The following is a 96106-nucleotide window of genomic DNA, read 5'->3' as shown; positions in this document are numbered from 1 at the left end:
GGCGCCCGCCGCGGCGGCGCCCGCCGCGGCGGCGTTCTGCACCTCGCTGCCGGAGCGGCTCTTCACCGTCATCAGCTGTTCCAGCTCGTTGACGTTCTTCTCGAGTTCCTTGACGCGGGCCTGGGCCTGCTCCAGTTCGCGCTCGCGCGCGATGCTGTCTTCGGCGCTCGCGGTGGCGGCTCCTTGCGCGCCGGTGGCCGCCTGGGTGGCTTTCGACAGGCGCAGCTGGTCCTGCGATTCGTTGGCGGCGGTCGGGCGTTCCTCGACCTTGGCGGTGATCTTGCCGGCCGCGCTCTGGCCGGCCTGCGGCGTACGCTGCGGGGCGGCGTTGGCCACCTGCCCTGCCAGCTTGTTGCGGTAGGCGTTGAAGTCGGCCGCGTGCGCAACCACGATGCCGCGCGCCTCGGCGTCGCCGCTGCCGCTGCCTCGAATTGCACCGGAATCCGGCACCGACAGGATCTGGCCCGACTTCAGGCGGTTCATGTTGTTGCCGATGAAGGCGTCCGGATTGGCGCGGTACAGCGCCACCAGCATCATGTCGAGCGAGATGTCGGCAGGCTTGAGCTTGGCGGCGATCTTGCCCAGGGTGTCGCCCTGGCGCACGCGGTAGCTCGAAGGGGTCTCGGCCGCGGCGGCTGCAGGCGCGGCCGCGCGCGGCGCTTGGGCCTGCTGCGGCTGTTGCGGCTGTTGCGCGACCGGCGCTGCCGGCTGTGGCACCGCTGGCCGCGGCTGAGGGAGTGGCGCGGACGGCTGGGCCGCTGCCGGGCGGGTCTCGGCCGCCGCCTGGGCCGGCTGGGTGTTACGCAGTTCGGCCGGGTCGAGCAGGAAGGTGTACTCGCGCACCAGGCGGCCGCTGTTCCACGACAGCTCGATCAGCATGTCGACGAAGGGCTCGTTCAGCGGCTGGCTCGAGGAAACGCGGATGAACTGGCGGCCGGCGCGCTGCTCGACATTGAAGCGCAGCGACAGCAGGGCCGGGTTGAATTCGATGTTGGCCGCGCGGAAGGCTTCCGGCGAGGCCAGCTTCACTGCCAGGCTCGATGCATCCTCGCCGGCGGTCGTCGTCAGTTCGATTTCGGCACGCAGCGGCTGGCCGAGTGCCGACAGCACCGTCAGCTTCCCGAGGCCCGCAGCCGAGGCGGCAGACGACAGGAGCACGGCACTTGCCACGGCCGCGGTGACTGATTTCAGCGCAAATGCCATGAGCGGAGGACGGTGAGGAAAATGCATAATCGGCAGTGAGAGAAAGTTGGCCACAGGAAAGACGATTTCCCAGGAGTCTCAACATATCATCATGCTCTGGAGCATGCAAGCTCCCAGCGCACAAGCTCGTCGAGGGAGCCGGAGATATGTGGCCAGAATGACCGATGCGGGGCGTGTTTGATAGCGTTTGATTACAAGCGCTTAGCACTATGACAGCAGGTGTGGCAAGGCTGCCAACACGATACGCAGGGCCAATCGAGGATCGGCCCTGCAGGGTTTCTTGCTTGTTACTTGTCCAGCACGATGCGCAGCATGCGGCGCAGCGGCTCGGCCGCGCCCCACAGCAGCTGGTCGCCGACGGTGAAGGCCGACAGGTAATCATTACCCATCGACATCTTGCGCAGGCGGCCGACCGGGATGCCCAGTCCACCGGTGACGGCGGCCGGCGACAGGTCGCGCATCGAGGCTTCGCGGGTGTTCGGCACCACCTTCACCCACTGGTTGTGCGAGGCGATGATGTCGTTGATCTCGTCCAGCGGCACATCCTTGGTCAGCTTGATGGTCAGCGCCTGCGAGTGGCAGCGCATCGCGCCGATGCGCACGCACAGGCCGTCCACCGGAATCGCCCTGGAACCAAAACCTTCGCCGCGGCCGAGGATCTTGTTGGTCTCGGCGCCGGCCTTCCACTCTTCCTTCGACTGGCCGTTGCCCAGGTCCTTGTCGATCCACGGGATCAGGTTGCCGGCCAGCGGCACGCCGAACTGCCTGGTTTCTTCGGCAGAGAGGCCATGCTGGGTCGCCAGCACCGTGCGGTCGATCTCGAGGATGGCCGAGGCCGGGTCGTCCAGCAGCGGCTTGACGGCGCCGTTGATGGTGCCGAACTGGGTCAGCAGCTCGCGCATGTGCTGGGCGCCGCCGCCCGATGCCGCCTGGTAGGTCATGGAGGTCATCCACTCGACCAGGCCCTGCTCGAACAGGCCGCCCAGGCCGATCAGCATGCACGACACGGTGCAGTTACCGCCGATGAAGTTCTTCACGCCGCGCGACATGGCGTTCTTGATGACTTCCTTGTTGACCGGGTCGAGCACGATGACGGCGTCGTCGTTCATGCGCAGGGTCGAGGCCGCGTCGATCCAGTAGCCGTTCCAGCCGCTGGCGCGCAGCTTCGGGAACACGTCGGTGGTGTAGTCGCCGCCCTGGCAGGAGATGATGATCTCGCACTTGGACAGTTCGGCGACATCTAGCGCGCTCTTCAGGGTGGTTTCGTTCTTCGCCATCTTCGGCGCCGCGCCGCCCGGGTTCGAGGTGGTGAAGAACACCGGCTCGATGTGGTCGAAATCGCCCTCTTCCTGCATGCGCTGCATCAGGACCGAGCCCACCATGCCGCGCCAGCCAACCAGGCCTACTAGTTTCATTTTGCTTTCCTTGGAATGTAAATTATTGGAGGGCCGCGACGACCGCGTTGCCCATGTCTTCGGTACCGACCTTCCTGGTACCTGCTTCGTAAATGTCGGGGGTGCGCAGGCCCTGGGCCAGCACGCGCTTGACCGCGTTCTCGATGCGGTCGGCCGCCTCAAGCCGGCCGAAGCTGAAGCGCAGCATCATCGCGGCGGACAGGATGGTCGCCAGCGGATTGGCCACGCCCTGGCCGGCGATGTCCGGCGCCGAGCCATGCGAGGGTTCGTACAGGCCCTTGTTGTTGGCGTCGAGCGAGGCCGAGGGCAGCATGCCGATCGAACCGGTGAGCATGGCGGCGGCATCCGACAGGATATCGCCGAACATGTTGCCGGTCACGATGACGTCGAACTTCTTCGGTGCGCGCACCAGCTGCATGGCCGCGTTGTCGACGTACATGTGCTCGAGCTCGACGTCCTGGTATTCCCGGTGCACCTCGGTGACGATGTCGCGCCAGAACTGGAAGGTTTCCAGCACGTTGGCCTTGTCGACGCTGGTCACGCGGCGGTCGCGCTTGCGCGCGGCCTGGAAGGCCACGTGGGCGATGCGGCGGATCTCGCCTTCGGCATAGCGCATGGTGTCGAAACCCTCGCGCTGGCCGGCGAACGGGCCGTCCGGGCATTCGCGCACGCCGCGCGGCTTGCCGAAATAGATGTCGCCGGTGAGCTCGCGGATGATCAGGATGTCCAGGCCCGAGACGACCTCGGGTTTGAGCGTCGAGGCGCCCGCGAGTTCCGGATACAGGATGGCCGGACGCAGGTTGGCGAACAGGCCGAGTTCGCGACGCAGGCCGAGAATGGCCTGCTCGGGGCGCAGCGCGCGCTCGAGCGTGTCGTACTGGTAGTCGCCGACGGCGCCGAACAGCACCGCGTCGGCTTCCTTGGCCAGCTTCAGCGTGCCTTCCGGCAGCGGATGGCCGTGGGCCGCGTAGCCGGCGCCGCCGACCTGGGCGCTTTCCATCTCGAAGGGCTCGCCGAGGGCGTTCAGGACCTTGACCGCCTGGTCCATGATCTCCGGGCCGATGCCGTCACCCGGCAGGATTGCGATTTTCATGCGGTCTCTCTTTATCAGATCGTGTTGGCCAGCCACGGCTGGGCTGCCAGGTGGCGCTGCTCGAACGCGCGGATGTCGTCGGCATGGCGCAGGGTCAGGCCGATGTCGTCCAGGCCGTTCAGCAGGCAGTACTTGCGGAAGTCGTCGATGGCGAAGCCGTAGGAGATGCTGCCGTCCTGGGTGCCGACGCGCTGCTTTTCCAGGTCCACCACCAGCGTGAAGCCCGGATTCGCCTCCACCGCCTTGAACAGCCCATCCACCTCTTCTTCCGACAGGACGATCGGCAGCAGGCCGCTCTTGTAGCAGTTGTTGAAGAAGATGTCGGCGAAGCTCGGCGCCACGATGGCGCGGAAGCCATACTGCTGCAGGGCCCAGGGCGCGTGCTCGCGCGAGGAGCCGCAACCGAAGTTCTTGCGCGCCAGCAGGATCGAGGCGCCCGCGTAGCGCGGCTGGTTCAGCACGAAGTCCGGGTTGACCGGGCGGGTGCTGCAATCCTGGCCCGGCTCGCCGTGGTCCAGGTAGCGCCACTCGTCGAACAGGTTCGGCCCGAAGCCGGTGCGGCGGATCGATTTCAGGAACTGCTTCGGAATGATGGCGTCGGTGTCGACGTTGGCACGGTCGAGCGGCGCTACCACTCCCTCATGTACGGTGAATTTATCCATGTTCGATCCTGTTCGGCTCCTGCCGCTCCCTTGTTGCTTGCTCGTTGCTTGGTTGTTGCTTAGTTGTTGGTCACTTGCCGCCGGCGCTGGTGACGACCTGGCCGACCTTCTGCACGTCCTTGCCGATGCCCGAGATCGTGTTGCAGCCGGTGAGGACGATGGCGGTCAGGGCGAGTGCGATTACTTTCTTCATGATGTTCCTGTTACGGTTAAAGCGGTATTAACGCGCTAGAAGGCGCGTACGTCGACAAAGTGGCCGGCGATTCCCGCGGCGGCGGCCATGGCCGGCGAGACCAGGTGGGTGCGGCCGCCCTGCCCCTGGCGTCCCTCGAAGTTGCGGTTCGAGGTCGAGGCGCAGCGCTCGCCCGGCTCCAGGCGGTCGGCGTTCATGGCCAGGCACATCGAGCAGCCCGGCTCGCGCCATTCGAAGCCGGCTTCCTTGAAGATGCGGTCGAGGCCTTCGCGCTCGGCCTGCTCCTTCACCAGGCCCGAGCCCGGCACCACCATCGCCAGCTTGACGTTGGCGGCGCGCCGGCGGCCGCGCACCACCTCGGCGGCGGCGCGCAGGTCTTCGATGCGCGAGTTGGTGCAGGAGCCGATGAAGACCTTGTCGATCTTGATCTGGTCGATCGGGGTGTTGGGCAGGAGGTCCATGTAGGCCAGGGCCTTTTCGATGGCGCCGCGACGCACGGCGTCGCTTTCCTCGCGCGGATCGGGCACGCGGCCGTCCACGGAAACCACCATCTCGGGCGAGGTGCCCCAGGTGACCTGCGGGCGGATCTCCGCTGCGTCGAGCTCCACGACCGTGTCGAACACGGCGCCTTCGTCCGAGTGCAGGGTGCGCCAGTAGGCAACGGCCTGCTCCCACTGTTCGCCCTTGGGCGAGAACGGGCGGCCCTTGACGTAGTCGATGGTGGTGTCGTCCACCGCGACCATGCCGGCGCGCGCGCCCGCTTCGATCGCCATGTTACAGACCGTCATGCGGCCTTCCATCGACAGGGCGCGGATGGTCGAGCCGCCGAATTCGATGGCGTAGCCGGTGCCGCCGGCGGTGCCGATCTTGCCGATCACGGCCAGCACGATGTCCTTGGCGGTCACGCCCGGCGGCAGTTCGCCCTCGACCTGCACCAGCATCGATTTCGATTTCTTGGCAAGCAAGGTCTGGGTGGCCAGCACGTGTTCGACTTCCGAGGTGCCGATGCCGTGCGCCAGGCAGCCGAAGGCGCCATGGGTGCTGGTGTGCGAGTCGCCGCAGACCACGGTCATGCCGGGCAGCGTGGCGCCCTGCTCCGGGCCGATCACGTGGACGATGCCCTGGCGCTTGTCGTTCATGTCGAAGTAGGTCAGGCCGAAGCTCCTGGCGTTGCCGTCCAGGGTCTCGACCTGCAGGCGCGAGGTCGCATCAAGGATGCCGTGGGCGCGGTCGGTGGTCGGCACGTTGTGGTCGGCCACGGCCAGGTTGGCCGAGGTACGCCATAGTCCGCGCCCTGCTTCGCGCAGGCCTTCGAAGGCTTGCGGACTGGTGACTTCGTGCACCAGGTGGCGGTCGATATAGAGGACTGTGGTGCCATCGGCGTCGGCACGCACGACATGGGAATCCCAGAGTTTGTCGTAGAGCGTTTTTTGCATGGTCTATCCGGTGAACGCGGTACCCCCTTATGCGGGGACGATTTTTGATTATGCCATAATTGTGCACTGCCGCACCAAGCCGGGGCAACGCATTTTTCTGCCAATCAAGCAGAAAGTATGCAAATATTATTTGCATAGACAACTCAGCATGCAAATAAAAAAAGCCTGAGCGGGGAAGCTCAGGCTTTTGTATGCGATTTTGTCACAGAGCGGCGCACTGGCCGCCTTGCGCACTGCGGTAATTACCTACGCGGCCAGGCGCACGTTCGAACGGCCGCCGTCCATCAGGAAGGACAGGCCGACCACCAGCACCAGTTCGCCTTCGGCCGAGCGCGCGGTACCGGTGATGCCTTCGACCGACAGCGCGGTCATCGGTTTGATCACCAGGTCGGCCGTGCCGTCCACGGCGTTCACCGCCAGGATGTAGGGCTGCGGGGCGTTGATGACGATGCCGACGCGTTCCGAGCAGGCTTCGTAGCCCAGCGCCAGGGCCAGCGAACGCACCGGCAGCGGGCGTCCCTGGTCCTTCAGCACCGGGGCTCCGCCCACGCACTGGAACTCTTCCGGCAGCTCGACAACGCGCTCGACGACGGCCATCGGCAGCGCCAGCGAGGCGCCCGAGGTCGACACCAGCATGGTCGGGACGATCGACAGTTCGATCGGCAGGCGGATCGCGAACTTGGTGCCATGGCCGAGCGAAGAATCGATGCGGATCGCGCCGCGGTTCTTTTCGACCGCCGTCTTGACCACGTCCATGCCCACGCCGCGGCCCGACACCGAGGAAGCCACTTCCTTGGTCGAGAAGCCCGGCAGGAACACCAGCTGGTAGGCGTCGTCGTCGTTGGGGGCGCCGTTCTCGCCGATCAGGCCCTTGTCGATCGCCTTGCGGCGCAGCTTGACCGGGTCCATGCCCTTGCCGTCGTCCTGCAGCACGATCATGACGCTGTTGGCTTCCTGCCACGCCTTGAGCAGGATGAAGGCCTTGGCCGGCTTGCCGGCGGCGACGCGCTCTTCCGGCGACTCGACGCCGTGGTCCAGGGCGTTCCTCAGCATGTGCACCAGCGGGTCGTACAGGCTGTCCACCACGACGCGGTCGACTTCGGTCTCGGCGCCTTCGATGGTCAGCTCGACGTCCTTGCCGAGGTCCTTGGCCAGTTCGCGCACCAGGCGCGGGAATTTCTGGAACAGGCGGCCCACCGGCTGCATGCGGGTCGCCAGCGTGGCGCGCTGCAGTTCGGCCGAGTAGCGCGAGGCGCGTTCCAGGGTCTCGGTGAGCGTTGCCATCAGGGCGGCGGCCGGACCTTCGAACTTGAACTGCTGCAGGCGCTCGAGCAGCACAGCGGCCTGGTTGGCGGCCTGCACCGATTCGCCCGCCACTTCCAGCAGCGCGTCGAGCTTGACCGCATCGATACGGATGCTTTCGTCCTTGGCCGGGGCCGCGGCGGCGCGCGCATCGGCGACCTTGTCGTTCTGGCGGCGATCGACGCCATCCCAGCCGCCCTGTTTCGCAGCCGGCGTGGCTTCAGCGACGGACGCGGCGGCAGGCGCGGCGACGGCAGGCGCAGCGGCCACGGCCGATCCGGCCGCAATCGCGGAGCCCGCAGGCACCACGGCGTTGTACATGCCGACCCAGTCCAGGCCATCTTCGCCAGCGGCCGGAACCGGAGCCGAGGCGGCGGCCGGCGCTGCCGCAACCGGGGCGGCCACGGTGGGTGCCGGTGCGGCCACAGGCGCCGGCGCGGCTGCCGGCGCGCTGGTCGCGCCCTTGCCTTCGATCGCGTCCTTCAGGATGCGTTCGAGGGCTTCCGGCATTTGCGCCAGGCTTTCCGGCGGGGTGCCGTTGTTCAGGTCATTGAGCTGGTCCGCCACGAAGCCCGAGGCCTCGAGCGCGGCTTCGATCGCCAGCGGCGTCACCGGCGCGGCGCCGGTGCGCAGGGCGTCGAACAGGTTCTCGGTCAGGTGGCAGGCGGCGACCAGCGCGGGCAGGCCCATGAAGCCGGCGCCGCCCTTGATCGTGTGGAAGGAACGGAACACCGCATTCAGGGTTTCCTTGTTGTCCGGATCGCGTTCGAGGCGCAGCAAATGTTCTTCAACATTCACCGCAAGGTCCATCGCCTCGACGACGAAGTCCTTGAGCATATCGTCCATTAGAACCCCAGATCGGCCAGAAGATCGTCAACGTTGTCCTGGTTCAGCGCCGTATCCGGCACCGACGGGCCCTGCATCAGCGGCGCGGGCGCGGCCGGCACTTCTTTCTTCGCCAGCTTTTCCTTCAGGTCGGCCGGCGCGCTGTCGCGCAGCAGCTGCGCCAGTTCCGATTCCACGGTCTGGGTGATCTTGACTACTTTCTTGATCAGCTGGCCGGTGATGTCCTGGAAGTCCTGGGCCATCATGATCTCGAGCAGGCGCGCCTTCTCGGCTTCGGTGGCTTCGTTCACGGCGGTGGCGAACTGGCGCGAATCGCCGGCCAGGGCCTTGAATTCGTCCAGGCTCAGCTTGCCCGAGAACAGGTCGGCCCAGCGGGTTTCCATGTCCTTGGCCTGCTTCGACAGCAGGTCCTGCGCCGGCATGCCGTCGTCCAGGGTGTTCAGCACCTTGTTGGCGGCCTGTTCGGTCAGGGTGGCGACGTATTCCAGGCGGTCCTGGGCGTCGACGATGGCCGAGGACGCCTCGGTCAGCGCCTTGTCGTAGCCGAGCTCGCGCAGCGAATCGTGCAGCAGGCGCACGATGCCGCCGAGGCGTTCGAACATGGCGTGTTCGCCGTCGCTGGCCACGGCCGGCACGGACGCCGCAGCCGGCGCAGCTGCCGCGGCCGCCACTGGAGCGGCAGCGGCGATCGCCGGCGCACTTGCCGCCGATACCTGGTCGAACAGGGAGTCGAGGTCGTCTCCGTCTGCGACAGCTGCCGCAGCTGGGGCCGGTGCGGGCTCGGCCGCCGGCGCCGGGGCAGGAGCGTTGGCGCGCTGCGCCGCCACTTCCTCGAATAGTGCGTCGAAATCGTCAGCGGCGTCGGTCATAATCCCTGCTTCTCCATGGTGTATAAGTTCGCAATCAGCGGTATTCAGTAGTGTTTACTGCGACCATCCGGGATGGTCCAAAGTCTGCATGCGAGTGTAGCAGCGTAGTTGCCACAGGTAAATCTCGGCGACGGAGACACAACAAAATGGACAGCGAAACTTAATTCCGCGACAATTAAATGGCACGGTTCCTGAATGTTTACACAAGGGAGGTGTTGTTTTTCGTAACTCGATGGTTCTTCTTATCACGGCGCTGCAGTTGCCGAGCAATAAGAACCCAGAGTTTGATCAAGCTCAACAGTTTGCGTTCTTGCAATCGCCGCCGCGCCCGGTACGCCCCAGAATGGCGTGGCCATTGGAGGAGTCATCATGTACCGCAAAATCCTGATCACCACCGACGGCTCGGCCGTGTCGCAGCATACGGCCTGCGCCGGCGTCAAATTTGCGCAACAGATGGGCGCCGAGGTGCTGGCCCTGTTCGTCGCGCCCGATTATCAGTATCCCGTGTACGTGGAAATCATTCCGCCCTCCTATCCGAGCGAAGAAGAATATATCGCGCAGATGCGCCGCATGGGCGAGGAGTACATGGGAAGAATCATGCGCTCCTGCGCTGGCGCCGGCCTGAAGCACAGTTGCATGACCGCGTTTTCCGACACCGCGGCCCTCAAGATCGTCGATATCGCCGAGCAGGAAGGCTGCGACCTGATCTTCATGGGATCGCACGGCCGCAGCGGCTGGGGCCAGCTGTTGCTCGGCAGCGTCACCAACAAGGTGTTGTCGCACACGACCAAGCCGGTGCTGGTGCACCGCCTGATCAGTGAGCCCGCACCTGCTTGACAACGCGGTCGGCGTGAAGAAAGTACGACAGATGCCACTGCCGTCCTGTGTTAGCCTGCATTGGGAAGCACTGAATCAGTGCTTCCCTAGGTCATCGTTGCTTTCACCGAGAAGGATGGTTTTATGATTCGCATCGTCATTGCCGACGACCACACGATCATGCGCGAAGGACTCAAGCGCATCCTCGATGGTGCGCCGGATATCGAGATCGCCGGGGAGGCGACCAACGGCTTTGAGGTGCTGGCCCAGGTACGCCAGGGCGGCTTCGACCTGCTGCTGCTCGACCTGTCGATGCCGGGCCGCAGCGGCGTCGACCTGATCCGCCAGGTACGCAGCGAGGCGCCCAAGCTGGCGATCCTGATCCTGACCATGCACGAGGAAGAACAGTACGCGGTGCGGGCGATCCGCGCCGGCGCCCAGGGCTACCTCACCAAGGAAAGCGCGGGCACCCAGCTGGTGGGCGCGATCCGCAAGGTGGCGTCGGGACGTCCTTATATCAGTACTGAAGTGGCCGAGCAGCTGGCGCTCAATATCATGGCGCCGAACGAACAGCTGTTGCATAAACAGCTGTCGGACCGTGAATTCGAGGTGTTTTCGCACCTCGTCGGTGGCAAGTCGATCACCGAGATCGCCAACAGCCTGCACCTGTCGGTCAAGACGGTCAGTACCCACAAGACCCGGATCATGCAGAAGATGGGCATGAGCTCGCTGTCGGAAATGGTCCAGTACGCCGTGGCGCACCGGCTGTTGTCCCCGATGAAAGCCTAGGATTAAGAAGTCTTAGACACGCCACCGGCGGTTTTGTGCCGCAGGTGGCCCCCACCAGGGGGGCGCCCGCCTCCCCCTCGCACTCCCCCTCCTCCTACAGCGCCTCGCTGACCTCTTCCTCTGTAGTTCAACATCAGGGGTAAGATTATTCCTACAAGCCTGTCAGCCTTCCTACCTACATATTCAGCCATCGCTGATATCCGTGCCGGACTCGTGTTGGCATACTGAATTCAGCGTTTCGACTTGCTTGCGATCCAAGTCCCAGCGTGAGCCAGATGCTCCGCCCCGTGGTCGCCGAAACCCTGAGTCTTTCACCTGGAGATGAGCATGCAGTCCCAGCCAACGTCAGAACAACGCAACGTCACCCAGCCGACCATGCACTCCCCCATGGAAGCCGGCCGCCAGCGCCAGGGACGCCTCTGGTCCAATCTCAAGGAAGTCTGCGACCTGCTCCGCATCCCGGCCAGCGTCTCGGTGACCTCCGAAGAATTGCTGTTCCAGCATGTCCAGTTCAAGACCGGCCAGCGCGTCCACACCATCGGCCAGGCCTTCGACACCCTGTACATCGTCAACTCGGGCTTCCTGAAAACCGTACTCATCGACGAGTTCGGCAACGAACAGGTGCTGAGCTTCCCGATGAAGGGCGACATGCTGGGCGTGGATGGCATCCACACCCGCCACTACGCCTCGGAAGCGGTGGCCCTGTCCGACTGCGACCTGATCCTGCTGCCGTTCAAGAAACTCACCGCCCTCGGCCGCGTCCACGCCGAGCTCGAGAACATGATGTACGGCGTCATGAGCCGCGAACTGGTGCGCGAGCAGACCATGATCGGCATGCTCGGCGCCCTCTCGGCCGAAGCGCGCGTGGCCCGCTTCCTGGTCTCGCTGGCCGACCGCTTCGCCGCGATGGGCTACTCGAGCAAGCTGTTCAACCTGCGCATGACCCGCCACGAGATCGGCAGCTACCTCGGCCTGACCCTGGAAACCGTCAGCCGCACCCTGTCGGCCTTCAACGAGATCGGCCTGATCACCGTCGACCAGCGCACCATCGGCATCAAGGACGCCGAAGCCCTCAAGACCCTGCGCCGCCTGCCGCCCTCGCGCTCGCGCACCAAGGGTGGCGCCAAGCAGAAGGCCGAGAGCGAGCAGCCGGGTGACGACCAGGTCCTCGCCACCGCCTGAACAGTTCGTAGCTAAAAAACAACAAGGCCGGTTCCCTCAGGGGCACCGGCCTTGTGTTTTTTGGTGTCGTTTTTCTGTGGATCACTGATCCCGCGACAACACCCCATTGTTCACCCGCACCCGATCCCCCTGGCGGAAGCCCGGATCGTTCTCGAACTGCAGCGTCTGGGTCGCGCCGCTGTTCGCATAGCGCACGATGACTTCATAACGCTGGTCGCGGTTCATATTGCGCTGGACGTTGCGTCCTGCCAAGCCGCCGGCCACTGCGCCGGCCACGGTGGCCGCGGTACGGCCGCTGCCGCTGCCGACTTGGCTGCCGAGCAGGCCGCCGATGACGGCGCCGCCCGCGGTACCCAGGTAGTTGCCATTACCCGACACTTCGATCACGTTCACCGCCTCCACGGTGGCGCAGTTGGTGCAGTAGCGCGCCTGGCGCGGTTCGCTGACGCGCGCACCCGCCAGCAGCGGACGGCCCAGCACCGAGGTGACGTAGCGGCCGTTGGCGCGGATGGTGGCCGTCACGCGGCTATCCGGAGCGATGCGGTCGGCGTTGCGGATCGTATACACGGCGTCGTACTCGCCCGGCCGCACTTCCGGCAGGAAGAACACACCGCGCGCACCGGCAATCGCCACCTCGACACGGCCGCCCGGGGTGCCGAACACCGTGAAGCGCAGCTCGTTGCCCGGGCTGAGGTCGGGGCTGCCCTGCACGTTGAAGCGCTCGATCGCCGGCGCCGACGCCAGCTGGCCGCGCCGTTCGCGCGGCGCATTCTGCTGCAGCAGCGATTCGCTCAGCAAATTGGTGGCAACCTGGTTGCCCAGGCGCAGGTTGGCGGTGACGCCGCTTTCCGGACGGATGCGGTCGTGGGTGCCGATGGTATAGGTGCCGGTGTACTGGCCAGGCTCGACTTCGGTCAGGTTCAGGTTGCGGGTGGCGCCGTCGATGCGCAGGGTGGCGATGCCGCCGGGGCTGCCGTACAGGTCGAAATGCAGCTCGACGCCGGGCGTCAGGCGGCGCACTTCTTCCACGTTGAATCCGTTGATGACCGGCCCGTAGGCGCGGTTCTGAGATTGCTGGGCCTGGGCGGTGACACTACCCGTCAGGACCGGTCCAAGCATCATTGCCGCAGCGAACGCGGCCTGCAGCAGCTTACTGAAAACCATGGTTTCGCCCCCTTGTCGATTGGCAGTACAGGATCACTTCTTTATCTGCAGGGAATTGTCACCCCAGCACGACAAGGGGTCGGTACGCTATCGTACGCAGTGAACGGCGTCTCCCGACGTCACGTAGATGCTGTCGCCCGGCTCCGGACGGATCGCATGGCCGCCGGTAAAGGCGCCGAAGGATGGCAGGATCATGCGGTCCTGCCCGACCACGAAGCACGGCAGGCGCAGCGCGTCGAAACGGGTCGCCAGCACGTAGACCGGATGGATGTGGCCGGCCAGGGCGTAGCCCGGGGTGGCGAGATCCGGGTGGTGGCAGAAGGCGAAGGGGCCGAGCGCGTGCGGCTCGTCCACCAGGTCGATACCCAGCGCCGCAGCCGGGTCGCCCGCGTGGCGGTCGTGGTTGCCGCGCACCAGCGTCAGCTGCAAGTCGCGGCGCCGCTCGCGCCAGGCCAGCATGGCTTGCTGGGTGGCGCTGGCATGGGCCGCGCGCGCATGCAGGAAATCGCCCAGGAAAACCACGTGGCGCGCCCCATGCGCCTCGACCAGGGCGTCGAGTCCTTGCAGGTTCTCGGTGGTGGTCCCGCGCGGCACCGGCACCCCGAGGGCGCGGAAGGCCGCCGCCTTGCCGAAGTGGATGTCGGCGATGGCCAGCATCTTTTCATGCGGCCAGTACAGCGCCTTCTCCGGCAGCAGCAGGAGCGTCTCGCCGGCGACACGGACTGCGACGCTGCTCATGCCGCTGCCGCCTTTTCGAGTTCGCGCACCATGCGGGCGACGCGGTCGGACAGCTTCTCGGTACTGACCTTCTCGCGGAAGCGCTCGACCATCAGCGCGAAGCCGAAGGGCGTGGCGCGCTTGACTTCGCGGTAGGCGACGCGGCGCCCGTGCAGTTCGACCAGGGTCTCGCGCAGGCGCGTCAGTTCCAGCTCCTGCTCCAGCACTTCGCGCTGCGCCTGGGTGAGCAGCAGGTTGCCCGCATCGTGCTTGCGAAAGACCTCGAAGAACAGCGAAGACGAAGCCTGCAGCTGGCGGTTCGACTTCGGCTGGCCGGGATAGCCCTGGAACACCAGGCCGGCGATGCGCGCCACCTCGCGGAAGCGCTGCTGCGACAGCTGGGTCGCGTTCAGGCTGCCCAGCACGTCCTCCAGCAGGCAGTCGGTCGTGAAGAGGTCCACGTCATGGCCCATGTCGCCTTCGAACATGCGGGTCCAGTCCACCGGTTCCGGCGTGAGCAGTTCGAACCCGTAGTCGTTGATCGCAATCGAGAAGGTCGAGGGCTGCATGCGCCCGATCCGATAGGCGAACAGCGAGGCCAGTCCCATGTGCACCGAGCGCCCCGCGAAGGGATAGACGAACAGGTGCCAGCCTTCGCGGCTCTTCATGCTCTCCAGGACCAGGGTCTCGTTGGTCGGCAGCGCCGACCAACGGCACTGGATTTCGATCAGCGGCCGGATCGCCTCCATCTCCGGGCTGTCGTAGATGCCTGTTGATGCCAGGCGCAGCTCCTCCAGCGCCGCATGGGCCAGCTCCGAGGACATCGGCATCTTGGCCCCGCCCCAGCGCGCGATCGCCCCGCGGTTGCTGGTGGCGCGCTTGACGAAGGCCGTCATCTCGTGCACGCGCACGAATTCCAGGATGCGCCCGCCGAACAGGAAGTGGTCGCCGGGCTTCATGCGCGAGATGAAGGATTCCTCGACGCTGCCGATGCGGCCCCCGCTCATGTACTTCACCGAGATGGTGGAATCGGACACGATGGTGCCGATGCCCATGCGGTGGCGCCGTCCGATCGCCGTATCCGGCACCCGGTAGACGCCCTCCTCGTCCGGCAGCACGCGCCGGTATTCCGGATAGGCCAGCAGGCTCTGGCCGCCGCGCGCGACGAAATCGAGCGCCCACTGCCATTCTTCCTCGTCCAGGTTGCGGTAGGACCAGGCACGCTTCACCTCCTCGTACAGCTCACCGGAAATGAAACCGCCGCCCAGCGCCACCGTGACCAGGTGCTGCACCAGCACGTCGAAGGGTTTGTTGGGCACGTAGCGCCCCTCGATGCGGCGCGCCGCCACCGCCTTCTTGGCGCCGGCCGCCTCCAGCAGTTCCAGGCTGTTGGTCGGCACCAGGGTCACGCGCGAGACCCGCCCCGGCGCGTGGCCGCTGCGCCCGGCGCGCTGCAGCAGGCGCGCGATGCCCTTGGCGCTGCCCACCTGCAGCACGCGCTCGACCGGCAGGAAGTCCACGCCCAGGTCCAGGCTGGCGGTACAGATCACCGCCTTCAGCTCGCCCTTCTTGAGCCCCATCTCGACCCACTCGCGCACCTCGCGGTCGAGCGAGCCGTGGTGCAGCGCGACGATGCCGGCCCAGTCGGGGCGCTCGTCGATGATGTTCTGGTACCAGATCTCGGACTGGGCGCGGGTATTGGTGAACACCAGGGTCGCTTCGTGCTGCTCGATCTCGCGGATCACGGGACCGAGCATCTGCAGGCCCATGTGGCCGCCCCAGGGAAAGCGCGCCACGTTCTCGGGAATCAGGCAATCGACCTCGATTTTCTTGCGCAGGTCGCCTTCGACCAGCACGCCCTCGTCACCGCCGAGCAGCACCTGGCGCGCCAGGTCCAGGTTGCCCATGGTGGCCGAGACGCCCCACACCAGCAGTTCAGGGCGCCAGTGACGCAGGCGCGCCAGCGCCAGCTGAACCTGCACGCCGCGCTTGCTGCCCATCAGTTCGTGCCACTCGTCGATGACGATCATGTCCAGGTGCTTGAACTGCTCGGCCGCTTGAGCGTGGCTGAGCATCAGCGACAGGCTCTCGGGCGTGGTCACCAGGGCGGCTGGCATCTTGCGCGTCTGGCGCGCCCGCTCGGCCGAGCCGGTGTCGCCGGTGCGGGCGCCCACCTGCCACTCGGGCATGAGCTGGGCAGCGGACTCTTCCAGCGCGCGCATGGTGTCGGCGGCCAGTGCGCGCATCGGTGTGATCCACAGCACGCGCAGGCCGGCCGTATGGCGGCCTGTCTTGAGGCCGGCGCGCTGCAGGGCCGCGAACCAGACGGCGAAGGTCTTGCCGGCGCCGGTGTTCGCATGCAGCAGGCCGGACTGGCCCTTCAAGGCCGCTGTCCACACCTTGCGCTGGAAGGGGAACACGGTCCAGCCGCGCGCGGCGAACCAGGCGTCGATGCGCTCGGTAACAGGATTCTTGCTCATGCACCAGCCGCGGCCAGCAGGCCTTTCAGTGTGTCGAGGGTATCGGCCTCTTCCACCGGCTTGTCGAAGCGGCGCCGCAGGATGCGCGGGAAGCGCACCGCGATGCCGGCCTTGTGGCGGGTCGACAGGGCGATGCCTTCGAAGCCGATCTCGAACACCATGGTCGGCTTCACCGAGCGCACCGGCCCGAATTTCTCGATGGTGGTCTTGCGCACCGCGTTGTCGACCTGCTGGATCTCGGCGTCCGTGAGCCCGGAATAGGCCTTGGCGAAGGGGACCAGCTTGCGCTCCCCGCCCTCCCCGTCCCAGACCGCGAAGGTGTAGTCGGTGTAGAGCGAGGCGCGGCGGCCGCTGCCGGCCTGGGCGTAGATCAGCACCGCGTCCACCGTGTAGGGATCGATCTTCCACTTCCACCAGGTGCCGACGTCCTTGGTGCGGCCCACGCCGTACTGGGCGCTCCTCGCCTTGAGCATCATGCCTTCGACGCCGCGCTCGCGCGATTCGGCGCGCAGGCTCGCCAATGCATCCCAGCTGTCGGCTTTCACCACCGGCGAGAGGCGCAGTTGCGGCAGGTCGATCGCCGCCACCTCGGTTTCCATCAGCGCGCGCCGCTCGTGCTGGGGCAGCGCGCGCAGGTCGACGCCGCCGAATTCGAGCAGGTCGTAGCAGCACAGCACCGCCGGCAGTTCGCTCAAGAGCTTGGCGCTCAAGGTCTTGCGGCCGATGCGCTTCTGCAGGTCGGCAAAGGGCGCGGGCGCATCGACGCCGGGCTGCCAGATCAGGACTTCGCCATCGAGCACCGTGCCTTCCGGGATGCGTACATTGGCCAGCTCGGGAAAGCGCTCGGTGATCAGGTCTTCGCCGCGCGACCACAGGAAGTTCTGGCCGCCGCGGCGCACCAGCTGGGCGCGGATGCCGTCGTACTTCCACTCCACCTGCCAGTCGTCGATCTCCCCCAGCGCGGCAGGCTCGCCCTGCAGCTGGTGCGCCAGGAAGAAGGGATAGGGCTGGCCGCCGCGCAGCTTGTGTTCTTCATCGGACTGCGCGGCGATCAGCTGCAGGAAGCTGGTGGCGGTCGGCCGCACCGAGTTGTCGGTCCAGCCCATCAGGCGCTGGGCGACCAGCTTGCTGTCCACGGCGGCAATCGCCGCCAGCGCGCGCGTGACCAAAAGGCGCGATACACCGACGCGGAAACCCCCGCCGATCAGCTTGACGAACAGGAAGCGTTCGCGCCAGTCGAGTTCATCCCAGGCCGCGTACAGGGCCTCCTTGATCGTGCCCGGGTCGGCGCCGCGCAGCGGGCCGATCCTCTGCTCCATCCACTCGGCCAGCCCGACGTCGCTGCGACGGCTTGGGGGCGGCAGGATGTGGGCGATGGTTTCGGCCATGTCGCCCACCGCATGGTAGGACTCGTCGAACAGCCACTCGTCCAGGCCGGCGTACTCGATCGCGTACTGGCGCAGCAGTTTGGTCGGCACCGCCTGCCGCGGTTTGCCGCCGGCCAGGAAGTACACGGCCCAGGCCGCGTTTTCGGGGGCGGCGTGCGAGAAATAGGACTGCAGGGCGTCGAGCTTGCGGGTGGTGGAGGTGGTTTCGTCGAGTTCGGCGTAGAGGCGGGCGAATTCACGCATCGGGCTCTCCCTGCGCCTCCTGCGGCGCCTTGTTCGCCGCCGCGCCGGCCGGCGCAGTCGCCTCGTCTTCTTCCTCGTCGCCGTATTCGGTATCGAAGCCCTTGGCATCCAGTCCGTTCTGGCACAGCCAGCGCACCATGGTCGGAATCGAGCCGTGGGTGACGATGATCTGCTGGGCTTGGGTAGCCTTGATGGCGCTCATCAGGCCGGGCCAGTCGGCATGGTCGGACAGCACGAAGCCGCGGTCGACGCCGCGCCGCCGCCGTGCGCCGCGCAGCAGCATCCAGCCGCTGGCGAAGGAATCGCTGTAGTCGCCGAAGCGTTTCATCCAGGGCGAGCCGCTGGCGGACGGCGGCGCGATCACGATCGCACGCCGCAAAGCCGCCTTCTCGATCTCGCTGACCATGACGGTGTCGGGCAGCTCGACGCCGCCGGCGCGGTAGACCCGGTTGAGCGGCTCCACCGCGCCGTGGCAGACGATCGGCCCGATCGAAGGATCCAGGCGCGACAGGATGCGCTGGGCCTTGCCGAAGGCATAGGCGAATACCACGCTGCAGCGTCCCTCCTCGGCATTGCGGCGCCACCAGGCGTTCATCTCGTCGATGACCTGCTGCTCGGGGTCCCAGCGGTAGATCGGCAGGCCGAAGGTGGATTCGGTGATGAAGGTGTCGCAGCGCACCGGCTCGAAAGGGGCGCAGGTCTTGTCGGGCTCGACCTTGTAGTCGCCGGAGGCGACCCAGACCTCGCCGCCGCACTCCATGCGGATTTGCGCCGAGCCAAGCACGTGGCCAGCCGGGTGCAGCGAGATGGTGACGCCGTTATGGGTAATCGTTTCGCCGTACTCCAGACCCTGCACGTGGATGTCGCCCAGGCGCGATTTGAGCACGCCCACGCCGGGCGCGGCTGCCAGGTAATGCCCGTGGCCGTAGCGCGCATGGTCGCCGTGGGCATGCGTGATCACGGCCCGGTCGACCGGGCGCCAGGGGTCGATGTAGAACCCTCCAGGTACGCAATACAAACCTTCCTTGCGGACGACGACCATGTCCCCCATGCGGTTCCTTCACAATAAGATGCGAGCCTCAGGCTGGCTCGAGAAACTCGGCCAGGAAGGTGCGCGGTTCTTCCTGGTCCGGGAACACCATGGTGATCTGGTCACCGGCGACCGCCACCACGCTGCCTTCCCCATACTTCGGCGCCCTGGCGCGGCAGCCGATGGCGAAATCCGGCCCGCACGGCTCGGCCGCGGGATGGCGGTCGAACTCGTCGTCGCGGATTTCAATGCCGTCGAGCGCCAATGCCGGCGGATTCAGGCAGTTGTCGCACTTGCAGCACTTCTCGAAGCCCTCGACTTCGTCGCCAAAGTAGTCCAGCAACAGCTTCCAGCGACAGAAGCCGCTTACCGCATAGCCTACCATCTGCTCGAGCGCTTCGCGGTCCCGTTCAGCCTTCTGAACATATACCTCCGCCAATTGCCCGAACACTTGCGGGTCAGGCTCCGCCTTGGTCGGCAGGTATTCGAGCTTGCGGTTCTGGCGCAGCAGCTTGCCGTCCTTCAACAGCTTGATGCACACCTTGAGCTTGGCTTCGCCTGCCTCTTCCAACGCTTCTTCCAGGCGCGCGGTGGTGACGGGAGCCTCTTGCGCCAGCTCGCGCACGACGGTATAGACCGTCTGTAGCTCGGCCGCCGCCGGATAGTGCTTGCACAGGAAGAATTGCTGGATGCGCTTGTCGTCCTGCAGGAACAACAGCGTGCAGCTGGCGTCCAGCCCGTCGCGTCCGGCGCGGCCCGATTCCTGGTAATAGGATTCGAGGTTGGCCGGAATCTGCAGGTGGATCACGAAGCGGGTATCGCTCTTGTCGATGCCCATGCCGAAGGCATTGGTGGCGACCATCACGCGCCGCTCGCCGTCCATGAACAGGTCCTGGTTCAGCTTGCGCTCGGCGCTGGACAGCTTGCCGTGGTAGATCGTGACCGATTCGCCGGCCTCTTCCAGCACCGTCAGCATCTCTTCGGCCATCTTGACGGTGGCGGCGTAGACGATGCCGGTTCCTTCCGTCTCCTGCACCAGCTTGCGCGCCTGCGTCAGCTTTTCCTGGGGATTGGTCACCTGGACCACGCTGTAATGCAGATTCGGCCGGTAGATGCCGGTGTTGATGACGTTCAGCTTGCGGCCCAGCTGCTTGCCGATGTCGGCCATGACCTCGTCGGTCGCGGTCGCCGTCAGGGCCAGCACCGGCGGCTTGCCGAGGGCGTCGAGGGCGGCGGAAAGGCCGATGTAAGCCGGGCGGAAATCATGGCCCCATTGCGAGATGCAGTGGGCTTCGTCGACCACGACGATGTCGAGCGTGACCTGCTGGAGGACCGCGATGAATTCGGGCGAGACCAGGCGCTCCGGGGTGCAGAACACGATCTCGCAGGCTTCGCTGGCGATCGCCTCGATCGCGGCCGCCTCTTCCTCGGCGTTCAGGCTGCTGTTGACCTGGACCGAACGGATGCCCAGCTCCTCGAGTTTTTCGAGCTGGTCCTTCATCAGGGAAATCAGGGGCGAGACGACGATGGTGATCCCCTCGAGCATCTTGGCAGGGATCTGGTAGCACAGCGACTTGCCGCCGCCGGTAGGCATGATCGCCAGCGTGTCCTTGCCGTCGAGGACGCTGTCGATGACGCGTTGCTGGCCGTCGCGCAGCTGTTCGATTCCGAAGGTGGAACGCAGCAGGCGGCGGATGCTATTGCGGCGCACGGCGAGCAGGCCGCGGTGCAGGAGTGTGGGTTCGTGTCGGGTCATGATGGAAGCTACTCTATGCCCGCCGCATCACGGCACCTATAGGACACAGCCTAGCTTTCCCGTAGGAGCTCAACTAAGTCACGCGACAAAATTCATCGTGACAATGTCACAAGGTTTACTCCTACAAATCCACGGAGGTTTTGCCGATGGTTACCGTCGAGAGGAGTGACTAAGATGACACCATCATCACTACGAATCCAACCGATCAGGAGTCTCATCATGGCACGCCGTCACCCAATGACCTGGACCGCAGTCCACCTGGCACTGGCCAGTGCGGCCACCTGGCTGCTGCTCGAGACCGAAGCGCTGACCGGGGCCTTACTCGTCGCTTTCCACTGAACTGCACTGCTCCAAGGCTTCAGGGGCTTTCTCGCCTCTGAAAATGCAAAGGCCCTCGGCCTCTACTTCTCCGCCAACGGTTCCCAGACATACTGGATTGCCGTCCAGCCTTCGATCGGTTTACCGTCGACCATCGGAGGATTGAAACGGCATTTGACCATTGCCAGCCGCGCCGCCTCGTCGAGTGATGGATATCCCGACGACGTGTGGACGAGCGACTGCTTGACGACACCGTCGGCGCCGAGCAGGAAACGCAAGGTCACCGTTCCTCCACGCTTGTGTTCGAGGTCCTGCTTGGGGTAGGCGGGGCGGGCGCAGGTTTCGGGCCTGAGGTTCCCTGGTGAATTGGCTGTTGCCTTGATCGGCACGATCTTGTCGCCGGCATCTACGCTGAACGATGCCATGAAAACCAGCATGGAAACAGCTGAAACATGTCGCGGTATTTTTGGTTGCATTGCAATCTCAAATTGGAAACGCTTTACTCCCGGCGGAGCACGCCTAGCAGCCCAGTTTCTTGTAGCGCTTGCGGAACGAAAAAAGATCCTGGCGAATCGATTCCATCATCCCGGCGCCAGCGCTCCGCTCCGCCTGTTCGGAGGTAAGGATGGCCGCTTCGAGCTGGCGGCATTCGCTCTGCGATGCAGCATCCAGGTGATGACGCCGGGTCGCGGTAGCGAATTGGGACGGACTCATGCCTGTCAGCGGTTTGACGGCATGCGCAAATTGCTCGGAACGGATCTCGTTTGCGACGTCGTTTCCGATCCTCCTCGATCCGGACAAGCGGTCCGCACCCCGGGTCGGCACGACATCAAGCCGCTGCGCGCCGACGCATGGCTCGTCCGAATAACTGACTGTGCCCTTGACCTGGCATTTATAGATCGTGCGATTTGGCGCCGGAAGCTGGGATTGGGCCGCGGCATCCGGCAGGAAAATGCCGAGCAAAGCCCAGCACAAAGCGAAACGCGTCGATATCATGGTCGTGCTCATATGGATGAGCGGCCAGCTTACAAGGATTTTTTGTACCGATTCTCCTCAATTCTCACAGGGACGAGGGTTTCAAAGATGCTTGTAGAAGAAGGTCGTCGCGCAGAACTCGCCGTCGGGCATGAGCGCAAACTTCGGCACCACGCCGGCGCGCTGCCACCCGGCCCGCTCGTACAGGCGCTCGGCGTCGCCGCCCGTCACCGTATCGAGCACCAGCACGGTTTTCCCCTCCTCCTTCGCCACCTCATCGAGCGCCGTCAGCAGCCGCCGCCCCACCCCGGCGCGGCGCGCGCGGCGATGCACCAGCATCTTGGCGACGTCGGCCCGGTGCGGCTGGTTGTCCGGCATCGCCATGACGAGCTGCACGGTGCCGACGATCGCACCATGCGCGTCTTCGGCCACCAGCAAGGCGCGCTCGCCGCGTGCGACGCCGTCTGCCACGCCACGCCAGAAGGCCAGCGCCTTCTCGCGCGCCAGCGGCAGCATGAAGCTCACGGAAGCGCCGCCTTCGACGCAATCGACCAGCACGTCCGCCAGCCCCTCGACGGCGGCCGCGGCTTCCCTAGCGCCGAGGCGCCGCACGATCAGGTGGTCGCTCATGGGTTCCTCCTGTTCGACGCGACCAGCGCCACCAGGTAGCGCGCATCCCTGCTGCCGGGGTTGTGGAAGCTGACCGGCCGGTCCACGCGCATGGCCAGGCAGTCGCCGGTCGCCAGCTGCCAGCGGGCGTCGCCGACCGTGATGTCCATCTGTCCGTCGATCATCCACACCTGCTGCTGGATGTCGGCGTCGCGCACCGAGGTGTCGAAGGCCACGCGCTGCCCGGCCGGGAACACGACCTCGACCAGCTGGATCGGCGAAGGCGCCGCGGGAGACAGGTGGCGGCGCCGGTAGCCGCTGACCGGATCGGTCCACACCGGCTGCTCCGCGGCGCGGGAGACCGGCGACGGCACGCTATCGCCGTCGCCGCCCTGCTCGAACAGCGCCGCCAGCGGGACGCCGAGGGCGGTGGCCAGCTTGTCGAGCACGGTGGCGGTGGCGCTGCTCTCGCCGCGCTCGATCAGGGAGATGGTCGAGCGGCCTACCCCGCTCAGCTCGGCAAGGGTGGCCAGTGAATAGCCCCGTTCCTCGCGCAGGATCCGCACGCGGCGGGAGATCAGTTCGTTGATGTCCATGAATCCATTATACTGGATTCATTAATCCAGTAAACTGGATTTCGCAGCCGTAAAAAAAGGCGCTGTCCTCCTTAGCTATGGATGACTCCGATCGCGAGGTGCAGTAATTGCTCCACTGTCGTGATCCGTCCCCCATCGAGCGCCCGGCGCCAGCCCAGGTAGTTCGGCAAGTAGCGCGAAGCGACCCCGCGGAAGCGGCTCAACCACTGCCGGAAGCGCTGGTGGTAGGCATTTACATTTTGCACATGGATGACGCCGGCAATACCGTGGCGTACCCGCACGCCGGCACGCAGGTTCACCGCCTGGTGCGCAATGCGATGCTTGCAGGCGAAACTGCGATACGCCGCATGGGCGTCGCTGACCAAGAGCACCTGCCGGTCGAGCCGGGGCAGCAGGTGGCGCTCCAGGTGCGCCGCCGTCAAGGCGCCCCGGCCGACCACGGCGTCGACGGTCTGGCCACTGCGGTCGCGCGCGACAATAATGCAGTCGAGTTCGCGTGAAATGCCGCGCTTGCCCGCCCGGCCGCCACGTCGGCGTGCTGGCCGGTCCAGCTTGCGCGCGCCTTTCTGCGATTCCAATATAAACATTTCGTCAGCCTCGGCAATGCCGCCCAGGCGCGTCGGCTGAGCATGCCTGGGTCGCTCCAGGAAGCGGTGGCGCCAGCGGAAGGCGGTGTTGCGGTGCACGCCGACCTCGCTGGCGGCGGCGCGCACCGACTTCGAGTCGAGCACGGCGCCCAGGTAATCGAGCCATTTCTCGCGCAACCGCAGCCGCGCCAGTGGCGTGCCGCTCAGGTCGTTATAGGTGCGACTGCAGGCGCGGCAGCGATAGCGCTGCAGGCCGTTCGCTTGTCCGTGCCGGTAGTAACGTTCGCAGGTACAACTGGGGCAGCGGCGCTGCGTGGCGCCGATCTGGCCGATGTGGGCGATCACCTGGTCCAGCCCGGCAGCGGGATGCAGGGCGGCCAGCGTTTGCAGGCGCTGAGGCAGGTTCAGTGCAGGGAGTTTGGCAAACCACTTCTTGAAATGAGGTGCGCGCATGGTCGGCTCCGTCTGTGGCGACAGGTGTTCGACCAGGAAGCAGCTCAGCAGTTCCGCCCTCATCCATAGTTAAGGTTGACAGCGCCTAAAAAAACGCCATCCCCATGACGGGAATGGCGTTCCTGGTTTGCTCAGGCTGCCTTGGCTTCCTCGGCAGTGCTTTCCTCTTCCACCGGCAGGCGCATCAGGTAGTCGAAGGCCGCCAGCGATGCCTTGGCGCCCTCGCCCACCGCGATCACGATCTGCTTGAACGGCACCGTGGTCACGTCACCGGCCGCAAACACGCCCGGGATCGAGGTCTGGCCCTTGGCGTCGACTTCGATTTCGCCGTGCGCCGACAGGTCCAGCGTACCCTTCAGCCATTCGGCGTTCGGCACCAGGCCGATCTGGACGAACACGCCTTCCAGGTCGACGCGCTTCAGTTCGCCGCTGTTGCGGTCCTTGTACGACAGGCCGTTGACGATCTTGCCGTCGCCGTGGATCTCGGTGGTCTGCGCCGACTTGATCACGGTGACGTTCTTCAGCGAGTAGAGCTTGCGCTGCAGGACCGCATCGGCACGCAGTTCGGCGCCGAACTCGATCAGGGTCACTTCCTTGACGATGCCCGCCAGGTCGATCGCCGCCTCGACGCCCGAGTTGCCGCCGCCGATCACCGCCACGCGCTTGCCCTTGAACAGCGGGCCGTCGCAGTGCGGGCAGTAGGCCACGCCCTTGTTGCGGTACTCGCGCTCGCCCGGCACGTTGATCTCGCGCCAGCGGGCGCCGGTGGCGATGATCACCGACTTGCTCTTCAATACCGCACCGGTTTCGGTGTGCACCTCGATCATCTTGCCCTCGACCAGCTTGTTGGCGCGCTGGGTGTTCATGATGTCGACTTCGTAGTGCTTGACGTGCTCTTCCAGGGCGACGGCGAACTTCGGGCCGTCGGTTTCCTTCATCGAGACGAAGTTCTCGATGGCGAGCGTATCCAGCACCTGGCCGCCGAAGCGGTCGGCCAGCACGCCGGTACGGATGCCCTTGCGGGCGGCGTAGATCGCCGCGGCCGCGCCGGCAGGACCGCCGCCGACGATCAGCACGTCGAACGGGTCTTTCTGGTTCAGTTCAGCCGCCTTGCGGGCGCCGGCGCCGGTGTCGATCTTCGACAGGATCTCTTCCACGCTGGTGCGGCCCTGGCCGAAGTGCTGGCCGTTCAGGAACATCATCGGTACCGCCATGATCTGGCGCGCTTCGACTTCGCTCTTGAACACGCCGCCGTCGATGGCGACGACCTTGATGCGCGGGTTAATGACCGACATCGCGTTGAGGGCCTGCACCACTTCCGGGCAGTTATGGCAGCTCAGCGAGATGAAGGTTTCGAATACGTAGTCGCCGTCCAGGTTCTTGATCTGCTCGATGACAGCCTGGTCCAGCTTGATCGTGTGACCGCCCACCTGCAGCAGCGCCAGCACCAGCGAGCTGAATTCGTGGCCGAGCGGGATGCCGGCGAAATCCACGGCGATATCGGTGCCCACGCGCTTGATCGAGAACGAAGGCTTGCGGGCATTGGCGCCGTCGGTGCGCACGGTGATCTTGTCGCTCAACGCGGCGATTTCGCGGAGCAGTTCATCCATTTCGCGCGCTTTCGGCGAATCATCCAGCGATGCAACGAGCTCAATCGGCTGCACCACTTTTTCCAGATAGGCCTGCAACTGCTTCTTGAGGGTTGCGTCCAGCATGATGTTTTCCTCGACTATGACGTTGTTGTTTGAGTATATGGCGGTGCCTGGGACCGAAACGGATCCCTGAAATGCACCGGGCCGCCCACGGCGGCCCGGGACAGTACTACCTTGCTGCTAAATTAGATCTTGCCGACCAGGTCCAGCGACGGGGTCAGGGTTTCAGCGCCTTCGGTCCACTTGGCCGGGCACACTTCGCCTGGGTGCGAAGCGACGTACTGGGCAGCCTTGACTTTGCGCATCAGTTCCGAAGCGTCGCGGCCGATGCCGTTGTCGTGCACTTCCATGACCTTGATCTGGCCTTCCGGATTGATCACGAAGGTGCCGCGCAGTGCCATGCCTTCTTCTTCGATCATGACTTCGAAGTTGCGCGACAGGGTGCCGGTCGGGTCGCCGATCAGCGGGTAGTTCACTTTCTTGATGGCGTCCGAGGTGTCGTGCCATGCCTTGTGGGCGAAGTGGCTGTCGGTCGACACGCCGTAGACGTTCACGCCCATCTTCTCGAATTCAGGCTGGAAGGCAGCCAGGTCTTCCAGTTCGGTCGGGCAGACGAAGGTGAAGTCGGCCGGGTAGAACATCAGAACCGACCAGGTGCCCTTGAAGTTCTCTTCCGTCAGATCGATGAACTTGCCGTTGTGGTAAGCGGTGGCTTTGAACGGCTTGATCTGGGTGTTGATGAGGGACATGTAATCTCCTGTTTTCGGGTGGTTAAAAGATTTGATAGACGCCAGTGTACCGACCTGAGCGTCTTTTGTGAAATTGATTGATGCGATACTGTCGATTGATTTTAACTATCAAGCAAATATTGCTCTCCCTTGAGGGGAATTATCGAGCCGGCAAGCCAGCCCAATCCATGAAGTGTGGACGAAACGACAGCGTGATGCAACCCGTGCTTCGATTGGGAAGAATAAGGGAGAAGTGTGACAGGATGGTTTCGTGGGATGGGCGGCAAAGCAGCCCATCCCACGATATGGAAGACTTCAAGCCGTGGTGGCCGTATCGACCATCTGCTCGCAGGTCGGCAGGATCAGCGAGAAGGTCGAGCCCTCGCCCGGCTTGCTGGTCACGCGCAATTCGCCGCCGTGCGAGATCGCCAGCTGGCGCGAGATGTACAGGCCCAGGCCCAGGCCCTTCGGCTCGCCGTTGCGCGCGCCGCGCTCGTAGGGCTCGAAGATGCGTTCCAGGTCGCTCTGGGCGATGCCCTTGCCCTCGTCGCGCACGTCGATCCGCACCGTGTCCTCGGCGTACTGGACGCTCACCTCGACCGGCTGCCCGCCGCCATAGCGCAGCGCATTGGTCAAGAGGTTGACCACCACCTGCTCGATGCGGAACTCGTCCCAGCAGCCCTCCACCGGCGGATGCGGCTGCAGCGACAGCTTGCAGCCGGTGGCCGCCGCCTGCAGCGACAGGTCGCTGACCACGCGCTCCAGCAGGTCCATCAGTTGTACCTGGCCCGGACGAATCGACAGCTGGCCGCTGCGCATGCGCGAGACGTCGAGCATGTCGTCGATCAGGCGGATCATGGCCTTGATCTGGCGCTCGTCGCGCTTGATCATGGCTTCGAACTGGTCGGGCTTGATGGTGGCCAGGGTGCCGCGCTTGAGCTGCAGGCTGCGCATCTGCGCTTCCAGGAACAGGGTGTTGAGCGGCGTGCGCAGCTCGTGCGCCACCAGGGACATGAATTCGTCGCGCATGCGCAGCGAGCGCTGCAGCTCTTCCTGGGTCTGGTTCAGTTCGCGCAGCAGGGTTTCCTGTTCCTGTCGGCTGCGCTCGATCGCGGCCATCTGGCGCTGCATCTGGCGGCGCTGCTGGTCGAGCGTGACGAACACATTGACCTTGCTGCGCACCGCGTCCGAGTCGAGCGGCTTGTAGAGGAAGTCGACGGCGCCGGTCTCGTAGCCCTTGAAGGCGTAGTTCAGCTCGCGGCCGGCGGCCGACACGAACACGATCGGGATGGCGCGGGTGCGCGACGTGGAGCGCATCATCTCGGCCAGTTCGAAGCCGTCCATGCCCGGCATCTGGACGTCGAGGATGGCCAGCGCGAAGTCGTGCTCGAGCATCAGCGCCAGCGCTTCCTCGCCCGAGGAAGCCTGGTAGACGAGGCGTCCTTCGCCACGGATCAGGGCATCGAGGGCGCGCAGGTTCTCCGGCAGGTCGTCGACGATCAAAAGTTTGCTAGGGTCTTGCAGGCTCATAAGTTCCTCAGCATGGGAAGCAGTGTCCGGATACCGGACAGCGGCAGCACGAGATGGGGCGCACAGCGCCGGATCGCCTCGATCGGCATGGCGCTGGCCTGGGCCTCTCCCGGGTCCTGCACGACGGTCAGCCCGCCGCGCTCGCGGATATGGCACATGCCGTCGGCGCCGTCATGGTTGGCGCCGGTCAGCAGGATGCCGGCCAGCGCCGGACCATAGGCGTCGGCGCTTGACTCCATCAGCACATCGATCGCCGGGCGCGCGAACTGCACCGGCGGCTCGCAGCTGAGCGAGAAGCAGCGGTCGCGCTCGACCGACAGATGATAGCCCGATCCGGCGAAATAGATCACACCGGGTTCCAGCTGCTCCTTGTCGCGCGCCTCGCGCACCGGCAGCGCGGCGCGCAGCTCGAACAGCTCGGCCAGGCGGCTGTCGCGGTCGGGCGGCACGTGCAGGATGCACACGACGGTGGGGCGAAAACCAGCCGGGATGGCCGGCAGCAAGCCAATCAGCGCATCGACGCCGCCGGCCGAGCCGCCGATGACGACCAGCTCCACGCGGCGGCCGCGCAGGGCCGCGCCAATGTCCGCCAGGGCGCTCGCCGGGATGCTCACAGCGCACCCTTGCGGTAGATGCGCTCGCGCCGGGCCAGTACGTCGAAGCGGTCGGCATAGCTGGAGAACTCGATGCTCTCCTTGCTGCCCAGGCCCAGGAAGCCGCGGTGGCACAGCGATTCGTGGAACAGCCCGAGCGCACGGTCCTGCAGCTTGCGGTTGAAATAGATCAGCACATTGCGGCAGCTGACGAAATGGGTCTCCGAGAACACGGTATCGGTGGCCAGGCTGTGGTCGGCGAAGGTGACGTTCTCGACCAGGGCGCGATCGAACAGCGCGCCATTGTAGGCCGCCGTGTAATATTCGGAAAAAGCGCGCTTGCCACCGGCCTTCTGGTAGTTCTCGGTGTACAGGCGCATGCGTTCGAGGTTGAACACGCCGCGCCGCGCCGCCTCCAGCGATTCCGGATTGATGTCGGTGGCGTAGATGATGGCGCGGTCGAGCAGGCCTTCTTCCTGCAGCAGGATAGCCAGCGAATATACCTCTTCGCCGGTGCTGCAGCCGGCCACCCACAGCTTCAGCGAGGGATAGGTCTTCAGGAAAGGCATCACGTGCTCGCGCAGCGCGAGCCAGTATTCCGGGTCGCGGAACATCTCGGTGACCGGAATCGTCAGGTACTGCAGCAGCTGGGCGAAGCCGTCCGGCTCGTGCATCACCTTGGCCTGGAGCGCGGACACGGTGTCGCACTCCATCTCGCGCATGGCCACCAGGATGCGACGCTTCTGCGACGCACCCGTATAGTCCCTGAAGTCGTAGTTGTACTTCAGGTAGACGGCTTCCACCAGCATCTTCAGCTCGATGTCGAAGTCGTCCGGCGGGGTCGGATCGATGGGGCTCATTGGCGTGCTCAAATGCGTTCCAGTGTCGGCATCCACACCCGGATCAGCGAGTACAGGCGGGAGAGGTCGATCGGCTTGGCCAGGTAATCGTTGGCGCCGGCGGCCAGGCATTGCTCCTGGTCGTCCTTCATCGCCTTGGCCGTGATCGCGATGATCGGCAGGCGGTCGAAGCGGCCGTCCGCGCGGATGCGGCGGGTCGCTTCCAGCCCGTCCATGCCCGGCATCATCACGTCCATCAGCACAAGGTCGATGCCCGGCACCTCGTCGAGCTTGGCGATGGCCTCGAAGCCATTCCGGCCCACCTCGACCTTGGCGCCGCGCGATTCGAGCGCGCTGGTCAGCGCGAACACGTTGCGCACGTCGTCGTCCACCAGCAGGATGGTACGCCCTTCGAACACGCGGTCGCGTCCACGCACGGCCTTGAGCATGGTCTGGCGCTCGGACGAGAGCTCGCTTTCCACCTTGTGCAGGAACAGGGTCACCTCGTCCAGCAGGCGCTCGGGCGAACGCGCGCCCTTGATGATGATCGAGCGCGAATACTTGAGCAGCTCGGCCTCTTCGTCGCGGGTCAGGTTGCGGCCGGTGTACACGATCACCGGCGGGAAGGAGCAGACTTCCTCGCTGGCCATGCGCTCGAGCAGCTCGCCGCCCTGCATGTCGGGCAGTTTCAGGTCGATGATCATGCAGTCGAAGATCTGCTCCTTCAGCAGGGCCAGGGCGTCGCCGCCGGTGCCGACCGCCCGGATCTCGACATCAGTGTCGGCGATCAGCTGCACCACGCTCTCGCGCTGGCGCTCGTCGTCCTCGACCAGCAGCACGCGCTTGATCTTCTGGCTCGATTTTTCCTGCAGCTTGCGGAACACCTCTTCCAGCTGCTCTCGGCTGGTGGGTTTCAGCGCATAGCCGATCGCGCCCAGGTGCAGGGCCTCGCCGCCGTTTTCCATGCTCGAGACGATGTGCACCGGGATGTGGCGGGTGGCCGGGTTGTCCTTCAGCTGCTGCAGCACCGACAGGCCGGAGCTGTCCGGCAGGCGGATGTCGAGCAGCACCGCGTCCGGCTTCTGGCTGGCGGCCAGCGCCAGGCCCTCGCCGGCGCTCAGCGCCACCAGGCAGCGGTAGTCGAGTTCGTGCGCCAGGTCGAACAGGATGCGCGCGAATTCGGGTTCGTCCTCGATCACCAGCACGGTACGGGTCCCTGCGGCAGGCAGGTCGCGGTCGTCCGCGAAGCTGGCGGCCGGCTCCATCGATGCCGGAGCACTGGTCGGCGCCGGAGTCGCCAGCGGGGCCGGCTGCGGGGCATTCAGGGCCGGCGCCGCCGGCGGGGTGGCCGCCACCGCGCCGCTGCGCGGCAGGCTCAGGGTGAACAGGCTGCCCTCGCCCGGCTGGCTCGACACGTTCAGGCTGCCGCCCAGCAGGTTGGTGAGGTCGCGCGAGATCGACAGGCCCAGGCCGGTGCCGCCGAAGCGGCGGCTGGTGGTGCCGTCGGCCTGGTGGAAGGCGTCGAAAATCTTGTCCTGCTGGTCCTGGGCGATACCGATGCCGGAGTCGCGCACCCCGAACTGCACCCAGCCCTCGGGCGTCACGCCCACCGTCATGCGGACGGCGCCGCGATCGGTGAACTTCACCGCGTTGGACAGCAGGTTCTTGAGGATCTGCTCGACGCGCTGGCGGTCGGTGGTGATGGCGGCCGGCACGTTCGGGTCGATCGTCACGCTGAACTCGAGCGTTTTCTGGCGTGCGAGCGGCTCGAAGGTGCGCGCCAGGCCCTCGACCATGCGGCGCAGCGGCACCTCTTCCGGCACCAGCTCGAGCTTGCCCGCCTCGACCTTCGAGATGTCGAGGATGTCGTTAATCAGGTGCAGCAGGTCGTTGCCGGCCGAGTAGATGGTCTGGGCGAAGCGCACCTGCTCGTCATTGAGGTTGCCGCTGGCATTGTCGGCCAGCAGCTTGGCCAGGATCAGCGAGCTGTTGAGCGGCGTGCGCAGCTCGTGCGACATATTGGCCAGGAATTCGGACTTGTAGCGGCTGGCGCGTTCCAGCTCCAGCGCGCGCTGGCGCAGCTGGTCCTGCGCGCCGGTCAGGGCCGCGTTCTTCATGTCGAGGTTCAGCGCCTGCTCGGCCAGCTGGTCGTTGGTGGCGCGCAGCTCCGACTGCTGGTTTTCCAGCGCGGTCTGCGATTCTTCCAGCGCGCGCGACTGCTCTTCCAGCTCCTCGTTGGCGGTGCGCAGCTCTTCCTGCTGGACCTGCAGTTCCTCGTTCAGGGTCTGGGTCTCTTCCAGCGCATGCTGCAGGCGCAGGCGGTACAGCACCGCCGCCATCGAGGCGCCGACCGCCGGGGCGATCAGTTCCATGAACTCGCGGTCGCGCGCGGTCACGGGATGCAGGAAACCGATCTCGATCACGCCCTTGATCTTGCCGTGGTTGTGCACCGGGGCGATCAGGAGCTGGCGCGGCGGCGCGTCGCCCAGGCTCGAGGCCACCTTGATGTAACCGTCCGGCAGGTCGTTCAACACCAGCAGGCGGCCCTCGATCGCCGCGCGGCTGGCCAGCGAATGGCCCGGCATGATGACCTGGGCGTCGTCGGCCTTGTCGAAGGCGAAGCCGTAGGCGCCGATGCGGCGCAGGACGCCGTCCTCGCCGTTCACGTACATGGATGCGACCGCGCCGTCCAGGTAGCGGATCAGGTAGCCCAGCACGGCGTCGGCCAGCGGTTCCAGCGAATGGATGCCGGCGCTCAGCGCGGCCAGCTCGGTCTGGCCGGAACGCAGCCAGTCCTGGTGGCGCAGCTGGGCGTTGTGCTCGGCCTCGTGCTCCAGCGTCTCCTGGTAGGAATTCGACAGCATGACCAGCTGGCGGCGCCCGAACATGGCCAGGCCGCCACCGACCAGCAGGCTGAGAAGCAGGAAGGAGACCACCGACCAGGTCGTGACGCGGCGCGCCTCGTCGTTGCGCTCGCGCAGCAGGCGGCGCTCGACGTCGAGGAAGTCGTCGAAGGAACGGCGGATCTCGTCCATCAGGATCTTGCCGCGGCCGCTACGTACGGCGTCGAGGTAGGTCGGATCGTTGCGGCGGCGCCGTTCGATCATCTCGGCGGCGAAAGCCTTCCATTGCATCTGCGAGGCCTGGATGCGCTTGATCCGGTCAATCTGGGCCGGATTGTCCGCGACCATCTCGCTCATCGATCCGAGTCCGCTCTGTACGCGCTGCAGGGCGAGCAGATAAGGTGAAAGGAAAGCCTCGTCGCCGGCAAGCAGGTAGCCGCGCATCCCGGCTTCCATGTCGGCCGCAAGCTTGCTGACCTCTTGCGCATTGCCGATGACGCGCTCGGAGTGCTCGACCCGGTTCAGTGCATTGATCAGGTAAGCGATCAGGGCGACGAATACGATTGCGGTAACGACGCTCAATCCCAGCGGCAAGGCGACGTTGCGGCTCAGGATGCGGCGAAATTGTGAATTATCGATGGAAGGGCCGGCCATGCGTGACGAAAAGTTAGGAAAAAAATATCCCAAGTGTAACGCATGGTCGTATTTTCCGTCACACAATTGGATGAATGATCGACATCTTAATTTTTAATACAGAAAGTAGATTCCGACGAATCCTTTATGCGAGATGGGTCGCAAGATACGGCGCCGTGCGGCTGGCCTTGCAGCGCGCCACCTCTTGCGGCGGCCCGGCGCAGATCAGCTTGCCGCCCTCGTCGCCCGCCCCCGGGCCGACATCGATCACCCAGTCGCAGCCCGCCACCACGCGCATGGTGTGCTCGACCACGATCACCGTGTTGCCGGCGTCGACCAGGCGGTTCAATTGCGCCACCAGGCGGTCGGCATCGCGCGGGTGCAGGCCGGTGGTCGGCTCGTCCAGCACGTACAGGGTGTTGCCGCGCCCGGCGCGCTGCAGCTCGGCCGCCAGCTTGATGCGCTGCGCCTCGCCGCCCGACAGTTCGGTCGCCGGCTGGCCCAGGCGCAGGTAATCGAGGCCGACTTCACGCAGCACCTCCAGCGAGCGCTCCACCAGCGGCTCGCCCTCGAAGAACGCAATCGCCTCCCCCACCGTCATGCCCAGCACCTCGGCGATGTTCTTGCCGCGGTAGCGCACCTCCAGGGTCTTGGCGTTGTAGCGCGCACCTTCGCAGGTCGGGCATGGCGCATACACGCTGGGCAGGAACAGCAGCTCGACCATGACGAAGCCCTCGCCGGCACAGTGCTCGCAGCGCCCCTTGGCCACGTTGAAGGAGAAGCGGCCGGCGTCATAGCGGCGCTTCTTCGCGTCCGGCGTGGCGGCGAACAGCTTGCGCACCTGGTCGAACAGGCCGGTATAGGTGGCCAGGTTGGAACGCGGGGTGCGGCCGATCGGCTTCTGGTCGACCCGCACCATGCGCCGTATTCCCTCCATGCCGGCGACGATGCGCCCTTCGAGCGGCAAGGCGGCTTCCTGTTCCAGGCCCGGTTCTTCGGCCTCCGGGGCATCGGTCTCCGGCGCGCCCTGGCCGAGGGCCCTGCTTACCAGCTCCACCAGCACCTGGCTGACCAGGCTCGACTTGCCGGAACCGGACACGCCGGTGACCGCCGTCAGCACGCCGAGCGGGAAGTCGGCCTTGACCCCGTCGAGGTTATTGCGGCGCACGCCCTCCAGGCGCAGCCAGCCGACCGGCTGGCGCGGCGCGCGTTTTTCCAACGGCGCTTCGTTGAACAGGTAGCGCCGCGTCTGCGAGTCGGCGACCTTCTTCAATCCGCCGGGCTCGCCGCTGTACAGCACCTGCCCGCCCTTCTCGCCCGCTTGCGGGCCGACGTCGACGATCCAGTCGGCCTGCCGGATCACGTCGAGCGCGTGCTCGACCACGAACAGCGAGTTGCCCGCGCTCTTCAACTGTGCGAGCGCATCGAGCAGGGCTTCGGTATCGGCCGGGTGCAGGCCGGCCGAAGGCTCGTCCAGCACGTAGACCACGCCGAACAGGTTCGAGCGCACCTGGGTCGCCAGGCGCAGGCGCTGCAGCTCGCCCGGCGACAGGGTCGGCGTGCTGCGTTCCAGCGCCAGGTAGCCCAGCCCCAGGTCGAGCAGCACGCGCAGGCGCGCGCACAGGTCCTGGGCGATGCGCTGGGTGACGATCATCTGTTCCGGGTGTTCCCTGGCGCGCGTCTTGTCCTTGGCCGCTTCGCCGGCCGCGTAGGGTTGCAACAGCTCGCTGAGCCGCGCCAGCGGCATGCGCGACAATTCCATGATGTCGATGCCGGCAAAGGTGACCGACAGCGCTTCCTGGCGCAGGCGCTTGCCGCGGCACTGCGGGCATTCGGTCGAGACCATGTAGCGCGCCACGCGCTTCTTCATCGAGGCGCTTTCGGTATTGGCGAAGGTCTGCAGCACGTAGCGGCGCGCGCCGGTGAAGGTGCCCTGGTAGCTGGGCGTGTCCTTGCGCTTGAGCGCCGCCTTCGTTTCCTTGGGCGTGAGGCCGGCGTAGACCGGCACGGTCGGGGTCTCGTCGGTGAACAGGATCCAGTCGCGGTCCTTCTTCGGCAAGTCGCGCCAGGGGGTATCGACGTCGTAGCCCATGGTGACCAGGATGTCGCGCAGGTTCTGGCCATGCCAGGCCGGCGGCCAGGCGGCCACCGCGCGCTCGCGGATGGTGAGCGAATCGTCCGGCACCAGCGATTGTTCCGTCACCTCGTAGACCCGGCCCAGGCCCGAGCACTGCGGGCAGGCGCCTTCCGGCGTGTTCGGCGAAAAGGATTCCGCGTACAGGAGTTCCTGGCCAGGCGGATAGTCGCCGGCGCGCGAATACAGCATGCGCAGGGAATTCGACAGCGTGCTCACGCTCCCCACCGAAGAGCGCGCGGTGGGCGAACCGCGCTGCTGCTGCAGGGCCACCGCCGGCGGCAGGCCGTCGATCTCGTCGACCTCGGGCACCGGCATCTGGTGGAACAGGCGGCGCGCATAGGGCGACACCGACTCCAGGTAGCGGCGCTGGGCTTCCGCGTACAGGGTGCCGAAGGCGAGCGAGGACTTGCCCGAGCCGGACACGCCGGTGAACACCACCAGGCTGCCCCTCGGGATGTCGACGTCGACGTTCTTCAGGTTGTGTTCGCGGGCGCCACGCACCCGGACGTAGCCTGCGCGGCTTTCGCCGGCGGTGGAAGAATGGTCGTGCTTGTGGCCCGTCGGCTTGTCGCGCATGATTTCCCCGGCATCGTGAGGTCGATCCCGTATTACAGCCGACGTCCAAGAAATTGTCCGTGCGTTCAGCAACAGTTCAGCGCACAAGCGAGGCCAAGCGCTCGCACATGGGCGCCAGGTCCGCCGGTCCGCATAGCGCGGCGACCTTGCGGCAGGCTTCGTTCACATCTTTATTGTCAACAACTTCTGCCAGCCGCTTCTCGAGCCGCCGTGCTGTCAGTCGGGCAGCCTTCAGGCTGGCGCCCACACCCAGCGCCCTCACCCTTGCCGCGTTGTCGAACTGGTCGTGCGCCAGCGGCACCACAAGCTGCGGCGTGCCGGCGCGCAGGGCTTCGGCCGTGGTGCCGATGCCGCCATGGTGCACCAGCGCCGCCACGTGCGGCAGCAAGGCGCGCAGCGGCACGTAATCCTGCCACAGCACCGGCGTCGGCAGCTGGGCCGGCAGCTGCTCGCGGTGCGGCGTCAACAGGATGGCGCGCAGGCCGCGCCGGGCGCAGGCGTCCAGGGCGCAGCGGAAGTAATGGGCCGCCTGGCGGTTGCCGGTGCCGGGCGTGAACACCACCGGCCTGGCCCCCTCCTGCAGGAAGCGCGCCACTTGCGGCGACAGCTCGGCCTGGGGCGATGGGTCGAACAAGGGAAAGCCGGCGCGCGCCAGAGGCTGCGGCCAGTCTGGCTGGGTCGGCGCAAACCATTCGGGGAACAGGGTCACGGACAGGTCGGGCACCTGCACGATGTGCTCGATCAGGCTCGCAACCGGCGCCAGCCCATGCGAAGCCCGCGCCGCGTTCACGTCGGGCAGCGAAACCGGATCGATCAGGGCCTTGCCGATGCGCCGCCACAGCCAGCGGCGCGCGCCCAGCGGCACCCAGCGCGGCACCGGATACGGCCCCAGCATGAGCGGGTCATGCACGGTCGGCAGGTTGGATGGCGCCAGGTAGATTGCCGCGACTTTCAGGCCGGGCCGCTGCGCACGGCACAGGTCCGCTTCCGGCAGCGCGAGCGGATGCGCCAGCAGCACGACCTGCTCGTCCTGCGGCAGCGCGGCCACGAAGGCGGGAATCTGCGCCATCGCCGGGCGCGTGGCGCGCCACACCACGGCCAGGCCACGCGTCGGGTGCCACAGGTCGGGATGGTCGAGCACCGCTTCGTCGGCCGGCAGGCCGTGGAAGGCCAGGCCGGTCGGCTCCACGAAAGGCGCATGCTGCACCGGCCCGAGCATGCTGACCCGGCGCCCGCCCTCGCGCAGCGCCAGCGCCACGCGCATGAAGGGAAACAGGTCGCCGGCCGAGCCGATGGTGACGACGACGAAGTGCAGCTGCGGCATCGAAAAGCCGCCCGTCAGAAGCTGAGCGTTCCCTCGATCGAATCGTCGAGCGTCTTGCCCAGCACCGCGCCGACCACGACCTTGGCGCCGGCCACCGCGTCGCCATGCTTGTTGTCCCAGTAGTAGCCCTGGCGCGGGATCACGCGGATGGCGGTGATGCGCGGGTCGTCCTCGCCTTCGGTGAACCAGGTCTTGAGCATGAAGTTCCACAGCTCCTTGATGCGCTGGCGGTCGGTGATCACTTCCGCATAGCCCTCGAGCTCGAGGAAGCCGGAATGCGCGCCCTGCTGGAAATACAGCTTCACGGCCGGGTGCGCCGCGATCTCCGCGTTCTTGTGGCTGTCGCTGGCGCTCAGGAACCAGAGCTGGCCGGCGTCGTCCACCTCGCGCACGCTCATCGGGCGCACGCCCCGGCTCGGGCCGCTGCCGCCCTGGGTGACGAAGAAGCAGCTGTCGGCGTCGTCGGCCATGTCCTTGAGGCGCTGCACGGCCTGCTCGCCGCTGAGGTCGAGGCGGTTCTGTTCCGGCTGGTTGCGGTTGATCGAATCCATGGGTTCTCCAATGGGCAGTTGGCGGATGAGACGACTCTAGCGGCGGTCTGGCTTCCGGTATGTGAGCACGCGTACACTCGGACTCAACGCACTGGACAAGAACGGTTCAGGGGATCAGGCGCGCCGTGCGCAGTTGCCCGAACAGGTCGAAGAAGGAGTCGTCGGTGGCCTGGTAGGCCGTGAAGCCGAGCTTGCGGCTGCGTGCCATGTCGGTCATCACCTCGATCGGGCGGCCGAGGTCGAGGTCGGTGTGCCAGGGCGACGCCAGGCGATCGAGGTCGGCTTCCGCCAATCCGTGGCGCGCGGCGATGTCGCGCCACAGCGCATGGTCGTTCGCCATCGCGCTTTCCAGCGGCTGCACCGTGCCGTTGAAGCCCGCGGCCTGGACGCCAAAATAGTCGGCGATGCGGCCCCACAGCCAGCTCCAGCGGAACAGGTCGCCGTTGACGATGTTGAAGGCTTCGTTGCGCGCCGCGTCGGTATTGGCCGCCCAGACCAGCTGCCTGGCCAGCATGCGCGCGTCGGTGACGTCGGACAGGCCGTTCCACTGCGCGCCGGAGCCGGGGAACTGGAAGGGACGTCCGGTCTCCTTGCAGATGGTGGCGTACACGGCCAGCGTGGTGCCGAGGTTCATCGCATTACCGACCGCCATGCCGATGACCGTGTGCGGACGGTGGACGGTCCAGGTAAAGCGGTCGCGCTCGGCGGCCGCGTAGACCTCGTCTTCCTGGGCATAGTAGAAATTCTCGACGGGCAGACGCGGCTGGCTTTCGCGCAGCGGCGTGTCCGGCAGCGTGCCGGAAGCGGCATAGGCCTCAAAAGGGCCGAGGTAGTGCTTCAGGCCGGTGACCAGGGCCACGTGGCGCAGCGACTTCTTGCTCGACAGGCTGGAGAGCAGATTACGCACCATGGCCGCGTTGACGCGGATGTTCTCGGCCTCGGTCGCCTGGCGCATCCACGTGGCGATGAAGACATGGGTGGGCGCGACATCCGCCAGCGCGGCGGCCAGCCCTGCCTCGTCGAGCAGGTCGGCCGCGACCGGGATCACGCCCGGAACATCATTGCCGGGACGGCGCGCCAGTCCGTAGACTTGCCAGCCGTCCGCCACCAGGGCTTTCGCCGTGTAGTTCCCGCCGATCCCGCTAGCGCCCACTACCAGTGCAGTTCGTTGCATTGCCGTTTTCCTTCCGTATCAAAGGAAAAACGGTAGCACGGATGGACGAATGGAGTCGTCTTACAGGAAGCGGTCCAGGATCTTGCGACTGTGCTTGTCGATATGGAACATGTCGCGCACCAGGAAGTTGATGCCGTGGTTGTCCGAGATCAAGAGCGAGGCTTCGCCGATGCGGCGGATGTCCTCGTCCACCTTCAGCACGAATTCGGTGTCGCCGCGGTCGGTCCTGACAAACCAGGTGCAGGGCGTGGCGAAGCTCGACACGTTCTTGATCGCCAGGATTTCGGGAATGAATTCGCGGCCTTCGATCTCTTCCTGGATCAGGGCACGGGTCTGCTCCGGCACCTCGGCCAGGTCGTCGATCCAGGCCACTTCCTTGCCGCCCTCGCGCACCAGCGAAATGCCGCGCGTCGGCGCCTGGATCGGGAAGGCGCGCACCGGAATGACGCCGACGTGTTCTTCACCTTCGGCGGTGGTGAGCACCAGCTTGCCGAAGCTGTCGCGCCGTAGTTGGAAAGTACTGCTCATTCAATCACCCTTGTCGTCCGGTTCCCCGTCCACGTTGCGCGCTTGCGCTTCGTAGAGGCGGTGGTAAGCGCCTTCGCGCGCCATCAGCTCGTCATGGCTGCCCTCTTCCACCACCACGCCGCGGTCCAGCACCACCAGGCGGTCGGCCCGGTGCAGCGTGGACAGGCGGTGCGCGATGGCGATCGTGGTGCGGCCCTGCACGAGGTTGTCGAGCGCCTTCTGGATCTCTTTCTCGGTTTCCGAGTCCACCGAGGACGTCGCTTCGTCCAGGATCAGGATCGGCGGATCGATCAGCAGCGCGCGCGCGATCGAGATGCGCTGGCGTTCGCCGCCCGACAGGCCCTGGCCGCGCTCGCCCACCATCGAGTCGTAGCCCTGCGGCAGGCGCAGGATGAACTCGTGCGCGTGGGCCGCGCGCGCCGCCGCGATGATTTCTTCGCGGGTGGCGCCCGGCTTGCCGTAGGCGATGTTCTCGGCGATCGTCCCGAAGAACAGGAAAGGCTCCTGCAGCACCAGGCCGATGTGGCGGCGGTAGTCGCTGACCGCGAAGGTGCGGATATCCTGGCCGTCGAGCAGGATCGCGCCCTCGGCCACGTCGTAGAAGCGGCAGATCAGGTTGACCAGCGTGCTCTTGCCGGAACCCGAATGACCGACCAGGCCGACCATCTCGCCGGCTTTGATCTTCAGCGAGATGCCGCGGTTGACCGCGCGGTTGCCGTAACGGAAACCGACTTCGCGCAGCTCGATGTTGCCGGCCACCTTGTCGACCTTCACCGGGTTGACCGGGTCCGGCACGCTCGACACGTGGTCGAGGATGTCGAAGATGCGCTTGGCCGCCGAGGCCGACTTCTGGGTCACCGAGACGATGCGGCTCATGGAATCGAGCTTCACGTAGAAACGGCCGCTGTAGGCGATGAAGGCGGTCAGGGTGCCGACCGTGATGTCGCCGCGCGAGACCTGCCAGATGCCGAAGATCCAGATCACCAGCAGCCCCATTTCGGTCAGCAGCGAGACGGTCGGCGAGAACAGCGACCAGACCTTGTTCAATTTGTCGTTGACGGCCAGGTTGTGCCTGTTCGCTTCGCGGAAGCGCGCCGCTTCGCGCTTTTCCTGGGCGAAGGCCTTCACCACCCGGATGCCCGGGATGGTATCGGCCAGCACGTTGGTCACCTCGCCCCACACGCGGTCGATCTTCTCGAAGCCGGTGCGCAGCTTGTCGCGCACCACGTGGATCATCCAGGCGATGAAGGGAAGCGGAACAAGCGTCACCAGCGCCAGCCAGGGATTCATGCTGAACAGGATCACGCCCGTCATGATGATCAGAAGGACGTCCGACAGGAAGTCGAGCAGGTGCAGCGACAGGAAGACACTGATGCGGTCGGAGCCGCTGCCGATACGCGACATCAGGTCGCCGGTGCGCTTGCCGCCGAAGTATTCCAGCGACAGGCGCAGCAGGTGTTCATAGGTGGTCGAGCGCAGGTCGGCGCTGATGCGCTCGGAGGCCAGCGCCAGCACGTAGGTCTTGCCCCAGCCGAGCGCCCAGGCCAGCAACGCCGCCCCGAACAGGCCGCCCATATATAAATAGACGAGCGAGGTGTCGATGACTTGGCCGTTCTGGTACGGGATCAGGACGTTGTCCATCAGCGGCTTGGTCAGATACGGCGGGATCATGTGCGCGCCGGTCGAGCCCACCATCAAGAGGAAACCGAGCAGCAGCTGTCCCTTGTAGGGCCGGGCGAAGCGCCACAAACGGAACAGGGTCCAGGTCGACGGCGGGGTGTGCAGCACCTTGGCGCACACCGCGCATTCGGCGTCGTCGGCCTCGAGCGGGGCCTTGCAGCTCGGGCAGGTGTGCTGCTCCGGCGGCGTCACCGGCACGCCGGTCACGACGCTTTTCAGCTGTTCGTTGAAATGGTCGACCACCCGGATCGCACCCAGGTTCTGGCCCAGGGTGAAGCGCCAGGCTCCCAGGCGGCCCTCTGGATCGACCAGTTCGAGATGGCCGACACCCGCATGGTCGTGGTGGCGCAGCTGCAGGCCGGATCGGTAAGTCCAGTCGCGCCAGGCGTCTTCGCCCGGGCTTCTCGCCAGCAAACGGCGGCTGGTGACCACCACCAGGCCCTTCCGGAAATGTAATTTCGCATCGAGGTCAACCTCGACGCTGCATAAAACGTTTTCCCCTGGTGCAAGCTGTTTCGTAACGTCATTTTGCCAGTGTTCGGGCAAAACATTGGCGGCGACCGCCAGGGACGACGGAATAGCAGGTTGTTGAGTTGTCATGTGTTGCGCCCGAGATCAGGCATTTGGTTCTGGTGGGGTACAAACAGCGGCGGGGCTTGGCAAGGCACAGGATTGCCGGGATGCCCCCGTACGTGAAGCGTTCCACAAACAGGCTTAACGTTTCTGCGTATCCTTTGGATGACAGAAGGTGGCGTTCCGGCAGAAAAGGAAGCAACCCGATAAGCGTCGGGCCGGCGAGTATACATGAAGTGCGCTGCGGGAAACCGGCTTTGGGTACCGTAGCAGCAGGCAGGTAATTTAAGGTAACGCCAAGCTTGCGCGCAACAGTCGCGGCTGGCAAAGACATTTTTTCATGAACAAGAAGAACGACATCAAGTTCCTCCGCGTGACCCACCTGCGCGGCCCGAACATCTGGACCTACCGACCGGTGATCGAGGCCTGGCTCGACATTGGGGAGCTCGAAGACTTCCCCTCGAACACCCTGCCCGGCTTTACCGAGCGCCTGACCGCCTGGCTGCCGGGCCTGGTAGAACACCGCTGCGGCGTCGGCAGCCGCGGCGGTTTCCTGGAACGCCTGCGCGACGGCACCTGGGCCGGCCACATCCTCGAGCACATCGTGCTCGAGTTGCAGAACATGGCTGGCATGAAGACCGGCTTCGGCAAGACCCGCTCGACCGGCCAGCGCGGCGTCTACAAGATGGCGTTCCGCACCCGCGACGAGATCGTCGGCCGCGCCGCCCTCGAAGCCGGCCACCGCCTGATCATGGCGGCCATCAACGACACGCCCTTCGACATGGCCGCCACGGTGCAGACGCTGACCGAGCTGGTCGACCGCTGGTGCCTGGGCCCGTCGACCGCCCACATCGTCGATGCCGCCACCGACCGCCGCATCCCCTCGATCCGCCTCACCGAGGGCAACCTGGTGCAGCTCGGCCACGGCGCAGCCCAGCGCCGCATCTGGACCGCCGAGACCGACCGCACCAGCGCCATCGGCGAAGGCATCGCCAGCGACAAGGACCTGACCAAGACCCTGCTCGCCTCCTGCGGCGTGCCGGTGCCGGAAGGCGCCCTGGTGAGGAGCGCCGAAGAGGCATGGGAAGAAGCCCAGGACATCGGCCTGCCGGTCGTGGTCAAGCCGGTCGACGGCAACCATGGACGCGGCGTGACGCTGAACCTGATGAGCGAAGCGGAAGTGACGGCCGCCTATGCGATCGCCGCGGAAGCCGGCGACAGCAGCGCCGTGCTGGTCGAGCGCTTCATTCCCGGCAACGAGCACCGCCTGCTGGTGGTGGGCCGCGAGGTGGTGGCCGCCGCCAGGGGCGAATCGCTGTGGGTGACGGGCGACGGCAGCTCGAGCGTGCTTCAGCTGTGCGACAGCCAGATCAACACCGACCCGCGCCGCGGCGAGAGCGAAGAACACCCGCTCGGCCGCGTCAACCCGCACGACAGCGAAATCATGCTGGACCTGAAGCGCCAGGGCCTCACGCCCGAGTCAAGGCCGCAGGCCGGCCAGAAGGTGCTGATCCAGGTGAACGGCAACGTCGCCGACGACGTCACCGACCTGGTGCACCCTTCGGTCGCCCACGCCGCCGCGCTGGCGGCGCGCATCGTCGGCCTGGACATCGCCGGCATCGACCTGGTGTGCGAGGACATCTCGCGTCCTTTGGCCGAGCAGCGCGGCGCCATCATCGAAGTCAATTCGAGCCCGGGCCTGCTGGCCCATATCAAGCCGGCCAGCGGCCAGCCGCGCAACGTGGGCAAGGCCATCGTCGACCATCTGTTCGCGCAAGAAGAAACCGGGCGCATCCCGGTGGTCGGCGTCACCGGCACGCTCGGCACCAGCCTGATCGCGCGCCTGGTGGGCTGCCTGGTCCACATCACCGGCAAGCACGTCGGCGTGGCCAACGGCGAAGGCCTGTACCTCGACGCGCGCCAGGTCTCACACCGCGACTCGACCGGCTTCGAGGCCGGCCAGCGCCTCCTGATCAACCGCACCGTGCAGACCGCCGTGTTCGAATCGAACGCGCGCTCGATCCTGTCGGCGGGCCTGCCCTACGACCGCTGCCTGGTGGGCATCGTCACCGACATGGAAGGCCTGGCTGACTTGGCCGAGTTCCACATCCAGGACCAGGACGCACTGCGCAACGTGATCCGCAGCCAGGTCGACGTGGTCCTGTCGGAAGGCACCGCGGTGCTGAACGCGGCCATTGATGCGGTTGCCGCGCTGGCGGAACTGTCGGACGGCCGCGTGATCTTTTACGCGCTCGACGAGAACAACCCGGTCGTCGCGAACCATCGCGCGCAGGGCGAACGCGTGGTGTTCGTGCGCGACAACCGCATCGTGCTGGCCGAAGGCTTCGATACGGAAGACGTGCTGCTCGACCTGGCCAGGATCCCGCCGGCGACGGTGAAGCACCCGGACAGCGTGCTGGCGGCCGTGGCGGCGGCCTGGGCGCTGGGCGTGCCCTCCGACCTGATCTGCGGCGGCCTGCGCGCTTTTGATGCCACCCCGAAGAAGACGACCCACTCAATTTAAGACTGAAGGTTTATGGAAGTATCTCGTGTACGGGCCCTGCGCGGCCCAAATCTGTGGAGTCATCACACCTCGGTGGAGGCGATCGTCTCCTGCACGCCTGACGAAGAATCGATCCGCGGCCTGGCCGGCTTCGAGACGCGCCTGCGCGCGCGCTTTCCGCAGGTAGGCGAACTGCAGCCCTACGGCCACGACGACATCGTGCCGCTGGCCCAGGTGCTCGAACGCGTGGCCCTGGCCCTGCAAGCCGAAGCCGGCTGCCCGGTCACCTTCAGCCGCACCACCGCCACCGTCGAGCGCGGCATCTACCAGGTCGTGGTCGAGTACAGCGAGGAAGACGTCGGCCGCCTGGCCCTCGAGCTGGCGCAGGAACTGGTCGAAGCTGCCCGGAATGACGCCGCCTTCGACCTGGCCGGCGCCCTGGCGAAACTGCGCGAAGTCGACGAGGACGTGCGCCTCGGCCCGTCCACCGGCGCCATCGTGCATGCCGCCGTCGCGCGCAACATCCCCTTTCGCCGCCTGACCGAAGGCAGCCTGGTGCAGTTCGGCTGGGGCAGCCGCCAGCGCCGCATCCAGGCCGCCGAGATCGACGCCACCGGCGCGATCGCCGAGACCATCGCCCAGGACAAGGAACTGACCAAGAAGCTGCTCGACGCTGCCGGCGTGCCGGTGCCGATGGGTCGCAGCGTGAGCGACCCGGAAGACGCCTGGGCCGCCGCCCTCGAGATCGGCCTGCCGGTCGTGATCAAGCCGAAGGACGGCAACCAGGGCAAGGGCGTGACCGTCAACGTCACCACCAAGGAGCAGCTGACCGCGGGCTTCCACACCGCGTCCGAGTTTCGCGACGACATCCTGGTCGAGCGCTACCTGCCGGGTCACGACTACCGCGTGCTGGTCATCGGCGACAGGATGGTGGCTTGCGCCCGCCGCGATCCGCCGCAAGTGGTGGGCGACGGCGTGCACAGCGTGCGCCAACTGGTCGAGCAGGTCAACAAGGACCCGCGCCGCGGCGACGGCCACGCCACCTCGCTGACCAAGATCCGCTTCGACGACATCGCCCTGGCCACGCTCGCCAAGCATGGCATGCATGCCGACTCGGTACCTAGCAATGGCCAGCGCGTGGTGCTGCGCAATAACGCCAACCTGTCCACCGGCGGCACCGCCACCGACGTGACCGACGACGTCCATCCGGACGTCGCGGAGCGCTGCATCGCCGCTGCCCACATGGTAGGCCTGGACATCTGCGGCGTCGACCTGGTGTGCGACAGCGTCTTGAGGCCCATCGAGGAACAGCACGGCGGCATCGTCGAAGTCAACGCCGCGCCGGGCCTGCGCATGCACCTGTCGCCCTCCTTCGGCAAGCCCCGTCCGATCGGCGAAGCCATCATGGACACCCTGTTCGCGCCCGGCGATGACGGCCGCATCCCGGTAGTGGCCGTGACCGGCACCAACGGCAAGACCACCACCGTGCGCCTGATCGCGCACCTGTTGACGGCGTCTGGACTGCGCACCGGCATGACCAACACCGACGGCGTCTACATCGAAGGCCGCCGCATCGACAGCGGCGACTGCTCGGGTCCGCGCAGCGCCCGCAACGTGCTGCTGCACCCGGACGTCGATGCGGCCGTGTTCGAGACCGCGCGCGGCGGCCTGCTGCGCGAAGGCCTGGCCTTCGACCGCTGCCAGGTGGCGGTGGTGACCAACATCGGCGCCGGCGACCACCTCGGCCTGAACTACATCACCACGCTCGAAGACCTCGCGGTGCTCAAGCGCGTGATCGTCCAGAACGTGGCCGTTGGGGGCATGGCCGTGCTGAACGCGGCCGACCCGGCGGTGGCGGCAATGGCCGAAGTGACCCGCGGCGACGTCACCTTCTTCGCGCTCGACGTCGGCCACCCGATCATGGCGATGCACCGCGCCCAGGGCCGCCGCGTCGTCTTCGTCGAAGACGGCCAGCTGGTCGCCGCCCAGGGCAATATCGAACACCGCGTGTCCCTGGCGGAGGTCCCGATCACCCGCGGCGGCAGCGTCGGCTTCCAGGTCGAGAACGTGCTGGCCTCGGTGGCCGCGGCCTGGGCCGTGGGCACCGACTGGGACAAGATCCGCCTTGGCCTGAAGACCTTCGTCGGCGAGAGCGACAACGCGCCGGGCCGCTTCAACGTGTTCGACTACCGCGGCGCCACCGTCATCGCCGACTACGGCCACAACCCGGACGCGATCGCCGCGCTGGTCAATGCGGTCGAAGGCATGTCGGGCAAGCGCCGCTCGGTGGTGATCAGCGGCGCCGGCGACCGCCGCGACCAGGACATCACCCAGCAGACCGAGATCCTCGGCAAGGCTTTTGACGAGGTGCTGCTGTACCAGGACCAGTGCCAGCGCGGCCGCGCCGACGGCGAGGTGGTCGCCTTGCTGCGCAAGGGCTTGAGCGGCGCTACCCGCACCAGCCACGTGGAAGAAATCAACGGCGAGTTCGTCGCGATCGACCGCGCGCTGTCGCGTCTCGAGAGCGGCGACCTGTGCCTGATCCTGATCGACCAGGTGGACGCGGCGCTGGCGCACATCAAGCAGCGCGTCGCCGAAGCTTGAAACCTGCCTCGCATGCCACCCATGTGCCGGCGCTGCCGGCCATGGGGCCGGGCATCCTGCTGCGGGCGCTGCTCAAGCGTCCGCAACGCCTTCTTCCCGCCCTGCCGCTGGAACTCGTCACCGAGTATCGCCTCGACAGCCTCCCGCTGGACGACATCGCGCGCTACCGCGCGGCCTTCGGCTTCGCGGGCGACCGTATTCCGCTGACCTGGTGGTACCTGCCGGCCCAGCGCGCCCACCTGGCCACGATGCTCGACCCACGCTTCCCCTTCCGGATCGCGGGACTCGTCCACATGGAGAACCTGCTCGAGGAGCACGGCAGGATCGCGCCCGGCCAGGCCCTGTTGCTACGCACCGTGTTGCGGATACTGCCGCCATCGGCCAGTGGCGCCCTGCGCTGCGTACTGGAGACCACCGGCATGGCAGCCGGCTCGCCGGTATTCAGCTGTTCCAGCACTTACCTCATCCGCCGGGGCGAACGCGGCGCGGCCAGGCCGCCCGAGGCTGGCCCCGAGCTGTCCGGCCGGGCATTGGCCCAGTGGACGCTGGACGCAGCAGCGGGCCGCCGCTACGCCCGGCTTTCGGGTGACTGGAACCCGATCCACCTCGCGGGCTGGAGCGCCCGCCTGATGGGCATGCGCAAACCGATCATCCATGGCATGCACACGCTCGCATCGTGTTGCTCGGTACTGGAAAACGAGAGCGGCCGCAGCGCTGCCCGCATCGAATGCCGTTTCCGCTCACCCGTGGCCCTGGGCAGCGCCGTCATCCTGCGTGCGGCTGCCGCGACCGGCGGATTCGTGGCGGAAGCGGACGGCAAGCCGGCAGTCACGGGCCACTGCGCGCTCGCATGAGCACGGCGCTGGACCTTGTTATTGCTTGCGCCCCGGCTCGACAGCGACCTTGATCGACTTGTAGAACACGGCACTTCTTGCCTCGAAACCGGAGTCGATCCCGAAGAAGACCCAGATGTCACCGTTGGCATTGCTGGTCACCGCCAAGGGGGCCGTACTCTTGAGTAGCTTGGTCTGGAAAACCTGGGGGCCGCAGTCCGGCACGGCGTTGGCGACGTTGCCGAGCACCTGCGACGCGGCGCCCGGTGTCGCCTGGTTGCCGCGGTCGAGGTCGACCCTCCACTCGCCATTGACCTGGACGGTCTTCGGCTCCGTCGGCGCAGCGCCCGCGACCACGTAGACGCTTTCGCCCGGCGCGCCGCCGACGCCGACGCAGCCGGAAGACTGGTTGGTGGCGATCTCGATTTCAAAGCGCAACAGGTAGGAGGCCGACGGCGCATAGCCGCTGAATTTTTTCCTGCTGTAGACAAACAGGTCGTCGCTGCGATTGGTCCCGCCCGTGTAGTAGGCCTGGCCCGACAAGGGCGCCGGCAAGGGGCGCAACTCCCACACGAGCTCGGTCGGCGCCGTCGCCTCCTCATAGTCGGCGAACGCGCCCACCCAGCCGTCGAGCGAGGCGGCGAAGCTGGTGCTGATCTGTGGCGCCGGTGCGTCGAGCGTGTCGCCACCACAAGCGGCGAGCAGGCAGGCGGAGCTGATCATGCCCAGGACAAGTCTCTTTTGAATGGCCATCGGCACCTCCATGGTGGATATCGAGGAAGCCGAGGATAGGAGACTGTGGTGTCAGAAAATAGACGATATTTGTCCGAGAATTGTAGAGCTCAATCGGGAGCCGCCTGCCCTCGGGGCCGGCGCGCCTTCACCAGGTCCTGGAAGTGGCGCATGCGCGGCGCCGCCTCTTCTTCGGGGAGAAAGCGCTGAGGATGGTCGGCCCGGTACAAGGGCGTGCCGTCCGCGCCGGGCGTCGCGCGCAGGAACCACAGGCCTTTCTGGCCCACGCTGTAGTGGATGTCGGAACTGGAGCGCAGCGCCCCGGCGGGAGACAGGAGCAGGCGCACGACGCGAGGCTGCCCGGCTCCCTTGAGGACCTGGCGGACGTCGAGGACGCCCGTTTCGGCCGGGCTCGAGGACCCCGGCCCGGCCTGGCGCTCGATGCGCACCAGCGTGGCCGAGACGATCAGGTCGGAATGCTCGACGAGCTCGGGATCGCCGAAGCGTGCCGACGAGGCCCCGGCCGCTCCTGCAAGCATGCCGGTGACCAACAGGAGAAGCGAGGCGGCTGCTTTCATGCCTTCCCCCATGCGGTACTGACGCAACGCCAGCGTGGGTTCCAGGCGGTCAGGCGCGGCGGCGGGCAGCGCCCAGCGCAGCCAGCCCCAGGCCGATGAGCAGCAGCGAGCCCGGTACCGGCACCGGGTTGGTATTGGCGGCGCCGTAGATGTAGCGGGCGCCGGCGATGTCGTCCGCCTGCAGGCCGCGGAAGGCTTCGGTGTAATAGGGATTCATGAGCGAGCCCGGGGTCGTGCTGTGGTTCAGGCCGATGGCGTGGCCGATCTCGTGCGCCGCTACCTGGAAGATGTCGAAGCCCGGACCACCGAAGCCGAGCTTCCAGGTTTCGCCGATGTCGAAGTGGATGTCGCCGGCGGCCGTCGCGCCGTTCGCAGGCGGGAAGTAGCCGTGCGCAAGCGTGCCGTTCGCACCATCCATGACATGCCCGCCAATGCGGATATCTGCGGTCGTGCCAGGAGCATTGAAAGGGACCCCGTTATCTTCAACTTGGGTGAAGACGATATTCGCAACGGCTGACCAGGCGGCGAATGCGGCATTGAGGGCGCCCAGATAACCCGTCGGCATGAAATCATCCAGGGCTTTGACAGAGCATCCCGTGGGCTCGACGCCCGGAATCGCGCAATTCACACCGGTTGGCATCAAGCTCCATGTCACGGTGGCGCCGGAACCAAAGCCCGTCCCGCCCCATTTGCCTGGACTATTTCCCGTAAGAACATAGTCGGCACTTTGCGGTGCGTCGTGCCCGTGATCGTCATGGCCCACATCGCCAGAGCCGATCACCATGGCATGCGAAGGCAGGGCGATCGATGCAGCTGCCATGAGTGCCGTTGCCACGAGTTGTTTGGTTTTGAGTGCTGCACGCATCGTCGAGTCCTTATGCTTACAAGAATGTGGAAGCGTTTCAAGACGCAAGAAACGTGCCATAAATCAATTGGAAGTAAGAAATCTTTAGGATACAAAGACTTAATCCTTCAGGGTAGTATCATTCCTTTGTGGAAAAATTGATTGGTGTAAAGTTTTTCGACATGGAAACCCAGATATGTGCTTGACAAGCAGTAGGCCGCTTTCGGCCAGCCGTTCGCGGTAAAATGGCGAGCCCTGGCTCAGCACCCGCCTGCCGTACCGAAACACGAAGAAATGAACGCTCCCAACGAAATCAATGCCGCCGCCCTGAAGACCGGCGCGACGGAAAAAGTCACTCCCATGATGCAGCAATACTTGCGCATCAAGGCCGATTACCCCACCATGCTGGTCTTCTACCGCATGGGCGATTTCTACGAGTTGTTCCACGACGACGCGGAAAAAGCAGCGCGCCTGCTGGGCATTACGCTGACCGCGCGCGGCAGCTCGAACGGCCAGCCGATCAAGATGTGCGGCGTGCCCTTCCACTCGCTCGACGGCTACCTTGCCAAGCTGGTCAAGATCGGCGAATCCTGCGCCATCTGCGAGCAGATCGGCGACCCGGCCCTGTCCAAGGGTCCGGTCGAGCGCAAGGTGGTGCGCGTGGTCACCCCGGGCACCCTGACCGACAGCGACCTGCTGCCGGAAAAGGCCGACCGCCCGTTGCTGGCCATGTGCATGCTCCCCCAGCGCAAGAACGTCACGGTCGGCCTGGCCTGGCTGTCGCTGGCCAGCGGCGTGCTGCGCCTGATGGAATTCTCGGGCGAGGGACGCGCGGTGGAGTCGCGCCTGGCCCATGAACTCGAGCGCATCGCGCCGGCCGAGATCCTGCGCGCAGACTGCTCCGACCTGTTCGCATCGGAGCCGGTGGCGCACACCAACCGCGTGCCGGAATGGCACTTCGATGTCCTCAAGGGCCACCAGGCGCTGCTCGACCAGCTGGGCGTGGCCACCCTCACCGGCTTCGGCGCGGACGGGCTGGGCGCCGCCTTCGGCGCGGCCGGCGCGCTGCTGCGCTATGCGCAGTCGACCCAGGGCCGCGGCCTGCAGCACGTCAAGAGCCTGGCTTGCGAAACCGAGAACGAATACATCGGCCTGGACGCGGCGACGCGCCGCAACCTGGAGCTGACCGAGACCATCCGCGGCCAGGAATCCCCGACCCTGTTCTCGCTGCTCGACGGCTGCCGCACCGCGATGGGTTCGCGCATGCTGCGCCACTGGCTGCACCATGCGCGCCGCAACCAGCGCGTGGCGCGCTCGCGCCACGAGGCGATCGCCGCGCTGGCCCAGTTCGATGCGACCCGCGGCTTGTCGAGCACCCTGGCCAACGTGCCCGACATCGAACGCATCACCACCCGCATCGCCCTGCTGTCGGCGCGCCCGCGCGACCTATCCTGCCTGCGCGACGGCCTGAAACAGCTGCCGGCCTTGCGCGAACAGGTGGCGCGCTGCTTCGTCCCGGGCGACACCACGCTGCTGCGCGAGGTCCACGATCTGCTCTCCCCGCCGGAAGCCTGCCTCGACCTCTTGACGCGTGCGATCATGGAAGAACCGAGCGTGATGGTGCGCGACGGCGGCGTGTTCGCGCGCGGCTTCGACGCCGAGCTCGACGAGCTGCGCGCGCTGTCCGAGAACGCCGGCCAGTTCCTGGTCGACCTGGAAGCGCGCGAGCGCGCCCGCACCGGCATCGCCAACCTGCGCGTCGAGTACAACCGGGTGCACGGCTTCTACATCGAAGTCACCAACGGCCAGGCCGACAAGGTGCCGGAAGACTACCGCCGCCGCCAGACCCTGAAGAACTGCGAGCGCTACATCACGCCGGAACTGAAAGCCTTCGAGGACAAGGCGCTGTCGGCCCAGGACCGCGCCCTCGCCCGCGAGAAGATGCTGTACGACCAGCTGCTGGGCGAGCTGGCGCCCTTCATCGGCTGCCTGCAGTCGATCGCCGGCGGCCTGGCCCAGCTCGACACCCTGGTGGCGCTGACCAGCCATGCGGTGCGCAACAACTGGTGCGCGCCCCAGCTCGTGGACGAGCCCTGCCTCAGCATCGTCGAAGGCCGCCACCCGGTGGTGGAAAACCAGATCGAGCGCTTCATCGCCAACGATTGCCGCCTGGCGAACGAGCGCCGCATGCTCCTGATTACCGGCCCGAACATGGGCGGTAAATCGACCTTCATGCGCCAGGTGGCATTGATCACGCTGCTGGCCTACGTGGGCAGCTACGTGCCCGCTACCCAAGCAACCATCGGCCCGATCGACCGCATCTTCACCCGCATCGGCGCCAGCGACGACCTGGCCAACGGGCGCTCGACCTTCATGGTCGAGATGACCGAATCGGCGGCCATCCTCAACGGCGCCACCGAGCAGTCGCTGGTGCTGATGGACGAAGTGGGCCGCGGCACCTCGACCTTCGACGGCCTGGCGCTGGCCTGGGCGATCGCGCGCCACCTGATCGAGACCAGCCGCAGCTTCACGCTGTTCGCGACCCACTACTTCGAGCTCACCCAGCTGCCGGAAACCCACCCGAGCGCGGTGAACGTGCACCTGTCGGCGGTGGAGCACAAGGACAGCATCGTGTTCCTGCACGCGGTGCAGGACGGTCCCGCTTCGCAAAGCTACGGCCTGCAGGTGGCGCAGCTGGCGGGCGTGCCCCCTGGCGTGATCCGCGCCGCGCGCAAGCACCTGGCGCGCCTCGAATCGCAGGCGCTGGACACGACGCCCCAGCTCGACCTGTTCGCCGCGCCAAACGAAGAGGTGGAAGAAGTAGCGGAGAGCGCCTCCCCGCCTGCGGGCGGCGCGAACGACGAGCTGCAGCAGGCCCTCGCGGCCATCGACCCGGACGCACTGAGCCCGCGTGAAGCGCTGGAACGGCTCTACGAGCTGAAACGGCTCGTCGCCTGATGCCAGCGCGCCGTCCCTTCCTCCTGGCGAGCCTGCTCGCGGCGGCCCTGGCGGCGGCGCCGGGCTTCGCCCGCGACAAGAAAAAAGAGAAAGAGACGGATGAACATGCGCACCGCTTCGCCGTCGCGGGCCACCGCGCGGCCGAGGGTGGCGAGGAGGCGCTGAAGGAGCTGCTGCTCGACGCCAGGGACCCGGAGCTTGCCTTCCTGGTCGTCACCGGCATCAAGGGGGCCGGGGAAGCCTGCGGCGACCGCCTTTACCAGAAGCGGCGCGACCTGTTCGACAAGGCCAGGCGTCCGGTGATCCTGTCCTTGAGCGGCAACGACTGGACCGGCTGCCGCAATTCGGCGGGCCGCACCAACGCCATCGAACGCCTGAACCGGCTGCGCGAGCTGTTCTACAGCGAGCCGGAGTCGCTCGGCAAGGACAAGCTTCCCTTGACGCGCCTGTCGAGCAGTCCGCGCTTTCGCAGCTATGCCGAGAACGCCCACTGGCAGGTCGGCAAGGTGCTGTACGCCACCATCAACCTGCCCGCGGCCAACAACCACTACCTCGCGGCGGCGGGACGCAACAGCGAGTACGAGGACCGGACCGTGGCCAACCGCTTCTGGCTCAACCGCCTGTTCGCGATCGCCAAGCAGGACAAGGTCGATGCGGTGGTGCTGTTCGCCGAAGGGAATATGCAGCCTCTGCTGCAGCCGGCCAACGGACTGCGCGCCCTGTTGCAGCGTACGCCGGCGGGCCAGGATGGGTTTGCCGAGACGCGCCGCCAGCTGCAGCAGCGGGCAGCCGGATTCAAGGGGCGGGTATTGGTGATCGACAGTGCGGGACTGCCCAAGGACGCGCGGCCGGCGATCGCGTGGCGCGAGAACCTGGGTCACCTGTCCGTCGGGGCCCACGCGGTGGAGCTGCGGGTGACGGGCAAGGGGGAGAATGTGTTTTCGCTGGGCGAGGTGCTGCGTTAGCGGCTGCGCAGGCAGAAATTGGATCCCGGCCTCCGCCGGGATGACGTGCTAATGCTAACGATGGCGCAAACGCTAGCGTGCAATCTAACCGTTAGCCTCAAGACCGTCGTTCCCGCGCAGGCGGGAACCCAAGTTCGTCGCAGTCCCGCAGCGCATCCGAGCACCGCAGGCGCGAACCAACTGAATTACAGCGGCTTGCTGCGGAAGTGGTCGCCCTCTTCGCTGTCTTCCATCTCTTCGTGATGGTGGCCGTGCGCACCGTGCACGTGGCCGTGGGCGATTTCTTCCGGCGTGGCTTCGCGCACGTCGATCACCGACAGGTCGAAGCGCAGCGCCATGCCGGCCAGCGGGTGGTTGCCGTCCAGGACCACCTTGTCGTCCGCGATGTCGGTCACGGTGAAAATGGTCGGCTCGTCGTCCACGCCTTCGGCCATGCCTTCGAACTGCATGCCGACTTCGAGCGGCTCCGGCAGGCGCTTGCGGTCTTCGACCTTGACCAGCTCCGGATCGTAGTCGCCGAAGGCGTCTTCCGGCTCGACCTGGATCGTCGACGAATAGCCGGTTTCCTTGCCGTCGAGCTCTTCTTCGATCTTCGGCAGGGTGTTCTCATAGCCGCCGTGCAGGTACACCATCGGCTGGGAGCCCTCCTCGATCAGGTTGTTCTGGGCGTCCGACAGCTTGTAGTTGACCGACACGACCGTATTCTTGGCAATCTTCATCGCAGATCCTTTCGTTGTAAGCCCCGGATTATACCCTTACCGAACCATGGCACTTGCCAGTTTGGCTCATTTGGCTGGTTATAATGGCGCATGAAAAAATTACAGCTTCTCGGGAATATTACTCCCGCCCAGTTCCTGCGCGATTACTGGCACAAGAAACCGCTCCTGATCCGCCAGGCCATCCCCGGCTTCAAGCCGCTCCTGAAATTCGAGAAACTTGCCGAGCTCGCTCGCCGGAATGAGGTCGAGTCGCGCCTCGTCACCCTGCGCGGCGGCCAGTGGGACATGCAGCACGGCCCGCTGGAAGAACTGCCGTCCCGCAGCGAACGCGAGTGGACCATGCTGGTCCAGGGCGTCAACCTGGTCGACGAGCGCGCCGACGAACTGCTGCGCCAGTTCCGCTTCGTGCCGGACGCCCGCCTCGACGACCTGATGGTGAGCTACGCCAGCGACGGCGGGGGCGTCGGCCCGCACTTCGACTCCTACGACGTGTTCCTGCTGCAGGCGCAGGGCAAGCGCCGCTGGCGCATCAGCGCCCAGCAGGACCTCGACCTGGTCGAAGGCCTGCCGCTCAAGATCCTCGCCAACTTCGAGGCCGAGGAAGAATTCGTACTGGAGCCGGGCGACATGCTCTACCTGCCGCCGCACTACGCGCACGACGGCGTGGCCGAGGGCGAATGCATGACCTATTCGATCGGTTTCCGCTCGCCCTCCTTCCAGGAAATGGGCGAAGCCTTCCTGCAGTTCATGGCCGATTCGATCGACCTGCCGGGACGCTATGCCGATCCGGACCTGCAGCCGACCAAGAACCCGGCCGAGATCCCGCGCGAGATGCTCGCGACCATCGTCGAGGAACTCAACAAGGTGCGCTGGGACGAGGAAGACGTCTCGGTATTCCTGGGCGAATACCTGTCCGAGCCGAAACACAACGTGTACTTCACCGGTCCGGCCAAGCCGCTGACGGTCGGCCGCTTCATGGAAAGCGCGGCAAAGAAGGGATTGAAACTGTCGAGCAAGACCCTGATGCTGTATCGCGGCAAGAGCGTCTTCATCAATGGCGAGTCCTTCGCCGTCAGCCGCGCCGACAAGGCGGTGCTGGACGTGCTGGCCAACGAGCGCCGCATTGGCGGCGAACTGCTGGGCAGCGCCACCGACGACGTGCTCGAAGCCCTGTACACCTGGTACCAGGACGGCTGGGTGGAACTGGGCTGAGCGGGAGACGCCATGCAGGAACCGGCAAGGGAAGCAGTCGTTCGTTTCGACACCCGGGCGGAATTCGAGACCCAATTCCGCGCCTGCCTGGCTGCCGCGCGCACCCGCCTCGACCTGTTCGACCCCGACTTCGCCGTGTTCCCTCTGGGAAGCAGCGAAGTCGATGCAAGCTTGCGGGAATTTTTCAAACGCGGCGGCGTGCTGCGCCTGGCGATGCACTCGCCGGCCCACATCGAACGCCATTACCCGCGCTTCTTGCGTCTGCTGCGCGACTACGGCCACCTGCTCAGTTGCCGCAGCACGCCGAAAGGCCTGCGCAATCTCACCGATTCCTTCTGCATCGCCGACGACCTGCACCTCGTGCGCCGCTTCCACAGTGCGCACATGCGGGGCGAAGCCAGCTTCGCGCTCGCGCAAGCGGTGGAGCTGCCACGGCATCGCTTCGAAGCGATCTGGATCGAATCTTTTTCTATCCTTCAGTCAACCACAACAGGCTTATGAACGTTATAAGCCTGTTGCTACCAGCTGGCGGCCTGGCCGTTTCATCTTGTAACAATATGAAGCTTGTTAAACCGCAAAATACTTTCGCCAAGGAATGAGTTCGCTATTGCGATTCAGTAAATTTGGCTATAATATCAGGTCAGGAAGGTTCCGTTGCCTATCTGGCAGTATTGCTTTTAACGAAAGCACGAAAATTCCTCTGAGCAATAATTACCGGTAATTATTATTCAAACAAGCAGTACTTACTTTTGAAATATTAAGGAAAATCATGAAAAAATCCCTGCTGATCGTTTCCCTGATGGCTGTTGCTCTGGCTGCTTGCAGCAAGAAAGAAGAAGCTGCTCCGGTCGCTCCGGCTGCTGTTGAAGCACCTGCTGCTACCACCGACGCTGCTGCTACCCCGGCCGCTACCGACGCAACCACCGCTGCTCCGGCTGCTGACGCTGCTGCTGCCGCTTCGGCTGCTGCTTCGACCGCTGCTGACGCTGCTGCTGCTGCTTCGACCGCTGCTTCGCAAGCTGCTGACGCTGCTGCAACCAAGTAATCAGCGCGATCTGATTCAAGACCGGCCTGCGGGCCGGTTTTTTTTCGTCCCTACTGTTTGCGTGCAAACCACCTGCGCATAAAAAAACCGGCCGCTCGGGCCGGTTTCGACGATATCGTCAAGCTTCTGATTACTTCAGCTCATCCGCCAGCAGCTTCAGGATCTTGGCGCCGGTTTCGCCGGTTTCAAGCTTGCCGTCATTGGTCTGCACGCTGACCTGGCTGGTCGAGGCGCCCTGCTCCGCCTTGACGATCACGCGGTAACGCTGGGCTTCCTTGGCCTTGTCGTCCGAGCCGAAGGTGAACAGCTTCTTGAAGAAGCCATCCTTGTTGGCCGCATCCGGATCGACGTAGCGCACGAAGTACACGCCCTGCACGCGGTCGCGGTCTTCCACGGTGAAGCCGACGCGATCCAGCGCCAGGCCGACGCGGCGCCATGCGCGGTCGAAGCCTTCGTTCAGTTCCACGGCATTGCCGACCAGCGTGGCCTGCTGCGGCGCCACCGGCGCGTTCGCGACCATGGTCTCGGCCGGTTTGGTTTCCTTGACGCCGGTCAGCTGGGCCACCAGGCGGCCCAGGAACTGCGCCTCCAGGCCCGGATCGTTCGGACGCACGGTCCAGATCGTGGTTTCCTTCTGGGCGCCCTGCAGCACTTCCTCGGCGCCGCGGTGGCTGATCCAGATCTCGGTCGAGCCATCCGGCAGGCGTTCCAGGCGGGTACGGAACTTGTCACGCTCGCCGGTCGAGTAGGCGCTGTCGAACACCTTGCCGATCGAGCGGCGGATGAAGTCCTGCGGAATCTTCGAACGGTTCTCGACCCAGTTGGTTTCCATGGTGCCGGTCGTGGCCGATTCGGTCTCGATGGCGAAGCCCTGGTTTTCCCAGAACTGGCGCAGCTGCGGCCACAGTTGTTCCGGGGTCTGCTTGACCACCAGCCAGCGCTGGTCGCCGTTGCGCTGCACGCTCACGGCGTCGGTCGAGACCGGGCCGATCGGCTGCAGCGAACCGGCCACCGGCGCCATCGCACCCTGCGCGCCCATCTGCTGCTGGAAACCGGATGCCGTCGCCACGCCCTTGCCGTCCGGTACGGCATAGCGGTTGTCGCGCTGCAGCGCGGTCAGGTCCGGCGGAACTTCCAGGTTGGCGGCCTTCTTGGCGCCACGGTAGTCGACCTTGTCCGATTCGAAGATGGTGGTGCAGCCGGCGAGGCTCAGCGCGATCGCGGTCAGCGTCAGCACGCGCGCGGCGCCAGGAGTCGCGAGGGTCTTATTAGTGCGATTTGTCATGTCGTTCGATATCAGTTACCAGGAACCGGAACCCTTGCGGGTTCAGGCAGAGAGAAGGCCCGCCTGGGCCAGTGCGCCACGCACGGTATCGTGGAAGGACGAGCCCAGCGGCGCCAGCGGCAGGCGCAGGCCGGTCGGGATCCGGCCCATTTCGGCCAGGGCCCACTTGACCGGCACCGGGTTCGGTTCGACGAACAGCTTGGCATGCAGGTCGAGCACGCGGTTGTTGATCTCGACCGCGCGCGCCACGTCGCCGGACATGGCGGCGGCGCACAGCTCGTGCATCGCGCGCGGGGCCACGTTGGCGGTGACGGAGATGTTACCGACGGCGCCGCAGAACATCAGGGCCATCGCGGTCGGGTCGTCGCCCGAGTACACACCGAAGGACTTGTCGACCATGCGCAGCAGCTCGATGCCGCGGCCGATGTTGCCGGTGGCGTCCTTGATGCCGACGATGTTGTCGATCGGCGCCAGGCGCGCGACGGTCTCGTTGCTCATGTCGGCAACGGTGCGGCCCGGGACGTTGTACAGGATGACCGGCAGGTCGACCGCTTCGGCGATGGCCTTGAAGTGGCGGTACATGCCTTCCTGGGTCGGACGGTTGTAATACGGGACCACCTGCAGCGAGGCGTCGGCGCCGACATCCTTCGCGTGCTGGGTCAGTGCGATGGCTTCCACGGTGGAGTTGCCGCCCGCGCCGGCGATCACCGGGATGCGGCCGGCGGTATGATCCACCGCGATCTTGATCAGTTCGGCATGCTCCTCGGGGGAGACGGTGGCCGATTCGCCCGTGGTGCCGACGATGACGATGCCGTCGGTGCCTTCCGCGATGTGCCAGTCGATCAGCTTGCGCAGAGAGTCGCGGTCAAGACTGCCGTCCTCGAACATCGGGGTGACGATTGCTACGATGCTGCCCTTAATCATATGCGTTGGCCGTGCCGGAAAGTAAATAAAAGTCTGATTGTAGCGGATCGCCCGCCTCTATGGTTCATTCGAACCCACATTATGGTCGAGCTTTGCCTCGGTTTTGGCAAAGCCGGGACCGGCCGCGCACAGGCGCTGCACCTGTGCCGGGTGGGGGCGGTCGACGTGGCCATCCTCGTAGGCCAGCACCTGCAAGCCGCCCCCGCGTGCCAGGCCCAGCAGTTCTTCCGGGGCCAGCAGGAAATCCGGGTTCGAGGGCTTGCCGTAGACCTGGTTACCCTGGGCGAAGGTCTCATAAATGAGGATGCCGTCCGGAAGCAGGCTGGCCGCCAGCTGCGGGAACAATGGGCGGTACAGGTAATTGGTAACGACGATCAGCGCGAAGCGCCCCGGTTCGAAGGGCCAGACCGCGTCCTCGGCCTCGAGGTCGTGCTGCAGCGTCGCCACGTTCGGGCCGGCGAGCGCAGCCAGGAGCTCCGCGTTGCGGTCCAGGGCCAGCACATGCATGCCGCGCGCCGCCAGCAAGCGCGCGTGGCGGCCGCTGCCGCAGGCCAGGTCGAGCGCCTCGCCGGCCTTTGCCAGCGGCGCGAAGCGTGCGACCCAGGGCGAAACCGGCAGGTTCATCATGTTCATGTGAGCAGCAGGGTCAGGGGCGAGGCGATCAGCTGCAGCAGGATGCGTCCCAGGTTCATCACCGGCATCACCCAGAAGGCCAGCAGGTTCATGAAGATCAGACCCAGCACGATGAAGAAGCCGTACGGCTCGATGCGCGCGAACTTGTAGGCCAGGGAATTCGGCAGCATGCTGGTGAGCACGCGGCCGCCGTCCAGGGGCGGAATCGGCAGCAGGTTGAAGGCGAACATCAGGAGGTTGGCGAACAGGCCGGCCTGGGCCACCTTGTGCGGGAATTCCTCGCCGACGCCGAAGGCGACCAGCAGCACCGCCAGCACCAGCCACAGGAAGGCCATGATGAAGTTGGCGGCGGGACCGGCAAGCGCCACCCAGGCCATGTCGCGCTTCGGATTGCGCAGGCGGTTGAAGTCGACCGGCACCGGCTTGGCATAGCCGAACACGAATCCGGTGGTGAGGTACAGGGCGATCGGAATGACGATGGTGCCGAAGATGTCGACGTGCACCAGCGGGTTGAGCGTCATGCGCCCGGCGGCATAGGCGGTGTTGTCGCCGAAATAGCGGGCGACGTAGGCATGGGCGGCTTCGTGCAGGGTAATCGCAAAGAGGACGGGCAGCGCGTAGACGGCAATGTTGCGTATCAGTTCAGGATCCATGTGCGCGATTCTATCAGGTCCGCAGGACCCGGCTGTTAGGAGAAACTGAAGCCCTACAGCCCGAACGCGGCCGGATCGCCCCTGCCCTCGCGCACCAGTTCCGGCGCCGGCCCGGTCAGGTCGATGACCGTGGTCGCCTCGAGCGTGCCGGCCCCGCCGTCGATCACCAGCTCGATCTGCTTGCCGAGGCGCTCCAGCACTTCGTCGGGATCGGACAGCATGTGGTCGTCGCCCGGCAGCTGCAGCGTGGTGCCGATCAAGGGCTCGCCCAGTTCCTCGATGAGCGCCAGCATGATCTGGTTTTCCGGAACCCGCACGCCGATGGTCTTGCGCGACGGATGCGACAGGCGGCGCGGCACCTCGCGCGTGGCCTCCAGGATCACGGTGTAGGGGCCCGGCATGGTCGCCTTGAGCAGCCGGTACTGGGTGTTGTCGACGCGCGCGAAGTGCGCGATCGCGGACAGGTCGCGCACCAGGAGCGTCAGGTGGTGCTTGTCGTCGACGCCGCGGATGCGGCGCAGCTTCTCGACCGCGGCCTTGTCGTCGAGGCGGCACACCAGCGCATAGGCCGAGTCGGTCGGCGCGGCGACGATGCCGCCCGAACTGATGATCTGGGCCGCCTGCTTGATCAGGCGCGGCTGCGGGTTCTCGGGGTGGATCTGGAAGTGTTGGGCCATCTGGATTCTGCCTTTCTTTTTATCTGATTGCCTGCAGCGCCGCGATGCGTTGCTCCATCGGCGGGTGGGTCGAGAACAGCGCGCCCCAGCCGCCGCCGCTGCCCGAGATGCCGGAAGCGGCCATCGACGAGGGCAGCGCACCCGGCGCCAGGCCGCCGAGGCGGGCCAGCGCACGCTGCATCGGCACCGGGCTGCCCAGCAGCTTTGCCGAACCGGCGTCGGCGCGGAACTCGCGCTTGCGCGAGAACCAGGCGACGATGATCGATGCCAGGATGCCGAATGCGATCTCGCACACGAACACGGTGATCATGTAGCCGATCCCGGGACCGCGGTCCTCGCTGCGAAACAGCACCTTGTCGACGAAATAGCCGACCACGCGCGCCAGGAACACGACGAAGGTGTTGACCACGCCCTGGATCAGGGTGAGCGTGACCATGTCGCCATTGGCGATATGGGCCACCTCGTGGCCGAGCACGGCCTCGACTTCGTCCTGGTTCATGCTGGCCAGCAGGCCGGTGGACACCGCCACCAGCGCGGAATTCTTGAAGGCGCCGGTGGCGAAGGCGTTCGGTTCGCCTTCGTAGACGGCGACTTCCGGCATCTTGATGCCGGCGCGCTCGGACAGCCGGCGCACGGTATCGACCAGCCAGCGTTCGGTGCCGTTGGCGGGGGTCTCGATGACGCGCGCGCCGGTGGACCACTTGGCCATCGGTTTGCTCATCAGGAGCGAAATGAAAGAACCGGTGAAGCCGACCACCAGCGAGAACACGGCCAGGCTGCCGATATCGATCCCCTGCCCCGTGACGGCGCGTCCCACCCCGAGCAGGTTGAGCACGAGCGACACCACCAGCACCACGGCGAGGTTGGTGGCAAGGAACAACACGATGCGTTTCATGGACAGCCCTCCTGGCAACAAGATGATGTCAGGCTGCAAAGATTGGGCTGACGAGCGAAAATTTCAAGCCAAAGAAAAAGCCCGCATGAGCGGGCTTGGCATGTTCCGAGAGGCGGGTTTCCGCCCCGACGGCTTAGATGGCGCGGATCTCGCTCGCCTTGTCGCCTTTCGGGCTGCTGGCGCGCATGAAGGAGACGCGCTGGTTTTCCGCGAGGCTCTTGAAGCCGTCCGACTGGATATCCTTGAAGTGCGCGAACAGGTCGCCGCCGCCTGCATCAGGGGTGATGAAGCCGAAGCCCTTGGAATCGTTGAACCATTTGACGGTGCCGGTTTGAGTAGTCATGTGTATACCTTGAATGTGATGAGGCAAAGATGCCGGAACGCACAGGCAAGCAAGAAGGATGCAGCAGGAGGGAATCAAACAGGAATGCCGGATGGCGAGACGGGAAAGAGACCAACGAGAACGACGACTTGATGTTGTGCCCGATTGAAGATACAGGACTTCTTCCGTTCCACCTAACGATTTCTTTTTTATTTCACCGCAGCGTGCAGAACTTGTCAGCCTGCACACGTCTCAGAACCAGTCGTGCCAGACCGGCGTGAGCCCGGCCGGCAGCGGCGGCAGTTCGGCAAACTCGACGCGCGCTTCTCCCGGCGCGTGGAAATCCGTCCCGCGCGAGGCCAGGAAGCCGTAGCGCCGCGCAAGCTCGGCGTAAGTCTGGTACTGGTCCGGCGTATGGCTGCCGGTGACCACTTCGATGGCATTGCCGCCCAGCTGGCGGAATTCGTCGAACAGCGCCCCTTCGGCCGTGTCGCTGAACGGGTAGCGGCCCGGATGCGCGATCACCGGGATGCCGCCGGCGCCGCGGATCCAGCCGACCGCGTCCGCCAAGCTGGCCCAGCGGTGCGGCACGTAGCCCGGCTTGCCCTCGGTAAGGAACTTGCGGAACACTTCGGAGGTCGAGCCGCAGGCGCCGATCTCGACCAGGAAGCGGGCGAAGTGGGTGCGCGAGATCAGGTCCGGGTTGCCGACGTAGCGCAGTGCGCCCTCATAGGCGCCGGGAATGCCGGCAGTGTCCAGCTGGGCCGCGATTTCCCTGGCGCGCGCCTGGCGGCCGTTGCGGGTGGCGGCCAGGCCGCCGATGAGGGCCCGGTTGTCCTCGTCGACCTGCAGGCCGACGATGTGGACGGTCTCGTTCGCCCAGGTCACCGAAATCTCGACGCCGGCCACGAAGCGCATGCCGAGCTCCCCGGCCGCCTGGCGCGCGGCCTTGATCCCGCCGATTTCGTCGTGGTCGGTCAGCGCCCAGACGTCGACGCCGCCCTTGCGCGCATAGGCGGCGACGGCGGCGGGTGCGAGCACGCCGTCGGAGACATTGGAATGGCAGTGGAGATCGGCTTTCATGGCACGGCGCGTAGTGGCGATTGATTGGCGATGGAGCGAAACATTGTACGCGCCAATGGGCCTGCCGTGCTGCTACGAGAACAGATCAGTTGGATTGAAGCATGGAACGCACCGTGCCCTCTTTCGCCAGCACGTAGTCGTGGCCGGCCAACACCAGGTTGGTGCTCGGCTGAATCACCTTGACGTTGATGAAGACGGCGTCGCGGGTCTCGGCATACGAGCCCACCACCACCGCCTGGGCGTTGTGGGCGCTGGCCACCTCGCCGATCTCGCGGGTGAGCATCAGCTCGCCCTGCCCGCGCTTGAGGTAGACGCTGTTGCGCAGCTTCATCTCCAGCATCTTCATGCCGCCCTGCGCGAGGCGGGTCGAGAGCTGTTCCGACACCAGGCGGCCCAGCATCGAGGTCTGCTCGAGCGCGTCGATGTTGACGATGGTGGCCATGATCAGGGGCTTCTCGTCACCCAGCTTGCCGCGCAGCTGCAGCGCCAGCGCGTCGGCGGCGCGATAGTTGGCGGCCACGAAAGCGTTGGCCGAGACCGAGGTGTAGTTGGTGTCTTCCCTGGTCGTCGAGCAGGCGCCCAGCAGCAGGGGCAGCGCGAGGAGCGCGGCGCGGAGGGTCAGGGTTCGCTTCATGGCCTCGGTGCTCCGTGCTTAATGGTTGCGGACCGCGAAGGTCTTGGTGGGTTGCGCCGCCGCGTCGTACAGCGCGCGATCGCTGTCGGTGGTGTAGTACACCGAGGTGGTGCGCGCGTAGTAGCGCGCGTCGTCGGCCAGCGACAGGTTGACGATGATCTCGGTCTTCGGCGTGTCGCCGGTGGCGAACTGGGAATGGAACCAGGAATAGGCGTCCTCGGCGAAGATGGCGGCGGTGGCCAGCCACTCGACGGTGTGGTCGATTTCGGTCAGCACCCAGGCGCCCGCTACCAGCAGGCTGCGCTCGCCGGCGAACTTGTACTGCGGACGCTTGGCCGAGAAAGCGACTACCTGGGTGTCGAGTTCGATGCGCAGGGTGTTCGCATCCGGCACCTTGACCACGATGTAGCCGTCGTTGACCAGGGCCGAGACCAGATGGCTGCTCACGCCCTGGGCAAAGGCGCTCGACTGCTGCGAGCTGACGTACAGCGGGCGTTTCGCATTCACCTTCAGCGAGGGCGCGAGCTGGCCCGCCATGTGGCGTGCGATCACGCCCCAGTGCGCAGCCGCCTGCAGCTTGGCCTGCTGGGTGCTGGGGAAGTTGGTGGCCACCGGGGCCGGGCTGTAGGGAATGGCGCAGCCCGCCGCCAGGAGGGCGCCGCAGAGCGCGAGGGCGGCTCGAAATCGCATGTGTGTCCTGTCAGTCTGTCGAAGGGCGCGCGGGGCGCCGGGTCGGGTGCGACTGTAGCACAGGCGTTTCCTTGGGGCAATTGACTCAACGGGTGCTGATGGGTACTAACAACGCTATCGGCGTGCGACGAACTTGGGTTCCGGCCTTCGCCGGAACGACGTGCATGGGCTGGCAGCTAGCGGTAGAGCCGTCATCCCGGCGCAGGCCGGGATCCAATTTTGCTCGATCAACCCGGAACTTCAGAACCGGTCAAGAACGCCTCGATCATGCGCGCCAGCAATTCCGGCTGATCGTGATGCAGCATATGCCCCGCTCCCGGCATCATGCGCGCCGTGACCTTGGCCAGGTGCTCGCGGCGCCGGTCGATCTCCGCCCTCGCCTGCTCCTTCGGCCCCATCCAGCGCCACATCTCGGTTTCTTCCGCCTCGATCCACAACACCGGCGCCGTGATCTGGGTCCAGCAGGCCAGCACCTCGTCGGCGTGGTACAGCAGCGGGCCGGTCATCTTGTGCGCCGGGTCGCCCAGGATGCGCCACTGGCCGTCCGCGTCCCGGGCCGCCCAGTGCCCCGCCAGGAAGGCGGCCCGCTCGCCGGATAAACGCGGATTGGTCTTCTGCAGCCGCGCCGCCACCTCGTCCAGGCTGGCATAGCCGCGCATCTCCGGCTTGGCCTTCAACTCGTCGAGCCATTTGGCGAAACGCCCCGGCGCCTGCGAAGGGCGGGACGCAGGCAGGCCGAAGCCTTCCAGGTTGATCAGCCGGGCGATGCGCGCGGGGCGCACGCCAGCGTACAGGCTGGCGATGTTGCCGCCCATGCTGTGGCCCAGCAGGTTCACGGCCTCGCCCGGCGCGTAATGGTCGAGCACCGCTTCCAGGTCGGCCAGGTAGTCCGGGAACCAGTAGGTGTCGGAGTGCGAGCGCTCGCTCAGCCCGAAGCCGCGCCAGTCGAAGGCAATCACGTGCCAGTCGCCCTTGAGTGCGTCGACCACGAACTGGAACGAGGCGGCGACGTCCATCCAGCCGTGCTGCATGAAGATCTTGGGGGCGCCTTCGCGGCCCCAGTGGCGCACATGGGTGCGCAGGCCGCGGATGGTGAGGAATTCGGAACGGGATGCTTGCATAAGTCAGGCAAAAGCGTGAGCGAAAGGAGGAAAAAAGTACGACCGTTCGCATTATACCGCTTCAATCTTGATTTCGTCTTGCCCGTCCCCATTTGCGATCGACCGGACGATGGCGGACAGGGGGTTTACAATAGCGGCATTTCAATCTTCCGCGAGCACATCCATGGCGATTTACCAGCTGGGCGAGCATGCGCCCGAGATCGACACCTCAAGCTTCGTGGCCGATTCGGCAACCCTGATCGGCAAGGTCACGCTCGAGGCGAACGCCTCGGTGTGGTACGGCGCGACGCTGCGCGGCGACAACGAGCGCATCACCATCGGTGAAAACAGCAACGTGCAGGAAGGCACGGTGATGCACACCGATATGGGGTTCCCGCTCACGCTGGGCAAGAACGTGACCGTCGGCCACCAGGCCATGCTGCACGGCTGCACGGTCGGCGACGGTTCGCTGATCGGCATCCAGGCCGTCATCCTGAATGGCGCCCGGATCGGCAAGGGCTGCCTGGTGGGCGCCGGCGCGCTGGTTACTGAAGGCAAGGAGTTCCCGGACGGTTCGCTGATCCTCGGTTCGCCTGCCAAGGTCGTGCGCACCCTGACGGAAGAAGACATGCTGCGCCTGCAGGCCAGCGCCGCGAGCTACGTGGCGCGCGGCCAGCTGTTCAAGGCGCAGCTCAAGCAAATCGGATAACAGAATGACAGACACTCGCGACACCCTCCAAAAATTCATCTTCGATAACGCCGCCGTGCGCGGCGAGCTGATCGAGATTTCCGACACCTGGCGCGAGATCCAGGCCCGGCATGCCTACCCGAAGGCAGTGCGCGCCGCCCTCGGCGAAATGGTGGCCGCGTCTGCCCTGCTGTCGGCCAACCTGAAGTTCAACGGCGCCATCGTGATGCAGATCTTCGGTGATGGCCCGGTGCGCCTGCTGGTGGTCGAGTGCGACGCCCAGCTGCGCATCCGCGCCACCGCGAAACTGGCGCCGGACGCCGAACTGGCCGACGACGCGACCCTGGAGCAGATGTTCAATGCGCACGGCAAGGGCCGCTTCGTGATCACGCTCGATCCGGTCGACAAGGTGCCGGGCCAGCAGCCCTACCAGGGTGTGGTGCCGCTGATCGGTGACGACATGGCGACCGTGATCGAGAACTACATGCTGCGTTCCGAGCAGATGGACACGCGCCTGTGGCTGGCGGCCGACGACCAGGTGTCGCGCGGCCTGCTGCTGCAGAAGCTCCCGCGCCACAGCGGCAAGGACGACCAGCAGAAGCAGGCTTCGGAAGCGGAAGACCTGGAAACCTGGAACCGCGCGGTCATGCTGGGCCAGACCCTCAAGCGCGAGGAACTCCTGAGCACGAACATCGAGACCCTGCTCAAGCGCCTGTTCTGGGAAGAGACGATCCGCGTCTTCGATCCGCAGCACCCGCAATTCCACTGCAGCTGCACGCGCGAAAAGGTGGGCAACATGCTCAAGATGCTGGGCCAGCCGGAAGTGGAATCGGCGCTGGCCGACCTGGGCGAACTGGGCATCAACTGCGACTTCTGCGGCAAGCACTACGCCTTCGACAAGGTCGATTGCGCCCAGCTGTTCGCCAGCGATACGCCGGTGGAAACCATGATGCCGGCCAGCGGCAGCATCAACTGAGCGTCGTAGCGGCGCTTTGCGAAAGCGGGCGGCGCTGCCGCCCGCTTGTCGTTTACGGCGCAGGGGCCTGCGGCGCCTCGGCAAATTCATACACGACCAGCGCGTCGTCGTCCCAGCTCTTGTCGCGCAGCGGCGCCATGTAGGCGGCGCCGTTCAGGTGAAGCGGGAGCCCCGCCTTGCGCTCGCCCGACACGATCATGGCCGAGGCCAGACGCCGCGGTGCGCGGTAGGGATAGGACACCATCGGCAACCTGCACAGACCGCCTGCTGCCACCGCCCCTGCGCGGTACAGCAGCGGAATGTCTTCCTTGCGCACTGCCACGCCGACCTCGCACTCGAGGCGCAGGTCGCCCAGGCGCCGCGCATTCGCCGGCACGCCCGGCGTGCGTACGTGCGGGCGCCAGCGGATCTCGGCCTTCTTGCGGTTCGAAACGAGATCGGCCTGATCGTCGAAGGCTTCCTGGCTGCGCGGCAAAACAAAGGTGCCGCTCGCGTCGAGCGGCAGCGCAATATCGACCGTATCGCCGGCGATGCGCAGCTGCAGGCCGTCGGTAACGGCCGGCTTGCCGTCCTTCGTCCACAGTTCGAAGCGCAGCTCCGCCTTCGGCGCCAGCGCGCGCTTTTCTTCCCATGCGTCGAGGCCGCGCACCATGCGGCGGTAGGGAAGCAGCTCGGGATCCTTGATGCTGCTGACTTCGACCTTTTCGGTGGGCGGCGCTTCTGGCGATGTGCCGTCCTGGGCAAATGCGGGTGCGGCCATCGCCAGCAGCGCGGCGATGATGGAAAGTCGCTTCATGAGGGTCCTTCATCGGCAAGAGGTGCCTGCATTGTAAATACTGCTGGGTTGCCAATGTGCGCACATTCTCACGCCCCGCATTTGAACCGTGACACTCAAAACACGCATTTTTTGCAGCGGTGCTAAGCTGATGCATCTTTGACAGTGTTGTCATTTCCTTATAAACACTGCACTCACCCACAGGAGAAAAACGATGCACATGGATACCGGAATCAGCACCGAAGACCGCGCCAAGATCGTCGATTCGCTCTCGACCGTCCTGGGCGACGCGTTCATGCTTTACCTGAAGACCCACAACTTCCACTGGAACGTCACCGGGCCGATGTTCTCGACCCTGCACGTGATGTTCGAGGAGCAGTACACCGAGCAATGGAATGCGCTGGACGAGATCGCCGAACGCATCCGCGCCCTGGGCCATTTCGCCCCTGCCACCTCCAAGCGCTACGTCGAACTGTCGAGCATCAAGGAAGAGCCGGAAGTCCTGTCGGCCAAGGAAATGATCCGCCAGTTGGTCGAAGGCAACGAAATCCTGGTGCGTACCATGCGCCAGGGCGTCAAGGTTGCCGACGACCTGGACGACTTCCCGACCGCCGACATGCTGACCACCCGCATGGAAGTGCACGAGAAGAACGCCTGGATGCTGCGCTCCTTCCTGGAGCAAGGCGCCGGCGCGAGCCAGGGCGACGCCTCGTCGGATTGATTCACATTGCCGCGGTCGACGGCTGCGGCCTGTCAGGAATCCGGGGCCTCAGTCCCGGCCTGACATGTGGAGGTCGACCACCTTCATGATCTCGAGCGTCAGGTCGAGGTTGAATTCCTCCGCCACCAGGGCGGTGTGCAAGGCGTCGCGCGGTATGCCCACGGCAGCCGCCAGCGCGCCGAGGCCGGGCGCCTGTGCCACGGCCTGCATGGCCACGGTGATGACGGCGCCGTCGCCGTCCTCGAAGGCGTCAGCGAGACAGTCGGCGATGGCGTCGAGCGAATCGAGCTCTGCGGGATTTGGAGGGGTGTTTTCCTGGGTCATGCTGGGTTCCTTGAAGTCATTCTGCTGATCATACACTGCCAGGGTCTTACCCTGTACGCATCATGACGCCCACCTTCCGGTAAGTTCAGTGTAGTCCCAGTCCTACATGAATGTTGGTTTGCGGAAAGTCAACCATGGGTCGGCCTTGATACATTCCAATACGCTTCGCCATATCGAGAGTAAGACCGCGTCGAGCACGTCTGGCAAGCGTGGAAGGATCACTCGCCGGTCACATCCATAGGAGCGTCAATGAAGCGTATGTCCGCAGCGGCAGCAGCGTCGGTCGATCAAGAATGCAATCCTGTTCCGGCTCGCCGAAAAATCACGGCCCGTTATCCCATTGCGACGATCGGGTCGCGTACCGTACAAGGCGGGGAGGTCGTCGTGGCCGATAACGTGGTGCACATGGACGGTTTCCGCATCGCCTGCGTCGGCGACCGGGTCCGCTATCCCGACGGCAGCGAAAGCATCATCGTTTCCGGCGCGGGCAATGCGTCCACGTTCGGCGACCGGCCGGTTGCGCTGGTCGGCAGCCACGTCGAGAACGGCGACCGCATCGCCCTGAGCCGGCAGAACATGGGCGAAATCGTGCTGTTCGAAGGGGATGCGCCGATCACGGGGCTGCTGCAACCCGGCTACATGCCGGCACGGGGTAGCAGCGAAGCCTGAACGCGCCGCCGGGCGCTGCCGCTGATACGGAAAAGGCGGAGATCAGCGGCCGCCCTTTTTTTCCTTCGGCGGCGGCGGGGGCGGCGGCACGGTCATCGAGACCGCGGGCTGTTCGTCCTTGCGCAACACCTGCACGAAGATTTCATTCTGCTTGATCATGCCCAGTTCATAGCGGGCACGCTCCTCCACCGCACCGGTGCCGTCGCGCAGGTCGCGCACTTCCGATTCCAGCTTGGCATTGCGCGCTTCCAGCAGCTCGGTCTTGTTGCGGGTCTTGTCGACCTGCTCGCGCATGTCGGCGACGTTCAGCCAGCCACCCTTCCCCAGCCATAGCGGGTACTGGATCAATAGCAGCAGGACGGCGAGGGCGATGGTGATGAGTCGCATGAATGCAGTGAGACGAAAGACGAGGCCGGACTGCCCGCGGGGGCAGTCCGGCCAGGGGCCCTTGCTTCGGGTTTACTTCAGATTATAGAACGCGTCGCGGCCCGGGTAGGAAGCGACGTCGCCCAGATCTTCCTCGATGCGCAGCAGCTGGTTGTACTTGGCCATGCGGTCCGAGCGCGACATCGAGCCGGTCTTGATCTGCAGGGCGTTCAGGCCAACCGCGATGTCCGCGATGGTCGAGTCTTCGGTCTCGCCCGAACGGTGCGAGATCACGGCGGTGTAGCCGGCGCGCTTGGCCATCTCGATGGCGGCGAAGGTCTCGGTCAGGGTGCCGATCTGGTTGATCTTGATGAGGATCGAGTTGGCGATGCCCTTCTGGATGCCCTCTTTCAGGATCTTGGTGTTGGTGACGAACAGATCGTCGCCCACCAGCTGCACCTTCTTGCCCAGGGCGGCGGTCAGCGTCGCCCAGCCTTCCCAGTCGCCTTCGGCCATGGCGTCCTCGATCGAGATGATCGGGTACTTGTCGCACCAGGTGGCGAGCATGTTGGTGAAGTCCGCGCTAGAGAGTGCCAGGCCGCCCTCGCCTTCGAGCACGTACTTGCCGTCCTTGTAGAATTCGCTCGCAGCGCAGTCCAGGCCCAGCGCGAAGTCCTGGCCGGCCACGTAGCCGGCCTGCTCGATCGCCTGCATGATCAGCTTGATCGCTTCTTCATGGTTGGCAACCGACGGGGCGAAGCCGCCTTCGTCGCCGACGGCGGTGTTCAGGCCCTGGGAATGCAGGATCTTCTTGAGGGTGTGGAACACTTCGGCGCCCCAGCGGATCGCTTCCTTGAACGACGGTGCGCCGACCGGGATGATCATGAATTCCTGGATGTCCAGGTTGTTGTCGGCGTGGGCGCCGCCGTTGATGACGTTCATCATCGGGACCGGCAGCTGCATCGCGCCGGAACCGCCGAAGTAGCGGTACAGCGGCAGGCCGGCTTCCTCGGCGGCTGCCTTGGCCACGGCCATCGACACGGCCAGCATGGCGTTGGCGCCCAGGCGGCTCTTGTTTTCGGTGCCGTCGAGATCGATCAGGGTGCGGTCCAGGAAGGCTTGCTCATTCGCGTCCAGGCCCATGATCGCTTCGGAAATCTCGGTGTTGATATTCTCGCAGGCCTGCAGCACGCCCTTGCCGAAGTAACGCTTGGGGTCGCCGTCGCGCAGCTCGATCGCTTCGCGCGAACCGGTCGAGGCGCCCGAAGGCACGGCGGCGCGGCCCATCACGCCCGATTCCAGCAGGACGTCGCATTCCACGGTCGGATTACCGCGCGAATCAATGATTTCGCGGCCGATGATATCAACGATAGCACTCATGTTTTTCAGTCTCCGGAAAGGTAAAAATCTGTAGCAGCCGCCTGCTGGGCAAAGCCTGGGCAGCCAAATCGCTTGACATTGTAACAAATGCGCGCGTCCGCCCGATCGCCGGGCGCACGCGCGCATTTTGCTGATGCTGTGCTTACTTGAAGTCCGCTTCCAGGAAGCCGGTCTTCTTGACGATGCGGTCGAGCTCGACCAGGGTCGTCAGCAGTTCCTTCATGCGGCCGAGCGGGACCGCGTTCGGGCCGTCCGACATGGCGTTGGCCGGGTCCGGGTGGGTCTCCATGAACAGGCCCGCGATGCCGGCCGCCACGGCCGCACGCGACAGCACCGGCACGTGCTCGCGCTGGCCGCCGGACGAGGTGCCCTGGCCGCCCGGCAGCTGCACCGAGTGGGTCGCGTCGAACACCACCGGGCAGTTCGATTCGCGCATGATGGCCAGGGAACGCATGTCCGAGACCAGGTTGTTGTAGCCGAACGAGACGCCGCGTTCGCAGGCCATGAAGTTATCTTCCGGGAGGCCCGCTTCGCGCGCGGCGGCGCGTGCCTTGTCGATCACGTTCTTCATGTCGCCCGGCGCCAGGAACTGGCCCTTCTTGATGTTGACCGGCTTGCCCGAACGCGCGCAGGCGTTGATGAAGTCGGTCTGGCGGCACAGGAAGGCCGGCGTCTGCAGCACGTCGACCACGCTGGCCACCTGCGGGATCATCTCTTCGTCGTGCACGTCGGTCAGGACCGGCACGCCGATTTCCTTGCGCACGTCGGCCAGGATGTCCAGGCCCTTCTCCATGCCGGGGCCGCGGAAGGACTTGCCGGACGAGCGGTTGGCCTTGTCGAAGGACGACTTGTAGATGAAGGGGATGCCCAGCGCGCTGGTGATTTCCTTCAGCGTACCGGCGGTGTCGAGCGCCATCTGGCGCGATTCGATCACGCAGGTACCGGCGATCAGGAAGATCGGCTTGTCGAGGCCGACGTCGAATCCGGCGAGTTTCATGCTGCGTCTCCTTGCAGTGCCGGCGAACTGTTCGCCGCCACGTGGGTAGCGGCCGCCTGGTGCTTCAGGGCGGCCTGGATGAACGAGGTAAACAGCGGGTGGCCGTTACGCGGGGTCGACTTGAACTCCGGGTGGAACTGCACGCCGATGTAGAACGGGTGCACCTCGCGCGGCAGTTCCATGATTTCCAGCAGGTCTTCGTTCGGGGTGCGCGCCGATACCACCAGGCCGGCCGATTCAATCTTCGGCAGGTAGTAGTTGTTGCCTTCGTAGCGGTGGCGGTGGCGCTCGGTCACCACATTGCCGTAGATCTCGGCGGCCAGGGTGCCCGGGTTCACGGCGCAGGTCTGCGCGCCCAGGCGCATGGTGCCGCCCAGGTCGGAATTGACGTCGCGCTTCTCGACCTTGCCGTCATGGTTCTGCCATTCGGTGATCAGGGCGACCACCGGCTGGTCGGTTTCCGGATCGAACTCGGTCGAGTTGGCGTTCGTCAGGCCGGCCATGTTGCGCGCGTATTCGATCAGCGCGACCTGCATGCCCAGGCAGATGCCGAGGTAAGGAATCTTGTTTTCGCGCGCATAGCGGGCGGCCAGGATCTTGCCTTCCACGCCGCGCTTGCCGAAGCCGCCCGGGACCAGGATGGCGTCGTACTTGGCCAGGTGATCGCAACCCTTGCTTTCGATCTCTTCCGAGTCGAGGTATTCGATGTTGACGCGGCTCTCGGTATGGATGCCGGCGTGGCGCAGCGCCTCGGTCAGCGACTTGTACGATTCGATCAGGTCGACGTACTTGCCCACCATGCCGATGGTGATCTCGTGCTTCGGGTTTTCCAGGGTGTGGATCAGCTTGGTCCACATCGACAGGTCGGCTTTCGGCGCTTCCAGGCCGAGCGCTTCCAGGATGATGTCGTCCAGGCCCTGATCGTGCAGCACCTGCGGCACCTTGTAGATGGTGTCCACGTCCCACACCGAGATCACGGCCTGCTCTTCCACGTTGGCGAACAGCGAGATCTTGCCGCGCTCGTCGTCGGGGATGCGGCGGTCGGCGCGGCACAGCAGCGCGTTCGGCGAGATGCCGATCTCGCGCAGCTTCTGCACCGAGTGCTGGGTCGGCTTGGTCTTCAGTTCGCCGGCCGAGGCAATCCAGGGCACCAGGGTCAGGTGCACGAACGCGGCGCCCTTGCGGCCCGAGCGCAGCGACAGCTGGCGCGCGGCTTCCAGGAAAGGCAGCGACTCGATGTCGCCGACGGTGCCGCCGATCTCGACCAGCGCCACGTCCACGCCTTCGGCGCCGCGGCGGATGTAGTCCTGGATTTCATTGGTGATGTGCGGGATCACCTGCACGGTCTTGCCGAGGTACTCGCCACGGCGCTCTTTACGAATCACCGACTCGTAGATCTGGCCCGTGGTGAAGTTGTTCACCTTCTTCATGCGGGTGCTGATGAAGCGCTCGTAGTGGCCCAGGTCCAGGTCGGTCTCGGCGCCGTCGTCGGTGACGAACACTTCGCCGTGCTGGGTGGGGCTCATGGTGCCCGGGTCCACGTTGATGTACGGGTCGAGCTTGAGCAGGGTGACTTTGAGGCCGCGCGATTCGAGGATCGCGGCGAGGGAAGCGGCTGCGATCCCCTTGCCCAGGGAAGACACGACGCCGCCAGTGACGAATACGAATTTGGTCATTTGTACTGAAGGTGCCGAATGGCACGCGCGGGAAATAGAAATTATACCTTAAACCGCGCAAATACTTCTGGTCACCATGCCAATGCCGCGGCAAAAGGCGCGTTTGGATGCCATTACCGGAGAAAAACATGGCATCTGCAAAACGCCAGGGAGCGAGAATATGCCCCATCAATTGACCGACCGGCAGGGGTGCTGCCTATACTGGGATCTTTTGGCCGATCCATGCATACATTGACCGACCCGCCCGCCGACGCGGCCGTCTTGTCCGACACCGAGACGGTCGCCGCGCCGCCGCAGCCGCGCACCCTGGCGCTGGGCTTCACGGGCGACGGCCGCGAGTACTTCCGCATCTGGGTCGTCAACCTGCTGCTCACGCTGGCCACCTTCGGCATCTACTCGGCCTGGGCCAAGGTGCGCCGCCTGCAGTATTTCGACCGCAATACGGTCCTGGTCGGGGCCAGCTTCGATTTCCATGGCAATCCGCGCGCCGTGCTGGCCGGGCGCCTGCTGTCGGTCGTGCTGCTGGTGGCTTACCACTACGCCTTCGGCTTCTCGACCACCTTCGGGGTGATGGTGATCGTCGGCCTGCTGCTCGCCTTCCCTTACCTGATGCGCGGCGCCCTGCGCTTTCGTCTCGGGAACACCAGCTACCGCGGCCTGCGCCTGGGTTTCGATGGATCGGTGGGCCAGGCCTACCTGGCCTGGCTGCCGCCCGTGTTCACCTTCCTGATGCCGGGCGCCCTGCTCGCGCTGTATCCAGGAAAGCCCGGGCTGGCAACCCTGCCGCTGCTGCTCTACCTGCTGTGGCCACTGATGCACGCACGGATCCGCCGCTTCCAGCATGCCCACCTGCTGTTCGGCGACCAGCACGCCAGCTACGAGGTCAAGGGACGCCGCTTCTACCGCTTCTACCTCGTGGGCGGCAGCCTTGGCCTGCTTGCGGCCTTCTGCGCCGGCCTGGCCGGCGGCTTCGCCGGCGCCGCAGCGGGCAACGGACGCAGCGCGGCCCTATTCATCGCCGTGTTCACCGGGGTCGCGTCGGCCTACCTGGCCTACCTCCTGATCGGCCCCTACATGGTGGTACGGGTGTCGAACCTGGCCTGGTCGAACACCCGCTTCCCCGGCATCCGCTTTCGCTCGACCTTGCCGGCGCGCGACTTCATGAAGCTGCAGGCCAGGAACGCCCTGTTCACCGTCCTGAGCCTGGGACTGTACCGCCCTTTCGCCGTCGTCAACGTGTACCGCTTCCGACTGGCGCACCTGCACATCGAAGTGGACGGCGACATCGACGTCGCCGCTTCCCGTGTCACGACCCGCGACGGCGCGGCCGGCGACAGCGTCGCCGACGGTTTCGGCATCGACCTCAGTTGGTAAGAAAGACATCATGAGCGCAGCACACTACTTCGATAGTCGCAGCGCACGCCTGCACGTGGTCGACCTGAGCGCCAGCAACGGGGCTATCCACCTGTCCGGCGAAACCACGCGCAGCTACCCGGCGCCGGAAACGCGCCTGGCCGAGCCTTTCCGGCACACCCCGGCCGTGCTGTATTTCGCGGACGGCGCGCGCGCCGAAGTCCATGACCCGGCCATGCGCGCGATGCTGGCCGAAACGCTCGGCTACCGCAAGTCCTGGGTGGTGCGCTGGCAGGAGCATACCGCCGCCGCACTGGCGGGCCTGGCCCTGCTGGTGGGCCTGATCGCGTCCGCCTGGCACTGGGGCATTCCGGCGGCGGCCGAGCGCCTGTCACGCGAAGTCCCGCCTGCGGCAGACCAGGCCCTCGGCCGCAATGCCCTGGCCCTGCTCGAGCGCCAGGGTCTGTTGCGACCCTCGCGCCTGAGCGAGGACCGGATCGCGGCGCTGGCAGGCATCCTGCAACGGGTCCAGCCGGCTGCGCCACGCATTCCGCTGCGCCTGCGGGTGTATGCGGCGCCCCAGTTGGGTGCGAACGCATTGGCCTTCCCCGACGGGACCATCGTCCTGACCGACGAGATGGTGCGCATGGTGATGGGCAGGGACAACGACTTCGACGCACGTGCCGCAGCGGCGCTCGCCGGCGTGCTCGCCCACGAGGTCGGCCACATCGAGATGCGCCACAGCGTGCGCACCATCACGCGCTCTTCGCTCACCGCGGCGCTGTCGGCCACGCTGTTCGGCGACTTCAGCGCCGTCGCCGCCGGCCTGCCGGCGGTACTGACCAACATGGAATATTCACGTGAGATGGAACTGGCCGCCGACGATCATGCGGCCCGTGCGCTGCAGGCAAACGGCATCCCGACAGCGCCGCTGGCAGACCTGTTCCTCCATCTCGACGAGCGGGCCAGCAAGTTGCCCAAGTTCATGCGCCAGGCAATGTCCTATGCGTCCAGTCATCCCGGCAGAGACGCCCGCAGCCAGCGCCTGCGCAAGGCACCAGGCAACAAGGCAGACTGAGCCCGGGTGTTGTAAATCATCTATACAAGCCGGGCGGCGTAAAGATAAAGCATGCATTACTGTTACAAATGGGCAATAATTGTTGTTTCCCATTGGTATGTTTGGCAGAGTCAGTTATGCGCACTTTTAACAATCTCGGCATCGGCATCCGCCTGGCCGTCGGCTTTACCCTCACCCTCGTCATGGCGGTCCTGATTGCCGGCTCCGGCATGTGGCGCCTCGAACAGGTTTCCAGCGCCGCCCGCGACACCCTGGCAGCGCCGCTCACCAAGGAACGGCTGATCACCGAGTGGCATACCCAGATCTTCGCTGCCGTGCGCCGCACCGCTGCCATCGTCAAGAGCAGCGATCCCTCGTTGACCGGCTATTTCAAGGAAGACGCCGCTGCCACCGCCAAGACCTCCGCCGACCTGGTCAAGCAGATCGAACCGCTGATCGCGGGCGAGCAGGAAAGCGCCCTGTTCAAGCGCATCACCGAACAGCGCAAGCTGTACGGCGCCGCGCGCGACAACGCCATCAAGGCCAAGGCCGAGGGCAACCAGGAACTGGCCGATCAGATCCTGGATCAGTCCTTCACTCCGGCCGCCAAGGCCTACCAGGAATCGATCCATGAACTGGTCGCGATGCAACGCGCCCACATCACCGCCACCGCCGCCGGCATCGATGCGACCGCCACCCGCGGCCAGATGATCATCGCCGGCCTGACGGCCGGCGCCGTGCTGCTCGGCGCGCTGTTCTCGTGGATGCTCACGCGCGGCATCACGCGCCCGATCCGCGCCGCCGTGCAGGCCGCCGAGACCGTGGCCGCGGGCGACCTGAGCAGCCGCATCGACGCCGACACGAAGGACGAGACCGGCGCCCTGCTGCGCGCCCTCGGCCACATGAACGACAGCCTGGTGAAGATCGTCAGCGAGGTGCGCAGCGGCACCGACACCATCGCCACCGCATCCGGCGAGATCAGCGCCGGCAGCCTCGATTTGTCGAGCCGCACCGAACAGCAGGCGGCTTCGCTGGAAGAGACCGCGGCCTCGATGGAAGAGCTCACGGGGACCGTGCGCCAGAACGCCGACAACGCGCGCCAGGCCAACCAGCTGGCGATCACCGCGTCGAAGGTCGCCCTCGATGCCGGCAGCGTGGTGGACCAGGTCATCACCACCATGGGCTCGATCAACGACTCCTCGAAGAAGATCGTCGACATCATCGGCGTGATCGACGGTATCGCCTTCCAGACCAATATCCTGGCCCTGAACGCGGCTGTGGAAGCGGCACGCGCCGGTGAGCAGGGCCGCGGCTTCGCGGTGGTGGCGTCGGAGGTACGCACCCTGGCCCAGCGCTCGGCCGCCGCGGCGAAGGAGATCAAGACCCTGATCGGTGACTCGGTCGAGAAGGTCGAAGCCGGCACCCGACTGGTGGACCAGACCGGCGACACCATGGAGCAAGTGGTCACCTCGATCCGCCGCGTCACCGACATCATGGCCGAGATCGCGTCGGCCAGCCAGGAACAGATCCACGGCATCGAGCAGGTCAACCAGGCGATCGGCCTGATGGACGAATCGACCCAGCAGAACGCCGCGCTGGTGGAGGAATCGGCTGCCGCGGCGGGCGCCCTGCAGGACCAGGCCGCGCGCCTGGCCGGCATGGTGAACGTGTTCAGGCTTGAGGCGCAGGCGGCCGCACCGGCGGCGGCGCCCCGTTCGCTCGCAGGCCGCGCAGGAATCGGAAAGCTTCTGATTTCCTGACCATTTGGTAAAAAGATAAAAAAGGCCGGGCCCTGTGCATGACAGGGCCCGGCCTTTTCATTTGCTACGCAGGGATTACTTCGCGCCCGGCTTCATCAGGTCGAGCAGCACCGCGGTTTCGGCCGCGATGAAAGAAGTCACGGTCGGCTTGAAGTCCGGCGCCCACTGCGGCGAGTGGGTGCCCGGCGGGTACTTGCCGGCCTGGCGCGCGGCGGCCAGCTTGCCCGGCTCGACGGCGCCGACGTGCAGCAGGATGGCCTTGACGCCGGCCTGGCCATAGTGGGCGAAGTCTTCCGAGGTCATCTTGGCCGGCATCTCGCTCACGTTCTGCTCGCCGATGGCACCCTTGATCGCGGCGACGGCGCGCGCGGTCAGTTCCGGATCGTTGAACACCGGGAAGGGGCCCGGCTTGACGTCGATGGTCGGCTCCTTCGGTGCGCCGGCCGCGATCGCCTCGCCCTTCACTTCGCGGGCGATGCTGGCCAGCACGCGCTGGCGCACTTCCGGACGGAAGGTACGCACGGTGAGCATCAGCTTGACCTGGTCCGGCACCACGTTGGCCTGGGTGCCGCCGTTGATGCTGCCGACGGTGATCACGACCGGGTCAGCCGGGTTGTTCTCGCGCGAGACCAGGGTCTGCAGCGCCATCACGATACGCGCCGACATCACGACCGGGTCGCGGGTCTCGTGCGGGGTGGCGCCGTGGCCGCCCTGGCCATGGATGGTGATGGTGACGGTGTCGGCCGAAGCGCGGAACGGGCCGGCGCGGTAGCCCACGTGGCCGGCCGGCAGCGTGCCTTCGTCGTGCATCGACAGCGCGTAGTCAGGCTTCGGGAAGCGCGTGAACAGGCCGTCCTTGAGCATGGCGAGGGCGCCGGTCAGCGGCTCTTCGGCCGGCTGGCCGACCAGCATCAGGGTGCCGCTCCAGGCCTTGCGGTTGTCCGCCATCAGCTTGGCGGTGGCGTACCAGGCCGACATGTGGACGTCGTGGCCGCAGGCATGCATGGTCGACACGGTTTCGCCGGCCGCGTTCTTCTGGGTGTGGGCGCTGGCGAACGGCAGGCCGGTCTTTTCCTGGACCGGCAGGCCGTCCATTTCGGTACGCAGCATCACGGTCGGGCCGGGGCCGTTCTTCAGGATCGCGACCACGCCGGTGCCGCCGACGCCGGTGGTCACGTCGAAGCCCAGCGCCTTGGCACGCTCGGCGAGCTTCGTCGCGGTCTGGTGCTCCTGGAAGGCCAGCTCCGGCGTGCGGTGCAGGTCCTGGTACAGGGCTTCGACCGACGGGAACATCTTGTCGAGCTGGGCGCGCATTTCCGGCGGCAGGCCGGCGGCGTGGGCGGAACTGGCGGCGAAGGCACCGGCCAGCAGGAGTTGTCGGATGAGACGGGCGGATTGTTTCATGAATCTTCTCGAAAAACGGGGGGAACGGAGGCGACCCCGATGGACTGTACTGACAATCATCGGGGCCGGCACCATAACAGACGCATTTCCATGCGGCAATATTTAACAATTAACATAGGTAGTTCTACGTAACAAAAGTGTCGTAAAAATTTCTCATTTTCATTTTTTATTTCTGCAGAGAATTGATTTACACGTAAAATCCGTCCCCTCAAGTGATGTCGGACTATTCCTACGCGCCGCACGTGCCACGCCTTCAACGTCGCCTGCAGCCGCCGGCGTTCACGCCACCCTCGAATACCACAAGGACGCTGTAATGGGTTTCATCTCGAATATTCGCATTGGACGACGCCTGGGTCTCGGCTTTGCCGTGATCCTGGCGATGACGCTCTTGATCGCCGTGGCCGGCATCTCGCGCATGAACGACGTGGCGGCGTCGACCCGCGACATGATGGCGGCGCCCCTGACCAAGGAGCGCCTGATCACCGACTGGTACAGCCTGAATTTCGCCTCGATCCGCCGCACCGCCGCGATCGTCAAGAGCGCCGACCCGGAACTCGGCCCCTACTTCAAGGAAGACGCCGCCGCCTCGGTCAAAAAGGCAGCCGAACTGCTCAAGCAGATCGAGCCGCTGATCGCGGGTGAAAAGGAAAAGGCGCTGTTCGCCAAGATCCTGGAGCAGCGCAAGACCTACAGCGCCTCGCGCGACGGCGCGGTCAAGGCCAAGGCCGACGGCAATGCCGAGGAAGCCGCGCGCATCCTCGAGCAGGGCTTCACGCCGGCGGCGCAGAAGTACCAGGACCTGCTGCACGAGCTGGTGCTCATGCAGCGCAACAGCATCGACCAGACCGCCAAGGCGATCGACGAGAGCGCGCGCCACAACAGCACCGTCATCAGCGTGCTGGCCGCCGGCGCGGTGCTGCTCGGCGCCGCCCTGTCGTGGCTGCTCACCACCGGCATCACCCGCCCGATCCATGCCGCAGTGCAGGCGGCCGAGACCGTGGCCGCGGGCGACCTGACCGGCCGCATCGAAGCCGACACGAAGGACGAAACCGGCGCCCTGCTGCGCGCCCTGCGCAACATGAACGACAGCCTGGTGAAGATCGTCAGCGAAGTGCGCAGCGGCACCGACACCATCGCCACCGGCTCGGCGGAAATCTCGGCCGGCAACTTCGACCTGTCGGCACGTACCGAACAGCAGGCCGGCGCGCTGGAGGAAACCGCGGCGTCGATGGAAGAACTGACCACCACGGTGCGCCAGAACGCCGACAATGCGCGCCAGGCCAACCAGCTGGCGATCACCGCGTCCAGCGTTGCCCTCGATGCCGGCAACGTGGTGGACCAGGTCATCACTACCATGGGTTCGATCAACGACTCCTCGAAGAAGATCGTCGACATCATCGGCGTGATCGACGGCATCGCCTTCCAGACCAACATCCTGGCCCTGAACGCGGCCGTGGAAGCGGCGCGCGCCGGCGAACAGGGCCGCGGCTTCGCGGTGGTGGCTTCCGAAGTGCGTACCCTGGCCCAGCGCTCCGCCGCCGCGGCTAAGGAGATCAAGACCCTGATCGGCGACTCGGTCGAGAAGGTCGAAGCCGGCACCCGACTGGTGGACCAGACCGGCGACACCATGGAGCAAGTGGTCACCTCGATCCGCCGCGTCACCGACATCATGGCCGAGATCGCATCGGCCAGCCAGGAACAGACCGGCGGCATCGAACAGGTCAACCAGGCCATCGGCCAGATGGACCAGGTGACCCAGCAGAACGCAGCGCTGGTCGAAGAGTCGGCGGCGGCAGCGGCCTCGATGCAGGACCAGGCGGCCCGCCTGGCCCAGGTGGTCGGCGTCCTGCTCATCCTGGGCGGCGTGGCCGCCATGCGGCTGATCTAGCCGAGCGCCCTGGCGACGGCCGCGTTGACGATCTCGCCGTCGCGGACGTTGATGCCCCCGGCAAGGCCCGGGTACTGCTCGATCGCGCCGTCGACGCCGAGGTTGGCGATCGCGCGCACGTACGGGCTCGTCGCCGCGCTCAGCGCCCTCGTCGAGGTGTGCGCCACCGCGCCTGGCATGTTGGGCACGCAGTAGAACACCGTCTCCCCCACGGTGAAGGTCGGGTCGGAGTAGCTGGTCTTGCGCGAGGACTCGAAGCAGCCTCCCTGGTCGATGGCCACGTCCACGAGCACCGACCCCGGGCGCATCGTCGCCACCATCGCGTCGCTGACCAGCACCGGTGCCTTCGCGCCCGCCACGAGCACCGCGCCGATGACGAGGTCGGCGTCGGCTAGCTCCGCCGCGAGCGCCGCCGGGTCGGACAGGACGGTGCGCACGCGGCCCTGGTAGACGTCGTCGAAGCGCTCGAGCACCCGCGCGCTGATGTCGAGGACCGTGACCTCCGCGCGCAGGCCCGCGGCCATCGCCACCGCCGAGGCGCCGACGTGCCCGCCGCCGATGACCACCACCTTGCCCGGCGGGGTGCCCGGGATGCCCGAGAGCAGCACGCCGCGCCCGCCCTGGGTGGACTGCAGGTGGTGGGCGCCCGCCAACACCGCGAGCCGGCCTGCGACCTGGCTCATGGGCGTCAACAGTGGGAGGCCGCCCATGGCGTCGGTGACCGTCTCGTAGGCGATCGCCGTGGTACCCGCCTCCATGAGCGCACGGGCCAGCTCCGGGCTGGCCGCCAGGTGCAGGTAGGTAAACAGGATGAAGTCGCGGCGCAGGAAGCGGTACTCCTCCGGCTGCGGCTCCTTGACCTTGAGCACGAGCTCGCAGGCCCAGGCCTCCTCGGCGGTGCCCAGCACCGCTCCGGCGGCCTCGTAGTCGGCGTCGGTGAACGAGCTGTGGGCTCCCGCGCCGCGTTGGACGAGCACCGTATGGCCGTCGTGAAGCAGCGAAGCAACCGCCTGCGGGGAGGCCGAGACGCGGCCTTCCTGGTTCATGATCTCTGCGGGGATTCCGATGCGCATGGTTCTCCTTGTCGTGCGCCGATGGGCGCGGATAGGGCCCGGGGTGAGGGAAAGTGGGTGGTGCCCGATCGTGGAAGCCACCTAGCACCACAGTAACGCCCGCCACATACGCCCGGGGGTGGTTTGACCGAGAGAACTTCGCTCACACTGCCGACTCGCGGCGGGTGCCCTAGGCTTTGCACCCATGAACGACCAACCCACCCGCGGGAGGCTAGGAGAAGTAGCGGCCAGCTTCGGGACGCTGGGGATCACCTCCTTCGGCGGGCCCACCGCGCACATCGGCTACTTCCGCGAGGAATTCGTCACCCGCCGGAAGTGGCTGGACGAGCGCGCGTTCACCGACCTCGTCGCCCTGTGCCAGCTCCTGCCCGGGCCCGCCTCGAGCCAGGTGGGCATGGCGCTGGGGTTTCAGCGCGCGGGGTTTGCCGGAATGGGGCTGGCGTGGCTGTTCTTCACTGCGCCCTCGGCGCTCGCGCTCGCGCTGTTCGCGCTCGGAGTGGGGGCCGGGTGGCAGGGCTCCGGCGCGCTCGCGGGGCTGCTGGCGGCGGCGGTGGGCGTGGTCGCCCACGCGGTCTACTCGATGTTTCGCGGCGTGCGGCTCACCGCGCTCACCGCATCCTTGATGGCGGCGGCGCTTGTCGCGTGCGTCGCCCTCCCCAGCGCGTTCACGCAGATCGCGGTCATCGCGCTCGCCGCCGCCGCGGGTTTCCTGTTCACCCGCCCGGAGCTGCCGCCCTCGGACGGCTCGAGGCTGCGCGATCCGGGTGCGGCCGTGGCGGCCACAGCGGGCGCGGCGCTCGTCCTCGGGGTGCTGGGGGCGCTGTTCGTCATCGCCTTTCACGGCTCGTGGTCGTGGCCGCTTATCCGGTTCGCCGACTACTTCTACGCGGGCTCGCTCGTCTTCGGCGGCGGACACGTGGTGCTGCCGATGCTCCAGCCGCTGGTCACCGGCGCGGGCGGCATCCCGACCGAGCTGTTCCTCAACGGCTACAGCGCCGCCCAGGCGGTGCCCGGCCCGCTGTTTACCTTCTCCGCCTACCTGGGCGCCGTCGAGCACGGCTGGCCCGGCGCGGTGCTCGCGACGGCGGCGATGTTCCTGCCCGCCGCGCTGCTCACGGTCGTCGGCCTGCATTCCTATTCGCGGCTTGCACACAGCGTCGCTTTCCGACGCTGCCTGACGGGAATCAACGCCGCGGTCGTGGGAATCCTCGCGGCGGCCTGGTGCACACCCGTGTTCACCCACGGGGTCTGGCTGGCCTCACGGCCGCTCGCGGCGGCGGCCATTGCGATCGGGTGCTTCGCGGCGCTGGCCTTTTGGAAGCGCCCGCCGTGGCAGATCACCCTGGCCGCGGCGCTCCTCGGGTGGATCGTGCTCTAGCGTCGCGGGGTCATACGAGAAGGCTGAGGCCCGAGCTGCGGTAGACGGTGCCAAACGGGGCGTCCAGGCGCACCCACCGACCGCAGGTGGACACCCGCAGGTGGCGCGGGATCTCCAGCGGGGCGTCGAAGCCGGGGATGAGCCCCAGCGAGGTGCACGCGAAGATCATCCGCATGGGGATCTCGGCCCTGCCCTCGCCCTCGACGGTGAGCACCGTCTGGTCGAGCAGGCTCTTCGGGGGGCCGAGCGGCCCGTTGAACTGACGCGCCAGGGCGTGACCCTGGTCGGCGAGCCCGCGCACCACGTCCACCGGGACCTGATCGACGAGCGTGAAGCCCGAGGCCGGCGGCAGGGAGCCGGGCCACGAGGCCTGGCGGCTGGTTCCTGCTCCCCCGGCGAGGAAGTCGGAAGCACCCACGACGCCGCCGTCGGGATCGACGCTGCCAGCGCAGCGTCGTGAAGCGACAACCTCGAACGGCGTGGACACGAACACCTCGAGCACGCCCTCGCGAAGCGAACGGGCGCGGACGAGCGCCTGGGGATCGAGGCCGCTCGCGCGCTGCACGAGCGAGGACACGCCCGCGGCGCCCTCCTTCATCGACACGGTGACGGTGAGTGCATTCATGGCGACCACACTACTCCCCCGGCGCGCGGCGAAAGGGGCCACGAGCGCCAGGTGACAGCCGTCAGCGGTCGCTACTTGGCGGAGTCGGCGACTCGGGTCAGGATCTTCAGCTCGGCGTCGTTGATCGCGCGCGGGCGCGCCGTCTTGAGGTCGATGACCACCTGGACCGCCTCGACGATCGCGCAGGTGGTGCCGTTGAGGTCCTTGATCTCCTGGCGGGTGGTAAACGAGGTGCGGCCGACCTCTACGACCTGCGTCTCCACGATCACCGCGAAGGTGTCCGGCATGATCGGGCGCAGGTAGTCCACCTCGATCTTGCGTACAAACACCGGGGCCGCCTCGACGCCGCGCTCGACGAACTCCTCGTGGGCCATGATCTGGCGGGCCTCCTGGGCCAGCTCGATGTAGGCGGGGTTGGTAATGTGACCGAACCGGTCAAAGTCGGACCAGCGGCACGGGACCTTGGTGATGTGTAGGTTGCGATTTTCTTCGGCCACGATTGGCTCTCTCCATCAATAATGTGCGTGCGAGCGCATCGGTTACTTGCCCGAACCAGCCTAGTCCGGCGGCCCGGGTTCCTCACCACAAAATAGTAGTTTTCCGAACAAACATTTCTAAATCGATGCGCCACGCTGGGAAAACCTCGCGCTTCACCGCTCCTGCAACCGCCCCAAGGCGAACAAAAAACCCACGCGCGACGCGGTGAGGCGGTCGCGCGTGGGCGGGAGTCAAGGCTAGGAATCAAGGCTAGGAATCAAAGCCAAGAGCCAAGAACTGCGGGGTCAAAGACGCGCAGCAGGAAAACCCTAGCGGGTCAGCTTGCGGTGGGTCACGCGCGAGGGGCGCGCGGCGTCGGCGCCGAGGCGCTCGACCTTGTTCTTCTCGTAGTCCTCGAAGTTGCCCTCGAACCAGAACCACTGGCCCTCGGCGACGTTGCCCTCCCAGGCGAGGATGTGGGTACAGGTGCGGTCCAGGAACCAGCGGTCGTGGGAGATCACGACGGCGCAGCCCGGGAACTTCTGCAGCGCGTTTTCCAGCGAGCCGAGGGTCTCGACGTCGAGGTCGTTGGTCGGCTCGTCGAGCAGGATCAGGTTGCCGCCCTGCTTGAGGGTCAGCGCGAGGTTCAGTCGGTTGCGCTCACCGCCGGAGAGGACCTTTGACGGCTTCTGCTGGTCCGGGCCCTTGAAGCCGAACGCGGACAGGTACGCGCGCGAGGGCATCTCGTTCTGACCGACGACGATGTAGTCGAGGCCGTCGGAGACGACCTCCCACACGGTCTTCTCCGGGTCGATGTTCTCGCGGTTCTGGTCGACGTAGCTGAGCTTGACGGTCTGGCCGATCTTCACCTCACCGGAGTCCGGCTGTTCCAGGCCCACGATGGTCTTGAACAGGGTGGACTTGCCCACGCCGTTCGGGCCGATAACACCCACGATGCCGTTGCGCGGCAGGGTGAAGGAGAGGTCCTTGATGAGGACGCGGCCGTCGAAGCCCTTGGTGAGGTTGTTGACCTCCACGACCTGGTTGCCCAGGCGCGGCGGGGTCGGGATCTGGATCTCCTCGAAGTCGAGCTTCTTGTACTGCTCGGCCTCCGCGGCCATCTCCTCGTAGCGGGCCAGACGGGCCTTGTTCTTGGCCTGGCGGGCCTTGGCGCCGGAGCGCACCCACGCGAGCTCTTCCTTCAGGCGCTTCTGCAGCTTCTGGTCCTTCTTGCCGGCGACCTCGAGGCGGGCGGCCTTGGTCTCGAGGTAGGTGGAGTAGTTGCCCTCGTAGGGGTAGAGCTTGCCGCGGTCGACCTCACAGATCCACTGTGCGACGTGGTCGAGGAAGTAGCGGTCGTGGGTGACGGCCAGCACCGCACCCTTGTAGGTCTGCAGGTGCTTCTCCAGCCACTGCACGCTCTCGGCGTCGAGGTGGTTGGTGGGCTCGTCGAGCAGCAGCAGGTCCGGCTCGGACAGCAGCAGCTTGGCCAGCGCCACGCGGCGGCGCTCACCACCGGAGAGGTGGGAGACCGGCTCGTCGGACGGCGGGCACCGCAGCGCCTCCATGGCCTGCTCGATCTTGGAATCGATCTCCCAGGCGTCGGCGGCGTCGAGCTCCTCTTGGAGCTTGCCCATCTCCTCCATGAGCTCGTCGGTGTAGTTGGTGGCCATCTCCTCGGCGATCTCCTCGAAGCGCTGCTTCTTCTCGAAGATGCCGCCCAGACCCTCCTCCACGTTGCCACGAACCGTCTTCTCCTCGTTCAGCGGCGGCTCCTGTAGGAGGATGCCCACGGTGGCACCCGGATCGAGGAAGGCCTCGCCGTTGGAGGGCTGGTCGAGGCCCGCCATGATCTTCAGGATGGAGGACTTACCGGCACCGTTCGGGCCGACGACGCCGATCTTGGCGCCGGGGTAGAAGGCCATGGTGACGTTGTCGAGGATGACCTTGTCGCCGATGGCCTTGCGCACGTTTTTCATCGTGTAGATGAATTCGCCCACGTTGATTACTCCCTTTTCACACAGTAGTGAGTGCGGTATTAGCACTAGTCAGTCCAAAGGGTACATGAGTTTAGCCACCAATACCCACACTCCGCTACCCCGCCCCGGCGCGTTCCTATCACCCCCTTTTTTGCTTTGCTTGTCGACGCCTACGGCTAGCAGGCCACGGCCGAAAGGGACGGGTCTGCGTGCCCGGTGTGCTCGGTGTGATCCTCCTGCTCGCCCTCCTCCTGCGAAGGCTCAGCGGGCGGGCGGTTGCTGTAGTCGCGGTTGATGATCGAATCGTCCACGCCGGTCGGGTCCGGCGTCTCCAGGCCGTCGATGGCCACCTCGTCGTTGGGGACCGACTTGCGCGATCCCGCAACGTAGCGCGAGAGCTCGAGCCCGAGCGCGCTGGCCTTCAGCCGGGTGACCGAGCGGACCTGCTCCTTGCCGTCCTTCTCGTCCACCCAGGTGTTGGTGTAGAGGTAGCCGCTGGCCATGATGGGGCGGCCCTTCTGCAGGGACTTCTTGGCGTTGATGGCCAGCTGTCCCCAGCACTCGACGTCAATGAACAGCAGGTCCTGGTCTACCCAGCCGTCGTTGGCGCTGCCGGGTCGGGTGGACTCGGCGGCCCCGCCCGGGGAGTAGCCGGACTGCTCGAGGTTGCTGCGCCCCTGCTCCACGGCCTGGCGGTCGGGCTGCTTGCGCACCCGGCGCGAGGAGGCCACGCGCAGGCGGCACACGAAGTTGCCGGAGGTGGTCTTGGTGAGGACTGGGTCGTCGGCGAGGTGGCCGATGATGGTGGTCTGTGCGTGCATGATGAGTGTTCCTTTCCACGCGAGGGCCCGGGTGGGGGCGCCCGGCGCCCTCGCGTGTGGTCGGTGTTTTCCTGGTCTGTGAGGCGATTGCTCCTCACACCGCGAAGCATCCCACCCAACCCGAGGCCCTTCAACCCCTCGTCGAAAAACGGCCCGCTTTCTGTGGATAACTTCGAGGGGTGAAAAGTTATCCACAGAAATCGGGCCGTGTGGAAGGAGGGCCTAGCGCTCGAACCTCTGATTGTGGTATTCAGAAACGTTGTCCATCTCGCCGGAGTTTATCCGCGCGAGCATCTCGTTGTAGGCGTCCATCTCGTCGATGCCGGTTTCCTCCTCGCGGCGATCGAACTCCTCGATCTCCTCCTTGTCCTCCTTCAGCCACTGCAGGAACAGCGTGCCGAAGACCACGATGAGCGGGAACGAGCCCGACGCCCACGCGATGCCGCCGCCGACGTTCTGGTCGTGCATGAGGTCCACCGGGTACGGCAGGTTCAGGTTCGAGTAGAAGTCCTCGGCGAGGATCTGCGACAGCTGCATCAGGTACACGCCGAAGTAGAGGTGGAAGGGCATGGAGAACACCAGCCATGCGAGCCGCTTCATCACGGAGTTCTCCACCGGCTTCGGGTCGCCGCCGATCATCTCCCAGTAGTAGATGTAGCCGGAGGTGAGGAACACCCAGTTCATGATGAGGTGACCCGCGTGCTCGGAGACCATGAGGCTGTACCACGGGGTGATGTAGAGCAGGTAGAAGATGGTGATGAACTGGATGGTGTTCGCCGCCGGGTGCATGATGAACCGCAGCGACTTCGAGTGCAGGAACGCCTCGATCCACTCCCGCATGCCGGGCTTGCCCGGCTCACCCGGCGCGATCGTCTCCAGGGCCAGGGTCAGCGGCGCGCCGATGACGAGGAAGACCGGGATGACCATGGACAGCACCATGTGGGTGACCATGTGCATGGAGAACTGCGCGGGCATGTACAGGCCCACGCCGGAGCTCATGGACACCGCAAGCCCTACGGAGCCGAGCAGGAACCAGAAGGTGCGCCACCACGGCCACGACTTGCCCTGCTCACGCAGGCGGTACAGCCCCCACAGGTACAGGCCGGTGAGCACGATGCCGAAGGTGGTGAACATGAGGTCGTAGCGCCACACCGTCCACACGCTGGTGACGGTCGGGGCCTTGGTCACCTCGTAGCCCATGTCGAGGACCATCTGCGAGAGCGTGATGTCCCGCGGCGGGGGCGGCGGCGTGCGGCCCAGCGAGACGGCGACACCCATGGTCGCCGCCATGACGATGACCTCCACCACCGCAACGCGGATGAACAGCCTCGGCTTCTTTTCCAGCTGCGGAATTGTGCGCTGGCGGTGAGCGAAGCCGAACACGCCGAGCAGGACGGTGAGCAGGAACTTGGCCACGATGACCCGGCCGTAGGCGACGGTGAACAGGTCCTCCACGCGCACGCGGATGGCGGCGTTGATGATGCCGGTGAGCGCCATGGCGATGATGCTCACCAGCGCCAGCGTCGAGTAGCGGCGCACGCCGACCGCGAGGTTGGGGCCGAGCCTGCGCCCGTGCGCGATGAGCCCGATGAGCCCGCCCACCCACAGGAAGGCGAACAGCAGGTGCAGCAGCAGCGAGTTGGTGCCGTAGTCGTGGTCGCCGCCGGAGGCGGAGTGCCCCTCGAGCCCCAGGGGCGCCACCTGCAGGATCGCGAAGACGAGCCAGACCGGCTGCCACATCCACGAACGCAGCCCGAGCGAGACGAGGCCAAACACGAGGGCGATGATCGCCGAGGCGAGCGCCGCCTGCGCCGCGGACACCTGCCCGATCGCGATCGACCAGGACGAAGGCTTGAGGGCCTCGGATAGGGGCTGGCCGGAGACGTCGGAAAGCGCCATCGGAACCATGAGCAGCTCGATGAGGCCGAACCCCAGCGCCGCTAGGGAGCCTGTGCGGGCCGCGAGCACGCCGTCAACCGTCAGCCGCGCGTGCGGGAGGTCGTCCGAGGCGGGCGAAATGAAGAAGGCGCTGGTGAGGAAGCTACCCACCGACAGGGCGACGAGCAGCCAGCCGACGCCGCGCAGGAACGGGTACCCGGCGGTGGTGAGGATGCCGGGGTCGGGGATACCCAGCGCCGCGAGCGAGTCGCCGGCGAAGATCCAGCCGAGGACCGCCGCGACGAACCCCGCGACGAGCGCGAAGCCCGCGTACAGGGGCCACGACGCGCGCGCCTTTCCGGCCGCGCTAGTTTGAGTGTCAGGCATGGGTTTCAGGGTAGCCCACCGCACGCCCATCACCCACTCGGTGCATGGTTTCATCACCCAAAAGAGCCACTCTATCCTCCTTTTTGCTTATCGACGCCAAAGGTACGCCCGCCACACGCGATAAACGCAGGTGGCGGGCTGATGGGGCAAAGGCTCCTTAGGCGACGGTCGAGTTCACCGGCTCGAGCTCGGCGACCGGAGCGGCGGTCACCTCGCCTTTCGACGAGCGGCGATTCTTCAGCCAGCCGAAGGCCATCGGCAGGACGGAGATGGCCACGATGATGATCATGATCTTGTCGATGGAGGTGGCAACGCCCGGGATGTCGCCGAGCAGCACGCCGACCATCACCATCGTGACCACCCAACCGATCGCGCCCGTGACGTTCCAGGTGAGGAACTTGCGGTACGGCATCTCGGCGGTGCCAGCGGCGAAGGGGACGTAGGTGCGCACGATCGGGACGAAGCGGCCGAGCACCAGCGCGGCCGGGCCGTGCTTGGCGAAGAACTCCTCGGCGGCGACTAGGTGCTTGGTCTTAAGAATCCGGGCATCATCTTTGAACAAGCGGCGGCCGAAGCGGCGGCCCAGCCAGAAGCCCACCTGGTCGCCAAGGAAGGCTGCAGTGATGGCGATGGCCAGGAGAGCCGCGACGTTGATGCCGAGGTCCGAGCGGATGATCGCCGCGGTCACGAGCAGCGAGTCGCCGGGGAGGAACGGGAACAGGACGCCGGACTCGATGAAGATCACGACGGCCAGCCCCATGACGACGTACTGGCCGAACTGCTGCAGGAGGTTTCCTGAGTCCATGAAGGCGGTCAAAAGACCCATGCTGATCATTGATGTACTCCTGAAAAAATCGGAATCGTTTTGTCTTTGCCAACCATTCTCGCGAAGCCCCTCTAAGAAACCGCCAAGAATTGTCTTACGCAGGTCAGCTAGGCTAGAAGCGTGCAGAATCGAGACGCAGACCAAGAGCTTTTCCGCCAGAGCGCCAAGCGCTTTGCCATCCGCATGGGGCTGGTGTCGGCGGGGATGGTCTTCGCCGGCGCCGCCATGTTTTTCAGCGCCCTGTGGTGGAAGGCGACCTTCGGCAGCTCGAAGCCGGACGCGCCCCGGCATGTGACCATCTCTTTCGAGCCCGTCGACCTGTTCATCTCCGTAGCCATGCTCGGCGCGGGCGCCATCGTCTTGGCCTCGGCCGCGGCATTCTACTTCGCCCGCCAGGCCACGCAGCCGCTGGCCGAGGCGATGGAGCGCCAGAAGAACTTCATCGCGGATGCCTCCCACGAGCTGCGCACTCCCCTTGCGGTCATGCACGCCCGCGTCCAGCAGCTCCAGGCGCTGTCCGCGGGGAATGAGAAGATCGCGCCGGTGGCCAAGGAGCTGCGCCGGGACACCCAGGACATGGTGGACATTGTCAACGATCTCCTCGAGATCGCCTCCACCACCACCGACCTCGACGCCACGGCCTCGCTGTCGGGCGCCCTCGCCGATCTCGAGCACAACCAGTCGCTCATCGCCACCCAACGCGGCATCAGTCTCGCCATCCCCGCGCGCCACGCCGACACCCGGATCAGCATGTCCGAGGTGTCGCTGCACCGCTGCCTCAACGCGCTGGTGGGCAACGCCTTAAGCCACACCCCCACCGGCGGGCACGTCGCACTTCACCTCGAGGAAACCGACAAGGAGGTCACCGTCCGCATCACCGACGACGGCCCCGGCATCACCGGCATCGAACCCTCCCGCGTCTTCGACCGCTTCGCCAGCGGCACGCCCGGCCGCGACCAGTCCCACGGCATCGGGCTGGCGCTGGTCAAGGACGCCGTCCACCGCTTCGGCGGTACGGTGGGTGTGGAAAATACCGGGCCCAAGGGAACCACCTTCGCCCTCACGCTCAAGAAGGCCGACTAGGAGGCACCCCATGGACCCGCTGCTCTACCTCGAGGACGACCTGCGCTTGGGAGAGGTCACCCGCGACATCTTGTCCATGCATTGGGACGTCACGTGGGTGGTCTCGCTGGCGCAGGCCAAGCCCCAGCTGGAAAAGAACATGTTCGCCGTGTGCATCTTCGACCGCATGCTTCCCGACGGCGACGCCACCGAGCTCATCGCCTGGATGCGCGCCCGGCGCGACGCCACCCCAGTGCTGCTGCTCACCGCGCTCGGCCAGGTCTGCGACCGCGTCAGCGGCCTCGACTCCGGCGCCAACGACTACCTTGTCAAGCCCTTCGACTTCGAGGAGCTGGAGGCGCGGCTTCGCGCGCTCACCCGCGACTACTCCGGCAAGGATAAGGGCATAGAAATAGGCAGCTGGGTCCTGTATCCGGACCACAGCTGCCTCGAGTCGCCCTACACGGGAAGGATCATGCTCACCGCCAAGGAGAACGCCCTCATGACCGTGCTCGCGCGCGAGCCCAACCGGGTGTTTAGCCGCGAGCAGTTACTGGGGGCTGTGTTTGATCATGGAGATTCTCTGTCGACGGTTGATACGTACGTTCACTACGTCCGTCGGAAAGCTGACCGCGATCTGATCCAAACCGTTCGGGGAGCAGGCTACCAACTCGGCACGCCAGCTTAGCCCACAGCGGCGCGAGCGCACCGGACCAGACCAGCGAGAACGCGACGTCCGTCGGGTAGTGCACGCCGTTGATGAGCACGGTCGCGCACACGACCGGCACGAGCACCACGGCGAGGATCCGCAGAACGCGGTTGCGGCTGAACAGGAACAGCGAGACCGCGAGCGCCATCGTGAACGCGGTGTGCCCGCTCGGGAAGGACCAGTCCCCCGGCGTGAACGCGGTCGGGTGCGGCAGCAGCGACGGCTCCGGGCGCGGGCGCGCGACCAGCATCTTGATGAAGACCACCGGCAGCCACGTGGCCGCGACCGTCGCGCCGAACTCCAACCCGCGGCGGTAGTCGCCCGCGCGCCAGGCGATGAAGGCCGCCAGCGCCAGCACGTAAACGACGGCAAAGCCCGGCTCCAGCGCCGCGTACAGGCCCGAGGTCAGCTCCCCGAGCACCCCGGTGTGCAGCGAGTTCGCCGCGATGGTGATTCCCAGCTCTCCTGGAATGAATTCGTTCATGAACCCAAGGTTAAATTGCGGTTTCCAAGAATCCACCAAGAATTGCGCACCGCCTCTGAGCTGGGCGGATGCTTTAGCCGTCGACAAGCAAGCTGGCTAAAACCTGTCAGTTTTCTGTGCCCCTCCCCTTTTTCGGTTAACCGTGGGAAAATGAGTGGTGAACGATTCTTGGCTCGTACGGAAAGGACACAAGATGGCCGGGAAGTTTGAAGTGTACGAAGATAAGGCTGGCAAGTACCGCTTCCGCCTGAAGGCCGGAAACGGCGAGATCGTCGCCGTTGGCGAGGCGTACGAGAAGAAGGCAGACTGCATCAAGGGCACTCAGGCCGTCCAGCGCGCCGCGGCTGAGGCCGTCCTCAAGGACCTCACCGCCTAAAAAGACCTGCTCAGAAAGGGCGTCCGCTTTGCGCGGGCGTCCTTTTGCGTTGCTTGTCGACGCCTATCGGTAGCGAATCAAGGTTCCGGCGGAGAATGCTGGTTCGGGTGAGGAAATGCTGTTCACCTGAGGGCCCGGGAAAACCCATTCGCGATTGACGCCCATGGTGCTGGCGACAAGGAGTGCGCTCGCAGATGCCGGGACAACATATTTGGACACAAAGAGGAAGGAAGATCCCCGCTGGTGCGGGGCGCACAAAGCCAAACGTTCCTGCCGCGTCGTCTCTTTGGGCTCATCCCCGCAAGTGCGGGGCGCACGGCAGATCACCGCGGAGGAATTCAACGCCGCGGGCTCATCCCCGCAGGTGCGGGGCGCACGGCAGATCACCGCGGAGGAATTCAACGCCGCGGGCTCATCCCCGCAGGTGCGGGGCGCACTTGTCCCACTGCTCTGTGATCATTTCGTCACAGGGCTTATCCCCGCAGGTGCGGGGCGCACCACGGCTTGATCGAAGCCATGATAAAATCCTTCGGCTCATCCCCGCAGGTGCGGGGCGCACGTAGCCGTATTCGCCTTCACCATGCCGTACCCAGGCTCATCCCCGCAGGTGCGGGGCGCACTAGACGAGGCGATCGCCGAGCAACCCCCCGGCGGGCTCATCCCCGCAGGTGCGGGGCGCACTCCACACGGTTGTTTGCCTCGATCGCGGCGGTGGGCTCATCCCCGCAGGTGCGGGGCGCACGTAGCCGTATTCGCCTTCACCATGCCGTACCCAGGCTCATCCCCGCAGGTGCGGGGCACACCGCCGCTGAAAATTCCCCAGAGCAGAACGCCGTGGGCTCATCCCCGCAGGTGCGGGGCGCACCCCTTGGCTACCTGGTCGGTAATCGTCCAGGTCGGCTCATCCCCGCAGGTGCGGGGCGCACGCGTCCTCCGTACCGACGCCCGCACCCGTGGCCGGCTCATCCCCGCAGGTGCGGGGCGCACATGAGCGTGGATCGCTTCCTCAACATCAACGAGGGCTCATCCCCGCAGGTGCGGGGCGCACCACCGGTATTGGTGGGGCTATTCAGGCTGTGCCGGCTCATCCCCGCAGGTGCGGGGCGCACCAGCCCCGCCTCAGCCCGCCCAGAGAGATATTCGGCTCATCCCCGCAGGTGCGGGGCGCACTCCCAGCCACTCGCGAGCATCCCCGTGAGCCAAGGCTCATCCCCGCAGGTGCGGGGCGCACCTCGTTGCGATGACACCATTAAAGCATGCTACGGGCTCATCCCCGCAGGTGCGGGGCGCACCGCTAGGTCACAGTGCCTACGTGGGAGGGGTACGGCTCATCCCCGCAGGTGCGGGGCGCACGACGGTTCACCTATCGGTCGATAGGCAAAGACGGGCTCATCCCCGCAGGTGCGGGGCGCACCTGACGATGGAGGCGGAGTAGATGGGTATTCGTGGCTCATCCCCGCAGGTGCGGGGCGCACATGCCAGGAACGCCCCACTGTGGCGCGGGCAGAGGCTCATCCCCGCAGGTGCGGGGCGCACGGCCGTTGGTCTAAATCGTGCGATAGGCCCCCGGGCTCATCCCCGCAGGTGCGGGGCGCACCACCTCGGGTGTGCATCTTGAGGTCGCACCTTAGGCTCATCCCCGCAGGTACGGGGCGCACGGATAGCAGTTGGTACATGCGGAGGATGGGGGGGCTCATCCCCGCAGGTGCGGGGCGCACCGTCCGCCCAGTACGCGAACGCCGCCATATGCGGGCTCATCCCCGCAGGTGCGGGGCGCACTATTTATAACAGGCCTGCTACTCGCCCCCGCAGGGCTCATCCCCGCAGGTGCGGGGCGCACACGGCGTTAACCCCCGCCGAGTGGGGACAAATCGGCTCATCCCCGCAGGTGCGGGGCGCACTCCACTGGACAGTCTGGAATGGGTCGGTGGTCAGGCTCATCCCCGCAGGTGCGGGGCGCACCGGGCTACAGCCGGCTGGCTGCACCCGGGGTACGGCTCATCCCCGCAGGTGCGGGGCGCACTCACAACACATAATGTAATGCTGTGTTGACATGGGCTCATCCCCGCAGGTGCGGGGCGCACCGCCTAGGCAGGTGCGTTTTGAAAATGCGCTAGGGCTCATCCCCGCAGGTGCGGGGCGCACGGGGCTACGTAGTTTGACGCTACTACGCAAGCGGGCTCATCCCCGCAGGTGCGGGGCGCACGTCTCGCCACCATTTTTGTCGTTGTCGCCAGTGGGCTCATCCCCGCAGGTGCGAGGCGCACGTCCACCTAAGCCATGCAGGTTCCGTACCGAGGGGCTCATCCCCGCAGGTGCGGGGGCGCACTCCCAGCCGGTGAAGGTGGGGGTGCCGTCCTGGGGCTCATCCCCGCAGGTGCGGGGCGCACGTCAATTGTTGGGCCAGCCTTACCGCTGGATACGGCTCATCCCCGCAGGTGCGGGGCGCACTATCCAGCCCTTGCCCCACTGTCGCCACCGGGGTGGCTCATCCCCGCAGGTGCGGGGCGCACTCCGCAGGTTCTATCAGCGTGTCGATCGTCCCAGGCTCATCCCCGCAGGTGCGGGGCGCACGCACTAGACGAAGTGGGGCTAAGTCTCGGCGACGGCTCATCCCCGCAGGTG

83 protein-coding genes, 1 pseudogene and 1 CRISPR repeat array are annotated in these 96106 nt (G+C 65.9%); of the genes and pseudogenes, 23 read left to right on the top strand and 61 right to left on the bottom strand.

The genetic code is table 11. The features are described from left to right. The 8 genes from B2R83_RS00630 to B2R83_RS00595 all read right to left on the bottom strand — a co-directional run. Positions 1-1158: type IV pilus assembly protein FimV (locus tag B2R83_RS00630; protein ID WP_292037724.1), on the bottom strand; the 1158-nt coding region annotated here is incomplete at its 3' end. A gap of 332 nt (positions 1159-1490) precedes the next feature. Further along, on the bottom strand, positions 1491-2618 hold the full coding sequence (gene asd, locus B2R83_RS00625) for an aspartate-semialdehyde dehydrogenase (protein ID WP_292037723.1): 1128 nt from the start codon (positions 2616-2618) through the stop codon (positions 1491-1493). 22 nt (positions 2619-2640) lie between these two features. Beyond that, positions 2641-3711 carry a 3-isopropylmalate dehydrogenase gene (gene leuB, locus B2R83_RS00620; RefSeq protein ID WP_292037722.1) on the bottom strand — a complete coding sequence of 357 codons (1071 nt, stop codon included), beginning with the start codon at positions 3709-3711 and terminating at the stop codon, positions 2641-2643. 14 nt (positions 3712-3725) lie between these two features. Beyond that, positions 3726-4373: a 3-isopropylmalate dehydratase small subunit gene (leuD, locus tag B2R83_RS00615; protein WP_292037720.1), complete on the bottom strand. Its 648-nt coding sequence runs from the start codon at positions 4371-4373 to the stop codon at positions 3726-3728. Between the two features lie 70 nt (positions 4374-4443). Then, positions 4444-4566, bottom strand: a complete 123-nt coding sequence (locus tag B2R83_RS00610) for an entericidin A/B family lipoprotein (protein ID WP_292037719.1) — start codon at positions 4564-4566, stop codon at positions 4444-4446. A gap of 35 nt (positions 4567-4601) precedes the next feature. Next, complete coding sequence (leuC, locus tag B2R83_RS00605; protein ID WP_292037718.1) at positions 4602-6002, bottom strand: 3-isopropylmalate dehydratase large subunit; 1401 nt, start codon at positions 6000-6002, stop codon at positions 4602-4604. A gap of 246 nt (positions 6003-6248) precedes the next feature. Further along, positions 6249-8150, bottom strand: a complete 1902-nt coding sequence (locus B2R83_RS00600) for a chemotaxis protein CheA (RefSeq protein WP_027866729.1) — start codon at positions 8148-8150, stop codon at positions 6249-6251. Next, positions 8150-9019 (bottom strand): protein phosphatase CheZ, encoded by an 870-nt coding sequence (locus B2R83_RS00595; protein WP_292037717.1) that lies wholly within the window; start codon positions 9017-9019, stop codon positions 8150-8152. Before B2R83_RS00595 ends, B2R83_RS00600 begins: the two co-directional genes overlap by 1 nt. Positions 9020-9388: 369 nt before the next feature. On the opposite strand from B2R83_RS00595, the gene B2R83_RS00590 reads away from it, so the two are divergent. The 3 genes from B2R83_RS00590 (at position 9389) to B2R83_RS00580 (ending at position 11806) form a co-directional block, all read left to right on the top strand. Beyond that, positions 9389-9856, top strand: a complete 468-nt coding sequence (locus B2R83_RS00590) for a universal stress protein (protein ID WP_292037716.1) — start codon at positions 9389-9391, stop codon at positions 9854-9856. A gap of 123 nt (positions 9857-9979) precedes the next feature. After that, the gene (locus tag B2R83_RS00585; RefSeq protein WP_027866726.1) at positions 9980-10624 is read left to right on the top strand and encodes a response regulator; all 645 of its coding nucleotides are present in this window, start codon (positions 9980-9982) and stop codon (positions 10622-10624) included. 387 nt (positions 10625-11011) lie between these two features. Further along, positions 11012-11806, top strand: coding sequence for a Crp/Fnr family transcriptional regulator (locus B2R83_RS00580; RefSeq protein ID WP_027866725.1), 795 nt, complete (start codon positions 11012-11014; stop codon positions 11804-11806). An 81-nt stretch (positions 11807-11887) separates the two neighbouring features. Here B2R83_RS00580 and B2R83_RS00575 read toward each other — a convergent pair whose 3' ends face one another. The 23 genes from B2R83_RS00575 to B2R83_RS00465 form a co-directional block, all read right to left on the bottom strand. After that, on the bottom strand, positions 11888-12970 hold the full coding sequence (locus tag B2R83_RS00575) for a glycine zipper 2TM domain-containing protein (protein ID WP_292037714.1): 1083 nt from the start codon (positions 12968-12970) through the stop codon (positions 11888-11890). Between the two features lie 87 nt (positions 12971-13057). Continuing rightward, positions 13058-13708: a ligase-associated DNA damage response endonuclease PdeM gene (gene pdeM, locus B2R83_RS00570; RefSeq protein WP_209588984.1), complete on the bottom strand. Its 651-nt coding sequence runs from the start codon at positions 13706-13708 to the stop codon at positions 13058-13060. Then, positions 13705-16167: a ligase-associated DNA damage response DEXH box helicase gene (locus tag B2R83_RS00565; protein ID WP_292037713.1), complete on the bottom strand. Its 2463-nt coding sequence runs from the start codon at positions 16165-16167 to the stop codon at positions 13705-13707. The genes pdeM and B2R83_RS00565 overlap by 4 nt, the downstream gene beginning before the upstream one ends. Next, on the bottom strand, positions 16164-17798 hold the full coding sequence (locus B2R83_RS00560) for an ATP-dependent DNA ligase (RefSeq protein ID WP_292037712.1): 1635 nt from the start codon (positions 17796-17798) through the stop codon (positions 16164-16166). The genes B2R83_RS00565 and B2R83_RS00560 overlap by 4 nt, the downstream gene beginning before the upstream one ends. Next, a complete protein-coding gene (locus B2R83_RS00555; protein ID WP_292037710.1) occupies positions 17791-18849 on the bottom strand; it encodes a ligase-associated DNA damage response exonuclease in 1059 nt (352 codons plus the stop codon). Before B2R83_RS00555 ends, B2R83_RS00560 begins: the two co-directional genes overlap by 8 nt. Before the next feature lie 28 nt (positions 18850-18877). Further along, complete coding sequence (locus B2R83_RS00550; RefSeq protein WP_292037709.1) at positions 18878-20584, bottom strand: RecQ family ATP-dependent DNA helicase; 1707 nt, start codon at positions 20582-20584, stop codon at positions 18878-18880. 401 nt (positions 20585-20985) lie between these two features. Beyond that, a complete protein-coding gene (locus B2R83_RS00545; RefSeq protein ID WP_292037708.1) occupies positions 20986-21378 on the bottom strand; it encodes an energy transducer TonB in 393 nt (130 codons plus the stop codon). A gap of 43 nt (positions 21379-21421) precedes the next feature. Then, positions 21422-21910: a hypothetical protein gene (locus tag B2R83_RS00540; RefSeq protein ID WP_292037707.1), complete on the bottom strand. Its 489-nt coding sequence runs from the start codon at positions 21908-21910 to the stop codon at positions 21422-21424. A gap of 69 nt (positions 21911-21979) precedes the next feature. Then, positions 21980-22507 carry a GNAT family N-acetyltransferase gene (locus B2R83_RS00535; RefSeq protein ID WP_292037706.1) on the bottom strand — a complete coding sequence of 176 codons (528 nt, stop codon included), beginning with the start codon at positions 22505-22507 and terminating at the stop codon, positions 21980-21982. Next, the gene (locus B2R83_RS00530; protein WP_292037704.1) at positions 22504-23082 is read right to left on the bottom strand and encodes a helix-turn-helix domain-containing protein; all 579 of its coding nucleotides are present in this window, start codon (positions 23080-23082) and stop codon (positions 22504-22506) included. The genes B2R83_RS00535 and B2R83_RS00530 overlap by 4 nt, the downstream gene beginning before the upstream one ends. A gap of 71 nt (positions 23083-23153) precedes the next feature. Continuing rightward, positions 23154-24122: an IS1595 family transposase gene (locus B2R83_RS00525; protein WP_292037703.1), complete on the bottom strand. Its 969-nt coding sequence runs from the start codon at positions 24120-24122 to the stop codon at positions 23154-23156. A 131-nt stretch (positions 24123-24253) separates the two neighbouring features. Then, positions 24254-25837, bottom strand: coding sequence for an alkyl hydroperoxide reductase subunit F (gene ahpF / locus B2R83_RS00520; protein WP_292037702.1), 1584 nt, complete (start codon positions 25835-25837; stop codon positions 24254-24256). Positions 25838-25959: 122 nt separating this feature from the next. Continuing rightward, a complete protein-coding gene (ahpC, locus tag B2R83_RS00515; protein WP_027864232.1) occupies positions 25960-26523 on the bottom strand; it encodes an alkyl hydroperoxide reductase subunit C in 564 nt (187 codons plus the stop codon). A 294-nt stretch (positions 26524-26817) separates the two neighbouring features. Then, positions 26818-28032 (bottom strand): hybrid sensor histidine kinase/response regulator, encoded by a 1215-nt coding sequence (locus B2R83_RS00510; protein ID WP_292037701.1) that lies wholly within the window; start codon positions 28030-28032, stop codon positions 26818-26820. After that, positions 28029-28646 carry a chemotaxis protein CheB gene (locus B2R83_RS00505; RefSeq protein WP_292037699.1) on the bottom strand — a complete coding sequence of 206 codons (618 nt, stop codon included), beginning with the start codon at positions 28644-28646 and terminating at the stop codon, positions 28029-28031. Before B2R83_RS00505 ends, B2R83_RS00510 begins: the two co-directional genes overlap by 4 nt. Next, positions 28643-29485, bottom strand: a complete 843-nt coding sequence (locus B2R83_RS00500) for a CheR family methyltransferase (RefSeq protein WP_292037697.1) — start codon at positions 29483-29485, stop codon at positions 28643-28645. The genes B2R83_RS00505 and B2R83_RS00500 overlap by 4 nt, the downstream gene beginning before the upstream one ends. An 8-nt stretch (positions 29486-29493) precedes the next feature. Beyond that, entirely contained in the window at positions 29494-32961 is a 3468-nt protein-coding gene (locus tag B2R83_RS00495) for a response regulator (protein WP_292037696.1), read from the bottom strand. A gap of 124 nt (positions 32962-33085) precedes the next feature. Beyond that, complete coding sequence (uvrA, locus tag B2R83_RS00490; RefSeq protein WP_292037695.1) at positions 33086-35653, bottom strand: excinuclease ABC subunit UvrA; 2568 nt, start codon at positions 35651-35653, stop codon at positions 33086-33088. Between the two features lie 76 nt (positions 35654-35729). Beyond that, positions 35730-36977: a glycosyltransferase gene (locus B2R83_RS00485; protein WP_292037693.1), complete on the bottom strand. Its 1248-nt coding sequence runs from the start codon at positions 36975-36977 to the stop codon at positions 35730-35732. A 14-nt stretch (positions 36978-36991) separates the two neighbouring features. Continuing rightward, positions 36992-37528: a pyridoxamine 5'-phosphate oxidase family protein gene (locus B2R83_RS00480; protein WP_292037692.1), complete on the bottom strand. Its 537-nt coding sequence runs from the start codon at positions 37526-37528 to the stop codon at positions 36992-36994. A gap of 106 nt (positions 37529-37634) precedes the next feature. After that, positions 37635-38702: an SDR family oxidoreductase gene (locus B2R83_RS00475; RefSeq protein ID WP_292037690.1), complete on the bottom strand. Its 1068-nt coding sequence runs from the start codon at positions 38700-38702 to the stop codon at positions 37635-37637. A gap of 60 nt (positions 38703-38762) precedes the next feature. Further along, the gene (locus B2R83_RS00470; RefSeq protein WP_292037689.1) at positions 38763-39230 is read right to left on the bottom strand and encodes a DUF1854 domain-containing protein; all 468 of its coding nucleotides are present in this window, start codon (positions 39228-39230) and stop codon (positions 38763-38765) included. Continuing rightward, positions 39231-41510, bottom strand: a complete 2280-nt coding sequence (locus B2R83_RS00465; protein ID WP_292037688.1) for an ABC transporter ATP-binding protein — start codon at positions 41508-41510, stop codon at positions 39231-39233. It lies immediately after the preceding gene. A 313-nt stretch (positions 41511-41823) separates the two neighbouring features. Between B2R83_RS00465 and cphA (B2R83_RS00460) the strand changes: the two genes are divergently transcribed. Genes cphA (B2R83_RS00460) through B2R83_RS00450 form a run of 3 tightly spaced genes read left to right on the top strand, consistent with a single transcriptional unit; the run spans position 41824 to position 47444 of the window. After that, positions 41824-44007, top strand: coding sequence for a cyanophycin synthetase (gene cphA / locus B2R83_RS00460; protein WP_292037687.1), 2184 nt, complete (start codon positions 41824-41826; stop codon positions 44005-44007). Positions 44008-44019: 12 nt separating this feature from the next. Further along, positions 44020-46590, top strand: a complete 2571-nt coding sequence (gene cphA, locus B2R83_RS00455) for a cyanophycin synthetase (RefSeq protein ID WP_292037686.1) — start codon at positions 44020-44022, stop codon at positions 46588-46590. Continuing rightward, positions 46587-47444, top strand: coding sequence for a MaoC/PaaZ C-terminal domain-containing protein (locus tag B2R83_RS00450; RefSeq protein WP_292037685.1), 858 nt, complete (start codon positions 46587-46589; stop codon positions 47442-47444). Before cphA (B2R83_RS00455) ends, B2R83_RS00450 begins: the two co-directional genes overlap by 4 nt. 18 nt (positions 47445-47462) lie before the next feature. Here B2R83_RS00450 and B2R83_RS00445 read toward each other — a convergent pair whose 3' ends face one another. From B2R83_RS00445 to B2R83_RS00435, 3 genes are all read right to left on the bottom strand, one after another. Next, positions 47463-48176 carry a hypothetical protein gene (locus B2R83_RS00445; RefSeq protein ID WP_292037683.1) on the bottom strand — a complete coding sequence of 238 codons (714 nt, stop codon included), beginning with the start codon at positions 48174-48176 and terminating at the stop codon, positions 47463-47465. A gap of 89 nt (positions 48177-48265) precedes the next feature. After that, positions 48266-48733: a hypothetical protein gene (locus B2R83_RS00440; protein ID WP_292037682.1), complete on the bottom strand. Its 468-nt coding sequence runs from the start codon at positions 48731-48733 to the stop codon at positions 48266-48268. A gap of 49 nt (positions 48734-48782) precedes the next feature. Further along, a complete protein-coding gene (locus tag B2R83_RS00435; protein ID WP_292037681.1) occupies positions 48783-49598 on the bottom strand; it encodes a matrixin family metalloprotease in 816 nt (271 codons plus the stop codon). Positions 49599-49871: 273 nt separating this feature from the next. Here B2R83_RS00435 and mutS point away from each other — a divergent pair, with 273 nt between their 5' ends. Together mutS and B2R83_RS00425 are read left to right on the top strand one after the other, a co-directional pair. Then, positions 49872-52535 (top strand): DNA mismatch repair protein MutS, encoded by a 2664-nt coding sequence (mutS, locus tag B2R83_RS00430; RefSeq protein ID WP_292037680.1) that lies wholly within the window; start codon positions 49872-49874, stop codon positions 52533-52535. Further along, positions 52535-53500, top strand: coding sequence for a hypothetical protein (locus tag B2R83_RS00425; RefSeq protein WP_292037679.1), 966 nt, complete (start codon positions 52535-52537; stop codon positions 53498-53500). The genes mutS and B2R83_RS00425 overlap by 1 nt, the downstream gene beginning before the upstream one ends. Before the next feature lie 185 nt (positions 53501-53685). On the opposite strand, the gene B2R83_RS00420 is transcribed toward B2R83_RS00425, so the two are convergent. Further along, the gene (locus B2R83_RS00420) at positions 53686-54219 is read right to left on the bottom strand and encodes an FKBP-type peptidyl-prolyl cis-trans isomerase (protein WP_209588957.1); all 534 of its coding nucleotides are present in this window, start codon (positions 54217-54219) and stop codon (positions 53686-53688) included. Between the two features lie 90 nt (positions 54220-54309). Between B2R83_RS00420 and B2R83_RS00415 the strand changes: the two genes are divergently transcribed. The 3 genes from B2R83_RS00415 (at position 54310) to B2R83_RS00405 (ending at position 56476) form a co-directional block, all read left to right on the top strand. Further along, positions 54310-55431: a cupin domain-containing protein gene (locus tag B2R83_RS00415; protein ID WP_292037677.1), complete on the top strand. Its 1122-nt coding sequence runs from the start codon at positions 54310-54312 to the stop codon at positions 55429-55431. A 12-nt stretch (positions 55432-55443) separates the two neighbouring features. After that, on the top strand, positions 55444-55932 hold the full coding sequence (locus B2R83_RS00410; protein ID WP_292037675.1) for a hypothetical protein: 489 nt from the start codon (positions 55444-55446) through the stop codon (positions 55930-55932). Between the two features lie 268 nt (positions 55933-56200). Continuing rightward, positions 56201-56476 carry a hypothetical protein gene (locus B2R83_RS00405; protein ID WP_036214272.1) on the top strand — a complete coding sequence of 92 codons (276 nt, stop codon included), beginning with the start codon at positions 56201-56203 and terminating at the stop codon, positions 56474-56476. Between the two features lie 130 nt (positions 56477-56606). Here B2R83_RS00405 and bamC read toward each other — a convergent pair whose 3' ends face one another. From bamC to B2R83_RS00350, 11 genes are all read right to left on the bottom strand, one after another. Next, complete coding sequence (bamC, locus tag B2R83_RS00400) at positions 56607-57761, bottom strand: outer membrane protein assembly factor BamC (RefSeq protein WP_292037674.1); 1155 nt, start codon at positions 57759-57761, stop codon at positions 56607-56609. Positions 57762-57803: 42 nt separating this feature from the next. Further along, the gene (gene dapA / locus B2R83_RS00395) at positions 57804-58685 is read right to left on the bottom strand and encodes a 4-hydroxy-tetrahydrodipicolinate synthase (protein WP_292037672.1); all 882 of its coding nucleotides are present in this window, start codon (positions 58683-58685) and stop codon (positions 57804-57806) included. Between the two features lie 57 nt (positions 58686-58742). Next, complete coding sequence (locus B2R83_RS00390; RefSeq protein WP_371846054.1) at positions 58743-59318, bottom strand: class I SAM-dependent methyltransferase; 576 nt, start codon at positions 59316-59318, stop codon at positions 58743-58745. Next, a complete protein-coding gene (locus tag B2R83_RS00385; protein ID WP_027864298.1) occupies positions 59315-59971 on the bottom strand; it encodes a site-2 protease family protein in 657 nt (218 codons plus the stop codon). The genes B2R83_RS00390 and B2R83_RS00385 overlap by 4 nt, the downstream gene beginning before the upstream one ends. 53 nt (positions 59972-60024) lie before the next feature. Further along, positions 60025-60648, bottom strand: coding sequence for an L-threonylcarbamoyladenylate synthase (locus tag B2R83_RS00380; protein WP_292037670.1), 624 nt, complete (start codon positions 60646-60648; stop codon positions 60025-60027). Positions 60649-60667: 19 nt separating this feature from the next. Next, entirely contained in the window at positions 60668-61543 is an 876-nt protein-coding gene (gene htpX / locus B2R83_RS00375; RefSeq protein WP_292037669.1) for a protease HtpX, read from the bottom strand. A gap of 133 nt (positions 61544-61676) precedes the next feature. Beyond that, positions 61677-61886 (bottom strand): cold-shock protein, encoded by a 210-nt coding sequence (locus B2R83_RS00370; RefSeq protein ID WP_036214260.1) that lies wholly within the window; start codon positions 61884-61886, stop codon positions 61677-61679. Between the two features lie 231 nt (positions 61887-62117). Beyond that, positions 62118-62948 carry a 3',5'-nucleoside bisphosphate phosphatase gene (locus B2R83_RS00365; RefSeq protein WP_292037668.1) on the bottom strand — a complete coding sequence of 277 codons (831 nt, stop codon included), beginning with the start codon at positions 62946-62948 and terminating at the stop codon, positions 62118-62120. Between the two features lie 85 nt (positions 62949-63033). After that, positions 63034-63582 (bottom strand): FlgO family outer membrane protein, encoded by a 549-nt coding sequence (locus tag B2R83_RS00360; RefSeq protein ID WP_292037666.1) that lies wholly within the window; start codon positions 63580-63582, stop codon positions 63034-63036. Positions 63583-63600: 18 nt separating this feature from the next. Then, positions 63601-64272: a hypothetical protein gene (locus B2R83_RS00355; protein WP_036214254.1), complete on the bottom strand. Its 672-nt coding sequence runs from the start codon at positions 64270-64272 to the stop codon at positions 63601-63603. Positions 64273-64499: 227 nt separating this feature from the next. Next, complete coding sequence (locus tag B2R83_RS00350; RefSeq protein ID WP_292037664.1) at positions 64500-65393, bottom strand: alpha/beta fold hydrolase; 894 nt, start codon at positions 65391-65393, stop codon at positions 64500-64502. A 163-nt stretch (positions 65394-65556) separates the two neighbouring features. On the opposite strand from B2R83_RS00350, the gene B2R83_RS00345 reads away from it, so the two are divergent. Both B2R83_RS00345 and hslO read left to right on the top strand, forming a co-directional pair. Then, the gene (locus B2R83_RS00345) at positions 65557-66081 is read left to right on the top strand and encodes a gamma carbonic anhydrase family protein (protein WP_036214250.1); all 525 of its coding nucleotides are present in this window, start codon (positions 65557-65559) and stop codon (positions 66079-66081) included. Positions 66082-66085: 4 nt separating this feature from the next. Beyond that, complete coding sequence (hslO, locus tag B2R83_RS00340; protein WP_036214248.1) at positions 66086-67036, top strand: Hsp33 family molecular chaperone HslO; 951 nt, start codon at positions 66086-66088, stop codon at positions 67034-67036. Between the two features lie 52 nt (positions 67037-67088). On the opposite strand, the gene B2R83_RS00335 is transcribed toward hslO, so the two are convergent. Then, positions 67089-67832 carry a hypothetical protein gene (locus B2R83_RS00335; RefSeq protein WP_209588946.1) on the bottom strand — a complete coding sequence of 248 codons (744 nt, stop codon included), beginning with the start codon at positions 67830-67832 and terminating at the stop codon, positions 67089-67091. Between the two features lie 193 nt (positions 67833-68025). Between B2R83_RS00335 and B2R83_RS00330 the strand changes: the two genes are divergently transcribed. Next, complete coding sequence (locus tag B2R83_RS00330; RefSeq protein ID WP_036214244.1) at positions 68026-68532, top strand: Dps family protein; 507 nt, start codon at positions 68026-68028, stop codon at positions 68530-68532. Between the two features lie 48 nt (positions 68533-68580). Here B2R83_RS00330 and B2R83_RS00325 read toward each other — a convergent pair whose 3' ends face one another. Then, positions 68581-68856: a hypothetical protein gene (locus tag B2R83_RS00325; RefSeq protein WP_292037660.1), complete on the bottom strand. Its 276-nt coding sequence runs from the start codon at positions 68854-68856 to the stop codon at positions 68581-68583. A 249-nt stretch (positions 68857-69105) separates the two neighbouring features. Between B2R83_RS00325 and B2R83_RS00320 the strand changes: the two genes are divergently transcribed. Then, on the top strand, positions 69106-69525 hold the full coding sequence (locus B2R83_RS00320; RefSeq protein ID WP_229445978.1) for a PAAR domain-containing protein: 420 nt from the start codon (positions 69106-69108) through the stop codon (positions 69523-69525). A gap of 42 nt (positions 69526-69567) precedes the next feature. Here the strand turns inward: B2R83_RS00320 and ftsB are convergent, their stop codons facing one another. The 4 genes from ftsB to B2R83_RS00300 all read right to left on the bottom strand — a co-directional run bounded on the left by ftsB (position 69568) and on the right by B2R83_RS00300 (position 73944). Continuing rightward, positions 69568-69912, bottom strand: coding sequence for a cell division protein FtsB (gene ftsB, locus B2R83_RS00315; protein WP_027864309.1), 345 nt, complete (start codon positions 69910-69912; stop codon positions 69568-69570). A 72-nt stretch (positions 69913-69984) separates the two neighbouring features. After that, positions 69985-71271 (bottom strand): phosphopyruvate hydratase, encoded by a 1287-nt coding sequence (gene eno, locus B2R83_RS00310; protein WP_209588944.1) that lies wholly within the window; start codon positions 71269-71271, stop codon positions 69985-69987. A gap of 142 nt (positions 71272-71413) precedes the next feature. After that, on the bottom strand, positions 71414-72268 hold the full coding sequence (kdsA, locus tag B2R83_RS00305; protein WP_292037655.1) for a 3-deoxy-8-phosphooctulonate synthase: 855 nt from the start codon (positions 72266-72268) through the stop codon (positions 71414-71416). Next, on the bottom strand, positions 72265-73944 hold the full coding sequence (locus B2R83_RS00300; protein ID WP_292037654.1) for a CTP synthase: 1680 nt from the start codon (positions 73942-73944) through the stop codon (positions 72265-72267). The genes kdsA and B2R83_RS00300 overlap by 4 nt, the downstream gene beginning before the upstream one ends. A gap of 222 nt (positions 73945-74166) precedes the next feature. Between B2R83_RS00300 and B2R83_RS00295 the strand changes: the two genes are divergently transcribed. The 3 genes from B2R83_RS00295 to B2R83_RS00285 all read left to right on the top strand — a co-directional run bounded on the left by B2R83_RS00295 (position 74167) and on the right by B2R83_RS00285 (position 78114). Then, positions 74167-75318 (top strand): YjgN family protein, encoded by a 1152-nt coding sequence (locus B2R83_RS00295; RefSeq protein WP_292037652.1) that lies wholly within the window; start codon positions 74167-74169, stop codon positions 75316-75318. A gap of 10 nt (positions 75319-75328) precedes the next feature. Then, positions 75329-76375, top strand: coding sequence for a M48 family metallopeptidase (locus B2R83_RS00290; RefSeq protein ID WP_292037650.1), 1047 nt, complete (start codon positions 75329-75331; stop codon positions 76373-76375). A 116-nt stretch (positions 76376-76491) separates the two neighbouring features. Then, positions 76492-78114: a methyl-accepting chemotaxis protein gene (locus B2R83_RS00285; protein ID WP_292037649.1), complete on the top strand. Its 1623-nt coding sequence runs from the start codon at positions 76492-76494 to the stop codon at positions 78112-78114. 75 nt (positions 78115-78189) lie between these two features. Here the strand turns inward: B2R83_RS00285 and B2R83_RS00280 are convergent, their stop codons facing one another. After that, entirely contained in the window at positions 78190-79518 is a 1329-nt protein-coding gene (locus B2R83_RS00280; RefSeq protein WP_292037648.1) for an amidohydrolase, read from the bottom strand. A gap of 313 nt (positions 79519-79831) precedes the next feature. Between B2R83_RS00280 and B2R83_RS00275 the strand changes: the two genes are divergently transcribed. Then, a complete protein-coding gene (locus tag B2R83_RS00275; RefSeq protein ID WP_292037647.1) occupies positions 79832-81406 on the top strand; it encodes a methyl-accepting chemotaxis protein in 1575 nt (524 codons plus the stop codon). Here B2R83_RS00275 and ald read toward each other — a convergent pair. Beyond that, the gene (gene ald, locus B2R83_RS00270) at positions 81403-82479 is read right to left on the bottom strand and encodes an alanine dehydrogenase (RefSeq protein WP_292037646.1); all 1077 of its coding nucleotides are present in this window, start codon (positions 82477-82479) and stop codon (positions 81403-81405) included. The two genes, B2R83_RS00275 and ald, sit on opposite strands and share 4 nt — an antisense overlap. A gap of 184 nt (positions 82480-82663) precedes the next feature. Here ald and chrA point away from each other — a divergent pair, with 184 nt between their 5' ends. Then, positions 82664-83857: a chromate efflux transporter gene (chrA, locus tag B2R83_RS00265; RefSeq protein ID WP_292037644.1), complete on the top strand. Its 1194-nt coding sequence runs from the start codon at positions 82664-82666 to the stop codon at positions 83855-83857. Positions 83858-83867: 10 nt separating this feature from the next. Here the strand turns inward: chrA and B2R83_RS00260 are convergent, their stop codons facing one another. The 6 genes from B2R83_RS00260 to B2R83_RS00235 form a co-directional block, all read right to left on the bottom strand. Continuing rightward, positions 83868-84482: a hypothetical protein gene (locus tag B2R83_RS00260; protein WP_292037643.1), complete on the bottom strand. Its 615-nt coding sequence runs from the start codon at positions 84480-84482 to the stop codon at positions 83868-83870. Between the two features lie 71 nt (positions 84483-84553). Continuing rightward, on the bottom strand, positions 84554-84979 hold the full coding sequence (locus B2R83_RS00255; protein WP_292037642.1) for an acyl-CoA thioesterase: 426 nt from the start codon (positions 84977-84979) through the stop codon (positions 84554-84556). 309 nt (positions 84980-85288) lie between these two features. After that, positions 85289-86959: an energy-dependent translational throttle protein EttA gene (gene ettA, locus B2R83_RS00250; RefSeq protein WP_025253403.1), complete on the bottom strand. Its 1671-nt coding sequence runs from the start codon at positions 86957-86959 to the stop codon at positions 85289-85291. Positions 86960-87114: 155 nt separating this feature from the next. Beyond that, positions 87115-87759, bottom strand: a complete 645-nt coding sequence (locus B2R83_RS00245) for a single-stranded DNA-binding protein (protein ID WP_292037639.1) — start codon at positions 87757-87759, stop codon at positions 87115-87117. 222 nt (positions 87760-87981) lie between these two features. Beyond that, a complete protein-coding gene (locus B2R83_RS00240) occupies positions 87982-90024 on the bottom strand; it encodes a bifunctional copper resistance protein CopD/cytochrome c oxidase assembly protein (RefSeq protein ID WP_292037638.1) in 2043 nt (680 codons plus the stop codon). Between the two features lie 157 nt (positions 90025-90181). Continuing rightward, positions 90182-90829 (bottom strand): DedA family protein, encoded by a 648-nt coding sequence (locus B2R83_RS00235; protein ID WP_051483583.1) that lies wholly within the window; start codon positions 90827-90829, stop codon positions 90182-90184. Between the two features lie 141 nt (positions 90830-90970). Here B2R83_RS00235 and B2R83_RS00230 point away from each other — a divergent pair, with 141 nt between their 5' ends. Beyond that, on the top strand, positions 90971-91933 hold the full coding sequence (locus B2R83_RS00230) for a sensor histidine kinase (protein WP_292037636.1): 963 nt from the start codon (positions 90971-90973) through the stop codon (positions 91931-91933). Positions 91934-91943: 10 nt separating this feature from the next. Beyond that, on the top strand, positions 91944-92600 hold the full coding sequence (locus B2R83_RS00225) for a response regulator transcription factor (RefSeq protein ID WP_292037635.1): 657 nt from the start codon (positions 91944-91946) through the stop codon (positions 92598-92600). 10 nt (positions 92601-92610) lie between these two features. Here the strand turns inward: B2R83_RS00225 and B2R83_RS00220 are convergent. Continuing rightward, positions 92611-93105, bottom strand: a pseudogene (locus tag B2R83_RS00220) (phosphatase PAP2 family protein); the annotation flags it as partial. A 193-nt stretch (positions 93106-93298) separates the two neighbouring features. Here B2R83_RS00220 and B2R83_RS00215 point away from each other — a divergent pair. Continuing rightward, complete coding sequence (locus tag B2R83_RS00215; RefSeq protein WP_034649443.1) at positions 93299-93481, top strand: YegP family protein; 183 nt, start codon at positions 93299-93301, stop codon at positions 93479-93481. 228 nt (positions 93482-93709) lie between these two features. Beyond that, positions 93710-96055: a CRISPR direct-repeat array (repeat unit 28 nt; unit sequence GGCTCATCCCCGCAGGTGCGGGGCGCAC). Positions 96056-96106 lie beyond the last annotated feature (51 nt).

Origin of the sequence: Massilia sp. UBA6681, assembly GCF_002454935.1 — a bacterium.
Lineage (GTDB): Bacteria > Pseudomonadota > Gammaproteobacteria > Burkholderiales > Burkholderiaceae_D > Telluria > Telluria varians.
This window is presented reverse-complemented; position numbering and strand designations above follow the sequence as displayed.

Excerpts from the sequence above, each read along its gene's own strand:
- asd (WP_292037723.1), bottom strand. The coding sequence starts at position 2,618 with ATGAAACTAGTAGGCCTGGTTGGCTGGCGCGGCATGGTGGGCTCGGTC.
- leuB (WP_292037722.1), bottom strand. The coding sequence starts at position 3,711 with ATGAAAATCGCAATCCTGCCGGGTGACGGCATCGGCCCGGAGATCATG.
- leuD (WP_292037720.1), bottom strand. The coding sequence starts at position 4,373 with ATGGATAAATTCACCGTACATGAGGGAGTGGTAGCGCCGCTCGACCGT.
- B2R83_RS00610 (WP_292037719.1), bottom strand. The coding sequence starts at position 4,566 with ATGAAGAAAGTAATCGCACTCGCCCTGACCGCCATCGTCCTCACCGGC.
- leuC (WP_292037718.1), bottom strand. The coding sequence starts at position 6,002 with ATGCAAAAAACGCTCTACGACAAACTCTGGGATTCCCATGTCGTGCGT.
- B2R83_RS00600 (WP_027866729.1), bottom strand. The coding sequence starts at position 8,150 with ATGGACGATATGCTCAAGGACTTCGTCGTCGAGGCGATGGACCTTGCG.
- B2R83_RS00595 (WP_292037717.1), bottom strand. The coding sequence starts at position 9,019 with ATGACCGACGCCGCTGACGATTTCGACGCACTATTCGAGGAAGTGGCG.
- B2R83_RS00590 (WP_292037716.1), top strand. The coding sequence starts at position 9,389 with ATGTACCGCAAAATCCTGATCACCACCGACGGCTCGGCCGTGTCGCAG.
- B2R83_RS00585 (WP_027866726.1), top strand. The coding sequence starts at position 9,980 with ATGATTCGCATCGTCATTGCCGACGACCACACGATCATGCGCGAAGGA.
- B2R83_RS00580 (WP_027866725.1), top strand. The coding sequence starts at position 11,012 with ATGGAAGCCGGCCGCCAGCGCCAGGGACGCCTCTGGTCCAATCTCAAG.
- B2R83_RS00575 (WP_292037714.1), bottom strand. The coding sequence starts at position 12,970 with ATGGTTTTCAGTAAGCTGCTGCAGGCCGCGTTCGCTGCGGCAATGATG.
- pdeM (WP_209588984.1), bottom strand. The coding sequence starts at position 13,708 with ATGAGCAGCGTCGCAGTCCGTGTCGCCGGCGAGACGCTCCTGCTGCTG.
- B2R83_RS00565 (WP_292037713.1), bottom strand. The coding sequence starts at position 16,167 with ATGAGCAAGAATCCTGTTACCGAGCGCATCGACGCCTGGTTCGCCGCG.
- B2R83_RS00560 (WP_292037712.1), bottom strand. The coding sequence starts at position 17,798 with ATGCGTGAATTCGCCCGCCTCTACGCCGAACTCGACGAAACCACCTCC.
- B2R83_RS00555 (WP_292037710.1), bottom strand. The coding sequence starts at position 18,849 with ATGGGGGACATGGTCGTCGTCCGCAAGGAAGGTTTGTATTGCGTACCT.
- B2R83_RS00550 (WP_292037709.1), bottom strand. The coding sequence starts at position 20,584 with ATGACCCGACACGAACCCACACTCCTGCACCGCGGCCTGCTCGCCGTG.
- B2R83_RS00545 (WP_292037708.1), bottom strand. The coding sequence starts at position 21,378 with ATGCAACCAAAAATACCGCGACATGTTTCAGCTGTTTCCATGCTGGTT.
- B2R83_RS00540 (WP_292037707.1), bottom strand. The coding sequence starts at position 21,910 with ATGAGCACGACCATGATATCGACGCGTTTCGCTTTGTGCTGGGCTTTG.
- B2R83_RS00535 (WP_292037706.1), bottom strand. The coding sequence starts at position 22,507 with ATGAGCGACCACCTGATCGTGCGGCGCCTCGGCGCTAGGGAAGCCGCG.
- B2R83_RS00530 (WP_292037704.1), bottom strand. The coding sequence starts at position 23,082 with ATGGACATCAACGAACTGATCTCCCGCCGCGTGCGGATCCTGCGCGAG.
- B2R83_RS00525 (WP_292037703.1), bottom strand. The coding sequence starts at position 24,122 with ATGCGCGCACCTCATTTCAAGAAGTGGTTTGCCAAACTCCCTGCACTG.
- ahpF (WP_292037702.1), bottom strand. The coding sequence starts at position 25,837 with ATGCTGGACGCAACCCTCAAGAAGCAGTTGCAGGCCTATCTGGAAAAA.
- ahpC (WP_027864232.1), bottom strand. The coding sequence starts at position 26,523 with ATGTCCCTCATCAACACCCAGATCAAGCCGTTCAAAGCCACCGCTTAC.
- B2R83_RS00510 (WP_292037701.1), bottom strand. The coding sequence starts at position 28,032 with ATGAGCCTGCAAGACCCTAGCAAACTTTTGATCGTCGACGACCTGCCG.
- B2R83_RS00500 (WP_292037697.1), bottom strand. The coding sequence starts at position 29,485 with ATGAGCCCCATCGATCCGACCCCGCCGGACGACTTCGACATCGAGCTG.
- B2R83_RS00495 (WP_292037696.1), bottom strand. The coding sequence starts at position 32,961 with ATGGCCGGCCCTTCCATCGATAATTCACAATTTCGCCGCATCCTGAGC.
- uvrA (WP_292037695.1), bottom strand. The coding sequence starts at position 35,653 with ATGCGCGACAAGCCGACGGGCCACAAGCACGACCATTCTTCCACCGCC.
- B2R83_RS00485 (WP_292037693.1), bottom strand. The coding sequence starts at position 36,977 with ATGCCGCAGCTGCACTTCGTCGTCGTCACCATCGGCTCGGCCGGCGAC.
- B2R83_RS00480 (WP_292037692.1), bottom strand. The coding sequence starts at position 37,528 with ATGGATTCGATCAACCGCAACCAGCCGGAACAGAACCGCCTCGACCTC.
- B2R83_RS00475 (WP_292037690.1), bottom strand. The coding sequence starts at position 38,702 with ATGCAACGAACTGCACTGGTAGTGGGCGCTAGCGGGATCGGCGGGAAC.
- B2R83_RS00470 (WP_292037689.1), bottom strand. The coding sequence starts at position 39,230 with ATGAGCAGTACTTTCCAACTACGGCGCGACAGCTTCGGCAAGCTGGTG.
- B2R83_RS00465 (WP_292037688.1), bottom strand. The coding sequence starts at position 41,510 with ATGACAACTCAACAACCTGCTATTCCGTCGTCCCTGGCGGTCGCCGCC.
- cphA (WP_292037687.1), top strand. The coding sequence starts at position 41,824 with ATGAACAAGAAGAACGACATCAAGTTCCTCCGCGTGACCCACCTGCGC.
- cphA (WP_292037686.1), top strand. The coding sequence starts at position 44,020 with ATGGAAGTATCTCGTGTACGGGCCCTGCGCGGCCCAAATCTGTGGAGT.
- B2R83_RS00445 (WP_292037683.1), bottom strand. The coding sequence starts at position 48,176 with ATGGCCATTCAAAAGAGACTTGTCCTGGGCATGATCAGCTCCGCCTGC.
- B2R83_RS00440 (WP_292037682.1), bottom strand. The coding sequence starts at position 48,733 with ATGAAAGCAGCCGCCTCGCTTCTCCTGTTGGTCACCGGCATGCTTGCA.
- B2R83_RS00435 (WP_292037681.1), bottom strand. The coding sequence starts at position 49,598 with ATGCGTGCAGCACTCAAAACCAAACAACTCGTGGCAACGGCACTCATG.
- mutS (WP_292037680.1), top strand. The coding sequence starts at position 49,872 with ATGAACGCTCCCAACGAAATCAATGCCGCCGCCCTGAAGACCGGCGCG.
- B2R83_RS00425 (WP_292037679.1), top strand. The coding sequence starts at position 52,535 with ATGCCAGCGCGCCGTCCCTTCCTCCTGGCGAGCCTGCTCGCGGCGGCC.
- B2R83_RS00420 (WP_209588957.1), bottom strand. The coding sequence starts at position 54,219 with ATGAAGATTGCCAAGAATACGGTCGTGTCGGTCAACTACAAGCTGTCG.
- B2R83_RS00415 (WP_292037677.1), top strand. The coding sequence starts at position 54,310 with ATGAAAAAATTACAGCTTCTCGGGAATATTACTCCCGCCCAGTTCCTG.
- B2R83_RS00410 (WP_292037675.1), top strand. The coding sequence starts at position 55,444 with ATGCAGGAACCGGCAAGGGAAGCAGTCGTTCGTTTCGACACCCGGGCG.
- B2R83_RS00405 (WP_036214272.1), top strand. The coding sequence starts at position 56,201 with ATGAAAAAATCCCTGCTGATCGTTTCCCTGATGGCTGTTGCTCTGGCT.
- bamC (WP_292037674.1), bottom strand. The coding sequence starts at position 57,761 with ATGACAAATCGCACTAATAAGACCCTCGCGACTCCTGGCGCCGCGCGC.
- dapA (WP_292037672.1), bottom strand. The coding sequence starts at position 58,685 with ATGATTAAGGGCAGCATCGTAGCAATCGTCACCCCGATGTTCGAGGAC.
- B2R83_RS00390 (WP_371846054.1), bottom strand. The coding sequence starts at position 59,318 with ATGAACATGATGAACCTGCCGGTTTCGCCCTGGGTCGCACGCTTCGCG.
- B2R83_RS00385 (WP_027864298.1), bottom strand. The coding sequence starts at position 59,971 with ATGGATCCTGAACTGATACGCAACATTGCCGTCTACGCGCTGCCCGTC.
- B2R83_RS00380 (WP_292037670.1), bottom strand. The coding sequence starts at position 60,648 with ATGGCCCAACACTTCCAGATCCACCCCGAGAACCCGCAGCCGCGCCTG.
- htpX (WP_292037669.1), bottom strand. The coding sequence starts at position 61,543 with ATGAAACGCATCGTGTTGTTCCTTGCCACCAACCTCGCCGTGGTGCTG.
- B2R83_RS00370 (WP_036214260.1), bottom strand. The coding sequence starts at position 61,886 with ATGACTACTCAAACCGGCACCGTCAAATGGTTCAACGATTCCAAGGGC.
- B2R83_RS00365 (WP_292037668.1), bottom strand. The coding sequence starts at position 62,948 with ATGAAAGCCGATCTCCACTGCCATTCCAATGTCTCCGACGGCGTGCTC.
- B2R83_RS00360 (WP_292037666.1), bottom strand. The coding sequence starts at position 63,582 with ATGAAGCGAACCCTGACCCTCCGCGCCGCGCTCCTCGCGCTGCCCCTG.
- B2R83_RS00355 (WP_036214254.1), bottom strand. The coding sequence starts at position 64,272 with ATGCGATTTCGAGCCGCCCTCGCGCTCTGCGGCGCCCTCCTGGCGGCG.
- B2R83_RS00350 (WP_292037664.1), bottom strand. The coding sequence starts at position 65,393 with ATGCAAGCATCCCGTTCCGAATTCCTCACCATCCGCGGCCTGCGCACC.
- B2R83_RS00345 (WP_036214250.1), top strand. The coding sequence starts at position 65,557 with ATGGCGATTTACCAGCTGGGCGAGCATGCGCCCGAGATCGACACCTCA.
- hslO (WP_036214248.1), top strand. The coding sequence starts at position 66,086 with ATGACAGACACTCGCGACACCCTCCAAAAATTCATCTTCGATAACGCC.
- B2R83_RS00335 (WP_209588946.1), bottom strand. The coding sequence starts at position 67,832 with ATGAAGCGACTTTCCATCATCGCCGCGCTGCTGGCGATGGCCGCACCC.
- B2R83_RS00330 (WP_036214244.1), top strand. The coding sequence starts at position 68,026 with ATGCACATGGATACCGGAATCAGCACCGAAGACCGCGCCAAGATCGTC.
- B2R83_RS00325 (WP_292037660.1), bottom strand. The coding sequence starts at position 68,856 with ATGACCCAGGAAAACACCCCTCCAAATCCCGCAGAGCTCGATTCGCTC.
- B2R83_RS00320 (WP_229445978.1), top strand. The coding sequence starts at position 69,106 with ATGAAGCGTATGTCCGCAGCGGCAGCAGCGTCGGTCGATCAAGAATGC.
- ftsB (WP_027864309.1), bottom strand. The coding sequence starts at position 69,912 with ATGCGACTCATCACCATCGCCCTCGCCGTCCTGCTGCTATTGATCCAG.
- eno (WP_209588944.1), bottom strand. The coding sequence starts at position 71,271 with ATGAGTGCTATCGTTGATATCATCGGCCGCGAAATCATTGATTCGCGC.
- kdsA (WP_292037655.1), bottom strand. The coding sequence starts at position 72,268 with ATGAAACTCGCCGGATTCGACGTCGGCCTCGACAAGCCGATCTTCCTG.
- B2R83_RS00300 (WP_292037654.1), bottom strand. The coding sequence starts at position 73,944 with ATGACCAAATTCGTATTCGTCACTGGCGGCGTCGTGTCTTCCCTGGGC.
- B2R83_RS00295 (WP_292037652.1), top strand. The coding sequence starts at position 74,167 with ATGCATACATTGACCGACCCGCCCGCCGACGCGGCCGTCTTGTCCGAC.
- B2R83_RS00290 (WP_292037650.1), top strand. The coding sequence starts at position 75,329 with ATGAGCGCAGCACACTACTTCGATAGTCGCAGCGCACGCCTGCACGTG.
- B2R83_RS00285 (WP_292037649.1), top strand. The coding sequence starts at position 76,492 with ATGCGCACTTTTAACAATCTCGGCATCGGCATCCGCCTGGCCGTCGGC.
- B2R83_RS00280 (WP_292037648.1), bottom strand. The coding sequence starts at position 79,518 with ATGAAACAATCCGCCCGTCTCATCCGACAACTCCTGCTGGCCGGTGCC.
- B2R83_RS00275 (WP_292037647.1), top strand. The coding sequence starts at position 79,832 with ATGGGTTTCATCTCGAATATTCGCATTGGACGACGCCTGGGTCTCGGC.
- ald (WP_292037646.1), bottom strand. The coding sequence starts at position 82,479 with ATGCGCATCGGAATCCCCGCAGAGATCATGAACCAGGAAGGCCGCGTC.
- chrA (WP_292037644.1), top strand. The coding sequence starts at position 82,664 with ATGAACGACCAACCCACCCGCGGGAGGCTAGGAGAAGTAGCGGCCAGC.
- B2R83_RS00260 (WP_292037643.1), bottom strand. The coding sequence starts at position 84,482 with ATGAATGCACTCACCGTCACCGTGTCGATGAAGGAGGGCGCCGCGGGC.
- B2R83_RS00245 (WP_292037639.1), bottom strand. The coding sequence starts at position 87,759 with ATGCACGCACAGACCACCATCATCGGCCACCTCGCCGACGACCCAGTC.
- B2R83_RS00240 (WP_292037638.1), bottom strand. The coding sequence starts at position 90,024 with ATGCCTGACACTCAAACTAGCGCGGCCGGAAAGGCGCGCGCGTCGTGG.
- B2R83_RS00235 (WP_051483583.1), bottom strand. The coding sequence starts at position 90,829 with ATGGACTCAGGAAACCTCCTGCAGCAGTTCGGCCAGTACGTCGTCATG.
- B2R83_RS00225 (WP_292037635.1), top strand. The coding sequence starts at position 91,944 with ATGGACCCGCTGCTCTACCTCGAGGACGACCTGCGCTTGGGAGAGGTC.
- B2R83_RS00215 (WP_034649443.1), top strand. The coding sequence starts at position 93,299 with ATGGCCGGGAAGTTTGAAGTGTACGAAGATAAGGCTGGCAAGTACCGC.